The 115343-nt window shown below is 38.5% G+C and carries 107 protein-coding genes and 5 tRNA genes (2 of these 112 only partly in view); 60 read left to right on the forward strand and 52 right to left on the reverse strand.

Translation table 11 applies throughout. The features are described from left to right. The 4 genes from ACK1I8_RS02405 to ACK1I8_RS02420 form a co-directional block, all read right to left on the reverse strand. A protein-coding gene (locus tag ACK1I8_RS02405; protein WP_412467770.1) for an NAD(P)-binding domain-containing protein crosses the window boundary here: on the reverse strand, positions 1–94 show its beginning. The gene continues 725 nt to the left of window position 1, outside the view; the window shows 94 of its 819 coding nt (coding positions 1–94); the start codon lies at positions 92–94; the stop codon falls past the left edge of the window. Between the two features lie 47 nt (positions 95–141). Next, positions 142–1074, reverse strand: coding sequence for an NAD-dependent epimerase/dehydratase family protein (locus ACK1I8_RS02410; RefSeq protein WP_412467771.1), 933 nt, complete (start codon positions 1072–1074; stop codon positions 142–144). 127 nt (positions 1075–1201) lie between these two features. Further along, positions 1202–1801 carry a Crp/Fnr family transcriptional regulator gene (locus tag ACK1I8_RS02415; protein WP_412467772.1) on the reverse strand — a complete coding sequence of 200 codons (600 nt, stop codon included), beginning with the start codon at positions 1799–1801 and terminating at the stop codon, positions 1202–1204. A 45-nt stretch (positions 1802–1846) separates the two neighbouring features. After that, complete coding sequence (locus ACK1I8_RS02420; RefSeq protein WP_293788958.1) at positions 1847–2428, reverse strand: thymidine kinase; 582 nt, start codon at positions 2426–2428, stop codon at positions 1847–1849. A gap of 660 nt (positions 2429–3088) precedes the next feature. Here ACK1I8_RS02420 and ACK1I8_RS02425 point away from each other — a divergent pair. Further along, positions 3089–4315, forward strand: coding sequence for a hypothetical protein (locus tag ACK1I8_RS02425; RefSeq protein ID WP_412467773.1), 1227 nt, complete (start codon positions 3089–3091; stop codon positions 4313–4315). Positions 4316–4723: 408 nt separating this feature from the next. Here the strand turns inward: ACK1I8_RS02425 and rodA are convergent, their stop codons facing one another. The 6 genes from rodA to purH form a co-directional block, all read right to left on the reverse strand. Then, positions 4724–5986 (reverse strand): rod shape-determining protein RodA, encoded by a 1263-nt coding sequence (gene rodA, locus ACK1I8_RS02430; RefSeq protein ID WP_412469344.1) that lies wholly within the window; start codon positions 5984–5986, stop codon positions 4724–4726. After that, positions 5986–7998, reverse strand: a complete 2013-nt coding sequence (gene mrdA / locus ACK1I8_RS02435; protein WP_412467774.1) for a penicillin-binding protein 2 — start codon at positions 7996–7998, stop codon at positions 5986–5988. Before mrdA ends, rodA begins: the two co-directional genes overlap by 1 nt. Continuing rightward, on the reverse strand, positions 7999–8514 hold the full coding sequence (locus ACK1I8_RS02440; protein WP_412467775.1) for a rod shape-determining protein MreD: 516 nt from the start codon (positions 8512–8514) through the stop codon (positions 7999–8001). It lies immediately after the preceding gene. Beyond that, positions 8507–9346, reverse strand: a complete 840-nt coding sequence (gene mreC / locus ACK1I8_RS02445) for a rod shape-determining protein MreC (RefSeq protein WP_412467776.1) — start codon at positions 9344–9346, stop codon at positions 8507–8509. The genes ACK1I8_RS02440 and mreC overlap by 8 nt, the downstream gene beginning before the upstream one ends. Positions 9347–9440: 94 nt before the next feature. Then, on the reverse strand, positions 9441–10463 hold the full coding sequence (locus ACK1I8_RS02450) for a rod shape-determining protein (RefSeq protein WP_010601761.1): 1023 nt from the start codon (positions 10461–10463) through the stop codon (positions 9441–9443). Between the two features lie 215 nt (positions 10464–10678). After that, positions 10679–12205 (reverse strand): bifunctional phosphoribosylaminoimidazolecarboxamide formyltransferase/IMP cyclohydrolase, encoded by a 1527-nt coding sequence (gene purH, locus ACK1I8_RS02455; protein ID WP_412467777.1) that lies wholly within the window; start codon positions 12203–12205, stop codon positions 10679–10681. 677 nt (positions 12206–12882) lie between these two features. Here purH and ACK1I8_RS02460 point away from each other — a divergent pair. Beyond that, complete coding sequence (locus ACK1I8_RS02460) at positions 12883–13020, forward strand: hypothetical protein (RefSeq protein ID WP_412467778.1); 138 nt, start codon at positions 12883–12885, stop codon at positions 13018–13020. A 6-nt stretch (positions 13021–13026) separates the two neighbouring features. Further along, positions 13027–13782: an Abi family protein gene (locus tag ACK1I8_RS02465; RefSeq protein ID WP_412467779.1), complete on the forward strand. Its 756-nt coding sequence runs from the start codon at positions 13027–13029 to the stop codon at positions 13780–13782. A gap of 105 nt (positions 13783–13887) precedes the next feature. Here the strand turns inward: ACK1I8_RS02465 and ACK1I8_RS02470 are convergent, their stop codons facing one another. The 7 genes from ACK1I8_RS02470 to purN all read right to left on the reverse strand — a co-directional run bounded on the left by ACK1I8_RS02470 (position 13888) and on the right by purN (position 21553). Then, complete coding sequence (locus ACK1I8_RS02470; RefSeq protein ID WP_412467780.1) at positions 13888–15192, reverse strand: HlyD family secretion protein; 1305 nt, start codon at positions 15190–15192, stop codon at positions 13888–13890. After that, positions 15182–17377, reverse strand: a complete 2196-nt coding sequence (locus ACK1I8_RS02475) for a peptidase domain-containing ABC transporter (protein ID WP_412467781.1) — start codon at positions 17375–17377, stop codon at positions 15182–15184. The genes ACK1I8_RS02470 and ACK1I8_RS02475 overlap by 11 nt, the downstream gene beginning before the upstream one ends. Continuing rightward, positions 17370–18458: a grasp-with-spasm system SPASM domain peptide maturase gene (gene gwsS / locus ACK1I8_RS02480; RefSeq protein WP_412467782.1), complete on the reverse strand. Its 1089-nt coding sequence runs from the start codon at positions 18456–18458 to the stop codon at positions 17370–17372. Before gwsS ends, ACK1I8_RS02475 begins: the two co-directional genes overlap by 8 nt. Before the next feature lie 172 nt (positions 18459–18630). After that, positions 18631–19533 carry a grasp-with-spasm system ATP-grasp peptide maturase gene (gene gwsG, locus ACK1I8_RS02485; protein WP_412467783.1) on the reverse strand — a complete coding sequence of 301 codons (903 nt, stop codon included), beginning with the start codon at positions 19531–19533 and terminating at the stop codon, positions 18631–18633. Between the two features lie 130 nt (positions 19534–19663). Continuing rightward, the gene (locus ACK1I8_RS02490) at positions 19664–19960 is read right to left on the reverse strand and encodes a TIGR04139 family peptide modification target (protein WP_412467784.1); all 297 of its coding nucleotides are present in this window, start codon (positions 19958–19960) and stop codon (positions 19664–19666) included. A gap of 62 nt (positions 19961–20022) precedes the next feature. Then, positions 20023–20271, reverse strand: coding sequence for a hypothetical protein (locus ACK1I8_RS02495; protein ID WP_412467785.1), 249 nt, complete (start codon positions 20269–20271; stop codon positions 20023–20025). Between the two features lie 703 nt (positions 20272–20974). Further along, positions 20975–21553, reverse strand: a complete 579-nt coding sequence (purN, locus tag ACK1I8_RS02500) for a phosphoribosylglycinamide formyltransferase (RefSeq protein WP_412467786.1) — start codon at positions 21551–21553, stop codon at positions 20975–20977. A 241-nt stretch (positions 21554–21794) separates the two neighbouring features. On the opposite strand from purN, the gene rpsT reads away from it, so the two are divergent. The 15 genes from rpsT to ACK1I8_RS02575 all read left to right on the forward strand — a co-directional run bounded on the left by rpsT (position 21795) and on the right by ACK1I8_RS02575 (position 38304). Next, the gene (rpsT, locus tag ACK1I8_RS02505; protein ID WP_029277289.1) at positions 21795–22049 is read left to right on the forward strand and encodes a 30S ribosomal protein S20; all 255 of its coding nucleotides are present in this window, start codon (positions 21795–21797) and stop codon (positions 22047–22049) included. A 68-nt stretch (positions 22050–22117) separates the two neighbouring features. Next, entirely contained in the window at positions 22118–22816 is a 699-nt protein-coding gene (gene radC / locus ACK1I8_RS02510; RefSeq protein ID WP_412467787.1) for a RadC family protein, read from the forward strand. Between the two features lie 105 nt (positions 22817–22921). After that, on the forward strand, positions 22922–23761 hold the full coding sequence (locus ACK1I8_RS02515) for an endonuclease/exonuclease/phosphatase family protein (RefSeq protein ID WP_412467788.1): 840 nt from the start codon (positions 22922–22924) through the stop codon (positions 23759–23761). Next, on the forward strand, positions 23762–24526 hold the full coding sequence (locus tag ACK1I8_RS02520; RefSeq protein ID WP_412467789.1) for a prolipoprotein diacylglyceryl transferase: 765 nt from the start codon (positions 23762–23764) through the stop codon (positions 24524–24526). Positions 24527–24531: 5 nt separating this feature from the next. Then, positions 24532–25926 carry a radical SAM protein gene (locus ACK1I8_RS02525; protein WP_412467790.1) on the forward strand — a complete coding sequence of 465 codons (1395 nt, stop codon included), beginning with the start codon at positions 24532–24534 and terminating at the stop codon, positions 25924–25926. 1 nt (position 25927) lies between these two features. Continuing rightward, a complete protein-coding gene (locus ACK1I8_RS02530) occupies positions 25928–26122 on the forward strand; it encodes a hypothetical protein (RefSeq protein ID WP_412467791.1) in 195 nt (64 codons plus the stop codon). 15 nt (positions 26123–26137) lie between these two features. Continuing rightward, entirely contained in the window at positions 26138–26332 is a 195-nt protein-coding gene (locus tag ACK1I8_RS02535; RefSeq protein ID WP_412467792.1) for a hypothetical protein, read from the forward strand. A gap of 208 nt (positions 26333–26540) precedes the next feature. Further along, on the forward strand, positions 26541–28940 hold the full coding sequence (gene pheT, locus ACK1I8_RS02540) for a phenylalanine--tRNA ligase subunit beta (protein WP_412467793.1): 2400 nt from the start codon (positions 26541–26543) through the stop codon (positions 28938–28940). 31 nt (positions 28941–28971) lie between these two features. Then, the gene (locus tag ACK1I8_RS02545) at positions 28972–29262 is read left to right on the forward strand and encodes a hypothetical protein (protein WP_412467794.1); all 291 of its coding nucleotides are present in this window, start codon (positions 28972–28974) and stop codon (positions 29260–29262) included. Positions 29263–29294: 32 nt separating this feature from the next. Beyond that, positions 29295–29585: a cell division protein ZapA gene (locus tag ACK1I8_RS02550; protein WP_293788942.1), complete on the forward strand. Its 291-nt coding sequence runs from the start codon at positions 29295–29297 to the stop codon at positions 29583–29585. A gap of 331 nt (positions 29586–29916) precedes the next feature. Continuing rightward, on the forward strand, positions 29917–31488 hold the full coding sequence (gene rny / locus ACK1I8_RS02555) for a ribonuclease Y (RefSeq protein ID WP_293788941.1): 1572 nt from the start codon (positions 29917–29919) through the stop codon (positions 31486–31488). Between the two features lie 177 nt (positions 31489–31665). After that, the gene (locus tag ACK1I8_RS02560; protein ID WP_412467795.1) at positions 31666–32181 is read left to right on the forward strand and encodes a DUF962 domain-containing protein; all 516 of its coding nucleotides are present in this window, start codon (positions 31666–31668) and stop codon (positions 32179–32181) included. A gap of 112 nt (positions 32182–32293) precedes the next feature. Continuing rightward, positions 32294–35101, forward strand: coding sequence for a TonB-dependent receptor domain-containing protein (locus ACK1I8_RS02565; RefSeq protein ID WP_412467796.1), 2808 nt, complete (start codon positions 32294–32296; stop codon positions 35099–35101). A 66-nt stretch (positions 35102–35167) separates the two neighbouring features. Beyond that, on the forward strand, positions 35168–36529 hold the full coding sequence (locus ACK1I8_RS02570; RefSeq protein ID WP_412467797.1) for a hypothetical protein: 1362 nt from the start codon (positions 35168–35170) through the stop codon (positions 36527–36529). Between the two features lie 143 nt (positions 36530–36672). Further along, positions 36673–38304 carry a hypothetical protein gene (locus ACK1I8_RS02575; protein ID WP_412467798.1) on the forward strand — a complete coding sequence of 544 codons (1632 nt, stop codon included), beginning with the start codon at positions 36673–36675 and terminating at the stop codon, positions 38302–38304. A 310-nt stretch (positions 38305–38614) separates the two neighbouring features. On the opposite strand, the gene ACK1I8_RS02580 is transcribed toward ACK1I8_RS02575, so the two are convergent. The 4 genes from ACK1I8_RS02580 to ACK1I8_RS02595 all read right to left on the reverse strand — a co-directional run bounded on the left by ACK1I8_RS02580 (position 38615) and on the right by ACK1I8_RS02595 (position 42781). Further along, positions 38615–38923, reverse strand: a complete 309-nt coding sequence (locus ACK1I8_RS02580) for a hypothetical protein (protein ID WP_412467799.1) — start codon at positions 38921–38923, stop codon at positions 38615–38617. A 179-nt stretch (positions 38924–39102) separates the two neighbouring features. Beyond that, complete coding sequence (locus tag ACK1I8_RS02585) at positions 39103–39378, reverse strand: hypothetical protein (protein ID WP_412467800.1); 276 nt, start codon at positions 39376–39378, stop codon at positions 39103–39105. Between the two features lie 116 nt (positions 39379–39494). Next, the gene (locus ACK1I8_RS02590; RefSeq protein ID WP_412467801.1) at positions 39495–40703 is read right to left on the reverse strand and encodes a hypothetical protein; all 1209 of its coding nucleotides are present in this window, start codon (positions 40701–40703) and stop codon (positions 39495–39497) included. A gap of 326 nt (positions 40704–41029) precedes the next feature. Continuing rightward, positions 41030–42781: a lysophospholipid acyltransferase family protein gene (locus tag ACK1I8_RS02595; protein ID WP_412467802.1), complete on the reverse strand. Its 1752-nt coding sequence runs from the start codon at positions 42779–42781 to the stop codon at positions 41030–41032. A 94-nt stretch (positions 42782–42875) separates the two neighbouring features. Between ACK1I8_RS02595 and ACK1I8_RS02600 the strand changes: the two genes are divergently transcribed. The 3 genes from ACK1I8_RS02600 to ACK1I8_RS02610 all read left to right on the forward strand — a co-directional run bounded on the left by ACK1I8_RS02600 (position 42876) and on the right by ACK1I8_RS02610 (position 45926). Then, positions 42876–43772 (forward strand): ComEA family DNA-binding protein, encoded by an 897-nt coding sequence (locus ACK1I8_RS02600; RefSeq protein ID WP_412467803.1) that lies wholly within the window; start codon positions 42876–42878, stop codon positions 43770–43772. 576 nt (positions 43773–44348) lie between these two features. Further along, a complete protein-coding gene (locus tag ACK1I8_RS02605) occupies positions 44349–45506 on the forward strand; it encodes an acyl-CoA dehydrogenase family protein (protein ID WP_412467804.1) in 1158 nt (385 codons plus the stop codon). Positions 45507–45752: 246 nt separating this feature from the next. Continuing rightward, complete coding sequence (locus tag ACK1I8_RS02610; protein WP_412467805.1) at positions 45753–45926, forward strand: DUF6496 domain-containing protein; 174 nt, start codon at positions 45753–45755, stop codon at positions 45924–45926. Between the two features lie 34 nt (positions 45927–45960). Here ACK1I8_RS02610 and ACK1I8_RS02615 read toward each other — a convergent pair whose 3' ends face one another. After that, the gene (locus ACK1I8_RS02615) at positions 45961–46347 is read right to left on the reverse strand and encodes a hypothetical protein (protein WP_412467806.1); all 387 of its coding nucleotides are present in this window, start codon (positions 46345–46347) and stop codon (positions 45961–45963) included. Between the two features lie 167 nt (positions 46348–46514). Here ACK1I8_RS02615 and rpsU point away from each other — a divergent pair, with 167 nt between their 5' ends. The 21 genes from rpsU (at position 46515) to ACK1I8_RS02720 (ending at position 65812) form a co-directional block, all read left to right on the forward strand. Beyond that, positions 46515–46709 (forward strand): 30S ribosomal protein S21, encoded by a 195-nt coding sequence (gene rpsU / locus ACK1I8_RS02620; RefSeq protein ID WP_086549247.1) that lies wholly within the window; start codon positions 46515–46517, stop codon positions 46707–46709. Positions 46710–46870: 161 nt separating this feature from the next. Beyond that, a complete protein-coding gene (locus ACK1I8_RS02625; RefSeq protein ID WP_412467807.1) occupies positions 46871–47752 on the forward strand; it encodes a tyrosine-type recombinase/integrase in 882 nt (293 codons plus the stop codon). A gap of 14 nt (positions 47753–47766) precedes the next feature. Then, positions 47767–48114, forward strand: a complete 348-nt coding sequence (gene hpf, locus ACK1I8_RS02630; protein ID WP_412467808.1) for a ribosome hibernation-promoting factor, HPF/YfiA family — start codon at positions 47767–47769, stop codon at positions 48112–48114. 767 nt (positions 48115–48881) lie between these two features. Further along, positions 48882–48954, forward strand: a tRNA-Thr gene (locus tag ACK1I8_RS02635). Between the two features lie 39 nt (positions 48955–48993). Then, positions 48994–49076, forward strand: a tRNA-Tyr gene (locus ACK1I8_RS02640). A gap of 80 nt (positions 49077–49156) precedes the next feature. Then, positions 49157–49232, forward strand: a tRNA-Gly gene (locus tag ACK1I8_RS02645). A 76-nt stretch (positions 49233–49308) separates the two neighbouring features. Next, positions 49309–49380, forward strand: a tRNA-Thr gene (locus ACK1I8_RS02650). 127 nt (positions 49381–49507) lie between these two features. Then, positions 49508–50695 carry an elongation factor Tu gene (gene tuf, locus ACK1I8_RS02655; protein WP_010601091.1) on the forward strand — a complete coding sequence of 396 codons (1188 nt, stop codon included), beginning with the start codon at positions 49508–49510 and terminating at the stop codon, positions 50693–50695. 55 nt (positions 50696–50750) lie between these two features. Continuing rightward, positions 50751–50821 (forward strand) — tRNA-Trp (locus ACK1I8_RS02660). A gap of 106 nt (positions 50822–50927) precedes the next feature. Next, complete coding sequence (gene secE, locus ACK1I8_RS02665) at positions 50928–51125, forward strand: preprotein translocase subunit SecE (protein WP_029279332.1); 198 nt, start codon at positions 50928–50930, stop codon at positions 51123–51125. A gap of 9 nt (positions 51126–51134) precedes the next feature. Next, on the forward strand, positions 51135–51674 hold the full coding sequence (gene nusG / locus ACK1I8_RS02670; protein WP_025143263.1) for a transcription termination/antitermination protein NusG: 540 nt from the start codon (positions 51135–51137) through the stop codon (positions 51672–51674). A gap of 308 nt (positions 51675–51982) precedes the next feature. Next, positions 51983–52426: a 50S ribosomal protein L11 gene (rplK, locus tag ACK1I8_RS02675; RefSeq protein ID WP_010601094.1), complete on the forward strand. Its 444-nt coding sequence runs from the start codon at positions 51983–51985 to the stop codon at positions 52424–52426. A gap of 20 nt (positions 52427–52446) precedes the next feature. Continuing rightward, on the forward strand, positions 52447–53145 hold the full coding sequence (gene rplA, locus ACK1I8_RS02680) for a 50S ribosomal protein L1 (RefSeq protein ID WP_025143259.1): 699 nt from the start codon (positions 52447–52449) through the stop codon (positions 53143–53145). A gap of 2 nt (positions 53146–53147) precedes the next feature. Beyond that, positions 53148–53669 carry a 50S ribosomal protein L10 gene (gene rplJ, locus ACK1I8_RS02685; RefSeq protein ID WP_090502367.1) on the forward strand — a complete coding sequence of 174 codons (522 nt, stop codon included), beginning with the start codon at positions 53148–53150 and terminating at the stop codon, positions 53667–53669. 65 nt (positions 53670–53734) lie between these two features. Then, entirely contained in the window at positions 53735–54112 is a 378-nt protein-coding gene (rplL, locus tag ACK1I8_RS02690; protein WP_010601097.1) for a 50S ribosomal protein L7/L12, read from the forward strand. A gap of 157 nt (positions 54113–54269) precedes the next feature. After that, the gene (rpoB, locus tag ACK1I8_RS02695) at positions 54270–58073 is read left to right on the forward strand and encodes a DNA-directed RNA polymerase subunit beta (RefSeq protein WP_412467809.1); all 3804 of its coding nucleotides are present in this window, start codon (positions 54270–54272) and stop codon (positions 58071–58073) included. A gap of 90 nt (positions 58074–58163) precedes the next feature. Then, a complete protein-coding gene (gene rpoC, locus ACK1I8_RS02700) occupies positions 58164–62450 on the forward strand; it encodes a DNA-directed RNA polymerase subunit beta' (RefSeq protein ID WP_412467810.1) in 4287 nt (1428 codons plus the stop codon). A gap of 91 nt (positions 62451–62541) precedes the next feature. Continuing rightward, positions 62542–62808, forward strand: a complete 267-nt coding sequence (locus ACK1I8_RS02705; protein ID WP_412467811.1) for a hypothetical protein — start codon at positions 62542–62544, stop codon at positions 62806–62808. A gap of 85 nt (positions 62809–62893) precedes the next feature. Next, positions 62894–63205, forward strand: a complete 312-nt coding sequence (locus ACK1I8_RS02710) for a DUF3467 domain-containing protein (RefSeq protein WP_412467812.1) — start codon at positions 62894–62896, stop codon at positions 63203–63205. A gap of 76 nt (positions 63206–63281) precedes the next feature. Further along, positions 63282–64505, forward strand: coding sequence for an OmpP1/FadL family transporter (locus ACK1I8_RS02715; RefSeq protein ID WP_412467813.1), 1224 nt, complete (start codon positions 63282–63284; stop codon positions 64503–64505). Positions 64506–64516: 11 nt separating this feature from the next. Next, the gene (locus tag ACK1I8_RS02720) at positions 64517–65812 is read left to right on the forward strand and encodes an SGNH/GDSL hydrolase family protein (protein WP_412467814.1); all 1296 of its coding nucleotides are present in this window, start codon (positions 64517–64519) and stop codon (positions 65810–65812) included. Positions 65813–65858: 46 nt separating this feature from the next. Here the strand turns inward: ACK1I8_RS02720 and miaA are convergent, their stop codons facing one another. From miaA to ACK1I8_RS02740, 4 genes are all read right to left on the reverse strand, one after another. Continuing rightward, positions 65859–66797 (reverse strand): tRNA (adenosine(37)-N6)-dimethylallyltransferase MiaA, encoded by a 939-nt coding sequence (gene miaA / locus ACK1I8_RS02725; protein ID WP_412467815.1) that lies wholly within the window; start codon positions 66795–66797, stop codon positions 65859–65861. Between the two features lie 116 nt (positions 66798–66913). After that, positions 66914–67561 carry an IS1096 element passenger TnpR family protein gene (locus ACK1I8_RS02730; protein ID WP_412467816.1) on the reverse strand — a complete coding sequence of 216 codons (648 nt, stop codon included), beginning with the start codon at positions 67559–67561 and terminating at the stop codon, positions 66914–66916. Positions 67562–67660: 99 nt separating this feature from the next. Continuing rightward, complete coding sequence (locus ACK1I8_RS02735; protein ID WP_412467817.1) at positions 67661–69115, reverse strand: CCA tRNA nucleotidyltransferase; 1455 nt, start codon at positions 69113–69115, stop codon at positions 67661–67663. Positions 69116–69205: 90 nt separating this feature from the next. Beyond that, on the reverse strand, positions 69206–69772 hold the full coding sequence (locus ACK1I8_RS02740; protein ID WP_412467818.1) for an L-threonylcarbamoyladenylate synthase: 567 nt from the start codon (positions 69770–69772) through the stop codon (positions 69206–69208). A 349-nt stretch (positions 69773–70121) separates the two neighbouring features. Here ACK1I8_RS02740 and ACK1I8_RS02745 point away from each other — a divergent pair, with 349 nt between their 5' ends. Then, positions 70122–70679 (forward strand): DUF4136 domain-containing protein, encoded by a 558-nt coding sequence (locus ACK1I8_RS02745; RefSeq protein ID WP_412467819.1) that lies wholly within the window; start codon positions 70122–70124, stop codon positions 70677–70679. A 273-nt stretch (positions 70680–70952) separates the two neighbouring features. Here the strand turns inward: ACK1I8_RS02745 and ACK1I8_RS02750 are convergent, their stop codons facing one another. Both ACK1I8_RS02750 and ACK1I8_RS02755 read right to left on the reverse strand, forming a co-directional pair. Further along, on the reverse strand, positions 70953–72152 hold the full coding sequence (locus ACK1I8_RS02750) for a glycosyltransferase family 4 protein (RefSeq protein ID WP_412467820.1): 1200 nt from the start codon (positions 72150–72152) through the stop codon (positions 70953–70955). A 15-nt stretch (positions 72153–72167) separates the two neighbouring features. Then, entirely contained in the window at positions 72168–72986 is an 819-nt protein-coding gene (locus tag ACK1I8_RS02755) for a 2,3,4,5-tetrahydropyridine-2,6-dicarboxylate N-succinyltransferase (RefSeq protein ID WP_412467821.1), read from the reverse strand. Between the two features lie 201 nt (positions 72987–73187). Here ACK1I8_RS02755 and ACK1I8_RS02760 point away from each other — a divergent pair, with 201 nt between their 5' ends. Further along, on the forward strand, positions 73188–73586 hold the full coding sequence (locus ACK1I8_RS02760) for an RNA-binding S4 domain-containing protein (protein ID WP_412467822.1): 399 nt from the start codon (positions 73188–73190) through the stop codon (positions 73584–73586). On the opposite strand, the gene ACK1I8_RS02765 is transcribed toward ACK1I8_RS02760, so the two are convergent. From ACK1I8_RS02765 to ACK1I8_RS02775, 3 genes are all read right to left on the reverse strand, one after another. Beyond that, complete coding sequence (locus ACK1I8_RS02765; protein ID WP_412467823.1) at positions 73583–74356, reverse strand: EcsC family protein; 774 nt, start codon at positions 74354–74356, stop codon at positions 73583–73585. The two genes, ACK1I8_RS02760 and ACK1I8_RS02765, sit on opposite strands and share 4 nt — an antisense overlap. Before the next feature lie 222 nt (positions 74357–74578). Beyond that, positions 74579–75055, reverse strand: coding sequence for a nucleoside deaminase (locus ACK1I8_RS02770; protein ID WP_412467824.1), 477 nt, complete (start codon positions 75053–75055; stop codon positions 74579–74581). Between the two features lie 104 nt (positions 75056–75159). Beyond that, positions 75160–75759: an OmpH family outer membrane protein gene (locus ACK1I8_RS02775; protein ID WP_412467825.1), complete on the reverse strand. Its 600-nt coding sequence runs from the start codon at positions 75757–75759 to the stop codon at positions 75160–75162. Positions 75760–76623: 864 nt separating this feature from the next. Here ACK1I8_RS02775 and gyrB point away from each other — a divergent pair. Beyond that, entirely contained in the window at positions 76624–78582 is a 1959-nt protein-coding gene (gene gyrB, locus ACK1I8_RS02780) for a DNA topoisomerase (ATP-hydrolyzing) subunit B (protein WP_412467826.1), read from the forward strand. Positions 78583–78939: 357 nt separating this feature from the next. Here gyrB and ACK1I8_RS02785 read toward each other — a convergent pair whose 3' ends face one another. The 9 genes from ACK1I8_RS02785 to mdh form a co-directional block, all read right to left on the reverse strand. After that, entirely contained in the window at positions 78940–79866 is a 927-nt protein-coding gene (locus ACK1I8_RS02785; protein ID WP_412467827.1) for a bestrophin family protein, read from the reverse strand. Positions 79867–79890: 24 nt separating this feature from the next. Next, the gene (locus ACK1I8_RS02790) at positions 79891–80388 is read right to left on the reverse strand and encodes a hypothetical protein (RefSeq protein WP_412467828.1); all 498 of its coding nucleotides are present in this window, start codon (positions 80386–80388) and stop codon (positions 79891–79893) included. A gap of 258 nt (positions 80389–80646) precedes the next feature. Then, positions 80647–81999, reverse strand: a complete 1353-nt coding sequence (locus tag ACK1I8_RS02795; protein WP_412467829.1) for an ATP-binding protein — start codon at positions 81997–81999, stop codon at positions 80647–80649. Then, positions 82000–82677: a response regulator transcription factor gene (locus tag ACK1I8_RS02800; protein WP_412467830.1), complete on the reverse strand. Its 678-nt coding sequence runs from the start codon at positions 82675–82677 to the stop codon at positions 82000–82002. It lies immediately after the preceding gene. Positions 82678–83298: 621 nt separating this feature from the next. Beyond that, positions 83299–83832 carry an SRPBCC family protein gene (locus ACK1I8_RS02805; RefSeq protein ID WP_412467831.1) on the reverse strand — a complete coding sequence of 178 codons (534 nt, stop codon included), beginning with the start codon at positions 83830–83832 and terminating at the stop codon, positions 83299–83301. A gap of 63 nt (positions 83833–83895) precedes the next feature. Continuing rightward, positions 83896–84291 carry a group III truncated hemoglobin gene (locus ACK1I8_RS02810; protein ID WP_412467832.1) on the reverse strand — a complete coding sequence of 132 codons (396 nt, stop codon included), beginning with the start codon at positions 84289–84291 and terminating at the stop codon, positions 83896–83898. Then, the gene (locus ACK1I8_RS02815; protein WP_412467833.1) at positions 84272–84715 is read right to left on the reverse strand and encodes a hypothetical protein; all 444 of its coding nucleotides are present in this window, start codon (positions 84713–84715) and stop codon (positions 84272–84274) included. Before ACK1I8_RS02815 ends, ACK1I8_RS02810 begins: the two co-directional genes overlap by 20 nt. A 64-nt stretch (positions 84716–84779) precedes the next feature. Beyond that, positions 84780–85205 carry an aspartyl protease family protein gene (locus tag ACK1I8_RS02820; RefSeq protein ID WP_412467834.1) on the reverse strand — a complete coding sequence of 142 codons (426 nt, stop codon included), beginning with the start codon at positions 85203–85205 and terminating at the stop codon, positions 84780–84782. A gap of 404 nt (positions 85206–85609) precedes the next feature. After that, on the reverse strand, positions 85610–86548 hold the full coding sequence (gene mdh, locus ACK1I8_RS02825) for a malate dehydrogenase (RefSeq protein ID WP_412467835.1): 939 nt from the start codon (positions 86546–86548) through the stop codon (positions 85610–85612). 145 nt (positions 86549–86693) lie between these two features. Between mdh and ACK1I8_RS02830 the strand changes: the two genes are divergently transcribed. The 9 genes from ACK1I8_RS02830 to ACK1I8_RS02870 all read left to right on the forward strand — a co-directional run bounded on the left by ACK1I8_RS02830 (position 86694) and on the right by ACK1I8_RS02870 (position 97979). Next, a complete protein-coding gene (locus ACK1I8_RS02830; RefSeq protein ID WP_412467836.1) occupies positions 86694–87146 on the forward strand; it encodes a lipocalin family protein in 453 nt (150 codons plus the stop codon). Between the two features lie 580 nt (positions 87147–87726). Further along, the gene (dnaE, locus tag ACK1I8_RS02835) at positions 87727–92160 is read left to right on the forward strand and encodes a DNA polymerase III subunit alpha (protein WP_412467837.1); all 4434 of its coding nucleotides are present in this window, start codon (positions 87727–87729) and stop codon (positions 92158–92160) included. A gap of 149 nt (positions 92161–92309) precedes the next feature. Then, entirely contained in the window at positions 92310–92630 is a 321-nt protein-coding gene (trxA, locus tag ACK1I8_RS02840; RefSeq protein WP_039482143.1) for a thioredoxin, read from the forward strand. A 139-nt stretch (positions 92631–92769) separates the two neighbouring features. After that, positions 92770–93984 carry a PQQ-dependent sugar dehydrogenase gene (locus ACK1I8_RS02845; protein WP_412467838.1) on the forward strand — a complete coding sequence of 405 codons (1215 nt, stop codon included), beginning with the start codon at positions 92770–92772 and terminating at the stop codon, positions 93982–93984. A gap of 480 nt (positions 93985–94464) precedes the next feature. Further along, positions 94465–95184 (forward strand): M15 family metallopeptidase, encoded by a 720-nt coding sequence (locus ACK1I8_RS02850; RefSeq protein WP_412467839.1) that lies wholly within the window; start codon positions 94465–94467, stop codon positions 95182–95184. Next, a complete protein-coding gene (locus tag ACK1I8_RS02855) occupies positions 95174–95704 on the forward strand; it encodes a hypothetical protein (RefSeq protein ID WP_412467840.1) in 531 nt (176 codons plus the stop codon). Before ACK1I8_RS02850 ends, ACK1I8_RS02855 begins: the two co-directional genes overlap by 11 nt. A gap of 305 nt (positions 95705–96009) precedes the next feature. Beyond that, positions 96010–96927, forward strand: a complete 918-nt coding sequence (locus ACK1I8_RS02860) for a DUF58 domain-containing protein (RefSeq protein WP_412467841.1) — start codon at positions 96010–96012, stop codon at positions 96925–96927. 68 nt (positions 96928–96995) lie between these two features. Next, the gene (locus ACK1I8_RS02865) at positions 96996–97457 is read left to right on the forward strand and encodes a redoxin domain-containing protein (RefSeq protein WP_412467842.1); all 462 of its coding nucleotides are present in this window, start codon (positions 96996–96998) and stop codon (positions 97455–97457) included. A 3-nt stretch (positions 97458–97460) separates the two neighbouring features. After that, entirely contained in the window at positions 97461–97979 is a 519-nt protein-coding gene (locus ACK1I8_RS02870; protein WP_412467843.1) for a DsbA family protein, read from the forward strand. Between the two features lie 63 nt (positions 97980–98042). Here the strand turns inward: ACK1I8_RS02870 and ACK1I8_RS02875 are convergent, their stop codons facing one another. Further along, positions 98043–98492 (reverse strand): hypothetical protein, encoded by a 450-nt coding sequence (locus tag ACK1I8_RS02875; protein ID WP_412467844.1) that lies wholly within the window; start codon positions 98490–98492, stop codon positions 98043–98045. Positions 98493–98881: 389 nt separating this feature from the next. Here ACK1I8_RS02875 and ACK1I8_RS02880 point away from each other — a divergent pair, with 389 nt between their 5' ends. Then, positions 98882–100618, forward strand: a complete 1737-nt coding sequence (locus ACK1I8_RS02880) for a thiamine pyrophosphate-dependent enzyme (protein ID WP_412467845.1) — start codon at positions 98882–98884, stop codon at positions 100616–100618. A 115-nt stretch (positions 100619–100733) separates the two neighbouring features. Here ACK1I8_RS02880 and hppD read toward each other — a convergent pair whose 3' ends face one another. After that, positions 100734–101864 carry a 4-hydroxyphenylpyruvate dioxygenase gene (gene hppD / locus ACK1I8_RS02885; protein ID WP_412467846.1) on the reverse strand — a complete coding sequence of 377 codons (1131 nt, stop codon included), beginning with the start codon at positions 101862–101864 and terminating at the stop codon, positions 100734–100736. A 190-nt stretch (positions 101865–102054) separates the two neighbouring features. Next, positions 102055–103215, reverse strand: a complete 1161-nt coding sequence (locus ACK1I8_RS02890; protein WP_412467847.1) for a homogentisate 1,2-dioxygenase — start codon at positions 103213–103215, stop codon at positions 102055–102057. A 279-nt stretch (positions 103216–103494) separates the two neighbouring features. On the opposite strand from ACK1I8_RS02890, the gene ACK1I8_RS02895 reads away from it, so the two are divergent. The 5 genes from ACK1I8_RS02895 to ACK1I8_RS02915 all read left to right on the forward strand — a co-directional run bounded on the left by ACK1I8_RS02895 (position 103495) and on the right by ACK1I8_RS02915 (position 107207). After that, a complete protein-coding gene (locus ACK1I8_RS02895) occupies positions 103495–103950 on the forward strand; it encodes a hypothetical protein (protein WP_412467848.1) in 456 nt (151 codons plus the stop codon). Positions 103951–104017: 67 nt separating this feature from the next. Further along, on the forward strand, positions 104018–105016 hold the full coding sequence (locus ACK1I8_RS02900) for a fumarylacetoacetate hydrolase family protein (protein ID WP_412467849.1): 999 nt from the start codon (positions 104018–104020) through the stop codon (positions 105014–105016). 140 nt (positions 105017–105156) lie between these two features. After that, a complete protein-coding gene (locus tag ACK1I8_RS02905) occupies positions 105157–105540 on the forward strand; it encodes a four helix bundle protein (protein ID WP_412467850.1) in 384 nt (127 codons plus the stop codon). A gap of 149 nt (positions 105541–105689) precedes the next feature. Beyond that, complete coding sequence (locus ACK1I8_RS02910) at positions 105690–106577, forward strand: flavin reductase family protein (protein WP_412467851.1); 888 nt, start codon at positions 105690–105692, stop codon at positions 106575–106577. A gap of 24 nt (positions 106578–106601) precedes the next feature. Beyond that, complete coding sequence (locus ACK1I8_RS02915) at positions 106602–107207, forward strand: YdeI/OmpD-associated family protein (RefSeq protein ID WP_412467852.1); 606 nt, start codon at positions 106602–106604, stop codon at positions 107205–107207. Here ACK1I8_RS02915 and ACK1I8_RS02920 read toward each other — a convergent pair whose 3' ends face one another. The 9 genes from ACK1I8_RS02920 to ACK1I8_RS02960 all read right to left on the reverse strand — a co-directional run. Further along, entirely contained in the window at positions 107208–107753 is a 546-nt protein-coding gene (locus tag ACK1I8_RS02920) for a C40 family peptidase (protein WP_412467853.1), read from the reverse strand. It abuts the gene before it with no gap. Between the two features lie 117 nt (positions 107754–107870). Further along, positions 107871–108233, reverse strand: a complete 363-nt coding sequence (locus tag ACK1I8_RS02925; RefSeq protein ID WP_412467854.1) for a DUF4870 domain-containing protein — start codon at positions 108231–108233, stop codon at positions 107871–107873. Between the two features lie 47 nt (positions 108234–108280). Next, the gene (locus tag ACK1I8_RS02930) at positions 108281–108982 is read right to left on the reverse strand and encodes an SDR family oxidoreductase (protein ID WP_412467855.1); all 702 of its coding nucleotides are present in this window, start codon (positions 108980–108982) and stop codon (positions 108281–108283) included. A 385-nt stretch (positions 108983–109367) separates the two neighbouring features. Then, positions 109368–111149, reverse strand: a complete 1782-nt coding sequence (locus tag ACK1I8_RS02935; RefSeq protein ID WP_412467856.1) for an aromatic amino acid hydroxylase — start codon at positions 111147–111149, stop codon at positions 109368–109370. Positions 111150–112096: 947 nt separating this feature from the next. Continuing rightward, complete coding sequence (locus ACK1I8_RS02940) at positions 112097–112606, reverse strand: GtrA family protein (protein WP_412467857.1); 510 nt, start codon at positions 112604–112606, stop codon at positions 112097–112099. A 79-nt stretch (positions 112607–112685) separates the two neighbouring features. After that, positions 112686–113402 (reverse strand): CAP domain-containing protein, encoded by a 717-nt coding sequence (locus tag ACK1I8_RS02945; protein ID WP_412467858.1) that lies wholly within the window; start codon positions 113400–113402, stop codon positions 112686–112688. A gap of 140 nt (positions 113403–113542) precedes the next feature. Then, positions 113543–114307 (reverse strand): SDR family NAD(P)-dependent oxidoreductase, encoded by a 765-nt coding sequence (locus ACK1I8_RS02950; protein ID WP_412467859.1) that lies wholly within the window; start codon positions 114305–114307, stop codon positions 113543–113545. An 86-nt stretch (positions 114308–114393) separates the two neighbouring features. Continuing rightward, positions 114394–114801 carry a helix-turn-helix domain-containing protein gene (locus tag ACK1I8_RS02955; protein ID WP_412467860.1) on the reverse strand — a complete coding sequence of 136 codons (408 nt, stop codon included), beginning with the start codon at positions 114799–114801 and terminating at the stop codon, positions 114394–114396. A 345-nt stretch (positions 114802–115146) separates the two neighbouring features. Then, positions 115147–115343 carry the 3' portion of a glycine--tRNA ligase gene (locus ACK1I8_RS02960; RefSeq protein ID WP_412467861.1) on the reverse strand. The gene runs 1447 nt beyond the window's last position, so the window shows 197 of its 1644 coding nt (coding positions 1448–1644); its start codon lies off the right edge, out of view — the gene reads right to left on this strand; it ends in the stop codon at positions 115147–115149.

Raw genomic sequence — 115343 nt, forward strand, 5'->3', positions numbered from 1 at the left:
CGACCAGTTTTTTGGCTAAAGCCAGGCCAAACCATCCACAACCTAAAATTGATACGGTTTGAACTTTGCTATCCTTTTTATTATCTTGAATCATTTGCTATAAAGATAAACAGTTAGCTTATCATTTAGGCTGATTTCATGTCAATTCTGTTTTTTATACATTGTTTCGGATAACTTCAAAATTCCATCATAATAAGCAGTAGGCTTAAAATTAAAGGCCTTTTCAAATTTGCCAGAGTCGAAATGATAATCATGATCGTACTGGTAATACATTTCTACCGTACCGGCAACTACTTTTTTAAATAAACCTACCAAGCGCAGCATCAGTTTATTAATAGTTAGATACCGGGGTTTGGTTTCATAAATTTTAGCGGCCATTTCAATGAATGCTTTCCCTGTTAGAGGAGCGGCAGTGGGAAGGTGCCAGATCTGGTTGCCAGAATCGGGTGTTTGTCCCAATAGGAATAACGCTTTGCCGGCATCTTCGATGTAAGTAAAACTGTGTAAAGTATCCGGGTTTCCAATCCATTGCGCTTTTTCTTTTTTGGCAAACTTATCGAGTACCATCATGTCAAAAAAGCTGTTCATAGAATCTGCTCCGTAAAAATCAGCAGCACGGGCAATGGTTACATTTATTTTGCCTGCTTTGGCTTCGCTCATTAATTGTTCAGCTACTTTAGCCCTTACCTCTCCTTTTAAACTACATGGATGATAAGGCGTATCTTCTGTCATAGGGCCATTTACAAGCCCATACATATAAACATTATCGAAAAAGATTAACCTAGCTCCGGTGTGTTTAGTTAAATTAATTACATTTTGAATAATAACGGGCCATTGTTCCTGCCATATTTTACTATCGTAAGCCAAACCGGCACACAGGTAGATAACTTTTGAACCTGCTGCTGCAGTAAAAAGTTCAGCTTCATTTAGTAAATCAGCCTTAACCCAGCTTACATTTGGGCTGCTGGTAGTTACTGGTTTTCGGCTAACCCATCTGATGGTCTCATTGGTAATGTTTAATTCTGTGGTTAGTGCGTTGGCTATTGGTCCGCCGGCGCCAAGTATAGTGTGCATATCTTTGTTTTTGATAGTTCAAAGTTACGTGGCATGGTACCATGAAAACGTTAACAAAAGATAAGGATTTCAGATCATTCAGCGTTAACAAATTAATAGGCTGTTAGTTAGAAAGCAGTCACCTCTTTTATTGCAAAAGTGTTCTTTTACGGATACGGGAAAGTGAGACAGGCGTAATACCTAAAAAGTTGGCAATAAAGTGCTGTGGAATGCGTTGAAAAATATCTTTTCCTGTTTTTTCGAGTGTGATATAACGCTCTTCCGGACTCTGTGTAACAAATGCGGTAACGCGGTCTTCATAACAGCAGATGTAATACTCGGCTATTAAACGACCGAAACGTTCCGTTTTTAAAGCTAATAACGGATGATTTAACATTTGCTGAAGATTTTGGTAGGAGATCATTACCAAATCTGTTTCTTCAAGTGCCTGAATGTAATTGGTGTTGGGTGTGCGTTTAAGGAAACTTTTATAAGCACTTACCCACTCATTTTCAAAGCTAAAGTATCCGGTAATTTCCTGCCCGTCTTTTATATGGTAGTAGCGAACGGCACCACTTGTAATAAAGCACATATAGTCGCACACTTTTCCTTCAACTGCAAAATGTTCTTTTTTGCTCAGGGCAGCAAAACTGAGGTAGGGAGTAAAGATTTGCCATTCTGCATCGTTAAACGTTACAAATTGGGCTATACCGTTTCTAAATGCTTCTAATTGAGCTTTTTTATCCATATTGATATTAATCTGGTTTAAAGATAAGGATTAATCAGGTGATGGTTATCCTTTATCCAGATTGTAACAGGCCCTGCAACGTGGCTCGTAACTTTCTTTTTCGCCCAATAATACGGTAGCTTCATCAGCAACAGTACGGTAACTGTAAAGGGCAGGATTACCACAACAAACACAAACCGCATTTACTTTAGTCACATGTTCGGCAATGGCCATCAAAGCTGGCATCGGGCCGAAAGGTTTGCCTGTAAAATCCATATCTAAGCCTGCAATAATCACGCGTATACCCTTAAGTGCCAGTTTATTGCAGACATCGGGCAACTCATCATCAAAAAACTGTGCCTCGTCTATACCCACTACCTGTGTATTGGTCCCCAGCAATAAAATGGCTGAGGCGCTATCTACGGGAGTGGAGTTGATGGAGTTTAAATCGTGCGAAACCACAGCCGTTTCATGGTAACGGGTATCGGTACGGGGTTTAAAAATTTCGACATTTAATTTAGCAATCTGCGCCCGCTTTAGCCTTCTGATCAGTTCTTCTGTTTTACCGGAAAACATAGAGCCACATACAACTTCTATACTTCCCGAAAATTCGCCCCTTCTCCTGAAATTCTGTTCGCTAAATAACATGCCTGTTTTTTTTATTTCCCCTATGTTTTAAACCAAACAAATATGAGGATTTTGTATTTTAAAAAGGTTAAAAATAACGGGTAATCACTTTTTTAACTTAATCATTTTTGCAAACTTCCTTTATATTTGGCAGTTATCTTTTTCTGAAAAAAATTAAAATAATTAAAAAGGCAATAATCGGAGTGGTAAATATTGCGAGTAGTAGTGAACCCCAAAATCCCAAAGAAGTATTCTTTCCAAAATTGGCTACCGACCAAAAAATTAATATAGCGATTAATAGCAAAAAAATTTCAGGCATACCCAGGAGTATAGCACAGGTTTGTGAGCGCATAGTTGTTACTTTTTTGAAATAAATTTGATAAAAATACAAAAATATCATCAATATGAAAGCGCGGTAATTAAGCAGAGTTCAGACATATTCAGCACTAAAGAGGTAATAAATTCTCCCCAAAATTACAAGCGTGTTTTGTGTATGGAAAACAATTGAGATATTATTAGGTTTGTGATATATATTGAGCTATTTTGTCAAATAACAGGTATTGCAGGTATTAAATTGTTACCTTCTAAGCATCAATGATGATAAAATAAATATTAAAATTATGTGTTATTTTTGAACGCATAGTTACCAACATAAATCGGCTAAAATTTCGTTATAATTTTATGATGAACCAACAAGATATTTTCAGAAAGATAGGTAGTATTTTAACAGAGTTAAATGAGCAATACCAGTTTTTGGCTCAAAATCCGCAGCAATTAAACGAGTTGGAATTGGAGCTGTTTCTGGCCAATGCCCATTTCCTTTCTGATCATGTTAATATCGTTAAAAAATTAAATGCCACAATAGAAAATAAATCAACTGAAGTCGGAAAACATACCTTGTTGGCCGAACAAAATACGATTGTATTGCCAGAACCTGAAAAAAGTTACGCCGACAATGATGAATGTTTCGATCCGCAGGAACTGGAAGAAGTGGTAACGGCCCAGGAAGAGGAAGAACGCGTAGATGTAAAACCAGAACAAGAAGTGCTTGATGATGAACTGATTGAGGAGGAAAAGGCTGCTTCACTTTTGAATAAGGATTTCTTTAAGCCCGACCAGGACGACCATACTTTCGAATTTGTACTCCATACGCATCATCAAAACGATCAGTTTGATTACGAAGCAAATCCGATTGCAAATGGATCTGTAGGCGAAATTTTTGACCGCCCGCTAAGCAAGGAAGAAGCAGAAATTTTGGCACGTAAGAAGATTATTCACGATAAGGAAGCAACTTTAAGTGTTCGAGAGGAGCCGTTGCAAGCTGATGAAGATGAAATTGGTCCGGAGCCTTTTTTGATTCCGCACGAAGAACAAGCCCCGGAAGTAATTGCAAGAGAAGAGCCTGTTGTAGGTGAGCGTACGGAAGACCCTGCTGTGGCCGTTAAAGTGGAAGCACCTATACCTGCAACACAACCTATTGAAGCACTAAAGGATGTAAAACTGGATGATCCCGTTATTTCGCCACCTGTAGAAGAGGAGCGTCCCATATTCAGACCTGAAGCCGTTCCTGTAAAACCTGCTCCGCAGCCCGCGGTGGTTAAACCTGCACCAAGTTTAAACGACTTATTGGCTAAAACAAACAGCCAGAATAATGAGCCTGTTAAAGCACCGATTGCCGATTTAAAACAGGCCATTAATTTAAATGAGAAGTTACTTTTTATTAAAGATCTTTTTAACGGATATAATCTGGCCTATTCTGAAGTGATTGATATCATCAATAAAATGAGCAGTTTTGAAGCTGCAGATAGTTACTTACAGCATAATTATGCAGTGAAAAATAACTGGGCCAATAAACAGGCCACTGTTGATCAGTTTTATGAACTGTTGAATAGGAGATTTAGTAAGTAAGGCAGAGCTAAGCAGTTTAATAAATGATATAAGTTCGCAATGTCGTAAAAAAAAACTTTTAATTTTTTGATTAGTAAACGAACGTTCAGTGTTTTATGGGTGCTGCAGCCCCGCCATCATTTCAATCTTTTTGAGAAGCTGCCCACAATTTGAATGTTGCTGTTCCAAAAAGGATTTCCATTTTTGTCGGGTTTATTTTACTGGGGATAGCAGCACTGAGCTGCCCACCTAAGTCCCTTTCCGTTGCAGGCGGACGATAAAAGCGGACACGAAGTAAAGCGTTAGCGGGAGCACACGATCATTTGCGTGCAAGGTTTTGCCTTCCAAAAAACAATCAATATCTCTTAATTTCTAAATTAAAACTTCGAAATATCGACTTAAGACTAAAGACTCCGGACTCCCGACTTATTAAATAAAGCCCATCCGGTTAGAATCCAGTTTCAAAAATATAAACAACAGGATGGTGAAACTCCATAACGACGAACCGCCATAGCTGATAAATGGTAGCGGAATTCCGATTACCGGAATAATCCCAATAGTCATTCCGATATTGATGAATACGTGGAAAAAGAGGATACAGGCCACGCTGTAGCCGTAAACCCTGGAGAAAGTAGATCGTTGCCTTTCTGCCAGATTAATCAATCGGAGCAATAGAAACATATACAAGCCAATTACAACCGAACAGCCTACAAAGCCCCATTCCTCACCAATGGTAGAAAATATAAAGTCGGTACTTTGTGCAGGCACATAACCATATTTGGTTTGGGTCCCCTGTAAAAAACCACGACCGGTTAACTGCCCGGAACCAATGGCAATCTGCGATTGGATAACATTATAACCTGCACCTTTATTATCAGCTTTTAGACCTAACATCAACTCAATGCGGCTGCGTTGATGTGGTGCCAAAACCTTTTCGTAGGCAATTTTAACTACGAATAGGTAGGCAATGGCAATGATGGTAACCAATACGGTAGAAATAATGATCTTTTGTTTCCGCCTGTTGTTATAGATAAAAAGGCCGCCAATTGTGGTTAGGATAAGAATCAATAGGTAAGTTGGTACCAGGAAATCGGCAACGAAGAGCACAATCATTCCAAGGAAAATCAACAGGAAGTAACCCGATAGCCCCTCCCGATACAAGGGGAACATAAAGGCCAGGAAAACTAAAGCAGAGCCCGTATCAGGTTGCAGCATAATTAACAAAAGCGGAGCTAATACAATTAAACCGGCAATGACAATTGATTTAATATCCCTGAATTTCGGATTAAATGTACTCACGTACCTGGCCAAAAGTAAGGCTGTACCAAATTTGGCAAACTCTGAAGGCTGCAGCCTAAAAGAGCCAATGGGAATCCATGCCTGGTTTCCGCCGACATTTCTTCCCACAAAGAGTACCACTACCAGTAAAAACAGGGTGGCGCCATAAATAAAAGGCGCAAATACATTAAACAACCTGCCGTCGAACAGTAAAATGGATAGGCCCAATATCACACCTGTAATTACATAAATTAATTGTTTACCATAACTGCTCGCAAAATCAAAACCTGTTGCTTTATCTGGATTGTAAATAGAAGCATAAACATTGATAAAACCAACAATGCATAAAGCCATGTAGATTAAAACGGTAATCCAATCTACATTAAAAAAGAAACGGTTTCCCTGTTGTTGCATCATAACTTATTGTTTACAGGTTTCTGGTTTACAGAGGGCTGATTTATTTTCGGTGTGGCAGTAACAGTTTGTTTTAATATAGCCGGTTTTATTTTTAAGCTGTCTTTAACCTTTTTAAGCGAATCGGCCTTTTTTAGTTTTAGGCTGTCTAATCTGGTTGGCTTAATCTTTTTTGTCTTATCAATTAAAGCAGGTAAAAGATTGGTTTCGGCGAACGCTTTAACGGTATAACCGTTAGAACGTGGTTTAATGCTATCGGTTAAGTATTTCTCCACAATAAAACTCGAAATCGGTGCAGCATAAGATCCTCCATAACCGCCATTTTCTACAATCACGGCAATGGCAATTTTAGGGTTGTTCATAGGTGCAAAACCAATAAAAACAGAGTGGTTTTTGCCATGTGGATTTTGTACGGTTCCGGTTTTGCCACACATCAAAATGTTGGGTATCTGCGATTCTTTTGCCGTTCCCCATGGGCTGTTCACTGCGTCTCTCATTCCATCAATTACGATAGGGAAATATTTCTCATCTACACCCACATAGTTTTTAACCACATACTCTTTTTTTACTACATTTTTATCACCAATACCTTTAATCAAATGTGGTTTTAAATAATAGCCACGGTTAGCAATTGCTGCCATTACGTTGGCCATTTGCAATGGGGTAGAGGTAATCTCACCCTGACCAATGGCCTGCGAAATTACAGTGGTATACCCCCAGCGTTTGCCGTAAATCTTATCATAATGATCAGCTTCATAAAATATACCTTTTTTTTCGAAAGGCATATCGATGCCCAATTTACGGCCAAAACCCCATTTCGAAATCTGTTCATGCCAATGCGCATAAGTTTGGCGTTGGTTTTTCATACCGTTTTTGGTGATGATGTTCTGAAAAACATGGCAGAAATAGGTGTTGCAGGAGCGGGCAATGCCACGTTGCATGTTAATGGTACCATCAACGTGCTCGCATTTTACTTTATGGTTTCCGGCCATATAATAACCCGGACAGAAAAATGTAGTATTCGGATCTATGGCACCATCTTGCAGGGCAACCAGGGCATCAACCGGCTTAAATGATGATCCGGGAGAATATTGTCCGGCAATAGGCCTTACAATTTGAGGACGATAAGGATTTGCAATCAAACTCATGTAGTTTTTTCCCCAATCTTTACCCACTAATTGGTTAGGGTCATAGCCCGGGCTACTTACAAATGCCAGGATTTCTCCGGTTGCAGGTTCAATGGCCACAATTGCACCTACTTTATTTTTCATCAATTCTTCGCCAAGGCGTTGGATTCTGATGTCTAAAGAAGAAATTAAGCGGTCTCCGGAGACCGCATTTACATCGTATTTACCATTGGCATAACTTCCCTGAGCAACGTTTTTGGCATCGTAAAGTGTATTGATCACCCCTTTTTCACCCCTTAAAAAATCTTCGTAAGAACGCTCCAGCCCACTTTTTCCAATAAAATCGCCTGGTTTATAATAACCTTCCGATTTTTCAATATCATCAGGACTTACTTCCTTAACATACCCGAAAAGCTGTCCGGCAATGCTATCGGGATAATGCCTGATCGTCCTGTCCTGTGTTCTGAAGCCCGGGAAACGATACATGATTTCCTGTAGGCGTGCATAACTCTGTACCGAAATCTGTCTTTCAAAAAATGTAGATTGATAAGGAGATTGCGCTTTTGCTTTTTTCAGCTTTTTACGCACATCTTCAATAGTGATTTCTAAAGCGTTGGCCAATCCAAGGGTATCAAACGGTTTAACCTCGTTTGGGATCACCATTAAATCGTAAACGGGTTCATTCTGCACAATTACCTTCATGTTCCGGTCAAGGATGGCTCCGCGGGCAGGGTATTTGTAAATTTTACGAAGTACGTTACTTTCGGCAGAGCTAAAGGCTTTATCGCTAATGATCTGGATATAGAATAACTTTCCCAGTAAAATCAGGGCGACTACAATAAATAATCCTTGGACGATATATTTTCGGTTAAATAATTGATCCATTTAGCGTGGCGTTCTTCTATAGAATATAAACTCTACCAAAAAAATAATAAGCAGTGTAAAGATACAACTTAAGCCGCATCTCATTAAGGTATAACCAACTTCGGTTAACCTGAATGTTTCGAGAAAAAATAGCACCAGGTGGTGTGCTACAACGCAAAGAAAAGTATACAGTGAAAACCATTGGAAACCCATATAACTTAACGATGGTTCCGGGTCATCAATGGCGTCGCGGTTTAAACTGATGGATATAAAAGAAATCCTCACTAAAGCCAGGACTACACAAGCTGTGGCATGTACGCCCATGGTGTCGTAAAAAGCATCGAGAGTTAATCCGGTGGCAAAAGCCAGTGAGTACAATAAAATATTGGGAATGCCAAATGGGAGCAGGAGTAAAAACAGCACATAGATGAAAGGGGTCGAAAGATCGTAAAAACCCATATTCTTGAGCAGGAAGATCTGCACAAAAAGGAGTAAAAACCACCTGACAACATTTACAATTATGATTCTACTATTCATTCGGTTTAGCCATGCTTTCTAAAGCTTTCTGCTCATCAGCTCTTTTATCTTTAACCACATATACATATTGTAAGGTGCTAAAGTCGGTAAACAAATTTAATTCTGCTGATAAAAAATTATCGTTTGTGGCCACATTCGCCTTGCTGATTTTTCCAACCAGAACACCGGCAGGAAAAGAACCATAACCAGAGGTAACAACCGTATCGCCAACGTACATTTTAATATGGTTGGGCACCTCTTTCACAAATGCCTTTTTAATATCGAAATTCCCATCGCCCCAAACCAACGAACCAAGTGCATGGTTCTTTTTCAAGGTGACACTGATCTTTGTATCTTTATGCAATAACGACTGGATGGTGGCCAGGTGTGCAGATACATCACGGATAAAACCAACTACTCCGCGTTGAGGGGCGATAACGGCCATGCCGCTTTTAATCCCATCATCCGTACCTTTATTAATCGTCATGATGTTGTTGCGCAAAGTGATCGAGTTTTTAACCACTTTGGCTGCCAGATACGTATATTGTTGATTGGTAAGAGTATCTGCCACTTTAACATCTTTGGCCGTATCTATAGTGGTTAAGCTCAGTAATTGACTTTTAAGTCTGGCGTTTTCTGCCGCAAGGCTATCGTTAACCATCCCCAGGTTCAAATACCGTTTAAAAATATTTAACCTTTCATATGCAGTGCCTACGATCTCATTGCTGGAGTTTAAGGTTACGCTTCGCTGATAAGCGTTGTTTTTAACCGTGAGGTAAATGCCGACAGTGAAAAAAATGATAAACAAGAAAAATGCGTTGTATCTGCTGATGAAAATCCAAAGGTTACGCATTTGAGTTTGGAGTTAAAAGTTCGGAGTTGGGAGTTAATCGTTTGGTGTATGAGTGGAAACTCCAAGCTCACAACCCCAAACCCCAAACTGGATGTTATTGCATTAAAAATTTATACCCGCCGATGTTTTTAAGGGCGATACCGGTGCCACGGACTACTGCACGGAGTGGATCTTCTGCTACGTGAACAGGTAATTTTGTTTTGGCTGCAACACGCTTATCTAAACCTCTTAACAAGGCACCGCCACCGGTTAGATAAATACCGGTTTGGTAAATATCTGCCGAAAGTTCCGGAGGAGTAATCTCTAAAGCTTTTAAAATCGCTTCTTCAATTTTAGAGATCGATTTATCTAAACAGTGTGCAATTTCGGTATAAGAAACGGTGATTTGTTTAGGTACACCCGTCATTAAATCCCGGCCCTGAACTGCGAAATCAGCAGGAGCATCCTGTAATTCAGGTAAAGCTGCTCCAACTTCAATTTTAATTTTTTCAGCGGTACGGTCACCAATCATGATGTTGTGCTGACGGCGGATATAATTTACGATATCAGAGTCGAAGTTATCTCCGGCAACTCGGATAGACTGATCGCAAACAATACCCGATAAAGCAATAACGGCTATTTCGGTAGTACCGCCACCTATATCAATAATCATGTTTCCCATTGGCTCTTCAACATCAATCCCGATACCTACGGCAGCAGCCATTGGTTCGTGGATCAGGTATACTTCTTTTGCACCGGCAATTTCGGCTGAATCGCGCACGGCACGTTTTTCTACTTCTGTAATACCAGATGGAATACAGATTACCATACGCAAAGAAGGAAACATCCAGCCTTTGCCACCGTTAAGCATGCGGATCATCCCCTTAATCATCGCTTCAGCAGCGTTAAAATCGGCAATCACACCATCTTTTAACGGACGTACAGTTTTAATATTATCGTGAGTTTTACCCTCCATTTGCATGGCCTGACGGCCAATTGCAATAACTTTGTTTGTAGTACGATCGAAAGCAACGATAGATGGCTCATCTACCACTACTTTGTCGTTATGTATAATCAGGGTATTCGCTGTGCCTAAATCGATGGCAACTTCTTGCGTAAACCAGTTAAATAATCCCATGTATAAGGTATGTTTTCTTTATTTGATCAAATCTATATTATTCCTAATGTAAAAATAGGATTTTTATTGTTTTAAGTTTTATTTTCTACAGTTATTAAATTGTTTTTAAGGCAATTAAAATGTTCGTAAAATAAAAAGCTAAAAAATAAGCCTAAAGACCAAAGCGGAAAGACCAAAGTAATTTTGTGCCTTGGACTTTCAGCTTTTAGCTTAAACTAGTGTTTAAAGTGTCTTACCCCGGTGGTTACCATCGCAATACCTTTTTCATTTGCTTTGGCTACAGAATCGGCATCCTTAATTGATCCACCTGGTTGCAAAATAGCTGCAATTCCGGCATCGGCAGCAATTTCCACACAGTCTGGAAAAGGGAAGAAAGCATCAGAAGCCATTGCCGCACCTTTAACGCTGAAACCAAAAGAAGCTGCTTTTTCAATTGCTTGTCTTAAGGCATCTACACGCGAAGTCTGGCCCACACCGCTTGCAATTAAAACATCATCTTTAACCAAAACAATAGTGTTCGATTTTGTGTGTTTTACAATTTTGTTGGCAAAGAACAAATCCTTTAGTTCTTGTTCGGTTGGTGCTTTATCGGTAACCGTTGTCATTTGCTCCGGACCTTCGATAATTAAATCTTTATCCTGTTCAATTACACCATTTAATAACGTTTTAAATTGTTTTTTGCTCAATTCAACCGCATTGCGCTGTAAAATAACGCGGTTTTTCTTTTTGCTGAACAGCTCTACTGCTTCTGGCTGGTAAGAAGGCGCAATCAACACCTCAAAAAACAGGTTATTGATTTCTTCTGCTGTTTCGAGATCAACTTCAACATTGGTAATCAATACGCCACCGAAGGCCGAAACCGGATCACAAGCTAAAGCATCAATCCATGCTTGTTTAACAGTTGGGCGTGAAGCAATACCACAGGCGTTAGTGTGCTTTAAAATGGCAAAAGTTGGCTCTTCGAATTCGTCTATCAAAGCAACGGCGGCATCTACATCAACCAAATTATTGTAAGAAAGCTCTTTACCATTCAATTTGGTGAACATGGCATCTAAATCGCCATAAAATACACCACCTTGATGAGGGTTTTCGCCATAGCGTAGAGTTTTGGCGTCAGTAACACTCTGTTTAAAAACATCAAGTGGCTCTTCAGTATTAAAATAATTGAAAATGGCAGTGTCGTAATGAGAAGAAGTATGGAATGCTTTTTTAGCATATGCCTTACGCTGAGCTAAAGTAGTTTCGCCATGCTGTTCGGCCAGTTGTGCTTCTAAAGTAGGATAGTCGTTCTTTGATGCGATAATTACCACATCATTGAAGTTTTTTGCTGCGGCACGGATTAAGGAAATACCACCGATGTCTATTTTTTCGATAATTTCTTCAGGTGTTCCGCCTGCTTTTACAGTTTCTTCAAATGGATATAAGTCAACAATAACCAGGTCAATCTCAGGAATTTCGTATTCAGCAATCTGCTCCTGGTCGCTAGCTAATGCCCTACGGTTTAAGATTCCGCCAAATACTTTTGGATGTAAGGTTTTAACACGTCCGCCTAAAATAGATGGATAACCTGTTAAATCTTCAACCGCTGTAACAGGAAGGTTTAAATCTTTGATGAATTGTTCTGTTCCACCCGTAGAAAATAATTGTACCCCTTGTGCGGCCAACAATTTTACCAATGGCTCCAAACCATCTTTATAATATACTGAGATTAAAGCGTTTTTGATTTTAATGGATTGACTCATTCTACTGAAAATTTTGAGCCGCAAAGGTAGTAAAATCGTATGGCTTTTTTATTATGTTAGATGGGCAAAAAAAGAATAAGATTTGCGTTGGCTGTTTCGGGTTTGTTTAAGGTCGAGTTGATACTAGCTACTTCAAAAACACAGAGAAGGAAACTGATAGATCAAATGTTTAAAGGGTTACGGAAAACCTTTGAGTTAGATCTTTTTTAATAATTGGGAATAGCGGTGCTGTATAGACTTTTTGCTAAGAAAAATTAATAAAATAGATTGTAGGGTTTTATTAGTCTAAAATTAAGGTTTTCCATAGCCTTATTTTTAGTCAAAATGTTCCATTTGATTGATTTATGCTCATTTCTGCCAAATGATAAAATATGATAAACTAATCGATAGGTCATTGGATTTGAGGCGAAAGTATATTGAAAGTATGGCAGTGGTTTTCAAGCTAATCTATATTGACCAGTATTTACCTTATAAAAATATTTCAGTATATTTTTATCATGCCAAAAAAAGATACTATATTTGTGCTAATAGTACTCGCCACGCTACCCGTCAGAACAGCGTCCCAGGGCGGGTCTTTTGCTTTTATAGCGTTTTCATTCTTTCAAAATGAACTTCCTAGTTCGATTTTAAAAGCGTTTTTTAACGGGTTTCTATTTTTGTTGTAAAACTATCTCTCCATGATTTATAATAAAAAAACATTTACCATCGAGGAGCACATTGCACAACTTAAAGAAAGGGGATTGGTCATCGCAGACCATGCATTAGCTACCCATTACCTGTCGCATGTAAGTTATTATCGTTTAGCAGGCTATTGATGGCCCATGCAATTGGGTAAAGAACAGCATATATTTAAGCCCAATAGTAAATTTGAAGATGTTATTCACCTTTATAATTTTGATAGGGAACTACGGATTTTAATTTTTGACGCGATCGAAAAGATTGAGATTAGTTTACGTACAAAGTTAATTTACCATCTTTCCCATGAATTTGACCCCTGGTGGTTCCAAAACATAGCGATATTTAAAGATAGCGGTGCTCTTGTAGAAACGCTTGCCAGTTTGAAAGAGGAGATTGACCGATCGAAAGACATTTTCATCAAAGAACATAAAAAGAAATATAAAGAAGATTTAAGGTTTCCTCCAGCCTGGAAATCTTTAGAAATGACCAGTTTCGGTTCACTTTCTAAACTGTATGGCAATCTTAAAAATACTGTCGAATCAAAAAATGTTATTGCCGAAGAATTAGGAGCCGTAAACCATACTTACCTTCCAAGTTGGTTACAATCTATTGCACAAATAAGAAATTACTGCGCACATCATAGTAGATTATGGAATAAAAATCTTCCTGGAACTCCTAAAATATTGTCTAAGCCTCCTTTTCGTTGGCTAATTGATGTGCCAACAGATACACAAAAGTTGTACCTTCATTTATGTATTATCAGGTACATGCTTAATATCATAGCGCCAGAAAATTCATTTGCGCTAAAAATGAAGGAATTATTAATCAAATACCCATCGGTAGATCCAAATGCATTAGGCTTTAAGGCAGATTGGAGAAACGAAGCACTTTGGAATTAAATTGCTAAACAAAGCGAGCAAATGTTAGGAGAACAGTTAATTGCCAATCTGCAGAAGTTTGGTTGCGATTATATTATCATCTTTTTATCTGATCATAATTTTCCGCTAACTCTGGTAGCCCAATAACTTTCGGATTTGATATAAAAACCGTTCTATTAACCTTAAATCCTGGGTTACAATTTCTGCGTTACCTTTTAATTCTTTGTCAAAAGTAAGGGTTTTATGATACGAAGTGGTTAATCCTTTTGGCAAATTAACATCTACATAGTAGTTTCCTTTTTCATCCGGGGTGAAAGAAATATTCTGCACAGTGCCTTCTAAAATGCCATACTCCTGAAAACGATAATTATCCAGTTTGATCAGCACCTTTTCGCCCCGCGCTATTTTACCTGAGTTGGTGGCTGGAACAAGTAATCTTCCAATTAGTGCTTTTTTATTGTCAGGAAGTACCGTTAATATGGCATCACCCCGTTTTAAAAATTGATTTTCGCCCCAAAACTGCTGGAAACTTGCTATACCGTCTGTTGACGACATGATTAAATAATTTTGCTGCCATTGTCTTAACGATTTTTTTAACTGTTCAAATAATTGTAAGGTTTGCAAAGCAAAATTGCTTTTGTCTTTCTCATGGCTAATATTTATCCCACTTTTGGTTTTATGAAGGTTTGCAATGGCTTCTTGTGTTTGCGATAGGGAAATATCTATATTTTGTAAGCTTTGCTCGGCTTGTATGAATTTAATTTTCTCGTTTTCAAATTCGGCGGTGGAGATTACTTTTTGATTAACGAGCTGCAAAGTTCGCTGATAATTTTTCTTTATCAGTTCAAATTTGGCCAATTCCAGTTTCTTTTGATTTTTTAACGCAAATTCCCTACTTCTGTTGGCTGTTATATTTTGCTCGGTAGCTTTGTTTTCTGGCGCATAGGGCTTAAGAGACGCAAATAATTTTTCATCCTGAAATGCCTTTGCGAAATTGTTATAATCGCTTTGAAGCTCGCCCAATTTGAATGTTGATACTTTGTTTACTGGAAAAGAGGCCATTCGGGACGGAGCTGTTGAATCAATGATATTGATGAGTTGTAAAATGTCCTCATAGTTTGCTGTTGACTGTAGCACCATCAAAACCTGATTTTTATGAACCCGTTCGTGATCTTTTATCAAGATTTTTTCCAACTTAGAGTCTATTCTGGCCTCAAGTTTTTCCGGCGGATTTTGTGAGGTGATAATAATTGTAGCAGGTACAAATTCTGGATATTTGATAAAGTAACTCATCAGCAAAATCATGAATAGAATACCCAAAATGATGGCATTGCCCCAGCGGAACATCCAATGTGGAGGATTTGATAATACATCCTGAACAGCTTCAGAACGGAGCTGTATCTCATCCAGTTTATCTTTTTTAGTTTCCAAGTTCGAGCTGATTTTTAATTAATCTATAGTATTCACCTTTTTTTGCCACCAGCTGGTTATGGTTGCCTTCCTCTACCACAATTCCTTTGTCCAGTACTATAATCTTATCGGCATGTTTCACTGTTGATAACCGATGTGCAATAACAACTGCAGTTTTTCCCTTAAAAAACTGCGCTAAATTTTCAATAATGATTTTTTCATTGTTGGCATCTAAGGCACTCGTAGCTTCATCAAAGAAGATGTATTCAGGGGTTTTGTAAACTGCCCGGGCAATAAACAATCTTTGTTTCTGGCCGCCGCTCATGCCAATGCCCTCATTGCCTATTTTGGTATTATAGCTTAGGGGTAAATTCTCAATAAAATCCTGGATGTTGGCAATTTCCACCGCTTTTCTCAGTTTCTGTTTATCGATCATATCCTCACCAATGGCTATATTATTGGCAATAGTATCATTAAACACATAACTTTCCTGCATCACTACGCCGCAATGTTTTCGCCAATGGCTAGGTGATATACTTTTGAGGTCAGTGCCACCAATTTGAACATCACCTTTTTCTGGTTCGTAGAATTTGGTAAGTAATTTTAATAACGTGGTTTTTCCGCTGCCACTGGCACCAACAATTGCAGTGGTTTTTTGATAGGGGATAACCAGGTTCAAATCCTGGAAAATGAACGTATCTGAGCCAACATATCTAAATGATACCTTATTCAGCACAAAATCTTTTTGCGGAATTTCGGTTACATGTTGATCATCGATACTTTCTTCGTCCTTTTTATCATGAATTTCACCAAGTCTTTCCAAAGATATTTTGGCATCCTGAGTTTGTTTGATGAAATCTATCAATTGTAACAAGGGACTATTCAATTGACCGATAATATACTGCACAGACAGCATCATCCCTAAGGTAAGATTTCCATCAAGTACCAGTTTTGCGGAAAGAAAACTGACTAAAATATCTTTAATCTGGTTGATAAAACCTCCACCTACAGATTGCCATTGTTCTAAGGAAAGCGCCTTTATCCTGATTTTAAATAACTTTACCTGTAAAAATTCCCATCCCCATCTTTTTTGTTTCTCGGCATTATGCATTTTTATCTCCTGCATGCCATTAATAAGCTCAATTACGGTGCTCTGCTCTTGCGAAACCTGAGAGAACATCTTATAATCCAGTTCTTTTCTCTTCTTAAGGAAAAAGGTAATCCAGGCTACGTAAAGGACGGCACCGATAAGATAAACCGCAAACAGTCGGTAATCATACATGAGCAATACCATGCTAAAAATGACCAGGTTAACCATAGAGAACAATGTATTTAGCGAGGAGCTTGTCAGCAATTGTTCTATCCTATGGTGATCGTTAATGCGTTGCATAATGTCTCCCGTCATTCTGGTATCGAAGAAACTGATCGGAAGTTTCATTAATTTGATGAAAAAATCAGAAATGATAGAGATGTTTATCCTGGTAGAAAGATGCAGCAAGATCCAGCTACGGATAATATCAATGCCCATCTTGCCCATAAAGAGCATTACCTGCGCCAGTAAAACCAGGTAAATAAAATTGATATCCTGATTTTGGATGCCTACATCTACCACACTTTGGGTAAGAAACGGGAAAATCAACGATAACAAGCTTCCGGCGAGTAAGCCAAGGGCAAGCTGAATGACAAGCGATTTATATTTTAATAGATATCGGGATAGAAAAGTAAAGCTCGTTTTCCTCTCTTCCTCTTCAAAATCATCCTGATAGAATGACGGGCTGGTTTCCAGAATAAGCGCAATACCTTCTTCGGTTTCTTCATGCGCATTTTCCCCAATCCAATGTTTAATAAATTCTTCTTTTTTGTAAGTAATTAAGCCATAACTGGGGTCTGATATATAAACTTTTTCGGTTTTATCAATTTTATAAACTACAACATAATGGTTTTTGTTCCAATGTATAATGCAAGGTAAAGGCGCATCTGCAACCAGGGTTTTAAAATCTATCTTAACTCCTAAAGTTCTGAAACCTAAACTTTCTGCTGCATTGCTGAGGCCCAGCAAGCCACTGCCTTCCCTGGTGGTTTCCGTCAATATTCTTAAATGCTGAAGCGAAATACTTTTTTTGTAGTGTTTAGCGATAATACGTAAGCAGGTAGGGCCACAGTCTTTTGTATCTGGTTGTTTATAAAAAGGGAATTTTTTAGGCATCGTAATTTAATTGCTGCATGCTGTAATTTTGTATGGCTTTTTGCTTAAGTGGATTAGTGCTCCACTCAGCCCACTCGTTGGTATACGGATTATAGCCACATTTTAAGGGCCTTGAAATATCCAAGCCTTCATGATTTTTATGGGTTTGCTCTGTAAAAGCTCTGCAGTCTGTACATATGTTTCGAAACTCGCAGTCTTTGCAAATCTCAATTCCGGCCTTGGTTAGGTTCCAATATTTTTTAAAATCCTCATGGAGGATTGCTTCTTCGAGCGTGGTTGTGTTAAGGTTTCCGAAGCTGTTACACATTGCCGGACAGTTTTTGATATTGCCATTTATATCAATACCTATTTTTTTATGAAGACAAGAATTGTGGTTAATCGCTTCTAAAACCTTGAGCATGTTTGTTTCAAAGTACTTAAAGTCTATTTTTCCGCAAGAATTTATTTTTAGATATTCACTGGTAAAAACCAGGTTGAATTTAAAAGTTTCTGTTACCTCAAATGGAGTTTTATCACAGTTATGAAATATCAAGCTGTAAATCCGTTCGCATTTTTCGTTCAGTTTTTTTATGAAATCATCAGTTACGCCCTCATGGTACAGCGAAAAAATTTCTATGCTTTCTAAGCATGAATCGTTAAATGTATCTTCTAATCTCAAAAAGTCCATCAAGGAAAGTTTGCTTTCACAATAGATTACCATGTGTCTTATCCCTAAATTTTCAATAGATTGCGCCAATTGTGGCGAAAGCACTAAATCGGCAGTTTCAACAAACATATTTGAGATGGTACTGGCATCACTAAATTCCATTGGTAATGGCGGAAAGTTTTCGTCCCAACTATTTTCGGTAATAAAACCATACTCTTTTTCTACTAAAAAGTCTAGATATTCCTGCAGGATTTGTTTTGATTCTTGATCATAAAGTTTGAATACTTCTTCGATAGAATTTAGTTTTAAATCTTCAATTATATTATTCAATTCTAAAGACTGCAATTCAGAGTAGTTGCGTTGTAGATCGGAAATTAAGATTCTGTTTACCCCTTTTGTGATCAGGATATCGCTAAATAAGTTGAAGTACCTCATAATAATCTGCTAATTGGCTTATATGGTTTTACGAGCATAAGGAAGTTGGTTTTATATCGCTTGCATGTAGCGTAAAGCACATCATTACCTTTTTGATTATCTTTTTTACCCCTGTATTCATCTACAAATTTGAATGTTAGTGGCAGCTTGTTTTTGTCTTCGATTTGATATCTCATAAATATTCAGCTATAGCTTTCTCTGCACCATAATTACACATGGAACTAACCCCTAAAAATTGGCCAACAGTATTTACTTCCAAAAAATAAAATTTCTCGCCACTTTTTATAAAATCTATTGAGCCACAGTTTACATCCAATAATTCCATTAATTGATGGGTTTTCCTTTCAATTTCAACAGGTAGATTGTATCTCACGTTGCGGTTGGGTTTTTCAAGATTGTACTTTCTGAAATCTGTTTTGGTTCGCTCATCATTTTGAGATATTATTGCCGTAGAAAAAAACTTACCGTTCAGGTAAAAGCTTCTGATTTCGAAATCCTTTTCAATTTTTTCCTGAAAAAAGGTGATGAAGAAACGATCTTCTTCCTGGCGATCAATAACATGGGTGTACATAATGCTTTCCCCATAATCCTGGTAAGCGTCAATGGTGATGTTTCCTGTCAACGGCTTTATTATTGTTTTATCCAAAACCACATCAGCCGTATTCTCAGCCAGGTAATATTCGGGAACATTTAGTCCAACTTTTTTTGCCTGCTCTAAAACAAATAGTTTGTTTACAGCGCTATTGCTCTGCTTGTTGATGTGCTTTTTGGATTCAAGTGTTTTGATTACATAGTCATGAAGCCAATGTTGGTGTTCCTGCATGTGGATGTTTACAGAAACATTATCGTATTGGAAATTTTTAAATTTCAAGCCGCCTCTTCTGTACCATACACTGCTGATTTCATCAATGTAAAAACAGTTTCTGCCGCTTTCTATATAAATCCTTTTCGCTTTCGTTTTGATCTCAAAAACTTCGTCTTCTTGTACCCGAATAAATTTTTTATCCATTGCCAAAAGCCATTTGATAACTTCGTTGGTGGTAGTCTCCTGTTTCTTGGATATAATTAAAATCATCTTTATTTAATTGGGCCGTGAATGATTTTGATAGGGCGCCCCTGTTAAGAAGGCAGCCCATATCTTTTAATGGGTGTGATTAAAGGTAATTTCTGCCGAAGTGATGGCCGAGATTACATTTAAACAAAGTTTAGTAGTTGTGAACGGGTTCGCCAGGTGCAAGACGACGGATTTCCCTGTAAATATACCCACCTGTGCCATTTGGCCCCTCGTAGTGATCATACTCTATACATCCCTCTCCTACAAATACATTAGATTGAATTGCGGTATATCCGCCCATCGCTCTTCCGCCATTGATTGATGATAAATCATTTAGTTTTTTGTTTTCAAGTGAAGAGAAGTCTTGCTTCATTCCTTTTAAGTTTTTCATTTTATTGGTTTTTAAGTGAGTGAAATTCAAAATCCTGTTTTTCAGTTTTTTGTACATTTTTGCTGTCAAACCTTAGTCGTTTATCAATAATACGAACTAGGGCTCGACTTAAACTTTACCTAGTTAGCACCGTTCCAGTTTCCTATATCAGAACTTGGGGCTGAAACAGCAGATTGACATGTTCTTCCGATATATTTACCGCCATTGCTTTCGTAAGCATCATATTCCACAGTTTCACTTGGGTACTGGCTCGGACAGGCAACATTTGATCTAATAAGATACAAACCACCTTGGATTGTACTTAAATCTTGGAGTCTTTTGTTTTCCAGTGAAGAAAGGCTCTTCTGCATCCCTTTTAAGTTTTTCATTTTAAAGTTTTATTAATTAGGTAAACTCGCCACCTTACCCTGGCGTTTGGGTTTTTGATAATTGGCTTTTATAATTATGATTTGTACGTCTACAAAAAATATATTATCAAAACCTTTTTCATTTTAGATATGGAGAAGCAAGCACGCGTTATTGCTCAACCATATTTAAACTTCCCTAAAATAGAATACCGATACAAGAGAGAATTGATATACGGGATGATTGAGCCTACATTCGTTACTGTTTTGTATAAAAACGCTGAAACATCAAAATGGCGATGGTTGATCTAAGTTGGATTTTATTTGATCAGGCAAACAGATTTAATCGTTATGTTTCCGTTTGAGATTATTATATAGATTAACCAGGTGTTCTCCCGGTTAAAAAAAAACACGGTCAAACTACCAATGCTCATGCAGTCCTATATAGCTGTTGCAATAGGATTTACTTTAAAGAAAGGATTGATTTGCTTTCAATGCGAATGGTGGGTAATCGGATTTTAAAGCAAAAAAAACCTTTGCGGGTTGTCTGTTCTTTTAATTAGCAGTTGGGGTATCAGCAAATAAAAAAACGGATGGGTAGAGAAGGAGGGTTAGCTTCACTAATGAGTTAAGCGTGTTGGATATCTTTATGATGGCATCATTTAAAACATGCACGATAGATTTTATAATCTGCACCAGCATTGTTTTAATAATTTATTGTTAGTTATTATTTACTGATTTTTTTGACCAGGCTTTCTACCACACGCGGATAATGCTGGTGCTCAAGCTGCTGCCCTTTAAACTTTACCATTTCGAGGCTATCGTTTTTATCTATCCTGTAGCGGGCCTGGTAAATATACTCGCCTTCATCATAATTTTCGTTAACGTAATGAATGGTGATTCCGCCTTCCGTTTCGCCCGCGGCCATAACCGCCTGGTGAACATGGTCGCCATACATGCCTTTTCCGCCGAATTTTGGAAGGATGGCCGGGTGGATATTGACAATTCTGCCAGGGTAGGCGTGGATCAGGCTCTTAGGGATCAACCAAAGGAAACCAGCCAGTACAATAAAATCAATTTCAAGATTTTTTAGCAGATCTACCACCTCATCAGTTTGGTAGAATTCATTACGATCGAAGATATGAGTGGGGATTTCGAAATTATCGGCCCTTTGTAACACGTAGGCGTCGGCATTATTGGTCAATACCAAAGATATTTCTATTTCATTACTCCGCTTAAAATGCTCCATCAGTTTTTGGGCATTAGAGCCGGAACCTGATGCAAAGATGGCTATTCTTTTTTTCACTCAAAATCGTTTTGCCCAAAAATAGTATTTTTAAGCCTGTTTTCTCCATGTAAAAGAATTTTTATTCAATTAAGTTAAAGTATTATTAATGAATAATTTTAACTTATTTTTGCTGTTCAAAAACAGGGTTCTGTTTTGATTAAAAAAAAGTTTAAAGTGTTTTGTAATTTAAAAACATTAATCCTATATTTGCAACCCGAATTAAAGGAAACGAATAAGAAAAATAAAAGGCTAAATAGAAATGGCAAATCATAAATCTTCATTAAAAAGAATTAGAGCAAACGCAACAAAACGTTTACGTAACAGATATCAGGCAAAAACTACGCGTACTTTCATTAAAAGATTACGTGCTGCAGAAGATAAAAAATCTGCATCAGATTTATTGCCTAAAGTAATCTCTATGTTAGATCGTTTAGCTAAAAAGAACATCATCCACAAAAACAAAGCGGCAAATAATAAATCAAAATTAACGAAATTCGTTAACGGTTTAAAATAAGCCAATTTTTTACGATATTAGGAAGGCATCCCAACGATAAGTTAGGATGCCTTTTTTTATCTTAAAAAATGGAAAACTACGAACAGAAACTGGGTATAAAGTTATGGGCCGAAGAAGACCGTCCACGTGAAAAACTTTTGTTGCACGGTAGAAGACATTTAACAGATGCCGAACTCATTGCTATTTTAATTGGCTCTGGCAATAAAAACGAAACCGCCGTAGATTTAAGTAAAAGGATTTTATCTTTTTACGATAACAATTTAACAAAGCTGGGAAAGGCCTCCATTCAGGAACTTTCAAGGTTTAAAGGAATTGGAGAAGCCAAAGCATTAACCATAATCGCTGCTTTAGAACTTGGTTTACGACGGAAAGAAACCGTAGAGGAAGTGATTACGCATGTAACTACCTCTAATGATGTATATAAATATCTGCATCAGACCTTTGCTAATCTCAATCACGAAGAGTTCTGGATATTACTGCTCAACAGGTCTAACCGGGTAATCGGCAAATTTTTGATCAGTAAAGGCGGACAGGCAGGCACGGTAGCCGATCCAAAAATTATCTTTAAAACAGCTTTGGAAAACAACGCCGCAAATATAGTGTTGGCACATAACCATCCTTCAGGAAATTTAAAGCCCAGCGAGAGCGATGATAAATTGACCAGGGATATGGTGGCTTCAGGCAATTTGTTGAGTTTGTATGTGGTCGATCACCTGATTTTTGCCAATAACCGCTATTATAGTTATAGAGATGAAGATTTAATTTAAAATATATTGGATATTAAAGTACAATTAACGTTATAATAATATAATTGCGGCTTAAAATCAGGTGCTACAAGCCACCAATATGAATTAAATAGTGAAATTACATTTATGAATGCTTTAAAAATCATCCCCCTTTTTCTTTTATTAACCATTGCGGCATTCGCTCAAAAAACGGCTGTTCCCATTAATATCATTACCTATAACATCCGCTTAAATGTTGCATCAGACGGAATTAATGCCTGGCCAAACCGAAAAGACAACGTAAAGGCACTGGTTCAGTTTCACGATGCCGATATTCTCTGCTTACAGGAAGCCCTGCCCGAACAATTTGATGCCTTGCTCGAAAATTCTAATTTTGATGTGGTAGGTGTTGGGCGCGATGACGGTAAAAGAAAAGGAGAATTTTCTGCAGTTTATTTTGATAAAGACCGTTTCACCAAAAAAGATGGCGGAACATTCTGGTTATCAGAAACCCCCGATATACCTTCAAAAGGATGGGATGCTGCACTTAACCGTATATGTAGCTGGGTAAAACTTTACGATAAGTTGAATAAAAAAGAATTTATCGTTTTTAATACCCATTATGATCATGTTGGGGTGAAAGCAAGAATTGAATCGGCCAGATTGTTAAAACAAAAAATACAGCAGATTGCACCTGAATTACCGGTTGTTTTTACCGGTGATTTAAATGTAACACCAGAAACTGAGGCCATTGCTACCATCAAGTCTTTTCTAACCGATGCAAAAGAAGTTTCAGTAGAGCCGCCATATGGCCCAACTGGTACTTTTAATGGTTTTCACTTCAATAGCGACCTAAAAGATAGGATAGACTATGTTTTTGTAAACAAAGGATTTAAAGTGCAAAAGTTTGCTGTATTAACCGATAGCAAGGATAAAAGGTATTATTCTGATCATTTACCTGTTTTTTGCCGGTTATACTTTCAATAGATGCTTTTAAAATCCGTATCACCATTCCCTTTCCAGTTCGAGCTTTTTGGTAACCAATACCATTATCACTATATTTTCGAAACCCTGGCCTTTATCATTGGCGTGAGGTTGTATTACTATTATAAAAAAGGAATCGTAGATCCGATATCTGACGAAAACAGGCTGTGGATTATGTTAGGTGCCATGTTGGGCGCCCTCATCGGCTCAAGGGTAATTGCTGTACTCGAAACCCCTCAGGTACTCCATCAACTTAGTTTTTCGGTACTTTATCAAAGTAAAACCATTGTTGGCGGTTTGCTTGGAGGTTTATTTGGCGTAGAATTGATTAAAAAGATAATCGGTGTCAAAATTGCCTCTGGAGATGTTTACGTGATCCCGATTTTGGTTGCACTGATTATCGGACGGATCGGTTGCTTCTCTATGGGGACCGATGAACCGACCTATGGCATTCCAACCCACTTTTTTATGGGAATGGACCTCGGCGATGGTATACCCAGGCACCCTGTTATGCTCTATGAAATGATTTACCTCGTGCTTCTGATCTTTCTTTTTTATAGCCTGAAGAATAAAGAATTGATTAACGGCGACCGCTTTAAGTTGTTTATGGTGCTTTATTTCTTATTTCGGTTTTTGATGGAGTTTATAAAGCCTTACCATTCATTATTTTTAAATTTAAGCAGCATTCATTGGTCTGCTTTGTTTATTTTTATTTATTATTATAGATTCATCTTTAGAATTTCTAAAAAAGTCTTACCTAACCGGTAAACATTATGGCCAATACCAGAGATTATATATACTACGATTATACCAAAAGCCTTTGTCCTGAATGTTTACAGCTCTGTGATGCGAAAATTGTTTTTCAGGATGCCAAGGTGTTTATGCTGAAAAATTGCAGGGTACATGGCAATAGCAAAGTGATGATTGCAGATGACGTGGAGTATTATAAACAGATCCGGAATTACAATAAACAATCTGAAATGCCACTGAAGTTTAATACCAAAGTGCATTACGGTTGTCCTTACGATTGTGGCTTGTGTACCGATCATGAGCAGCATTCTTGTTTAACGGTGATAGAGGTTACCGATCGCTGCAACCTCGCCTGTCCAACCTGTTATGCCATGTCGTCGCCAAATTATGGCAGGCACCGAACTTTGGCAGAAATAGAGCGGATGATGGATGTAGTGGTGGCCAATGAAGGCGAGCCTGATGTGGTACAGCTCTCTGGCGGGGAACCAACCGTGCATCCTGATTTTTTTAGGATTTTAGATCTCGCCAAAACCAAACCCATTAAACACTTGATGGTAAATACCAATGGCATCAGGATTGCCAAGGATATCAGTTTTGTAGAGAAGCTGGCCAGTTATATGCCCGATTTTGAAATTTACCTGCAGTTTGATAGTTTCAGTGCCGATGTGTTAACCAGGTTAAGAGGCGAAGACCTTACTGAGGTAAGAAAAAAAGCTATTGATCACTTAAATCAGTTTAATTTATCGACAACTTTGGTGGTTACTTTACAGAAAGGATTAAACGATCATGAGATTGGCGATATTCTGGATTATGCATTAAAGCAGAAATGTGTTCGCGGCGTTACTTTCCAACCCACCCAGGTTGCCGGAAGAAATGATGATTACAACGATCAACAGGGGAGAATTACCTTAACTGAGGTGCGAAGAAAGATTTATGAGCAATACCCAACCTTTACCCCACAGGATTTGATCCCCGTACCCTGCAATCCAGATGCATTATGCATGGCTTATGCTTTAAAAATCGGTGATGAGGTTATGCCAATGACCCACCTGATCAATCCTGAAGATTTGCTCAATAATTCAAAAAATACCATCGTGTTTGAACATGACGAGAAATTGAAACAACATATGCTCAATCTGTTTAGCACAGGTGTTTCGGTTGATTGTGCCGAAGATACCTTTGGCGAACTGATGTGCTGCCTGCCAAGAGTAAAATCGGACAGCTTGAATTACGATAATTTATTCCGCATTATTATCATGAATTTTATGGATCCGCTTGATTTTGATGTGCGTGCCGTTAAAAAATCATGTGTACATATTGTAAGCGATAAATATAAAATGGTGCCTTTCGAAACCATGAATATATTTTACCGCGATAATAAAATAGATCTGATCAGGGAAAAATTAAATATGAATTAATATGGGCGGTTTATTCGGCTTGTTTGTGATCTATGTTCTTACTGCGATTGTACTTTTTGTAGTGGGGATTATTCAGATCATCGTTAAATCATCTAGAAACGAACCGGTGAAACCCGGATTGAAACTGCTTATCATTTCCGTAATTATGGCAGTAATCGGTTTTGGCGCTTGTGCCGTATTGCTTTTTAACAGTTAATCGTAAAATAAGCGTATGGGAATTTTTGTCATATATTGGGTAATTGCGGTATTGTTGTTTGTAATCGGCATCGTGCAGGTTATTATAAAAGCAGTCAATAACCAGCCCGTTAAATCCGGACTTAAATTGATTATTGCCTCGGTTGTGATGTTGGTGATAGGGGCGGGGGCATGTGCAGTCATCCTGTCCAATTTAAAAATTGGCCATTAGTTTTGGTGCTTGTTTGTTAACACTGATGTTTTTAGTGCTTGTAAGTCTAAATGTAAAATCTCATCCCTCATATCTCGGTTCTCAAATCTCGATAATTAACTTTCTCCTTTGCCCTTTAAATAATATCTTTGCGTTTTATAATTCTTGAACCAGGATTTTAGCGCTCTTAAGTCTCAAATCTCAGGTCTCGAATCTCAAATCTCAATAAATGAAAATATCATATAACTGGTTAAAACAATTCGTACAAATTGATAAAACACCTCAGGAACTTTCCTTAATCCTTACCAATGCGGGTTTAGAGGTAGAAAGTGTAGAAAAAGTGCAACCTGTTGTGGGCGGCTTAGAGGGCTTGGTTATCGGCGAAGTATTGACCTGTGTTCAGCATCCCAATGCCGATCGTTTGCGCATTACAACCGTAAATGTTGGCGGCAAAGAAAACCTTCAGATTGTTTGCGGTGCGCCAAATGTGGGCGCCGGCCAAAAAGTGGTTGTAGCTACAGTGGGTACCACGGTATATCCTTTAGAGGGAGAACCTTTTAAGATAAAAGAATCAAAAATCAGGGGAGAACTTTCGCAGGGAATGATCTGTGCCGAAGATGAAATCGGTTTAGGTAAATCGCATGATGGGATTATGGTTCTCGCTGAGGATACTGAAGTTGGGATCCGTGCAAAAGATCATTTTAAAATGGATGATGATTTTGTTTTCGAAATCGGATTAACACCCAACCGTGCCGATGCAGCATCGCATTTAGGGGTGGCGAGAGATTTAGCCGCTTATTTCAGAAGTGAGTATGAAATGCCTGATATCTCGGCATTCAAAACGGATAACGAAAGTCTGGTTATACCTGTTGAAGTAGAAGATTCACTAGCTTGTCCACGTTATAGCAGTGTTACCATTTCGGGTGTTTCCGTTACAGAATCGCCTGATTGGTTAAAAGACAAGCTAAAGGTAATTGGTTTACGCCCGATCAATAATGTGGTGGATATCACCAATTATGTGCTTCATGGTTTGGGGCAGCCTTTACATGCATTTGATGCTGATAAAATTACAGGTGGAAAAGTAATTGTTAAAAAAGCTGAAGAGGGAACGCCTTTTGTAACGCTTGATGAGGTGGAACGTAAGTTGAGTGCAGATGATCTGATGATCTGCAATGCTGAAGCACCAATGTGTATAGCCGGTGTTTTTGGCGGGAAATCTTCAGGCGTTGATATCAATACCAAAAATATTTTCCTCGAAAGTGCTTACTTCAATTCTGTTTCTGTTCGCAAAACATCTAAAAGACATGGTTTAAAAACCGATGCTTCTTTCCGTTACGAGCGTGGTACCGATCCTGAGATTACGGTTACTGCATTAAAATATGCTGCTTTGTTGATCAAAGAACTGGCTGGTGGCGAAATTTCGTCTCCGGTGGCTGATATCTACCCAAACCACGTCAAGCCATTTGAGTTCGAGGTAAGTTTTACCAATATCAATAAATTAATCGGCGCAAATATTCCTTCGGCTGAAATCAAACACATTATTACCGCTTTAGGTATTTCGGCAACGAATACTTCTGATGATACTTTAGCTTTAAGGGTACCATCATTCAAAGTAGATGTAACCCGCGAATGCGACATTACAGAAGAGGTATTGCGTATTTATGGTTACAACAATATCGAAATTCCTTCAAAAGTAAATGCATCGCTTTCTTACAGTGTAAAGCCTGAAAAGGAAAATACGCATAACGTAATTGCAGATATGCTCACTGCAAATGGTTTTGCAGAGATTATGTGTAACTCGTTAACCAAATCGGCCTATTCGAAAAATTTAGATGAAGCCGTATTCATTTTAAATCCGTTGAGCAGCGATTTAAATGTAATGCGACAGAATTTATTGATGCCGGCTTTAGAAAGTGTAGCATACAATCAGAACCGGAAGAATTCGGATGTGAAGTTTTACGAATTTGGTAAAACCTATCATTTAATTAACGAGCAATATGTTGAGCGTCCAAGGTTATTATTGTTGATTGCTGGTGCCAAACAAAGTGAACAATGGAACCATCAGGCTAAACCGGCAACTTTTTACAATTTAAAATCAGCAGTTGATGCCATCGTATCACGTTTGGGCATCACCAGTTATCAGTCTGATGTTTTAAACGACGAAAACTTTGCTTATGGCATTAAATATTTCCGTGGAGATAAAACTTTGGTAAGTTTCGGGGCCGTTTCAAAAGCCGACCGTAAAGTAGCTGATGTAAATGCTGAAGTATTTTATGCAGATTTTGATTGGGCTGTTTTATTGGATATTGTAAGGAAAAATAAAATCGTACACAAAGATGTTGCTAAATATCCGCAGGTGCGTCGCGATCTTTCCTTGCTGATTGATCAAAATGTAACTTTCGATACTTTGAAAGGCATTGCATTTAAAACTGATAAAAAGCTGATCAGGGAAGTTGGTGTATTTGATGTATATGTTGGCGATAAATTGCCAGAGGGAAAAAAATCTTACGCCTTAAATTTTATTTTGCAGGATGAGGACCAAACCCTGACCGATAAGCAGATTGAGAATACCATGCAGAAACTAATCACGAATTTAACGGCACAAGCAGGTGCAGAAATTAGGAAATAAAATATAAATTCGTATTTTTAGAAATAAATTCATGGCTTCTGTTGCAGATCAATTAGATAAAGTATTACAAAAAACGGCTCGGGTAATTGAGTTATGTAATGCGCTGCAGGAAGAAAATGATTTATTAAAGCTTGAAAACCAATCGTTAAAGGTAGCACTCGATACGGCTAAAGACAAAAATGTAGAACTTGAAGAAAAATTAAGGGTTACAAAATTGGCTAAAAGTATAGAGGGAACAAGTGAAAAATCGCTTGACATTAAACAAAAAATTAACGATTTTGTGCGGGAGATTGATAAGAGTATTGCATTATTAAAAAAATAATGATGCAAGGAAATCAGAAACTAAGCTAACAAATGGGAGAAATCTCGATTAAAATAACCATTTCCGACCGTATTTACCCACTAAAAGTAAATGTGGAAGAGGAAGAAATTGTGAGACGGGCAGCAAAAATGATCAATGAGCGCATAAAAGATTACCAGGATAATTATGCGGTTAGAGATAAGCAAGACCTTCTTTCTATGGCCGTGTTGCATTATGCAACAGCCGTTTTAAGAACAGAAAACAAAGTACAGAGCCAGGATACTGCTGTTGCCGATAAAGTTGAAGAATTGGATATTTTACTCAATAATTTCTTTGCAAAATAAGGTTCGTTCTTTATATTTTTTGTCACACTGAATGCAATGAAGGATCTGGGGCGTAAATCTTGGATTCTGAATACCCCGCGGATTGGTGCCTTGGCCCTATGCGCTCTGCTTCAAGACAAAACACGATATTAGCACAAAAATATAGCCGCAGCTAGTTTTTGAGTTTCAAATTTTATAAAACTTAACACTTCAATATCTATAGGGTTAAGAGGGCGTATTTCATTTGCTATTGCACCTGAAAATGGCTTAAACCCTAATTATGCTTAGTTGAGGTTTAAAATGTATGAGACTTTAAAAATTAGTTGCGGTTTTTTTTTACATAAAAAACAAAATGGAAATAGTTGAAATATTAGGATATGTATTTGCCGTGATAGCGGGTATAGCTATCGGAGTAGTAATAGGAAGATTTCTGTTGCGTAACTTGCTTAAACAGCAGGAAATTGCCGCACAGAACAAAGTGAAAAAGATTTTAAAAGATGCAGAAAACAATGCAGAGATTTTAAAAAAGAATAAACTTTTAGAAGCAAAAGAGAAATTTTTACAGTTAAAAGCCGAACACGAACAAGAAGTTAGTGCCAGAAACAACACCATTAACCAGCGCGAAAATACCATTAAGCAGAAAGAGCAATCGGTCAATCAGCGTATGGAGAACTTTAATAAAAAAGAGCAGGAACTCGAAAAGCATAAAATTAACCTCGAAAAACAAACGGAACTTGCGGTTAAAAAGCAAGAAGAGGTTGAAGTGCTTAAAAACCAGCATCTAAAACAATTAGAAACTATTGCCGGCCTTTCTGCTGAAGAAGCTAAAGAACAATTGGTAGAAAATCTGAAACAGGAAGCCCGCACCCAGGCTATGATGCAGGTGAAAGATATTGTGGATGAGGCCAAATTAACAGCGAGCAAGGAAGCTAAGAAAGTGGTTATTCAAACCATTCAACGTACTGCTACCGAAGCGGCAATTGAAAATTCTGTATCTATTTTTCATATCGAAAGTGACGAAATTAAAGGTCGCGTTATTGGAAGAGAGGGTAGAAATATCCGTGCTTTAGAAGCTGCAACCGGTATCGAGATTATTGTGGATGATACACCGGAAGCCATCATTCTATCTGGTTTCGACCCGGTAAGAAGAGAAATAGCCCGTTTGGCTTTACACCGTTTGGTAACCGATGGACGTATCCACCCGGCACGTATTGAAGAAATTGTAGCCAAAACCAAAAAACAGATCGAAGATGAGATTGTAGAAATTGGAGAGCGTACCGTAATCGATTTAGGGATCCATGGTTTGCATCCTGAGCTGATCCGTATGGTTGGCCGTATGCGTTACCGTTCATCATACGGACAAAACCTTTTACATCACTCACGTGAGGTAGCGAATTTCTGTGCTACCATGGCTGCAGAATTGGGCTTAAATGCCAAAATGGCTAAACGTGCGGGTCTGTTACATGATATCGGTAAGGTTCCTGATGATAATCCGGAATTGCCACACGCTATTTTGGGTATGCAACTCGCTGAAAAATATAAAGAACACCCTGAAATTTGTAATGCCATTGGTGCCCACCACGATGAAATAGAGATGACTTCAATGATCTCACCAATTGTACAGGCTTGTGATGCCATTTCTGGCGCACGTCCGGGTGCACGCCGCGAGGTGGTAGAAAGTTATATTAAACGTCTTAAAGATTTGGAAGAACTGGCGCTATCTTATCCAGGTGTAGAAAAGACTTTCGCCATTCAGGCCGGTAGAGAACTACGCGTAATTGTAGAAAGCGAACGTATTACCGATGCGCAGGCAGAGCTTTTAGCAGCTGATATTTCTACCCGTATCCAAACTGAAATGACTTATCCGGGGCAAATTAAAGTGACCGTAATCAGGGAAACCCGTTCGGTAGCATTTGCGAAATAAAGAAGTCAATTCGCCGAATCGTCATCCTGAACTTGTTTCAGGATCTATATAGCAGAAAGGATGCTGAAATAAATTTACTGCGTAGCTTTCCGCTGCGCTACAGGTCAGCATGACGAGCTGTTTAATAAACAAAATATAAAGCGATGGATATTCCATCGCTTTTTTTATTTTTACATAATGAGCAAGCAAACCATAAAAATTGAACCTAAGAGACCTGTTGCTGTACTTTTTGATAAGTATGCCGAAAGTCACCAAAACCCAACCAATAAATTGGTTCATTGGATCTGTGTCCCTTTGATCATGTTCAGTCTATTGGGTTTAGTATGGCAGATTCCGTTTCCGCATCTGAATTTTCTGGGCAGCTACAACGGATTCTTTAACTGGGCTTCGTTTCTGATAGCCTTTAGCTTGTATTATTATTTCACGTTATCACCGGTTTTATTTTTCATGATGATCTGGGTGGTGGGACTAATGAGTTACATTATCGTAAAAATTGAACAGGCAGTTGGTTTAGGGAGTGGAATGGCTTACGCCATTTATGCAGCAATATTCGTAGCTGCCTGGATCGGTCAGTTTATCGGGCATAAAATTGAAGGGAAAAAACCATCATTTTTAGATGATGTTAAGTTTTTGTTAATTGGACCGATCTGGTTATTGCACTTTATATGTAAAAAGGTGGGCATCCGTTACTGATCAAAGACACCTGTTAATACTCGCTTAACTTTAAAGTAAAACAATCTTAATTAACATCTAACTTACAGTTAACACTGTGGTAATAATTTTGCCCTTATCAAATAAAGGCAAATTGGACTTACTAAACTCTTTTAAAAAGGCGGCACTTACGGTGTTCGCGCTAATGATCAGCATACTTTCGTATGCACAGACCGGAAAAATTTCTGGAACCGTTACCGATAAAAAAACAGGAGAAACCTTAATTGGTGTAACCGTTAAAATTAAGGGTACAACTAAAGGGATGGCTACTGATGTGGATGGCAAATACACCATATCCGGTTTATCATCACAAAAATATTCTTTGGTATACCAATATGTTGGCTATACAACCAAGGAAATTGGGGATATCGACGTTTCCGATAGCAAAATTACTACACTTAATGTAATACTTGAGGAAGCCAATTCCCAAAATTTATCTGAAGTTGTTATTAAAGGATCTTTCAAAAAAGAAAGTATCAATGCCTTGTATGCCCAACAAAAAAGCAGCATTAGCATTTCTAGCGGAATTTCAGCGGAGATTATTCAAAAATCTCCCGACAGAAATACCTCCGAAGTATTAAAAAGGGTAAGTGGAGCCAGTATTCAAAATAATAAATTTGTAGTAATCAGGGGCTTGGCTGATAGGTATAATACTTCAATGCTTAACAACTCATTGTTACCCTCAACTGAGCCGGATAAAAAAGCTTTCGCTTTTGATATTATTCCGGCGAATTTAATTGATAACTTAGTAGTATATAAAACTGCTTCTCCTGATTTACCAGGTGACTTTGCCGGTGGTATTATACAAGTAATTACAAAAGATGTTCCAGATCAGAGCTATTTAAATTTTTCTACCAGCTGGGGTTACAATACACAATCTACTTTTAAAGATTTCACATCAAACGAGAGAAGCGGCAGTGAATATCTGGGCCTGATTGATCAGGATAGAAAATTTCCTTCTTCTTTTCCGAAGTCCTTCCAAACTTATAATCCTCTGCCAGCACAGGATAAGGTAAATTTCTCTAAACTTTTACCAAATGCTTATGCCGAAAACAGCTACAAAGCACTGCCTTCTCAAAATCACCAGATTACTTGGGGTAACCGAAAGGATTTCGAAAATGGCGGATCACTGGGAAGTGTTGTTTCGCTATCGTATAGAAACTCTCAAAGTATTAATCCTGTTCAAAGAAATGATTATCAGAATGATTTCAGGGATATTTATTATGATTACAATGATACACAGAACGTTTTCAACACGAGTATTGGGGTATTGGCAAACATTACTTACAAAAAAGGTAGAAACAAATTTGGATTCAAAAACCTACTGAATAATGTTTTAGAAGATATATATACGCAGAGAAGTGGCTTTAATACCAATATCGATGCTAATCTACGTTTTAACAACGCTGATCAAACCCGCAAAACCATATATAATACACAGATGGAAGGCGAACATCAGTTTGGTAAAGCTGATCAGAAAATCAACTGGAACTTAAGTTACTCTAATATTAACAGGAATCAGCCTGATTTAAGGTCTATTTATTATCGCCAGGTTGGTGGTAGTAATTCGAATGTTTACTCACTTGTTGATCGGAATAGCCGTCGCTTTTTTGCAGACATGAAAGAGGATAATTTTTCAGCCTTAGCAAATTATTCCCTGCCATTTTCATTATTTAAGAAGAAGAGCATCTTTAAAACCGGTTTTTTAAGTATGTACAAAACAAGGGATTTTAAGGCAAGAATCTTTAACTACCTATACAATACTTCTGGATCTGCGAGTTATGATGAGCAAATTCTTAGCCAACCAAAAGATGTTATTTTTAAACCTTCTAACATGTCTACTTCAGGAGGATTCTATTTAAACGACTTTACAAGTAATACAGATTCTTATCAGGCGCAAACCCTGTTAAATGCCGGTTACTTAATGTTGGATAATCATTTTGGTGAAAATTCCAGGTTAACTTGGGGCGCTAGGATTGAGCATTATCACCAGAATATCGATTATATTGATTTAAGTGGAACGAGCAAAAATTTTAACCAGACCTTTTTTGATGTGTTGCCGTCTGTAAACTATACTTATTCAATCAATGAGAAAAGTAATTTCAGGGTTTCAGGTTCGAGAACCGTTTCGCGTCCTGAATTAAGAGAGCTTGCCCCTTTTACGTTTTATGATTTCGTAAGCCAGACGTCCACCTTAGGTAATCCGATGTTGAAAAGAGGAACTATCAATAATGCTGACTTACGTTATGAGATATATCCTAAAGCAGGCGAAGCAATTACTTTCTCGTTATTCTACAAAGATTTTAATAATGCAATAGAACAAACGCTAGATGAAGGTGGTACACCTGAACGTCGTCAGGTTAATTATTTTAATATAGGAAAGGCTTATTCATTCGGTGCAGAGGTAGACATCAGAAAAAGATTCGATTTTATTAACGAAACAGGGTTTTTCAACGATCTTACATTTTTTGCCAACCTGAGTTATATTAAATCAGAAGTTAAACTGAGCACGATTGGATTAGATGCAAGGCCACTTCAAGGTCAATCTCCTTACTTAGTTAATGCAGGTTTACAATATGCTAATGAGCCAACTGGACTGACTTTTACCGGTTTGTACAATAGGGTAGGACAAAGAATTGCATTTGTTGGAAATACTTTAATCCCGAATATATGGGAAAATTCAAGAGACGTAGTGGATTTCCAGATTAGTAAAAAGCTACTTAAAAATAAAGCGGAGTTGAAACTTAATGCGGGGGATATCTTTAATCAAAAAAGCATCTTTTATTTAAATATGGATGATAAAACCAATTTTGACAGTAAGGTAGATAAACAATATGTTACATCAAGATTCGGAACTAATTTCACTATTAGTTTTAGTTACAACTTATCATTTGCCAAGTAAAAATAAATTATAAATATAAATAGCAGTCAAGTTAACACGGAAACGTAATTTAAAAAAACAATTAGTATGAAAATCAAAATCTCATTGGTAGCGCTAGCAATGGCTACGGTTTGCTTTACAGCTTGTAAAAAGAACAATGAAGAAACAGGAACCACAACAGGTAATGTAGAGATTACAAACGGCGGAACTATTTCTGGAACTTACAAAGCTGGCCAGAACGTGGTTGTTCGTAAAGGCACAGTAACACTTTCGGGTTACACTTACTTTGAAGAAGGATCCACACTGACAATTGAGCCTGGAACCATTGTTAAGTCAAGTGTGTCTAATAAAGGAGCTTTAATTATTGAAAGAGGTGCCAAAATTATGGCAGAAGGAACAGCAAACGCCCCAATTGTATTTACATCAGGAAAAGCTGCCGCTGAAAGAGCTCCGGGTGATTGGGGTGGAATTATTGTTTTGGGTAGGGCAACAGTTAATGCAAGCAATCCAACCATCGAGGGCGGTGTCGGCAAACAATATGGCGGTAATGTTGATACCGATAACTCGGGAGTGATCAAATATGTGCGTATCGAATTCGCAGGTATCGCTGCTGAACCAAATTCTGAAATTAACGGTTTAACATTAGGAGGCGTGGGTTCTGGTACTACACTTGATCATATCATGGTTGCTTATGGTAACGATGATGCCTTCGAGTTTTTTGGTGGAACGGTAAATGCTAAATATCTAATTGCATATGCTACTGCTGATGATGATTTCGATTTTGATAATGGATATAAAGGTAAAATTCAATTCGCAATGTCTTTAAGAGATCCAAACTTTGTTGACGGTGGTGATGCTGGTAACGGCATTGAATGCGATAATAACGCAACCGGTTCAGATGCGACTCCAAGAACAAAACCTAATCTTTCTAATTTCACAATACTAGGTCCTAATGGAGCTGCCAACACTGCTGCTAACCATAACTTTGCTAATAGATGGAGAAGAAACACAACCTTTATCTTAAATAATTCAATTATGTTAGGTCATCCGAAAGGTGGTTTATCATTAGAGTCTAATGGTACTTATAATGCGTTCATAGATGGCACTTCTCAGTTCAATAACAATATTATTTATGCTTTAGCGGCTCCTTTCAAATTAGGAAGTGATGTTACTGTAACTGGCGCTTCTGCTGCTGCTATTGAGGCTAAAGCTTTAGCTTCTGGAACAGTAAGCATAGCTTCTTCCGCTGCTGCTGGCTTAACGGACGCATTCAACTTATCTGCTCCTAACTTATTGCCAGCTACTGGTTCTATCGCATTAACAGGTGCCGTTTTTGCAGGCGATCAAAATGATTCATTCTTTGAAAAGGTTAGCTACAAAGGCGCTTTCGGTACTACCAACTGGACTACCGGTTGGGCTAGCTGGACACCTAAAACAAATGTGTATTAATAGCATTTAAATAGATATTATACAAAAAGCCAGATAGCGATATCTGGCTTTTTTGTGTTTTAATATTTCCTAGTCTGTATTAGCAATTAGGTATCATAATATGTTGTTAATAATTTTGTAATGTTAGGCTGGTATTTTTAAATATGAAAATACCATCTAACTTTGTTATCAAGATTGCAATAGTTGTAATTTTTGGAACTGCAACATTTCTCTTTAGTTGTAAGAAAGAAAATAGTCCCGTCCTAAAGCCTGCTAATTTAAAAATACCGAATAAAATGGCAGGTATTCCAACTCATGTATTCGATTGGGAAACAGCAGATTATATGCCTACACCAGCTGGTTCTCCTCCTATCCTGGTACCATGGGCATCTGGAAGTAATCAGTTATTTTCAAATGATATAGCTTTTGACTTTAAAAGGGCCGACGGCTGGAATCTGATTTACAATACTTTTAGTCCGACTCAGGCAACGTCACCCAATTTTTTTGCACTATACAACAAGTATAGAGGAATTATACGCTTTTATTTGTATCTACCTCCAGGAAGCCCATATGCATCATCATACTTTAGTGATGGATTAGGCATATCAGGGACATATCCCTCTTCTATAATGAACTTCTCTAAAGAGATTATCGATCCTGAAAATGTGTTAAGATCTGTTACAAAGATTCAGAATTACCAAATACTATCTACAGGAGCATGGTATGCTTGTCAATATGAATTGGCCTATGATCCATATATTGTAAATAGTAATCAGGAAAATTTAAATTTCGTTTGGAACGTATCTTCGGCTAATGTATCGCAAATGGTTTTAAATGGAACTTCAAACGGAACATTAACTGGTACGGTTGGAACTGCAAATTCGGGCGGTTTCAATCTGGGCAGTTTATTAGGGAATTTAGGAAATACAGCCATTCACATTGCGGGTTTAAAAGGTATACAGGCACTAAATCTACCTAAATCAAAAGTATTTGGAACAGATGTAACCAAATCTATTGAAGATGGTATTAAAGGGGGCTTAACTGGTGCTGTGAAAGGATTTTTTAGTGCAATCCTGGGAGGATCTGCTACTAGCCCACAGGTAGTTGATTTAAAATTGAAAGTAGAAACTGATTTAAAGGGGTCGATCACAAACAATAGTGGGATTTTGAATACAACCTTGGCAATGCCTGGATCGGCAAATGCTAATTCCATTGGGTATATACCTAGTTATAACAAAATTTTGGGTGTTTTTGATTTTTCACTTGCTCCGATTTTATTCGTAACGAATCAAAAAGTTCCAATTTACGAAGCTCCAGGCACTACCCAAAAGTATATCGATGATTATAGCGTAGCTCATTTTCATGGACCCCTTGATGGGATTACCCTACAAGTCAACCCGGAGGTGAAAAATGATGGAACAACTGTTAAAGTTACCAGAGTTGATGTACTTGTTCCATATAAGCAGAGATATGCAAATTATGGTCGTCCTTCAGAAAAAACAACGATACAGAGGTTTTTAGATAGAAATGATCCCGAATGGCCTCTCCCATCAGATTACGGTAAAGAAATCATTGGGGAGGAAATCTATGCTTGTGGTAGTAGTACAAATATGACTGACACACGCATTACCTTTAAGGTGCAGCACCGTCAAGATTATAGTATTAGCACGGGTTATTATAATGTAACTAATCTTGATGGTATTCGAATTCGTTATACAATTTTGGTTACACCCGGTAACGGTTCCAAACCGATTACATTCATAAAAACTGTAAAGCCAACGATTGAATTTACGTAACAGTAACTTGCAAGTCTGATGAAGCTGGAATTTATTATAAATGGGAAGCTTCGGGGTCAGCGATACAAGCTATTATGATAAATTTACAGACAATACTGATTTGATATTGAACGAGATTAGCTTTAGTAACACAGGTGATCATCAGCTGAGGTATACAATTTCCCGATGCAATATAATCTCAAAACAGCCACTAAAATATCGTTGTTCAATGATTTAAAGTGTAAGGTGAATATCTCTAATGAGGTAACCATTTTTCATAGAAAATGAAACAGGTGTTTTCTGAGGATAACACCTGTTTTTTTTTAAAATTTTATACAACTTCTTCAGCTGCATTCTTAGCTTTTTTTACGGCAACAGGTTTAACCGTTTTTGCTTTTGGTGCGGTAACTGCTATTTCTTCTTCCTTGATAAAAGGCGCAATAGAATCATCTTCTACAGCAGGAATAGTTACCTTTTTAGCAAGCTGTTTGGCAAACTTCTCAATTACTTTGTCCGTTTTTTTTGCTTTGCCATATTGACTAACCAGCTTATTAAATGCAAATGTCAATTTCGATTCCAATTCTTTGCGTAGCTTTTTATTGGTCGAATGATTTTTCGACTTGGATTTGTTCTTTTTCATCTGAAATTTATGGGTTTTCACAAAGATAAAAAAACAGAAAGTTAAGTTAATATTATGATTATGTTAACGGTAAGCCTCATAGTTAACATATAAAATATTTCCTGTTGTTGATCAGATTGGATGGATCTCAATCAATCGGATATTAAACACTGCTGCACGAAATATGCTTGGTAGCATGTTCAAAAATCAACCCCCGGTGCTACATCGCCGCCTAAATCCAATGTATTTTGAAAAGCTTCAAGGTAGCCCAGCAAATGGCGTTCGGCATTGGCATAAGAGGTAAATGTGGAGGCCGGTATGTTGGCTTCCTGTTCGCTGGCATTTTTAAAGTTTAAGCTTACCTGAAAGGTAAAGGTCTTATCGTCATTAATTGGCGATAGGATTCTGGCTTTGACCGGATGACCGTGAATTTCGACAAAGAATTCTTTGATAACAGTATAGATGATAGCGGCCATATGGTTATTATACTTAGCCTTTAAAAATACGGCAAATAAGGTGCTGATCTGCCTGTTCTTGATAAAATAATATTATTTTAATATTTAGTTAACTTGAATTTAATATATCGGGACGTTTATTTATGGCCAGGCTCATAAGCATAGACTACCTCATACTTCAGGTTTTTAAGGTTGGTGGCAATTTGTCCTATTTTTAAGTTTTGTGCCTGCGGGGTAGGTTCACAATAAGAATATTTTTTACCCTTATAAGTCACCGCTTCGCCAATGGGTTTATCAAACTGTACAGCAATGGTTAAATGTTTGGGATATAGCAAAGCAATCATCGGCAGGTTATATATTTCCTTTACCAGGTAAAAGAATAATGCAGCCCGGTCGTCGCAGTCGCTATATATACTCAATAAGGTTTGTTCTGGAGAGAACCGTTTTTCCTTACCATAGTTTTCACTGTCATCTTCATATAGAAAGCCATAACGGGTAAATCTCATCAGGTAATCCACGCCTTTTTTCTGATCCATGTTTTTCAGATTTTCTTTTAGTGTGGGAATAAGGGAACTGTATGTTTCTCTGCTCAAAGGAATATTAAAATAACTCTCAAAATCAACTACGGGATAGTTTTTGAAAATGGTTTGTACATCCTGATTGACTTTTAGCCTGAAATGATGAATTTTCTGACGGTAACTAAACTCAATGTCCCTCTCCTCGTAACTTTCAGGTCTAAAATCGGGCATTCTTGTTACTTTATAAGAGAATGGATTTTTAGCTTCTGGTATAAAAATTTTAACAGGTTTGTAGGCATCGGCCTGTTTAAATAATTTGCCATAATCATGATAGTTCAGGCACATAAACTTTTGCCCATCAATCATAAAAAACGGAATATCGCTGATGTCCTCTTCATTTCTAACATAAAAAATGACCTGATCATTGCCCACGGCAAGCCGGGCGTCGTAACCACATTTACTAAGTAAAAACCATTTGTACAAAGTATAGGCAAAATAGTTATTGGCTTTCGGACTAATCTGTTCGGCTGTTTTACGGATCAGTTGATAATAAATCCAGTCATTTAAATTATATTTTTTCTGGTACTTTTCTAAAGAGGCGATAACTGAAGCGTATTGTCCGGAAGAGATCCGGTGATAAAAGTCTGAAACGGCTGATGTTGTTGCTGTTTGTGGTATGGAGAAAACCACCGAAGAATCGGCACTGAAATTAAAGGTTCCATTATAAAAATCGAAAGCATATTGCTGCGCCTTTGAGCTGATTACATTCGTCATCAGGCCGGCAACCATAACACTCCTCAAAATATAGATGTAAATTCTTTTTTTCAAACCGCACAATATTTGGTTACATTAAATTTACTTATTATTAATATAAAAGCAACAATTTCTTTATGTGAACCATTTAGGATGCCCTTAATACTGTGTTAACATATTGGCCCCGGTCTGCTAAACCGGAGTCTTTTCAATGTCAATTACGGGTATTGGCAGATTTCTTCCGCTACATTAATAAATTTCTATAAATAACATTTCTTTAATACCAATTTAACATGGCCAAACTACTTTTGTGGCATAAATATTTGGTTAGTATTTATAAAGTTTAGGTTAGTTGATAATAAAAAACCCAGATGGATGTCTGGGTTTTTTTATGAACTAAATTATAAATTCTTACCAAGTTTTTCCAAAATTTCTGCTGGAATACTATGGGTATCAACCACTAAGAAACCATCCAAACAATCAGAAAACTTAGGGTCGATATTAAATGAGATAATTTTTGCATTCAGGTTCATATACTGCCTTAACAATACCGGAATTTTAATATGCGAATTTTCAATATCTCCGATAATACTATCCAGATCCTTAAAAGATTCGCTGCTATCAACCAGTGTATCAGTAGCTATTGGCAATAAATCAGCTTTGAATTTATTTCTGGGTTTAACATATTTGGCCATTTCGTAATCGAAATGGTTTTTGGTAATATAATCTACAATTAAAGCCTTGCTAAATTTCGAAAAATTGTTGCTGATACTTACCGGACCAAACATATAGCGGTACTGTGGATTATCAATCAGGTATTTTAAAATCCCTTTCCACAGCAGGAAAAGTGGCAATGGTTTACCCTGGTATTCTTTTCTGATCCACGATCTGCCTAATTCGATACCCTGTCTCAACATCGGATAAAACTGATCTTTCATTTTAAAGAGTTCAGAAAGGTAAAAACCACGGCGTCCCATGCTTTCTAAAATCTCATCACCTTTACCAATCCGGTAGGCACCTACAATGTTTTCTAAATCTTTATCCCATATAAATAAGTGGTTATAGTAAATATCGTAGTTATCAAGGTCGATTTTTTTGTTGGTGCCCTCGCCAACTTCACGGAAAGTAATTTCGCGCAGGCGGCCGATTTCCCTTAAAATATTGGGGATTTTTAAAGTCGGGACAATATATACCTCATAGTTTTTTTCTGTCCAAACCCTGAAATCTTCCAGAACCGCTACCTCATTTTTAATTAAAACCCTCGAAGTTTCTTCAATTACTTCTGCAGGTTTCTTTTTAATCTTAAATAAGTTTAATGGGTTAAAGAGTTTTTTTTCTGTATCTAAACCAATACCCAGCGCATAGGTACGGGCTCTTAAAAAGTCCATCAGCTTATTGCTGCTGTTCATGTGCGAAATTTCTGATACGGCTATGGGTTTACCAATCCGAACCTTAATGGTGCGCCCATGTTTATTTAAAAATTCAGATGGTAATTTCGCGGTACGCAGAGTAGGGTGTATAAAGCTCAAAATATTAAAGAAAACACCATTATTGCCATGGAAATAAATCGGTACAACCGGTACTTTCGCTTTAGCAATCAGTTTTCCAACAACCGGGTGCCACATCCTGTCGGTTACCTGTTGGGCATCTAATTTAAAAGTAGAAACCTCTCCGGCAGGGAAAATACCAATCGGTGTTCCATTTCTAAGTAGGTCAAAAGTAGTTTTTAATCCGCTAATGCTCGAAGAATGCTGCACATTTTCGAAAGGATTCACCGCCACAAAAAACTCATCAAGGTTTGGTATTTTTTTCAAAATAAAATTGACCATTACCTTAGCATCCGGTCTAACCGTACACAACAGTTTAACGAGGGCCAAACCTTCCACACCGCCATAAGGGTGGTTTGCAATGGCAATAAAAGGGCCTGTTTTCGGAATACTATTTAAATCATCATCGTCAAATTCTATAGAAACACCAATGGTTTCTAATATCTTGTCTACAAACTCCAAGCCTTTAAAGTGTTGGTTTTGAGCAAATACGTCGTTAATGTCGTTCAGTTTCATGATCTCCATCAGCAAACCTGCTAAACCTGGTACACCTAGCTTATCTATCTTAGTTGCTTTCGCGAACTCAGATGTAGTTATGATCTTCATATAAATTCTTAGATTGTTGATAGGCAAAACCTATTCGGTTTTGCAATCCCAAAAATAAGATTTATATTTATAATCCACATGTCATATCGCATCAATGAGAATTTGGTTCAACAAAAATTTTGGTGTTAGCAAAAGTGAATTTAATGGCCTGTTGTTTCTGGTCTTAATTATCATTGTGATCAAGGCTATACCAATTATATATGGCTATTGGCAGCCGGTTTCAAAGGATGATCCTGATCTTTTGGCACAAATTCAACAGATTAGCATAATAGATCAGGCGAATGATGAGGCTGTTCGCGATCGGATGGAAACTTTCAGCCACAAAAAAGCAGTTAAGCTTTTTAAATTCAATCCTAACGCATTAGATGTGGAAGGTTGGCAAACTTTAGGCCTTTCAGCAAAACAGGCACAATCGATTGTGAATTATACCAATAAGGGAGGCAGATTTTATAAACCAGAGGATCTTCAGAAAATGTATACCATTTCGCCGGAAATGTATAAAAGAATATTGCCTTATGCCCATATACCCGAATCAATTAATATCTCCAAAAACAATTCGCCTTTCGAACGAAAAGAGTATGCTAAAAAAGCTCCGGTGATTATTGATGTTAATACGGCAGATTCTGCTCAATTGGATGAGATTAAAGGCATTGGAGGGACTTTTGCACTTAGAATTCTTAAATACCGCGAACGTTTAGGTGGTTTCCATAAAAAAGAACAACTTCTTGAAGTTTATGGCCTAGACAGTATTAAGTATGAGGAAATTAAAGACCAGATTGTGATCGGTAACGTTCAGTTAAGAACAATAAATATCAATACGGCAACTTTTAATGAGTTAAAGCGTAATCCCTATCTTACATTTAAACAGATCAATGCCATTATTCAGTATCGCAGGCAGCACGGTCATTATTCCGGAGTAGCTGATTTAAAAAAGATCATTCTCTTAAACCAGCAGGTGATCGATAAAATTACGCCTTATATCTCTTTTTAGAAAGAATAATTATTTTTGGTTTTGGAAAGCAAAACCTGTATTCCATGGCAGTGTTTGTTCCTGCTCTTCGCTTTACTCCGTTGCACTCCGTGTTCGCTTCTATCACCCGCCTGCAACGGGCAGGGGTTTAGTTACGCTGGACAGTGCTGTAAAATTCATGGAAATTTTAAAGGCATAGTAAAATTTTGCGCTTTGCAACCCTCGATCTCCTTACCGGCCGGGCCACCTGAACCCGATTAAGCGGAATAGCCCACAGCGCAGCGAGGACTATAAGCGAAAGCGGGACTGAAGCAGCCTAAACGCTTCTGAACCTGCTTTCCTGAAAAAACACGTTTAAGTATCTTAAGCTGTTAATATTTTATCCGTATTCAAATGAACCTATTTTCCAAAATATTCGGTTATCGTTTTAAAGAATCATAAAAAACTTTTCTCCTTAATTTTCGATGTTTAAAATTAACCGGGAAACTAATTGAACCGAATACCATTTCATTCTGTAATGGCACAAATATTTAATGGTAACTAACTATCAAATAATTGTTTATAATTGCCTCAACTAACTATAAAAATATATATTTAATGAGCGTAAGCTTCGATTTTTCAGAAACAGAAACTCAGCAAAGTGTAAAGGCCATGGTCCGCGATTTTGCAGAGAAAAACATCCGTCCACATATTATGGAGTGGGATGAAGCACAGCATTTTCCTATTGAATTATTTAAGCAGTTCGGAGAATTAGGGTTAATGGGCGTTTTGGTTCCGGAAGAATATGGTGGCTCAGGTTTAGGATATCAGGAATATGTTGATGTGATTGTAGAAGTGGCCCGGGTTTGTGGTTCAATCGGCTTATCATTAGCCGCACACAATTCTTTATGTACCGGCCATATTCTGGCATTTGCAAACGAAGAACAGAAACAGAAATGGCTGCCTAAACTGGCCACAGCCGAATGGATTGGCGCATGGGGATTAACCGAGGCCAATACCGGCTCGGATGCCTTAAGAATGATGACTACTGCTGTTGAAGATGGCGAAGATTACATTATAAACGGTGCCAAAAATTGGATTACCCATGGTAAAAGCGGCGATATTGCGGTGGTGATGGTAAGAACAGGTGAGCAGGGAAGTTCGAAAGGAATTTCGGCCATTGTAGTAGAGCGTGGCACGCCAGGTTTTACCGCAGGAAAAAAAGAAAACAAACTCGGCATGCGGGCATCAGAAACCACTGAAATGATCTTTGATAATTGCCGCGTACCGAAAGCCAATCTGTTGGGCAATGTTGGCGAAGGTTTTAAACAGGCCATGAAAGTTTTGGACGGCGGAAGAATTTCTATTGCTGCATTAGCCTTAGGCATAGCAAAAGGCGCTTTTGATGCTTCGGTGGCTTACTCGAAACAGCGTCAGCAGTTTGGCCAACCCATCTCCGGCTTCCAGGCCATTAGTTTTAAACTTGCTGATATGGCTACAGAGATTGAAGCTGCAGAGCTATTGATCCGCCAGGCAGCTGATTTAAAGAACAGGCACTTACCGATGACAAAAGAATCGGCTATGGCAAAATATTTTGCATCGGAGGTTTCGGTAAAGGTAGCTACAGATGCCGTTCAGATATTTGGTGGATATGGTTATACCAAAGATTTTCCGGTTGAAAAATTTTATCGCGATAGTAAATTATGTACAATAGGAGAGGGAACCTCTGAAATACAAAAGATTGTGATTGCCCGTGAAGTATTGAGTAAAGCTTAAAACAGAGAGCTTAAAGACAAAAGCAAATAGGTACATTTATAAGGAAACAACAAACCAAATATATTATGAGTAATCCGGGCGGCTTAACCACCTCCGGATTTTTTTATTTGAAATTTTAAAACTTCCCTTCTTTATGTAATGTTTTAATTAAAGATTAAAGATTAAAGATTAAAGAAATTAACAGCTTTCAGTTGGCGCTTGGCATTACCAATGAACAAATGACTACTGAACTAAATGAATCATAAAATGGCAAAATATTCAGAAAAAGCTGGTGAGAAAGTAGAAGAAACCATGCACGAAATGAAAGAAGGTAAACTTAAGAGCGGATCAGGTAAAAAGGTGACTTCCAAAAAGCAGGCGATTGCTATCGGATTATCGGAAGCCAGAAAAGCAGGAGCGAAAGTACCTAAGAAGGGTTGAAGGCAGAAGGTTTTATAAAGCCTAAAGCCTAAACCTACTGCGGTATATCCTTCGAAGTTAAAATACTATCTACCACATAAACGCTAAATCCGCGCCATGGAAGGGAGTGTTTATATTCTTTGTAGTGTAATTCGAAAAACTTGCCACTATTGGCCATCATTTTTTCAGCAATTTCCTTATTGGCGATAGAAAATTCAAATTCGTTGTTCTGCAGGGTTCCTGTTTGTCGCGATTTTATGCCACTCTGAATTAATTTGCCCTCACAGGTTTTAAATACATAGCCTTTCTTTACTACATAGTTTAGTTCGCCTGCCTTAACACCCTCTCCAAAAACAAAGAAATACCGATAGTAGCAAATTGCGATCAGTGTAATTACGACTATCACGGCGATAATCGAGCCTACTTTTTTACCTTTTGTCATAAATTATAATGTATATATAAATGTAGTTAAACAACAGTTTAGTTTAATCAATGATTGAAATAATATTTCTTTTTATAAAATCTTTCTCATTTTCAATATTTTGCTTACATTTGCAGCCCCGATAACACGGAGAATTAAAAAACCACGAGAGGAGGTATTTCAGCGTTATGATCATTATCAACATTAAAGACGGCGAATCATTAGATAAAGCCCTTAAACGTTTCAAGAAAAAGTTTGAAAAAACTGGTGTATTGAGAGAACTACGTAGTCGCCAGGCATACGAGAAAAAATCCGTTGCCCGCCGTACTGAAATTAAACATGCTGTTTACATTCAGAATATGAATCAAGATACAACTGCATAGTTGTTTAAGATATAAATATGTTATAATCCTCCTGATGTTAATTCAGGGGGATTTTTTGGTTTTAAAAGAAGTCAAAAACTTGCAATAAACAATTCGTTAATGATTTCTTTATATCAAAACTATTTGTAACTTCATGTCAATGCCCCATAAAACGTTATTGAATGTTGCAAAAAAGTTTCATTACCTATTTAACTCACGAGAAACGCTATTCTCGGCATACCATTACCGCTTACCAAAAGGATTTAGATCAGTTTGAAGTGTTTATCCGGGCATTAGAAATTGGTTTTACCGAAGTTAAACATCAACAACTTCGCGACTACCTGGTTGAACTGATGGACGAAGGGCATTCAGAGAATACCATTAACAGAAAAATCTCTGCTTTACGGAGCTTTTATAAATTTTTACATAAATCCGGGGAGATTCATCAAAATCCTGCAGTTTTAATTAAGTCGCCGAAAATACCTAAAAGGCTGCCTGTTTTCGTGGATGCGCAGAAAATGGATCATTTACTGGATTCTCAACATTATTTCGATGAAAGTTTCCCTTCTGTTCGCGATCATCTGGTAATTGAGCTGCTTTTTGGAACGGGAATGCGTTTAACTGAACTATTGCAATTGAAAGATACTGATATTGATCTCTATTCAGGAACCATAAGGGTTTTGGGCAAAAGGAACAAGGAAAGAATCATACCGATAAATAAACAGCTTATCAATCAGGTAAATACCTACATCGAACTAAAAAAGTTGCAAAACTTTGATAACAATTTGCTAATATTAATCGTTACCAATACAGGTGCGGCGGCCTATCCGAAATTGATATACCGTATTGTTACCTCATACCTAAACCATGTATCAACCAATGAAAAGAAAAGCCCCCATGTGTTGCGGCATAGCTATGCCACCAGCCTGTTGAATGCAGGTGCAGATCTAAATGCCATTAAAGAACTTTTGGGCCACGCCAGTTTGGCGGCCACCCAGGTTTACACCCACAATTCGATTGAAAGATTAAAAACAATTTATAAACAAGCCCATCCAAAGGCATAAAAAAAGGAGGAAAAATGAAAATCGGAGTTCAATCAATCCACTTCAATGCAGATAGTAAGTTGTTAGATTTTATACAGAAAAAAGCCAATAAGCTTGATCAGTTTTTTGACCAGATCATTAGCGGAGAAGTGTATTTAAAGTTAGAGAACGTAGAGGACGAGGCTAATAAAATCAGTGAGATAAAACTTATTGTACCAGGAGGCACCCTCTTTGCTAAAGAACAATGTAAATCATTTGAAGAAGCCACCGATCTGGCCATCGAATCATTAAGAAAGCAGATTACTAAACATAAAGATAAAACGCGTGCAAAATTGAGTGAACATAAAGCCATTTTGAATGAGATAGAAGCTGGTGATTATTAACAAAATCACTTCATTATAAAAAATGTAAAAGAGTGGCGCAGTTAAATGCGCCGCTCTTTTTTGTTTAGTTTTTATAGTTTTCGTCATGCAGAACCTCGGCCCGGGCCGGTCAGACGGGCGTTTCTGCTGGATAGATCCTGAAATAAATCCGATAACTATCTTTCGGCTCAGGTAACGATATGGACTAAGCGTATTAAAGGGAATCCTTCAATGGAATATTGTCAATCGAACTTAGCTTTTTGTAAAGATGTCGATATTGATAAAAGTTAAGAAGATAGCGTTCAAAGGAAAACTTTTTCTATGTTGGTTTCTTCAAATAATTTAAAGAAATAGAAAGCTGTTGGTACAATTTCCATAAGCCTGTTTTAATTTTCTAAGCTATTCTCCATAGAAAACTCTGCACGAAGCATAAATCTTGACTTTTTTTTGCCTGATTTTATTTTTTATTTTCAGTTAAGGATTGTGATTGGAGATTGTAATCCTTTTAAGGAAGAAAAAGGGTATAAATAAAAGAAAAAATATTCGATTTTAAGAGATTGATTATGAAGCTCCTTGAGGTGTATGGTAGGCTTTGATCTAAATAACTTCATTATTTTTTTTCAAAATTATTTTGAAGTGAAATATAAGTGTGTATATTTGCATTCCCTTTCGGAAACGGTGTTAGGCCAGGAAGAAAAGGATAGTTCTGTGAAAAGATAAAAGTTTTAAAAAAACACGTTAATAGTATGAAAAATGAAGATTTTTCGTATCATTGCAGAAAATTTAAAGCCTCCTTAGCTCAGCTGGTAGAGCAACTGACTTGTAATCAGTAGGTCATTGGTTCGATTCCGATAGGAGGCTCTTTTTATGTTAAAGTGTTAGCATTTTAAAGTAAAAAACGGGGAGATACCAGAGCGGCCAAATGGGACAGACTGTAACTCTGTTGTCGTAAGACTTCGAAGGTTCGAATCCTTCTCTCCCCACACTTTAAATGAATGACCAAATGTTTTAATGGCAGAATAAATCTCTCATTCTTTCATTCAATCAATCACTAATTTTAAAAGCGGAAGTAGCTCAGTTGGTAGAGCGATAGCCTTCCAAGCTATAGGTCGCGAGTTCGAACCTCGTCTTCCGCTCCAAAAATAAAGTGAGCAGTTAACGGTTGTCAGTTTAGTGGTTTTGCTGAAACTGAATGCTGAAACTGGAAACTAAAAAGCCGAAGTAGCTCAGCGGTAGAGCACTTCCTTGGTAAGGAAGAGGTCGTGGGTTCAAGTCCCATCTTTGGCTCAGGAATAATAAAGCTTTGTTAAATCTGTTTAATATGCAGGGTAGACAAGGTTTTTTGTGTTGCATTGCATCAAAACAATTAATAAAAAATAATAAAAAGTTAACCTACTAATTAGTTATAAATAAAATGGCAAAAGAAAAATTTGACCGCAGTAAACCGCACTTAAACATCGGTACAATCGGTCACGTGGATCACGGTAAAACAACTTTAACAGCGGCTATTACAAAAGTTTTAGCTGATGCTGGTTTAACTGAGGCACGTTCATTCGATTCAATTGACTCTGCTCCAGAGGAAAAAGAAAGAGGTATTACTATCAATACAGCTCACGTTGAGTATTCAACAGCTAACCGTCACTATGCACACGTTGACTGTCCAGGTCACGCGGATTACGTGAAAAACATGGTTACTGGTGCTGCTCAGATGGACGGTGCAATTATCGTTGTTGCTGCTACTGATGGTCCAATGCCACAAACTCGCGAGCACATCCTGTTAGCTCGTCAGGTTGGTGTACCTTCATTGGTTGTATTCATGAATAAAGTGGATATGGTTGATGATCCAGAATTATTAGAACTAGTAGAAATGGAAGTTCGTGAATTATTATCATTCTACGAATTCCCAGGTGATGATATTCCTGTAATCCAAGGTTCTGCACTAGGTGGATTAAACGGAGATGCTAAGTGGGTTGGTAAAATCATGGAATTAATGGATGCTGTAGATAGCTATATTCCAATTCCTCCACGTTTAACTGATCTTCCTTTCTTAATGCCTGTTGAAGACGTATTCTCAATCACTGGTCGTGGTACTGTTGCTACTGGTCGTATTGAGCGTGGTGTAATCAACTCTGGAGATCCGGTTGAAATCTTAGGTATGGGTGCTGAGAACTTAAAATCTACCGTAACTGGTGTGGAGATGTTCCGTAAAATCTTAGATTACGGTGAAGCAGGTGATAACGTAGGTTTATTGTTACGTGGTATTGAGAAAACTGATATCCGTCGTGGTATGGTAATCTGTAAACCAGGTTCAGTAACTCCTCACACTGATTTCAAAGCTGAGATCTATGTATTATCAAAAGCTGAAGGTGGTCGTCACACTCCATTCTTCAACAAATATCGTCCTCAATTCTATTTCCGTACCACAGACGTAACTGGTGAGATCTCACTAGCTGAAGGAACTGAAATGGTTATGCCAGGTGATAACGTTACAATCACTGTTAAATTAATTAACGCGATTGCAATGGAAAAAGGTCTACGTTTCGCTATCCGTGAAGGTGGTAGAACAGTAGGTGCTGGTCAGGTAACTGAAATCTTAGCTTAATTTTAAGCTACAACAATAAAAAAGAGCTGGTTTAGGCTAGCTCTTTTTAAAATACACGGGAATAGTTCAACGGTAGAATAGAGGTCTCCAAAACCTTTGATCAGGGTTCGAATCCTTGTTCCCGTGCTTAATATTGATTGAGTACAAGAATGAGTGAATGATTGAATTTGAAGCTTAGTTTTCAGGTAATATCATCCACTCATTTACTCATTCATTCATTCAATAATTTGATATGGCTAAAGTAGTTGAGTTTATAAAAGAATCGTACGATGAAATGACCCAGAAGGTTACATGGCCTACCTGGGGCGAACTGCAAAGTTCTGCAATTCTTGTATTGGTGGCTTCTTTAATTATTGCATTGGTTATTTTTGCAATGGATAAAGGATCTACATTTGTGTTAGATACTTTTTATAAATCACTTTCTAATTAATATTTACTAATGAGCGATCTAAAGTGGTACGTTGTAAGGGCAGTTAGCGGTAAGGAAAAGAAAGTAAAACAGTACATCGATGCTGAGATCAGCCGTTTAGGTTTCTCTCATTTGGTTCCACAGGTTTTAATACCAATGGAAAAATATTACCAAATGAAAGATGGTAAAAAAATTGCCAAAGAACGTAACTTTTATCCGGGTTATGTTTTAATCGAAGCTACATTAGATGGAGAATTAGAACATATCATTAAAGGAATAAACAGTGTAATCGGTTTCTTAGGCGATAAAGCTGGTAACCCAATCCCAATGCGCCAGGCAGAAGTGAACCGTATTTTAGGTGTGGTTGATGAGATGAGCGAGCAAGGAGAAACGATGAACGTTCCTTACTACGTTGGAGAAGGCATCAAGGTAATGGACGGACCTTTCAATGGTTTCTCTGGTATTATCGAAGAGGTAAACGAAGAGAAGAAAAAACTGAAAGTGATGGTTAAAATCTTCGGTCGTAAAACACCACTTGAACTTAACTACATGCAGGTAGAAAAAGAATAACAACAGCATTAAAATATTTAAAAAGCTCCGGATCATCCGGGGCTTTTTTTGTCACCGTGAATTTGTTGCGATTGTGGAGCATATAGGGAATAATTTTAATATTTGTTCGTTATATATACAATAGGTTAATTTCGGATTTTAATGCTGCATAAAAAATGCACTCAAATTAATTTTATCGATACTATTGTTTTACTGTAAGTTAATCCATATCTTTGCAGTCCTTTTGGTTTTATAGGAACATAAAGGAAAATAAATGTTACATGCTTCCAATATTTAACATTGAGTTTTAAATAAACAAAAAACACAAAATGGCAAAAGAAGTCAGTGCAATGATCAAATTACAGATCAAAGGCGGAGCGGCAAATCCATCGCCACCAGTAGGGCCTGCATTAGGTGCTAAAGGGGTGAACATTATGGAGTTTTGCAAACAGTACAACGCTCGTACCCAAGATAAAGCAGGTAAAGTATTGCCAGTTGTAATTACTGTTTATGCTGATAAGTCATTCGATTTCATCATCAAAACCCCTCCGGTAGCTATCCAGTTAAAAGATGCTACTAAATTACAGAGTGGTTCTGCTGAGCCTAACCGTAAGAAAGTTGGGTCGGTGACCTGGGACCAGATTAAAGTTATTGCTGAGGATAAAATGCCTGATTTAAATGCATTTACAATCGAATCAGCAATGAGTATGGTTGCTGGAACAGCACGCAGTATGGGAATCACCGTTTCTGGTGACGCACCCTGGAACAATTAATTAAAAAACAGTTTACAACAGTGGCGAAATTAACTAAAAATCAAAAAAAGGCACATGCTAAAATAGAAGCTGGTAAAGCTTATACTTTGAAGGATGCTGCTGCTTTGGTAAAAGAAATCACTACTACTAAATTCGATGCTTCAGTTGATATTGATGTATCTTTAGGTGTAGATCCGCGTAAAGCCAATCAAATGGTACGTGGTATTGCTACTTTACCACACGGAACAGGTAAAACTGTACGTGTTTTAGCTTTGGTAACTCCTGATAAGGAAGAAGAGGCAAAAGCAGCTGGCGCAGACTTCGTAGGTTTAGACGAGTATGTAGCTAAAATTGAAGGTGGTTGGACCGATGTAGACATTATTATCACTACACCAGCTTGTATGGCTAAGGTAGGTAAATTGGGCCGTGTTTTAGGTCCAAGGAACTTAATGCCTAACCCAAAATCTGGAACAGTAACCAACGAAGTTGGTAAAGCTGTAACAGAGGTTAAAGCAGGTAAAATTGATTTTAAAGTAGACAAAACGGGTATCATACACGCCTCGATAGGAAAAGTATCATTCCCAGCAGACAAAATTTATGAGAATGCACTTGAGATTATTCAAGTAATTTCTAAATTAAAACCATCTGCTGCAAAAGGAACTTATTTTAAGAGCATTCACGTGTCTTCAACAATGAGTCCTGGGATTGCAATTGAAACAAAATCAGTAGCGGGGATCTAATCATGAACAGAGAAGAAAAAAACGAAGTAGTTTTAGAACTACAAGGACAAATGCAGGAATTTGGCAATTTTTATATTGCTGATACATCCAGCCTTTCTGTTGAGCAGATCAATAACATCCGTCGCAAATGTTTTGAAGGCGATATCGTAATGAAGGTTGCTAAAAACTCTTTAATCCGCAAAGCGATTGAAGGTTTAGATGGTGATGCTTCAGAGATATATGAAGCGCTTAAAGGTTCTTCATCATTGTTATTCTCAAAAACAGCTAATGCTCCGGCTAAGTTGATTAAAGCTTTGAGAAAAACATCTGATAAACCAGTGCTTAAAGCAGCGTTCATAGATTCATCAGTATATGTTGGCGATGACCAATTGAATAACCTGGTAAGCTTGAAATCAAGAGAAGAGCTTATCGGAGATATCGTTGGATTATTACAATCACCAGCTAAAAATGTTCTATCTGCGCTTCAATCAGGCGGTAGCAAAATTGCAGGAATTGTTAAAACTCTTCAGGAAAGAGAAGGTTAACGGACACCTTAAGTTCGCAAATTAAACACAATTATTTTTACGTAAATTTTTAAAATCTTAATAAAATGGCAGATTTAAAAGCGTTTGCTGAGCAATTAGTAAACTTAACAGTTAAAGAAGTTAATGAATTAGCTCAAATCTTAAAAGATGAGTATGGTATTGAGCCTGCAGCTGCTGCTGTAGTTGCTGGTCCTGCTGCTGGTGGTGATGCACCTGCTGCTGCTGCAGAAAAAACATCTTTTGATGTAATCTTAAAAGAAGCTGGTGGTCAGAAATTAGCAGTTGTAAAACTTGTTAAAGACTTAACTGGTTTAGGTTTGAAAGAAGCTAAAGACTTAGTAGACGGTGCACCAAAAGAATTAAAAGCTGGTGTTGCTAAAGACGAAGCAGAAGCTCTTAAAAAACAATTAGAAGAAGCTGGAGCAGTAGTTGAGATTAAGTAATCACTTAACTTAGCTAAGCTAAAAATGTATCAGACACCGACTGAAAATGTCGGTGTCTTTACCTGTTTATAAACACCTCATTTTGTTTGGTTAATGAGCCTGTTTGAAATTCGAACCAAACAAATAGTTTATTCTTAAACTAAAATCTTTTAGTCCATTGGCAAAGACAGTCGAACAAAGAGTAAATTTTGCAACAAGTAAGCACATTATAGACTATCCGGATTTTCTGGATGTGCAATTGCAATCATTCAGAGAATTTTTCCAGATAGATACCACATCAGACGATCGCTCTAGCGAAGGTTTGTTCAAAGTGTTTGCTGAAAACTTTCCAATAACAGATTCGAGAAATATCTTCGTATTAGAGTTTCTTGATTATTTTGTTGATCCGCCACGTTACGATATACACGAGTGTATTGAACGTGGATTAACCTACAATGTTCCATTAAAAGCAAAGCTTAAGCTTTCTTGTAATGATGTAGAACATGAAGATTTTGAAACCATTATACAGGATGTGTACTTAGGTACGATCCCGTATATGACACCAAAAGGTACATTTGTAATCAACGGCGCAGAACGTGTTATCGTTTCGCAGTTACACCGTTCTCCGGGCGTGTTCTTCGGTCAAAGCCGTCACACTAACGGAACCAAATTGTATTCAGCACGTGTAATCCCTTTCAAAGGTTCATGGATCGAGTTTGCTACAGACGTTAATAACGTGATGTATGCTTATATCGATCGTAAGAAAAAATTCCCGGTTACCACTTTATTACGTGCTATCGGTTACGATTCTGATAAAGATATCTTGGAACTTTTTGATCTTGCTGACGAAGTAAAAGTTAGTAAATCGGGTTTAAAGAAATATATCGGTCGTAAACTGGCGGCAAGGGTATTGAAAAAATGGGTTGAAGATTTTGTTGATGAAGATACTGGTGAAGTAGTTTCTATCGACCGTAATGAAGTGATTCTCGAAAGAGAAACCGTTTTAGAAGACGAGCACATTGATATGGTTATCGAAGCTGGCGTAAAAAGCATCATCTTATCAAAAGAAGATGGCGCAAGTCAGGCTGATTATACCATTATATATAATACCTTACAAAAGGATACCTCAAACTCAGAAAAAGAAGCTGTAGAAAATATCTATCGTGCTTTGCGTAACGCAGAACCACCTGATGAGGAAACAGCCCGTGGTATCATCGATCGTTTATTCTTTTCAGATAAACGTTACGATTTAGGTGATGTTGGTCGTTACCGCATTAACCGTAAATTGAAAATGAATACCCCTGATGAGGTTAAAGTATTAACAAAAGCTGATATTATCGCGATTGTGAAATACCTGATCAAGTTGATCAACTCTAAAGAAGAGGTGGATGATATCGATCACTTATCGAACCGTCGTGTACGTACGGTAGGTGAGCAGTTGTACGCACAATTTGGTGTTGGTTTAGCCCGTATGGCGAGAACCATCCGTGAGCGTATGAACATCCGCGATAACGAGGTGTTTACACCAACTGATCTGATTAACGCCCGTACGTTATCATCAGTAATCAACTCTTTCTTTGGTACCAACCAGTTATCTCAGTTCATGGATCAAACGAATCCGTTAGCAGAGATTACACACAAACGCCGTTTATCGGCCTTAGGTCCAGGTGGTTTATCACGTGAGCGTGCCGGTTTCGAGGTACGTGACGTTCATTATACCCACTATGGTCGTTTATGTACGATTGAAACACCAGAGGGACCAAACATTGGTTTGATTTCATCACTTTGTGTGCATGCAAAAATCAATAATTTGGGTTTCATTGAAACACCATACAAACGTGTTGAAGATGGTAAAGTAGTTGTAGATTCTGACGTTATTTATTTATCTGCAGAAGATGAAGATGGTAAAACCATTGCTCAGGCCAATGCAGAATATGACGATAATGGTAATTTTACCACACCACGTGTTAAAGCGCGTTATGAGGGTGACTTCCCGATCATTGAGCCTGAGAAATTAGACTTGATGGACGTAGCCCCTAACCAAATTACTTCAATTGCTGCTTCGTTAATCCCGTTCCTGGAACATGATGATGCGAACAGGGCTTTGATGGGATCGAACATGCAACGTCAGGCCGTACCATTGTTACGTCCTGAAGCGCCAATTGTAGGTACAGGTTTGGAAGGTCGTGTTGCACGTGATTCAAGAACTTTGATCAATGCAGAAGGTGACGGTGTGGTAGAGTATGTGGATGCTAACGAAATTACTATTAAATATGAGCGTAACGAAGATGATCGTTTAGTTTCATTTGAAGGTGATAGCAAAACTTACCGTTTGATTAAATTCAAAAAAACCAACCAGAATACTTGTATCAACTTGAAACCGATCGTTAAGAAAGGTCAGAAAGTAACTAAAGGACAAGTACTTTGCGAAGGTTATGCAACTGAAAATGGTGAATTGGCCTTAGGAAGAAACTTAAAAGTGGCGTTCATGCCATGGCAGGGTTTCAACTTTGAGGATGCGATTGTAATCAACGAGCGTATTGTTCGTGATGACGTTTTCACTTCATTGCATATTGAAGAGTTTGAATTGGAAGTACGTGATACCAAACGTGGAGAAGAGGAATTAACACCAGATATCCCGAACGTTTCTGAAGAGGCTACCAAAGACCTTGATGAGAACGGTATTATCCGTATTGGTGCTGATGTAAAAGAAGGTGATATCTTGATTGGTAAAATTACGCCAAAAGGAGAGTCTGATCCTTCACCGGAAGAGAAATTACTACGCGCAATTTTTGGTGACAAAGCAGGTGATGTTAAAGATGCGTCTTTAAAAACTCCTCCTTCTATACAGGGTGTGGTAATTGATACCAAGTTATTCAGCCGTGCTAAGAAAACGACAAAAGCCGAGGAAAAATCAGCAATTGAGAAATTAGACAAAGGATATAACAATATCACTGAAAAATTAAAGGCAGAATTAGTTGACAAACTATTTACTATTGTAAATGGAAAAACATCGCAGGGTGTATATAACATTTATAAGGAATTGTTAGTTGCTAAAGGAGCTAAGTTTACGCAGAAAATTTTAGCCGAGCTTAATTATGAACACATCAGCCCTAACAAATGGACTACTGATGATGATAAAAATGAGCTGATTAAAATGTTGCTTCACAACTACGGAATCCGTGTGAACGAAGAGTTAGGTGCTTACAAACGCGATAAGTTCGCAATCAGTGTAGGTGATGAGCTTCCTTCGGGAATCGTACAGATGGCAAAAGTTTATGTGGCTAAAAAACGTAAATTAAAAGTAGGTGATAAAATGGCAGGTCGCCATGGTAACAAAGGTATTGTTGCACGTATTGTACGTGATGAAGATATGCCTTTCTTAGCTGATGGTAGCCCGGTTGATATCGTGTTGAACCCACTGGGTGTACCTTCACGTATGAACCTTGGTCAGATCTATGAAACCGTATTGGCATGGGCCGGTAAAGAATTGGGTGTTAAATTTGCCACGCCGATTTTTGATGGTGCTACGCACGATGAGGTAGAAGAGTGGATTGCTAAAGCGGGTGTTCCTGCTTCAGGAAAAACCTACTTGTACAATGGTTTAACAGGTGAGCGTTTCGATCAGACCACAACTGTAGGTATTATCTACATGTTGAAATTAGGTCACATGGTTGATGATAAGATGCACGCCCGTTCAATCGGACCATACTCATTAATTACACAACAACCATTAGGTGGTAAAGCCCAGTTCGGTGGTCAGCGTTTTGGTGAGATGGAGGTTTGGGCATTAGAGGCATTCGGTGCAGCTAATATTCTTCAGGAGATCTTAACCGTTAAGTCGGATGATGTAATCGGAAGAGCCAAAACTTACGAAGCCATTGTTAAAGGTGAAAACCTACCAACGCCAGGTGTACCGGAATCGTTCAACGTATTGGTACATGAGTTACGCGGATTAGGTTTAGATATTACATTAGATTAAATAAGGTAGAGGGTTAAAAGGTAGAAGGTTGAGGGTTCAAACGCCCTCCGCCTTCCGCCTTTCACCTTTCGCCTTTAACCTTACATAAGTATGTCTTACAAAAAGGATAATAAATTAAAAAGCAATTTCACATCCATCACGATTAGCTTATCATCTCCGGAAATTATTTTGGAACGTTCAAGCGGTGAGGTGTTGAAACCAGAAACCATTAACTACCGTACTTACAAACCTGAGCGTGATGGTTTGTTCTGTGAGCGTATTTTTGGTCCGGTAAAAGATTACGAATGTCATTGCGGTAAATACAAACGTATCCGTTACAAGGGTATCGTTTGTGATCGTTGTGGTGTGGAAGTAACTGAAAAGAAAGTACGTCGTGAGCGTATGGGACACATCGCTTTGGTGGTTCCTGTTGCGCACATCTGGTATTTCCGTTCTTTACCAAACAAAATCGGTTATTTATTAGGTTTACCTACTAAAAAATTAGATTTAATTATCTATTACGAGCGTTACGTAGTTATCCAGTCAGGCTTAATGGCTGAAGAAGGTATCAACTATATGGACTTCTTAACTGAAGAGGAATATTTAGATATCTTGGATAAATTACCTAAAGAAAACCAATATTTAGATGATAAAGATCCTAATAAATTCATCGCCAAAATGGGTGCTGAAGCATTAGAAGATTTATTAAAACGTATTGATTTAGATACTTTATCATATGACTTACGTCACCAGGCTGCTAACGAAACTTCTCAGCAACGTAAAAATGAGGCTTTAAAACGTCTTCAGGTTGTAGAAGCTTTCCGTGGTGCCAATACACGTATCGAGAATCGCCCTGAGTGGATGATTGTTAAAATCGTTCCGGTTATTCCACCAGAATTACGTCCGTTGGTTCCATTAGAAGGTGGCCGTTTCGCTACTTCAGATTTAAATGATTTATACCGTCGCGTAATCATCCGTAACAACCGTTTAAAACGTTTGATCGAGATTAAAGCGCCAGAGGTAATTTTACGTAATGAAAAACGGATGTTACAGGAAGCTGTAGATTCGTTATTCGATAACTCACGTAAAGTTAACGCGGTTAAAACTGAAGGTAACCGTGCTTTGAAATCACTTTCAGATATCCTGAAAGGTAAACAAGGTCGTTTCCGTCAGAACTTATTAGGTAAACGTGTGGATTATTCAGCTCGTTCGGTAATTGTTGTAGGGCCAAGCCTTAAATTGCACGAGTGCGGTATTCCTAAAGATATGGCTGCTGAGCTTTACAAACCGTTCATTATCCGTAAGATGATTGAGCGTGGTGTGGTAAAAACAGTTAAATCTGCCAAGAAAATCGTTGATAGAAAAGATCCATTGGTTTGGGATATTTTAGAAAATGTATTAAAAGGTCACCCGGTATTATTAAACCGTGCACCTACGCTACATAGACTAGGTATTCAGGCTTTCCAGCCAAAATTAATTGAAGGAAAAGCGATCCAGTTACACCCATTGGTTTGTACTGCATTCAACGCCGATTTCGACGGTGACCAGATGGCTGTGCATTTACCATTAGGTAACGCAGCAATTTTGGAAGCTCAGGTATTAATGTTGGCTGCTCACAACATCTTAAACCCTGCTAACGGTACACCTATTACAGTACCATCACAGGATATGGTTTTGGGTCTTTATTATATTACTAAAGGCCGTAGAACAGATGAAACCAGAGTGGTTAAAGGACAGGATTCTGCTTTCTATTCTCCGGAAGAAGTTATTATCGCTTATAACGAGAAAGAATTAGACTTGCACGCGTTTATCAAAGTAAGGGTAAATGTTAAACAAGCTGATGGTTCTATCGTTAATAAATTAACTGAAACTACTGTAGGTAGGGTATTGTTCAACCAGATGGTGCCTGAAGAGGTTGGTTATATCAATGAATTATTAACCAAAAAATCTTTAAGAGATATTATTGGTGAAGTAGTGAAAATGACCGGTATGGCCCGTGCTTCTCAATTCTTGGATGATATCAAAGAGTTAGGTTTCAAAATGGCGTTCCAGGGAGGTTTATCGTTCAACTTACAGGACGTAAACATTCCGGTAGAGAAACATACTTTATTAGAACAGGCTGCTGCTGAGGTTGAAGAGGTAAGAAACAACTATAATATGGGTTTCATTACCAACAACGAGCGTTACAACCAGATTATCGATATCTGGACCCGTATCAACAACAGGTTAACTACTTTTGTTATGACTCAGTTATCTTCAGATAACCAGGGTTTTAACTCTGTTTACATGATGCTTGATTCTGGTGCACGTGGATCTAAAGAGCAGATTCGTCAGCTTTGCGGAATGCGTGGTTTGATGGCGAAACCTCAAAAATCAGGTTCAGGTGGCGATATCATTGAAAACCCGATCTTATCAAATTTTAAAGAAGGTTTATCCGTATTAGAGTACTTTATCTCTACTCACGGTGCCCGTAAAGGTTTGGCAGATACGGCGTTAAAAACGGCGGATGCAGGTTACTTAACCCGTCGTTTACATGATGTGGCACAGGATATGATTGTTAACGATGACGATTGTGGTACGTTAAGAGGTATGTACACAACCGCATTAAAAGATAATGAAGATATTGTTGAACCATTATATGAGCGTATTTTAGGTCGTACATCATTACATGATGTGTACAATCCTTTAAATGGCGAATTATTGGTAGCTGCTGGCCAGGATATTGATGAGGATGTAGCTAAAGCGATCGAAGAGTCGCCGCTTGAAGGTATCGAAATCCGTTCGGTATTAACCTGCGAGTCTAAACGTGGTGTTTGTGCATTATGTTATGGACGTAACCTGGCATCTGGTAAACGCGTTCAAAGAGGTGAGGCAGTTGGTGTAATTGCGGCACAATCAATCGGAGAGCCGGGTACACAGTTAACCCTTCGTACTTTCCACGTGGGTGGTACTGCATCAAACATCGCGGCAGAATCTAATATCGTAGCTAAGTTTGATGGTGTAATCGAATTCGAAAATATCCGTACTGTTGACACACAAACAGAAGAAGGAACCGTTCAGGTGGTATTAGGCCGTTCGGGTGAGTTTAGAATTGTTGAGCCGGGAAGTGGTAGAGTTATCGTAACCAATAACATTCCTTACGGTGCTTTCTTATTTGTTAAAGAGGGCGATAAAGTAACTAAAGGCGATAAAATTTGTTCATGGGATCCGTACAATGCGGTTATTCTTTCAGAATTTGCCGGTAAAGCACAATTCGATGCCATTATCGATGGTGTAACTTACCGTGAAGAATCTGATGAGCAAACTGGTCACCGCGAAAAAGTAATTATCGATACCCGTGATAAAACGAAAAACCCTTCCATTCAAATCGTTGACAAGAAAGGTGAGTTTATCAAAGGTTATAACATTCCGGTAGGTGCGCACGTTTCAGTTGATGAAGGCGAAGCAATCCAAACTGGTCAGATTATTGCTAAAATCCCGCGTGCAACTGGTAAAACCCGAGATATTACGGGTGGTTTACCTCGTGTAACGGAATTATTTGAAGCCCGTAACCCATCTAATCCAGCTGTAGTAACTGAAATTGATGGTGTGGTAACTTTAGGTGGCGTTAAACGTGGTAACCGTGAGATTACAATCGAATCAAAAGATGGTGAAGTTAAAAAATATCTTGTTCCATTGTCTAAACACATCCTTGTACAGGACAACGACTTTGTGAAAGCGGGTATGCCATTATCTGATGGTTCAATTTCTCCTGCTGATATCCTTGCCATTAAAGGACCTGCTGCAGTTCAGGAATACTTAGTGAATGGTATCCAAGAGGTTTACCGTTTACAAGGTGTGAAAATTAACGATAAACACTTCGAGGTTATTGTTCACCAGATGATGCAGAAAGTTCACATTGAAGATCCGGGAGATACTATTTTCTTGGAAAACAATGCAGTAGACCGTTGGGACTTCTCAGAAGAAAACGATGCCATGTACGACAAAAAAGTTGTTGAAGATGCAGGCGATTCGACTGAATTCAAACCAGGTCAGATTGTATCATTACGTAAATTAAGAGACGAAAATTCTCAATTAAAACGTAAAGATTTAAAACAGATCACGGTTAGAGATGCAAGACCAGCAACGGCAAGTTCTATTTTACAAGGTATTACCCGTGCATCGTTAGGTACTAAATCGTTCATTTCTGCGGCTTCGTTCCAGGAAACTACGAAGGTACTAAATGAGGCAGCGATTGCAGGTAAACGCGATAATATGTTAGGTTTGAAAGAGAATGTGATTGTAGGTCACTTAATCCCTTCAGGTACTGGTGTACGTGGTTACGAGCGTATCATCGTAGGTTCGCAAGAAGAATACGATAAATTATTGGCTTCGAAACAAGAAGAAGTAGAAGCTTAGGTTTTAATCTGACAGTAATTTTAAGCCCCGGCATTTGCCGGGGCTTTTTTATATGGCATACATTTTGTATTTTTAATTTAAATTTGCAGTCATGAGTGTTACAGAAATCCAACTCTTTCAGATTTTAAAAGCTAAGCTTGGCGAGCAGGAGGCAGAGCAGTTGGTCTCTTTTGTCAAGGAAGAAGTAAGAACTGAATTGGATAACAAAAAAGAGATTTTGGCTACAAAAGAAGATATTGCCAATACAAAGGAGGCATTGGCCAATACCAAAGCTGAAATTATTAAGTGGATGTTTATTTTCTGGATCGGCCAGATTGCAGTTACGGTTGGTATAATATTAACTTATCTAAAAAAATAGAAGGTTAGGAGTTTAAAGGATTTTCCTAAATATTATATATTAAATTCCGCCATTAAGCAGCGGAATTTTTTATTTTTGAACCATTATGGAAGAACAACAAAACGAAAATCAATTAAACATAGAATTATCAGAAGAAATTGCTGAGGGAATTTTTTCTAATCTGGCTATTATTACCCATTCCAATACCGAATTTGTATTGGATTTTATCCGCGTAATGCCTGGTATACCGAAAGCGAAGGTAAAGTCAAGAATTATTTTAACTCCGGAACATGCAAAACGTTTATTATCAGCATTGGATGATAACATACAAAAATTCGAAGCTGTAAACGGACGTATCAAAACGCAGGAAGAACCACCATTTCCGATGGGTTTTGGTGGACCGACTGCTCAAGCCTAAATGCATAAAATTCTTATGAGCAAAAGCTTGTTTGTTATGTTGGCATAGTATATATTTGTGATATAACCATTTATAGATGAAAAAAATTTTATTGAGCGTATTACTTTCTGCTCCACTTTGGGTTTTGGGGCAGGGTTTCCAGGTTAATTTACAAGGTCAGAAGCAAATTGGTATGGCAGGTGCGGGTTCTGCGCTGGCTTTAGATGAAGCTTCTGTATTTTACAATCCCGGTGCAGTATCTTTCTTAGAGAAAAACTCAGTCTCAGCAGGTGTAAACCCATTATTATTTAAATCAGCCTTTAAGCAAACAGGTTCTAACGTTACGGAGAATGTAAAAAATAAAATTGCTCCTCCTTTCGAATTTTATGCGGTTTGGGGTCCCAAATCAAATAAATGGAAGCTAGGCTTAGGTGTTTATACGCCATTCGGCGGTTTGGTTGATTGGGGAAATGATTGGTCTGGCAGATATGCATTAACCTCATTAAATTTAAAGGCTATTTATTTCCAACCTACCTTAAGTATTAAAATTACCGATCGTATTGGTATTGGAGCCGGTTTTGTGTACAATCATGGTGATGTAAATCTTCAAAGGGCGCTACCGGTAAATTATCCTGATGGGCGCTCTGGACATGCTACTTTGGAAGGAACCGGAAAAGGTTATGGTTGGAATGCAGGCTTATATATTAAAACCCTGAGCAATATTTCATTTGCGCTCGTTCATAAATCTAAAGTAATTACGAAGTTAGATAATGGTACTGCAGAGTTTGATGTGCCAAGTTCATTAAGGTCTTCTTTCCCTGCAGGAAATACATTCAGTTCAGAATTACCTTTACCTGCGACAACGAGTTTAGGTGTAGGCATCCCATTATCGCAAAGTACTACATTGGCATTTGATGCCAGTTGGGTACAATGGCATATCTACCAGGATTTATCATTTGATTATGCGACCAATACTCCAGCGTTGGCCGATACAAAGTCTGCACGTAATTACCGTGATGGATCGTCTTTTAAACTAGGTATTAATCACCAGGCATCAGAAAAACTGGCCTTAAGGGCTGGCGTGGGCTATGCGCTTTCGCCGGTACAGGATGGTTATGTAACACCTGAAGCACCGGATGCCGATCGTTATATTTTAAGCGCCGGTTTAGGTTATACGCCTACCCGCCATTTCGAGGTTAATGCATCATTCTTTTTTGAAGATGTTAAATCTCGCAAGCAAAAAAATATAGAAACCGGCCTGGATGGTACTTTTAAAACTTTGGTTTATGCACCAGGTATTTCATTAACTTATAAATGGTAGGAGAATTTAAGATGAAAAAATATATATTAAATAGTTTCATTGCTGCTGCCATTCTTTTCACGGCAGCCTGCAAACCAGAAATTGAAACACCTGCGGGGACAACAGCAGGGCAAGCGAATTTCAGCAAGTACATTGCTGTGGGTAATTCATTAACATCAGGTTATGCTGATGGTGGTTTATACTTAGAAGGCCAGAAAGTGGCATATCCAAATTTAATTGCTGCGAAGATGTCTTCAGTAGGAGGAGGAGCCTTTGCTTCTCCGTTCTTTAATGAAGATCGTTTAAATGGCTCAGGTTATTTGTCATTGTCTGCATTGGTTAACGGTTCGCCAACATTAACTCAGGTAACAGATAAATTAGCTTATAGAGATGCCGCAAAACATTTGGATAAATACAGTGGAGAAATCCAAAATTTGGGTATCCCGGGTATGCGTGTCGATTTATCTTTCGATCCAACATTTACTTTTAGTGCAGCTAATCCGTTTTTTGAGCGTTTATTAACCGATGCGCAAGTGGGCAAAACCAATTATTTTCAATATATCCAGGGAAGAAACCATACCTTTTTCTCTATCTGGTTGGGAAATAATGATGTGTTAGGTTATGCTTTAAATGGTGCGGTAACTGTAGCAGGTGATCCGACCACTGTATTAACAGATAAAGTAACCTTTTCTTCCTTGTATGCTAATTTATTAAATGCCTTAACTGCTGGCGGTCAAAAAGGTATTGTAGCCACTATTCCTGATGTTACGGCTATTCCTTACTTCAATACCGTTAAGCCTTCTTTACTACTTGCTGCTGCAAAGGCCGCTAATCCTGCTGCTCAGGCCGTATTTATTCAAACCGGTACCGGTACAGTAAGGGCAGCAACGGATGAAGATTTAATCCGTTTACCGTTTCAATCAGCTGGTTTATTTGGTCAGGGAACTATTCCTTATGGTTTACATCCATTAAACCCAATTGCAAACAATTGGGTACTGGATAAAGATGAGGTGATTAAGGTCAAAGATTATGTAAACAGCTACAATAGCAGCATAAAATCTATTGCAACCAGCAAGGGTTTAGCGATAGCAGATACTTATGCTTATTTTAACCAGGTAAAAACTGGATTAATGGTACAAGGTATCGGCATTAATGCTGCATTTATTTCAGGTGGTGCTTTCTCTTTAGATGGGATTCATTTAACGCCGAGAGGAAACGCAGTAATTGCGAATGTATTTATCGATGCTATTAATTCTAAATACGGCTCTGCTATTCCTACAGTCGACATTACACAATATAGAGGAGTGAAATTTCCTGATGCGAAATAAGATTTAAGAATTCATGAAAAAGGGGAGTATTTTATGCTCCCCTTTTTTATTTTTCGGTTATTTTACGCTCAATAAAATCGATAATTTCTGTGCTTTGATCGGGCTCAAACCAGTTGATTTCCTCATCTCTCCTAAACCAGGTAAGCTGACGCTTGGCAAAGCGGCGGGTATTCTGTTTAATGGCAGCAATGGCATCTTCAAGAGAATGTTTTCCGTCCAGGTAATCAAAAAGTTCACTATAGCCTACCGTATTTAGCGCATTGTATTTTCTGAAGGGGAGGAGCGATTTTACTTCGTCCAATAAGCCATCAGCCATCATCTGATCCACTCTGCTGTTAATTCTATTATAAAGAACAGCCCGATCGGTATTTAACCCGATTTTGATGATATTAAAAGGTCGATCTTTTTTAGTGGCCGACAGCATAGAAGAAAGTTTTTGTCCGGTGGATAAAAAAACTTCCAGACCCCTGATCATTCTTTGAGGATTTTGTTGATCTACCCTTTCAAAATATTCTGGGTCTAATTCAGCCAGTTGATTTTGGATAACAGCCAAACCTTCATCTTCAAGCTGTTTATTTAATTTTTCCCTGATCGATAAATCGACATCGGGCATTTCATCTAAACCGTTTATCAAAGCATTTACATATAATCCAGAACCCCCGACCATAATAGACTGATCATGGTTTTGGAAAACTTCTTCCAGTTTTTTTAATCCTTCTATCTCAAAATCGCCTGTGCTGAACAATTCCGTTATAGTGTGCGAATCAATAAAATGATGCTTAGCGGTTGCCAATTCTGCTGTACTAGGTTTTGCGGTACCTATTGCCATTTCCTTAAAAAACTGTCGTGAATCAGCAGAAATAATTTCTGTTCCAAAATGTTGAGCCAGTTGAATAGCCAAGGCTGTTTTGCCAATGGCAGTAGGGCCAACAATGGATATCATGGTTTTCTTTTTTTCTGAAGATGATTTAACTGATGCCATCATTATTGTAAAAGAAAAAGTCAGATATGCTTTATACCTGACTTAAGTTTTTTATAATTTGTTAAGTGGATGCTGGAATAAATCCGATAGCTATCGGATCAGCATGAAGATAAATAAGATTAATAATCATCTTTGTGACTATCATCTTCGAAATGATCGTCATCAGAAAATTCATCTCCGAATTCGTCTTCTTCATTTTCTTCATCTTCATCATCCCGCTCTTCCTCGTTTATACCCATCTCGCCCATGGCCTCCAGTTCGTCGGTGTCTTCAGGTATAAAGTTCATTTCATTCAGGAAATCAAATTCACTGGCCGCCGCTGCCCCTCTCGGGTCAACCGCTTGTGGACTATTCTGCTCCATTATTTTTGGTGCTTCACCAATACTTTTGGCTAAAAACGGGTATTCAATGTTAGGATCGGCATCAAGTATGATTTTGACCAGTTCTACATGGAAATCATAAGGACGATCGAAATTATAGATATAGTAAAACTTTTGATGTGGATCTTCAATAAAACCGCTCAGTTTGGAATTTTCCATTAAAACTACACGGTCTTTTTTACGTTCGTTCGGTAAATAAGCAATTTCATCGCCTTTTAACCAATTATCGGTACTTACATAAAAAGATGAAGGTTTCTCGACATTATAACCCGTCGATCTGTGGATAGCTTTATGCAGATCTTCAAATGTTTGGTTTGATTTAATGTCGATCTCTCTCACAACATCATCAAAATCTTCAAAAGTAATTCTAAATTTATAAATGGCCATTATTTTATTTTGGAATCGTAAAAATAAAGTTAATTTGTAATTACCGCAAACACGATGTGCCATAAAAGACACCGTATTTACATTGTTACGGCAATCAAATTATTTATTAACAGGATATAATCCCATTTGTTTTGCCTGATTAAGCATAAAATTAAAGGCTTCCTGATAATCGTTTGTGATCTCACCCTCCAGTATGGCCTCACGAATGGCATTTTTAATTAACCCTACTTCCCTCCCCGCATCGAGGCCAAAAGTTTCCATAATATCGTTGCCGGTAATGGGAGGTTGCCAGTTTCTGATTTTATCCCGTTCTTCAACATCTTTTAACTTTTGCTTTACCAGTTCAAAGTTATTCCGGTATTTCGTTTTCTTGTATTCGTTTTTGGTCGTTACATCGGCATTGCAGAGCAACATCAGGCTTTCAATTTCTTCACCGGCATCAAAAAGTAATCGCCTTACGGCAGAATCTGTAACTGTTTCCTGTGCCAGCACAATCGGACGCAGGTGAAGCTGCACTAATTTTTGTACATACTTCATTTTTTCGTTTAAAGGGAGTTTTAACTGTGCAAATATTTTTGGAACCATTCTGGCACCCCTGTCTTCATGGCCGTGGAATGTCCAGCCGTGACCCTCTTCAAAACGTTTGGTAGCCGGTTTGGCAATATCATGTAAAATAGCCGCCCAACGCAACCATAAGTCGTCGGTATCCGCACAGATGTTATCCAATACTTCCAGCGTATGATAGAAATTATCTTTGTGTCCTTTGCCTTTAATAATTTCCACGCCATACAGCTGTGCCATCTGAGGGAAAATGATATGTAACAATCCCGTATCAAAAAGGTATTTAAAGCCAATAGATGGTTTTTTCGAGAGGATAATTTTATTCATCTCATCAGTAATCCGCTCCTTTGATACAATGCTGATACGCTGTTTTTGTGTTTTTATGGCCTGAAGTGCGGCCTCATCAATATCAAAATTAAGTTGTGAAGCAAAGCGGATGGCCCGCATCATGCGTAAAGGATCATCAGAAAAGGTAATTTCCGGATCGAGCGGTGTACGGATCAGCTTATTTTCGAGATCTTTGACCCCGTTAAAGGGGTCCAGTAATTCACCAAAACGATTGGCATTTAAATGGATTGCTAAAGCGTTGATGGTAAAATCCCTGCGGAGCTGGTCGTCTGCTAAAGTACCGTCTTCCACAATGGGTTTACGCGAATCAGAGCGATAGGATTCTTTCCGGGCACCAACAAACTCAATTTCCAAATCCTGAAATTTGATATTTGCCGTGCCGAAATTTTTAAAAACAGCCACCTTGGTGTTCAGTTTTCTGCCCACGGCTTCAGCATAGGCTATGCCGCTGCCTACAACAACAACATCAATATCTTTTGAAGGACGATTTAAAAATAAATCGCGAACAAATCCTCCGATTACATATGCTTCTGTTTTATGCTTATCGGCAATTTGTGATAAGGTTTTAAATATTGGATGTTGTAGGTGTACCCCTAAATCCCCTAAAAGGGACTTGGGGTTCCCCTCGTTTAAATCAGACTGCATATGTAAGGGTAGTTTAATTGTTCAAAATTAAGCAAAACATTTGATCGGTAAAGACTATAGAAGATTCAAAGCCCCTTTAGGTATTGAGTTTTACTTTCGAATAAATTCAAACTGTCCGCCTGGGGAAAGTTTCATAATAGTTGATGGTTTTTTGCTGGTTCGACTTTCCTGTTCAAAATCTATTACATAATCAACAGCGTTGATAATTTCAGGATCGATATCATCAAAGAATTTTGGCGATGGTTGTCCGCTTAAATTTGCAGAGGTAGAAACGATAGGTTTTCTGAAACGTTGGATCAAAGGCGTGCAAAAATCGTGTTTAACAATCCGGATACCTACACTACCATCAGTATTGATTACATTTGGAGCCAGGTTTTTAGCATTTGAAAAAACAATGGTGAGTGGGTTTTCTGCGTATTCGATCAGATCGTAAGCCACGTCGGGTATTTCGGCAACATAACTTTGCAGTTTGTTGTCTACGTCCAATAAAACAATTAAGCTCTTTTCGGCGGGACGGTTTTTTATTTTAAGTACTTTATCTACTGCTTCCGGATTCGTTGCATCGCAACCTATTCCCCAAATGGTATCGGTAGGATAGAGGATCACCCCGCCCGATTTTAATACTTCTAATGCTTTGTTAATCTCATCTTTTAGCATTTTGCAAAGTTAATTGATAAAGCTTAAGTTCAGTAATGTACCTAAAAAAGAATTTTAGCATCTGTATATATTTTATTTCAACTGGTTGTTACGTTTTGAGGCAATAGATTAATTTCTAATAACTGGTTATTATATAAAATATATTTAAAACAGGAAGATTTTTTCTTGATTATTCAACAATTAATCCAATTGTAAAATATTTAGTCTGAGTGATATAACGTCAAAACATAATCAGATAGAAATCGTTTTATAGATAACAATCTGATTGTAAAAAAATGTTAAATGATTTACCATTTGGTTTGCAAGATCGTTATATTTATGTCAGGTTATTTAGACAACAACGCACAAAATGAGAACAGCACAAAAATTATTAATGCTTTTTACAGTGGTATTGGCATTAGCAGGATGTACAACACTCCGCACCGCATCAGACTATGATAAAGATGTTGATTTAAGCAGTTATAAAACTTACAATTTTTACGATAAAGGTATCGCAAGGATAAAGCTCAACAATTTAGACAAGCGCAGGTTAATGGCTGCGGTTGAAGCTGAAATGAATGCGAAAGGCTTTACCAAATCAGATCGCCCGGATATGTTGGTTAACTTGGTAGTGGTTGCCCGTGAAAAAACCGATATCTATGGCCCAGGTTATTACGGTGGCTGGGGATGGGGCTGGCGTGGCGGCTGGGGAAATCCTTTCTGGGGCGGCGGCGGAACCTTCGTGAACCAGTATATTGATGGTACCATCATTATCGACTTCCTGGATCCGGCTAAAAAGATTTTATTCTGGCACGGACAGGGATCAGGTTTTAACCTCGATAACTTCAATAAAAGGGAACAACGTTTGTATACCGGTGTAAAAGAAATATTGGCGCAATATCCATCAAATGGTGTCACCGCCAAATAAGCAGGAGAAATTAAATTTGCAAGAGGGCTGTTGAATTTTAAATAATTCCAGCCTTTTTTTGTACAGTCAATGCCAGCTTAAACCTGACATTTGCGGAAAGCCCGTAATCCGATTCTTCATCGGATGAGGACTTATAGCATTGACAGGGCTAACATTTATATTAGCAGAATCCTTGCTTTTCAAATATAAAAAGCCATTTTTTTCAATTCACTCTGAAATTATGGGTTCGCCATGCGCTGTATCAAGGAAATATGGGCACGTTACGGAATAGCCTTATAGAGATAGATAACAATTCATCAGTTGCTGTGTAACTACAGAACTATTGAATTTTTGGACAAATTGCAGCCCTTTTTCCTTCATTTCTTTTTGAAGTAAAGGGCTTTCCACAATTTGATTAACAGCGTTGGCTAATCCCAGGGTATCGTTTGGCGAAACATACAAACTGTCTGGGCCGCCGGCTTCTTCTAAGCACGAGCCTGTTGCCGCAACGACCGGAATTCCTGAATATAATGCCTCAATAATCGGGATTCCGAAGCCCTCATAGAAAGACGGATAAACAAAAACACTGGCCATTTGGTAAATGCCAGGCAAATCGGTAAAAGGAATATTTTCTAAAAATAGGATCCTGTTTTTAAGACCAAGCTTTTCGATTTCCTTTTCTACAGTTTTAAAATAAGCAGTTTGCTTACCTATCACCACCAATTTGTATTCTTTGCTTACTTCTTTTAAAGCCTGGACAACCAGTTTTAGATTTTTACGCTCTTCAATGGTGCCAACATTCAGCAGATATTTATCAGGTAGTTTATAGGTTGCCTTAATCTTGCTTAATTTTTCTTTTGGAAACGCTGTTTTAAAACTATCATCACAGCTCTGGTATATTACTTCAATCTTTTCAGGGTTAATCCCGTACAGATCGATAATATCTTCCTTTGTTTTTTCGCTGATGGCGATAATTTTATTGGCACGTTTGCAAGCCGATTTACTTTTCCATTCATATAATTTCCGGTCGATAAATTTATAATACTTTGGATAGCGAAGGAAAATTAAATCATGTATGGTTACAATTGATTTAATTCTGGTATGTTGTATGGCTAACGGAATTTCATGACTAAGGCCATGAAAAATCTGGCATTCGTCTTGGGTTAAATCTTTTAGAATATTTAACGTCCTCCATAAAAAAGGCCCGCTTTTAGGAAGCCTTAATTTGATGTTTTCCTTTTCAAAAAAAGCATCTATCTGTCTGGCGGATTTTACTTTTGGTGCATAAATCAAATACTCGTGTTCAGGAAACTGATCCGCCAGATGCTCAATTAAAGAACGGCTGTAATTACCAAGTCCGGTTAAGTTATTGGCAGCACGCTTACCGTCAAACCCTATTTTAAGCTTAAAATTTAAAGCCGAAAGACCAAAGCTTGATTGATCAAGTTCAGTACTATCGGCCTTTTGATTTTTATTTTCGCTTTCAGCTTTCACCTTTTTGCTTTCAGCTTAAACCGCCACATTATTTTCTCTCAACGCATCGTTAAGTGAGGTTTTCTTATCTGTACTTTCTTTACGTTTACCAATAATTAAAGCGCAAGGAACCTGATATTCGCCCGCAGAGAATTTTTTAGTATAACTTCCTGGTATTACAACCGAACGAGCCGGAACAATACCTTTATATTCTACAGGAGTTGGGCCGGTAACATCAATGATTTTGGTTGATGCTGTTAGCACTACATTGGCACCGAGAACTGCCTCTTTTTCTACTTTAACGCCTTCTACAACAATTGCTCTTGAACCTAAAAAAGCATCATCTTCGATGATAACCGGAGCAGCTTGTACAGGCTCTAAAACACCACCAATACCTACACCACCACTTAAGTGAACACGTTTACCAATTTGAGCACAAGAACCAACCGTAGCCCAGGTATCAACCATGGTACCTTCATCAACATAAGCGCCAATGTTTACATACGATGGCATCATGATTACACCTTTTGCCAAAAATGAACCATAACGCGCGCTTGCCATAGGCACTACACGTACGCCAGTTGTTTTGTAATCGGTTTTTAATTCCATTTTATCATGGTAAACAAATGGACCACTTTTAATCTCCTTCATCTCACGGATCGGGAAATATAAAATTACTGCCTTTTTTACCCATTCATTAATGCCCCAAGAGTTTAAAACTGGTTCAGCTACACGGATTTCGCCTTTATCCAAACCCAGGATTACGGTTTCGATGGCTTCGCAATAGTTGCTATATTGTAAAAGTGTTCTATCTTCCCAAGCGGCTTCAATTAATTTCTTTAAATCTGAATACATGATGTTTTTTAATTTTACGCAAAATAAATCAATTTTTGCTTATTAAAGGGTTTATTGTATAAATTGTTTTTAGATGGTTAGTGTAAAAGATTGCTGAATTGTTCGATTGTTCAGATTGCGGGCCTAACGGGTTTAAATGATGAGAATGATTTAACAATAAAGCAATAAAACAATTTAACAATTCTTTACTTTTGAAACTTTATGACAGAGACAGAAAAACTTCGGATAGATAAATATTTATGGGCAATCAGGCTGTTTAAAACCAGGAGCCTGGCGACTGATGCATGTAAAGCGGGTAGGGTAAAGCTTAATGGCCAGAATATTAAACCTTCTGCTATTGTGAAAGTTGGCGATGTTTACCAGGTATCAAAAGGCATTGAGAAAAAAATTATCGAGGTAGTTGAACTTTCGTATAACAGAACAGATTCTCCAACGGCTTTAACCAAGTATAACGATTTAACTCCTGTTGAAGAAACACATGCTTTTAAATCGATGTTCCATGCGCCAGGTTTGAAGCGGGATAGGGGAACAGGGCGTCCAACGAAAAAAGACCGTCGCGAAACTGATGACTTGTTGGGTGGAATGTTTGAGGAAGATTAGTTGCCAGTTTTCAGTTTACGGTTTTCAGTTTCCTGTGAACTCGCAATTGCGTACTGCAAACTGAAATGCCTCATTCTATAACTCATCATGGCTGTTTTACCCAATTTCTCAATTAATTTGTAATTGGCAATGGCACCCACTGCTGCCCCCACAAATGGCAGCATCTGTGCAAGTTTTGCCAAATCAATGTAATCGCGATACTGCTGCTGGAAAGTGAGCCAGTCAAATTCGTCAATATTGGCCGGTAATTGATGGGCTTTGTTATCCCAGTTCTGCATTTTGAAAAATACATTCTGACTTTCTTCCTTGCTCGAAAAAGCCAGTTGAAAAATGTGTAAAATAAATAAGCGTTCGCGATAATCTTTAACGTCATATCCGTAAATGGCGGCGATATCAAAAAGCATTTTCATTTTTATGCCCAGTAGTAAGGGAAAATCAGCAAGACTCATTAAAAAACCACCTGCACCGGTAATTCCACCTTCGGCAGCTCCGGTTGTTTTGTAATTTTCAATTTTTTGCTTAATTAAGGCTTCCCGGTGCATCAAAGTTAAATCGGCAGTGGGTTTTGAAGTGGTAAAGGTAGAACCAAATAATACAGCCTTCACCATTTGTTTTATGGCTGAGGTTATGGCGTCATGGACTTTGTCAGGTATATAACTGTTTATTTTCTTTTGAACTTTATCCGTCACCTTATTTAAAAGAGAAGGCTTCTGTAAAGTTTTGAACTTCCAGAAATCCAGTTCGCTCCTTATTTTTTGTTCGTAGGTCATGCGGTTAATCCTGCAAAAATTATTCCTTAAAAATTAATTTAGCTATCTGATCAAAGATGGCCAAAATGCCAAGGCCTATACAGAGGAAGAAAAGTTAATTCAAGAGGGTAAAGACCACCGATTTATTGAAAGCTGATTTTAAAAGGCATCACACCGGTTTAAAGAAAGTGCTAACCGATTTTATTGCCAACAAGGTGCTGAGCTACCGGCACCTTTCTCCCTTTAATAATCTACCCGCATTGCCGAAGTTTCCCATAGCTTAAAAGCCGCCAGCGCTTCATCCCGCATCAATTGAATCACCGGAAGGCTTCTTTTCTCCATAGGTTTATCCAATTCTTCATAAATAAACTTATCACTAAAACCAATATACTCGGCATCAACTTTGGTATTGGCATAATAAATGGTATCAATTTTTGCCCAGTAAATGGCACCTAAACACATAGGGCATGGTTCGCAGCTGGTATAAATCACACAACCACTTAAATCAAAAGTATTTAATTCGGTACAAGCCAGTCTGATGGCCGAAACCTCGGCGTGTGCCGTCGGATCGTTTGTTAAAGTAACTTTATTAGCCGATTTGGCAATCAGTTTACCGTTTTTTACTACTACCGCGCCAAATGGTCCGCCAATGCACTCGCTTACATTTTTTACTGATAGGTCGATGGCCATTTGCATATATTCCTGATGTTGTTTTTCCATGTTTGCTGTGTTTAGTTTAATGGCTTGCCTGCCTTGATTTAAAAGCTTAGTACAAAAAAAATGCCCCGATTTTTTCGGGGCATCAACATTACAACATCTTTAATTTATTTCTTGCTGTATTCAGCGTTTAAGCCTTTAATTACTTCTGAAGTTACATCCAAACTTTCATCGGCAAATAAAATGGCACTGTTACCTTTTGAGTAAGTTAAAACCATTTTATAACCTTTTTCTTTTGCATAACCTTTCAGGTAATCAGCTACTTTATCATAAAGTTTTTCATTTTCAGCAGCTTGCTCATTCTGTAAAGCACCACCAGCATTTTGCTGATAAGTTTGTAACTCTTGTTGTTTACGTGCTAAACGCTCTTCAGTACTTTTACGTTGATCGGCCGATAAAGTTTGTGCCGATTGCTGGTACTGTGCTACCTCTCTTTGAAAAGCCTGACCTTTAGCCTGAATATCAGCCTGTGCATTTTTGGTTTTGCCTTCAAATTTCACTTTAAGATCTTTGAAGTATTCATATTTTGTAAGTAACGAGTCGGAGTTTACATACACAATTTTCTCTGTTGGAGAAACCGGTGCAGTAGTACCCTCTGTTTTTTTAGTTTCAGTAGTTTTAGTGTCTTTGTTCTGACATGCAGAGAAAGCAGTGATCAAAGTTGCTGTTGCAAGTAAACCAAAGGTTTTAAAGGTTCTTCTTTCCATTCTTGTTTAATAAATTTTAGCAAACTTATATAAATTAGTTTTGATATGCAATTTAAAGAAAAGCCTATTGTGATAGAAGGATGATTTCGCGTTTGGCGAATTGCGTAATGCGTTTCATTTACCCTTAACTTAGCGCTAACGGCTCAATCTGATAGTGGAGATTTGAAAAGCAATGCCTCTATTCCAAACGGTTGGTCGCCCTGCTGTCCGCTTTATTACATGCCCGCTTCCATCAGGTTTAGATGGCGAGGAATATGCTACTATTTGGAGTTGCATGGCGCCGGGGCCAAATTTATTATACCAAACGTTCCTACGGAACGAAAACGCAATTTAATAATTGGCTACCACCTATAAACCGTCCCTACCGGGACCGCAGGCAGGTATTGTTTTTAAAGTCATTGGCGCAGGTAACATCATTTTTAACAACATGTAAAAAGGATTCATGCAGATAAAAAATCTGTGCTTATCCGTGATTAAAAACCGTTATTATAATGACTAGCCTCAAGGAGGCGAGAGGTAATTTTTGCTATTCTGGAAAAAAACTCCCGTAGCGACGCATGCCATTAGCGAAAAATGGGATGTTTTTTCGTTCCTAGGGGACGTTTCGTGGATAATCCATTAAAATGCACTACCAATTTGCCCTCTAAACCCGATTGAAATGGAAAGCTCCCGCTTCTTCAGCGGGACTTATAATGGAAAGCGGGAGGAGACATGGATTGGAATGCAGGTTTTGCTTTTCAAACCCCTTTTTATTCCATGGAAGAGGCTTTTGCGTCAATCTGTTAAAGGCTCAAAAATTATCCACATATTAGTTTAACTGGCAAAATTTGCGTATTTTTGATACTTATTGTTTTTAATTAAAATATGAGCGAAGAACAGGATTTAAAGTCAAATTATTCGGCAGATAATATACAGGTTTTAGAAGGTTTGGAAGCGGTGCGTAAGCGCCCTTCGATGTATATAGGTGATACTGGTGTAAAAGGTTTGCACCATTTGGTGTATGAGGTTGTGGATAACTCTATTGATGAGGCCTTAGCCGGTCATGCAGATACCATTGATGTTCGCATTTTAGAAGGCAACTCCATCAGGGTTGAAGATAATGGTCGTGGTATTCCGACCGGGATTAACAAAAAAGAAAATAAATCGGCGCTTGAAATCGTAATGACGGTTTTACACGCAGGTGGTAAATTTGATAAAGATACCTATAAAGTATCAGGCGGTTTGCATGGTGTGGGGGTAAGTTGTGTTAACGCGTTATCTACACATTTAAAAGCTGAGGTTCACCGTGAAGGTAAAATCTGGATGCAGGAATATAACATCGGTAAACCTTTATATGACGTTAAGGAAGTAGGTGATACCGAGAAACGTGGTACCATTGTAACTTTTAGTCCCGATCCTACCATTTTTACGCAAACTACCGAGTATAAATATGATACCCTTGCCGGCCGTTTGCGCGAGCTGGCTTTCTTAAATAAAGGGATTAGATTAACGCTGACTGATGAGCGTGAAAAACTGGAAGATGGCACTTTCTTTTCAGAAACATTCCATTCAGAAGGCGGGCTAAAGGAATTTGTTGCCTTTTTGGACGACACCCGTACTTCCATTTTGGCCGAGCCGATTTATATCGAGGGGATCAAGAACGGTATTCCGGTTGAGCTGGCTTTCCAATATAATGACAGTTATGCAGAAAATGTTCACTCTTACGTGAATAACATCAATACCCACGAGGGGGGTACACATATTGCCGGTTTCCGCAGGGGATTAACCCGTACTTTAAAAAACTATGCTGATAAGGAAGGTTTATTGAAGAACGTAAAAATGGAAATCACCGGTGATGATTTTAGGGAAGGTTTAACTGCCGTTGTTTCGGTAAAAGTACAGGAGCCACAATTTGAAGGACAGACCAAAACCAAACTCGGAAACAGTGAGGTAATGGGATCGGTAGATGTTGCGGTAGGAGAGGCTTTGGGTAATTATCTGGAAGAAAATCCTAAGGAAGCCAAAATGATTATCAATAAGGTAATCTTAGCGGCCACTGCACGTGCTGCAGCCCGTAAAGCACGCGAAATGGTGCAACGCAAAAGTGTAATGGGTGGTTCAGGTTTACCTGGTAAATTAGCCGATTGCTCGGATAGTGATCCGGAGAGATGTGAGATTTTCCTGGTTGAGGGGGATTCTGCGGGGGGTACCGCCAAACAAGGCCGTGACCGTAACATTCAGGCAATTTTACCCTTAAAAGGTAAAATTTTGAATGTGGAGAAAGCAATGGAGCATAAGATCTATGAAAATGACGAGATCAAAAATATGTTTACTGCTATTGGGGTAAGTATTGGTACACCGGAAGATAATAAGGCTTTAAATTTAACCAAACTCCGTTACCACAAAATTGTAATCATGACGGATGCCGATATCGACGGCTCGCACATTACCACCTTGATTTTAACATTCTTCTACCGTTATATGCGTGCCTTAATCGAGGCAGGATATGTTTACATTGCGTCCCCACCACTTTATCAGGTTAAAAAAGGTAAGGAATTTGAATACTGCTGGAATGATGCACAACGCGATGCTGCTGTTCAACGTTTAAAAGGTGCAGGTAAAGAAGATAGTGTACACATCCAACGTTACAAAGGTTTGGGAGAGATGAATGCAGAGCAACTCTGGGATACCACGTTAAATCCTGCTACACGTACCTTAATGCAGGCTACCATAGAAAGTGCAGCTGAATGTGATCATACCTTCTCCATGTTAATGGGCGATGAGGTTGCACCACGCAGAGATTTCATTGAGCGTAATGCAAAATATGCAAAAATTGATGCTTAATCCCTTAAATTTCTTTCGGGAACTTTGATATACAAACCCTCTTCAATTATTTAACTTGAAGAGGGTTTTTGTTCTTTAGCGGGTGTCAGTTATTATCGGTGGCGTCATTTATTCCCAACTGACGCTGAAGGCATCATAGTGTAAGATAATATCTGCTTAAACTTCAGCAATTTTTCTTATCAATTAATGGTGTGTCAGGTAATACCTAAATCCACAATAAAAACAAAGCCATTCAAAAAATGAATGGCTTTTGTAATTATACAACTATTGCAATGGTTGCTCTTTATCCAAAGAAGAATCATTGCGCTTAACTAACCATCTCTTAATGAGATTAATTTTTTGGCCATGAAGGACGCATTACAAAATGTAATAGGATCCCACTTGGGCCAATTCGGTTTGAGGTTTATCCTCATAAATTTTATTATCATCTAACATCTGGCAAAGATCTCGTTCAATGGTTCTGCAGATGGTTGTGGTTGGGGTATCTGTAGGCTTATTTTCAAAAGGATCCTGAAGATGAACAGCCATTTTTTCTACCAATAAAAAGAATGCTGCAATAGCCACCACTAACGGAACTTCCATGTAACCAAAGTATTCGAGCAATCCGAAAGGCAACAATACAATGAATAAATGGATAGACATGTTGATATACTTGCTATAGGTTACCGGAAAAACGGTGTTTTTAATCCTTTCCGACCCGCCCATATGGTTACATAAACCGGTTATGGTTTTATCTATTTCTATCTGTTGATATTTATTGATCCAACCTTCCAGCAGGGCCTTTTTTAAATCCATGGCGTGCAACTCTAAAATGGTAGCCGTTACATTCTTACGTTTCTTGATGAAATCGAATTCCTCGGCTGAAAGATATTCTTCTAAGCCTTTTCTGGGATTAAAACCCCGCAGCGCTTGACTTAGGGCATAACACCATGCAATCTGCCGTTTAATAAATCGGGCCTTAAATTCCTCAATTTCATCTAATCCATAAGGATTTTCAACAAACGATAAGATCTGTCGCGACAAGGTTCTTGAATCGTTAACAATGGCGCCCCATAGAATTCTTGCTTCCCACCATCTGTCGTAAGCCTGATTAGAGCGAAATGCCAATAAAAGCGAAATGATTGTTCCTAATAAAGCGGGTACTGCAACGGGAATGGAAATGCGGGTAACGTGAAGGTTCTCGTACAGTATCACAATACCTATAGAGTAACCGATAACAAACAGAAGCTCATTTTTGATCTTTCCGAATATATAAGTGAGCGGAATATTATTTCGTAATAGCATAATATAAAGTTTAGTGGTTGGTAATTAAGAATTTGCTTCGTGCAGCTGCGTTTCGGGTATTTTGGTATCGATCAGATTTTCATTGGCATGAACGGTCAAAGCGTTTAATAGAACTACCTCACAGCCTGCACGGGCTGTCAATATTTTAGGGTCAATACTATATTTGTTGATTGGCGTAAAGTTATATCCCTCTAAATAGGCGATGCATGTTACATCAAACGCTTCAATAAAATTTTTAAAAGCCGCTACGGTACTTCCATAAAAATATTCAATCCCGATGGTATTAATCCGGGTAGGATACTTTGCCTTGATCAGATCTAATTGCTGATAAAATTCATCGCTCACATTTTCGTAATCGCGGCTGCGGCGACTCAACATTAACATATCAGTTATGGAATCGGATAATTTAAAGGCGTGTACAAAAATGATATTCAATATTCCATTTTTTTGATGTTGTACCAGCGCATCAATAATTTTAATACTTTCTAATTTAAAGTCGGTTGGAACTAATACTGTTTTCATCGCGATATCTTGTTTAAATGAATGGAAATATTATTTATACAAGTTTAGCCCGATGTTATTATAGCGAAATAAGAGTGAGATTAGAATGAGATTAGAATATACTTCTTTTTAGAATAGTTGAGCAGTTCATTAGGCATTGGTTCATCTTTACCGAAGCCAAAGGTATGATTTAAACTGCTTGATCATTTGTTATATTGTTGAGAATTATTCTGTTGTTAAGACTAATTTAAAGTTAGCCAGTTTAAACGATTTAAACAATTAACCAGATAGCGGTAACAAAACTTTAATTTCTGTTCCAACCCCTTCCTGCGATTTAATGGCAATGCTTCCCCTGTGCAAACGGATAATATTTAAAGAGAGTGGTAAACCAACGCCATAACCTTTAAAATCATTGGTGTTTGATGCCCTGTAGAAAGGCTCGAATATATGCTGGATATCGGTTTGCGGGATACCGATGCCCCGATCGGTTACCGAAATAGAAAGTACATTGGTATTACTTTCGATACTAATGCTTACCAAATTTTCATTGGAATATTTGCAGGCATTGTTTACAATGTTGCTAATGGCCAGTTTTATCAGATTTTTGTTTACCCGCAATGAAAGCAGTTCATCATCATCGGGAAGTTTACTGAAATCGATCTCTATTTTACTGTTGGGATGAACCTGGTTTACAGATTCTTTAATTTCCCATAACAGTTCGTCCATTCGCACTTCCTCCCAGGGCTGGTTTTTTCCATTGAAACCCGATTGTGCCAAACCCAATAAACTGGTTAAAATATGTTCTAACCTTTCTGCTTCATTTTTTATTTTTGATAATGCCTTTTCCTGTTTGGCCGTATCCGCTATGTTTTTCATCGCCAGTTCAACCTCTCCGCTAATGATGGTCAAAGGTGTTCTCAGCTCATGTGAAGCATTGCTGATAAAGTTATTCTGTGTTTCGAAAGCCGTTTCCAAACGGTTGAGCATGTTATTAAAGGTTTGGGCCAATTGCGACATTTCATCATTTCCTTTTTTGACATCCAGCCTCAAATGTAAATTTTCGGCCTTTATTCTTTTTACGCTTTTAATGATGTTTCGAAGGGGCATTAACATATAATTGGAAAATTTCCAACCCACCACAAATGACAATATAACAGAAAGAAAAAAACCAATAATCAAAATTCTTTGCAGGTCTTTTAATTCCCGGAAGCCAACAGGATCATTTGCGGAAACGATAACAATGTATCCTCCATTCGAATTTTTAAAGAATTTACCGGCATAAAAGTGATTCTCTGTTCGGTAGCGGGCTACATAACCCGCGTGGATCCGATTATAAAAACTTGCGGGCAATTCACGGTCTAGTTTATTGGTTGGTTTCCCCGCTTGCATGATATATTCTTTTTCAGAAGGGAGGCGCTCCAGGTATCTGTTGCGCATTTTTGCATAAACCTTATTGTTGTCGTCTTCATAAAGTTTAATCTGGGCAGCAATATTAACCCTGGCTTCTAAACGTTTATAAAAATCTTCAAAGGCAAATTCGTTCGAGAAATACCAAACAAAACCACTTAACAAGGAAATAATAATTGCCGATAAAATGGCAAAGAGTAAAGTGATTTTCTTGGCGATCTCCATTTATTTTTCCTTTAAAATATAACCTAAACCTACCGCTGTATGGATAAGCTTCTGATCGGCATTTTTATCTATTTTTTTACGCAGATAATTAACATAAACATCAACTACATTGGTGCCTAGGTTAAAATCGATATCCCAAACGTTTTCTAAAATATCTATCCGGGATAAAATTTTGGATTTGTTTTTGGCCATGTACTCCAATAGCCGGTATTCTGTTGCGGTGAGTACGATTTCCTGTTGATTTCGTTTAACCGTTTTCGCACTCAAATTTAGCTGCAGATCACCTACAGCAATAATCTGATCTTGCGAAACTGCGCCATGATATCGCCTCAGCAGCATTCTGATCCTCGCAAAAAGTTCAGCAAATTTGAATGGTTTGATTAAATAATCATCTGCACCATTATCCAGTCCGTTTACCACATTTTCAGTAGTACCCAATGCGGTAAGCATAATAATAGGCGTGTTGGGTTTCTGTTCTTTAATGATTTTGCAGAGTTCCAATCCATTTATTCCAGGTAGCATAATATCAAGGATAATCAGATCGAACTGATTTTCTAAAGCCATCTGTTTCCCGATCAAGCCATCAGGGGATATACTTACGGTAAATCCTTCGTCTGTTAAACCTCTCGAAATTACAGATACAACGCTTGGTTCATCTTCTACAAGTAATAAATTCATTTGCCGGCAAGTAATCTAAAAAGTAGGAAATTACAAAATATTAATTGATGGTTAGAAGACTTTTAATACTTTTTTAACCCAAAGCTGAGATAATTGTTTGATTGGGTTCTTTTAAAGAATAGAACGAACTCTTGGCAGAATACATTGCGAGGAGGCTTTTTCAGCCGACGAAGCAATCTTTCAAGTTGGTAATTTTTCCTGTTAACCTGAGATCGATTATTCGCTAAATGTACACAGCTAATTTTTAGATAATTATAATAATGAGATCGTCATGCTGAATTTATTTTAGAAGCAGATATGATGTTTTCAATTGCCTTATAGCTACTTCGTGGTCAGATCTTTCCTGTTAAACCTCCTTGCTATAAGACCCTGAAACACCCTTCCGACCTGGCCGGGCGGAAGTTCAGGGTGACGACCGTTCATGCAAGGTGCAAAATAGCCCAAATTAAAGCACATTATTAATCGAATTCAGGTAATTAAGATTGCTTCCCCGAAAAGTCGGGACTGGCTATCGGCTTAAAAAGTCTTTTCGCAATGAAGATACCACGGTGAGGTGGATAATGTTGAATTTACTTTACTAATATTCCTTCAAAAGTATAGCGTGCTTCCGTGGCAAAATTTTTAATTCCCGTTCTCTGATTTCTCTTTCAGTGATTTCAATCCACCTTCAAAATCTTTGCCGATCATTTTATCCATAAATAAGCAAAACCATTTATTGATGATGCCTTTGCTTTCTCCACTCATGGTCCAGGTTACTTTATTCCCGTTCCCGGCTTTTTCAATGTCAAAACGGGTATTTGCCACACTTTCCATGGGCTTGATGAACTTCAGTTCCATATCAACCATTTTATTTGCTTCTACTTTGTTGATCAACATTTGTCCGGTGCCACTTTTTTCGCCATTCCATTGGTACAAGTGACCAGGCTGAGCAACAGCACCGGTAATGGTGATTTTGGCTTTTGGATCCATCTTAGACCAGGCATTCCACTTGTAGAACTCATGATAATCGGCGATGTTGTTATAAATGATACTGTCGGGTGCAAGAATGGTGATACTCCGATTAACCGAATAGCTTTTTGGAAGAAAAAAACTACCGCCAATGATGATTACTGCCAATACAGCAATAATGCTTAAAAAGATTTTAAGGAATTTCATAACATAATTCAGTTTGGTTAACTAAATTTATAAAGAAAACGATTGAATTCAAAGCAGATTAAGCTAAACAATTTTGGTCTTCGATAAGGGAAAATTGATTTTAAAGTGCATTAAATCTGCAATAGATTGGGCTTTTTGTTTAATCAGTTCTGCATTAGGGCCTGTAAACAAATTGTCTACGTTTTGGAGAAACAGATTTTTCCATATTTCAAACTGTTCCTGCTGCAACGGTATTTGTTTATGAAGTTCGAAATGGGTTAGCATTGGATTTCCTTTATAAATCGCTTTACCGAAAAGGATGCTTTCCCAAAAATCGTACATTTTTGGTAAGTGGTGGGGCCAATCTACTTTGGCAACATCGGTAAATATAGGGCCGATCGCTGTGTTAAGTACAATATTTTTATAAAACATATCTACCAAAACAACAATATCTGCTCGATTATGAATATCTTTTTTCATGGCCCAATGATTTTAAATTTAAAAAACCTAATGCAATCAATATCAGAAATTTAAAGGTGTCGATAATGATATACAGGATATGGTGATAACTTTTTGCCGGGGCATGGCCAGCCAAAACCAGTTTTGCCCTTTCATCAAGTAGTGGCAACAGCCAAAAAGTATCGATCATCACCAGAATGGTAACCGAAAACAGTAATATACTGCGGATGTTTTTTAACGCTGCCGGTAAGGAACAGGCTAAAATAACAACAAGCAATACAATCTCTATTTTATTAAGTGCCTGAAAAACCAATTGCCCGATACCTAAACCAAGTGGTATGGTTATTCCTAGTGCCTGGAATTTCAATGGAGCTTCCAAAAAACTAATTCCGGCCATCAATCCCGCCCAAAAAATAACGCAAAAGATTGCGATTAACTTTTTCATCAAGATCAAATATCAGTTAAAATGGCTTAGTAAAAATGATTGGTATCATAAAGGGAAGTTATATCTATTTATAAAGCCTAAGGGTCATTTTCTGGTAATTAATAACCGCCTTATACTGCATCAAAATATCTCCTCCAATAATACCCATAATGGGCGGGTGGCCAAACTGTTGGTAAGTTTCACTCACCGATTGCAGATCAAACGCCACGGTTTCATAATTGTTGATCTTTAAAGTGCCGATTTTTAGTTGAGGAAGGGTGGCCTGAATGGTAGTCGTGGTGGTAAAAAGAGTAGCTGCATTAATCTCATCCGATACCTGAAGCGTTTCTGACAAATGTTTTTCGATCAATGACTTGTCGAAAACACTCCGCGACGCCCCGGTGTCTAAAACGGCGAGATGTTTTTCCTTAAAAACAATAACTTCCACTAAAAGGTGGAAACCATCGTCTTGTAAGTTTATTAATTTTAAAGGAACGGAAATGGCTTTCATAACAAATATTTGGGAGCCTAAATTAGGCTAATTAGCCGAAAACCATGTCAGGAGTTGGTTATTTGTTTTTGATCTGGTTTTTTACAAATTCCATTTCTGCATCGTAGCCCTTAAATATTCTTCAATATCGGGTTGTATTTCGTTATCAGGCATTACACCGCGACCAAAAGGAATACCATTTTGTTTTTCTTCAATAACAAATTTAACGAGCGGATGCGCCCGGTTAACTGAGAATTTGGCAGGGTATAATTGATAAAAAAGCCGCTCGTATTGCCATAATATCCACCACCTGTTTCTTCACCTAAGCAATGCTGAATTCCTGCCCGTACAGACGGGGAGCGATCTATCTTGACTAGAGAACCCTGAAACAAATTCAGGGTGACGGTATCATTAAATATAGATGGTTAAACCAGTTTCATTTCTGCCAGTACACTGTTCATATTTCTTACCGCATCCGCGCTTTTATTAAATGCCGCCTGTTCATCTTCGGTTAATTTAAAATCTACGATTTTTTCCCAACCATTGCGGCCGATAATTACCGGTACACCTAAACAGATATCTTGCTGTCCGTATTCTCCTTCAAGCGAAACGCAGCAGGTGAACAGTTTTTTCTCATCGCGCAAAATGGCTTCAACCAATGCCGCGCCTGCCGCACCTGGTGCATACCATGCCGAAGTTCCGATTAAACCGGTTAAAGTAGCACCTCCAACCATAGTATCTGCCGCCACCTGATCGAGCGTAACTTTATCCAATAAATGGCTTACGGGTAAACTTTGGTAAGTAGCTAAACGGGTGAGTGGAATCATGGTGGTATCGCCATGGCCGCCAATTACAAATCCCTGTAAATCATTTGGGCTGCAATTTAGCGCTTGCGATAAATAGAATTTGAAGCGTGAGCTGTCTAAAGTTCCGCCCATACCGATGATGCGGTTTTTTGGCAGACCTAAAGATTTCAAGGCCAGATAGGTCATGGTGTCCATCGGATTACTGATCACGATGAAGATAGCTTCCGGAGAGAATTTTAAAATATTTTCGGCAACGTTTTTAACAATGCCTGCATTAATGCCGATTAGCTCTTCCCGGGTCATCCCTGGTTTACGTGGCAGCCCCGAAGTAATCACCACTACATCAGAACCAGCTGTTTTACTATAATCATTCGTTATCCCGGTAATTTTGGTGTCGAAGCCCACAAGGGTTGCCGTTTGCATCATGTCGATTGCCTTACCTTCGGCAAAACCTTCTTTAATATCCAATAATACAAGTTCGTTCGCCAATTCTTTGCGGGCAATATGATCTGCACAAGTGGCACCAACTGCGCCTGCGCCAACAACCGTTACTTTCATATCTTTATATTTTTAGTGGTTCGCTTTCCTTAATATGTACCGAAGGTAGAAATAAATATAAGGTTTAAAAATGCATTTTAAAACTTTATAATTTAATCGGGGTTTACTTAGTAAGTACTAATAGCGATTTTTGTTCTCACAAATTATGGAAAATAAACCCATTTCTAATATCGATTACAAAGCCTTTGAGGGTAAATGGTATTCTTTATATTCTATCCCGACTTTATTGGATAAACATTGGAAACAGACTACTGAAACTTATACTTTGGCTGACGATGATCATTTTGAGGTATACACCACCTATCATAAGGATGGAAAACCTGAAGAAAAATCGATTACCTCAAAACTCTTTTTCGATAAGGAAAAAGCGGATGGAGATATGAAAGCCCAGTTTTTATGGCCTTTTAAGATCGGTTATTGGATTATAGAGCTTGCTGATGATTATAGTTATGTAGTGGTAGGGCATCCGGATGAAAAATACCTCTTTATTATGGCCCGCGAACCAAAGATGGAGGCAGATTTATTGGTGCACATTATTGAAAGATGCAGGCAGAAGGGATATGAAGTAAGTGAGTTGGTAAGCCAGGAGCATTTTTGATAAGTTCGCAATTGGCGGTTTTCAGTTTACGGTTGCATACCGATAAAGTGTTTTTCATTCTGAGCGCAGCGAAGAATCCTATCATTGTTCTAAATGCTAAAGATTTATTAAGGTATTATGGAAAGCAAGTGCAGAAGCGTTTGGGTTTATGCAGTCCCGCCATTCGCTATAGGCCCGATGAAGAATCGGGCGCTGCCACTGCTGTCGGGTTTAGGTGGCGCCGATCGTGTTACTATCTTCGGTAATTAAACCCGATTGCAGCGAACATTCCGATCCTTCATCGGAATAAAACGGAAAGGGAGGATGAAATCCTCTATGAAACACCGAACCCTATATTTTTAAAAAAATAAATATTTCATTGAATAATTTGCCCTTAAAAACGATAGCATCGCTTGAATATGGATGTGCTCGCTAGGAAACGATGATAATCATCTTTCTATTTTAAACCTTACAGGTTTTCAAAAATTTTAAGGTTTGCCGAACGATTTTGTTGATAAAATCCTGACAACTTCGCCCATCAAATTCCTTATTTTTGAAAAACCGTTATTATTCTACAACGGTTAATTCTTTGCCGCACAATATGTACTTAATTTTTGATACTGAAACCACCGGTTTGCCCCGCAATTACAATGCCCCCATTACCGATACGGATAACTGGCCGCGCTGTGTACAGATTGCCTGGCAGCTACATGATGAGATGGGGAGATTGGTTGAACATCAGGATTATCTGGTCAGACCGGAAGGGTTTAATATCCCCTATGATGCAGAGCGGATTCACGGGATCTCTACCGAACTTGCGATGGAGCAGGGGATTGGTTTCGATGAAATGCTGGCCAGGTTTAATGAAGTTTTAAACAAAGCTAAATTTATTGTAGGACAAAATGTTGGTTTCGATGTGAATATTATGGGCTGCGAGTTTCACCGTTTTGGTGTAGCTAACCGCCTGGCAGAAATGCCTGTTTTAGATACCTGTACCGAAGTTACCGCACAACTTTTGCAATTGCCCGGAGGTAGGGGCGGTAAATTTAAATTGCCAACCTTAACCGAATTACATTCGTATTTATTTGGTGAACCCTTTAATGAGGCCCATAATGCTACTGCCGACGTTGAGGCAACTACGCGTTGTTTCCTGGAACTGGTAAAAAGAGAGGTATTCAAAAAAGAAGAGCTGCTTGTTGATGTAGAATATTTTCCTCGTTTCAGAGAAATAAACCCTGGCTTAGTTCAGGGGGTAGGATTAAAACACATCAATTTAAAGGCTGCATCTGATGAAATCCGTAAACGCCAGCAAAAAACCGAAGGCAGCGGAATTTCTAAACAAACATTAGCCGGTAACAAACAGGAGCTTGCCGCCGCAACCTTTGTGCATTTACATAACCATACGCAGTTTTCGGTATTACAGAGTACCATCAGCATTCCTGATCTGGTAAAAGCTGCAGCTGCACAAAAAATGCCTGCGGTAGCCATGACCGATCATGCGAACATGATGGGGGCTTTCCATTTCGTAAACAACGTACTTAATCATAATAAAGCTGCCGAAGCTAAAAATGCTGCCGCAATTGAAGCTGGTGAACGCCCTACCGAGGTAATCATGACGCCCATCGTTGGGGTGGAGTTTTTTGTATGCGCAAACCATTTAGACCGCACCGCTAAAGATAATGGCTACCAGATGGTATTGCTGGCAAAAAATAAAAATGGTTATCATAACCTCGCCAAAATGTCGTCGATAGCTTATACCAAAGGCTTCTATTACGTACCGCGTATTGATAGGGAGGTTATAGCACAATACAAGGAAGATATCATTGTTTTATCAGGCAACCTGGGTGGTGAGATTTCCAGTAAGATCCTCAACATGGGCGAAAGCCAGGCAGAAGAAGCATTGATCTGGTGGAAGGAAATGTTCGGCGACGATTTCTATCTGGAGGTGATGCGCCACAACCAGGAAGATGAAGACCGTGTAAACGAAACTTTGATTGCTTTTGCCCGTAAACATTCAGTTAAACTGGTGGCAACCAACAATACTTATTATGTAAGTAAGAAGGATGCCAATGCACACGATATTTTACTCTGCGTAAAAGACGGTGAAAAGCAGGCCACACCAATAGGCCGCGGCCGGGGTTATCGTTATGGTTTGCCTAACCAGGAGTATTATTTCAAATCGGCTGATGAAATGAAGGCGCTTTTCGCCGACCTGCCCGAAGCCATTTTAAATATTCAGGATATTCTGAATAAAGTCGAAACCTATAAACTGGCCCGTGAGGTACTCTTGCCTAAATTTGATATTCCGGAAGAATTTTTGGTGGCGGAAGATGAAATTGATGGCGGTAAGCGTGGTGAGAACAAATTTTTAAGACATTTAACTTACGAAGGCGCAAAACGTCGCTATGGAACGTTAACCGATGATGTAATTGAACGTCTGGATTTTGAGTTGGCCACCATCGAAAAAACCGGTTATCCGGGTTATTTTTTGATTGTACAGGATTTTATTGCTGAAGCGCGTAACCTCGATGTATCGGTTGGCCCCGGCCGGGGATCTGCTGCGGGTTCGGCGGTAGCTTATTGTCTGGGGATTACCAATATCGACCCGATTAAATACGATCTCCTTTTTGAGCGTTTCTTAAATCCCGACCGCGTATCCATGCCCGATATCGATATCGACTTTGATGATGAGGGCCGTGGCCGTGTAATGGATTATGTAATTAATAAGTATGGCGCTAACCAGGTAGCACAGATCATTACTTATGGTACCATGGCCGCTAAGTCTTCTATCCGCGATACAGCACGTGTATTAGATTTGCCCCTGTTTGAGGCCGATAAAATTGCCAAGCTGATTCCGAATATGAAGCTGGCCAAAATTTTCAATCTCGACGAGAAAAGTTTAAAAGATGCTTTACGGCCCGATGAATATGAGAAGGTTGTAGAATTGAAAAACCTGGGCAGTCAGAAAGATTTAAGTGCAGAAACCATTCAGCAGGCACAGGTATTAGAAGGATCTTTGCGGAATACGGGGATCCATGCCTGTGGTGTGATTATTACCCCTAGCGATATTACCAATTTCGTTCCCGTATCGGTAGCCAAAGATTCTGATTTATATGTTACCCAGTTTGATAACTCAGTTGTAGAAAGTGCCGGTTTATTAAAAATGGACTTTCTGGGGTTAAAAACCTTAACCCTGATTAAAGATACCGTGAAACTGGTTAAGAAAAGACATGGCATCGACCTTAATCCAGATAATTTCCCGATTGATGATGTGATGACCTATGAACTTTTCCAACGTGGTGAAACCATTGGTATTTTCCAGTACGAGAGTCCGGGTATGCAGAAATACATGAAAGAGCTTAAACCAACGGTTTTTGACGATCTAATCGCCATGAACGCGCTGTATCGCCCCGGACCAATGGAGTATATTCCGAGTTTCGTTCGCCGTAAAAATGGTGAGGAAGAAATTAAGTACGATCTGGATGCCTGCGAAGAATATTTAAAGGAAACTTATGGAATTACGGTTTACCAGGAGCAGGTAATGCTTTTATCTCAAAAACTGGCTGGCTTTACCAAAGGTGAGGCCGACGTTTTAAGGAAGGCCATGGGTAAGAAACAGAAAGATGTTTTGGATAAGATGAAACCTAAGTTTGTGAAACAAGCTTCTGAAAAAGGTCACGATGCTACCGTTTTAGAGAAAATCTGGAAGGATTGGGAAGCATTTGCATCTTACGCTTTCAACAAATCACACTCCACCTGTTATGCATGGATCGCTTACCAAACGGCTTATTTAAAGGCACACTATCCGGCAGAGTATATGGCTGCAGTACTGTCCAATAACATGAGCGATATCAAGCAGGTGGCTTTCTTTATGGAAGAGTGTCGCCAGATGAGTGTTACCGTTTTAGGCCCGGATGTAAACGAATCTGACCTTAAATTCTCTGTTAATGCCAAAGGCGAAGTCCGTTTTGGAATGTCGGCAGTAAAAGGAGTAGGTGAGAAGGCGGTAGAGAGTATCATCGAAGAGCGCACGGCCAATGGTCCTTATGCCAGCGTGTACGATTTTGCCAAGCGTTCTAATACACGTATTGTAAATAAAAAAGCTTACGAGAGTTTTGTATATAGCGGTGCTTTTGATGCATTTGGCGGACACAGGGCGCAGTACTTTTATATTGGCCCTAATGATAAGATGAACGGCATTGAAAAGATTATTAAATATGCCAATGATTTTCAAAACAATGAAAGTACGTCGCAGGCTTCGCTTTTTGGTGGATCAAAGGCCGATCTGATTTTAGAGCCAAGTTTACCTGTTTCGCCTGAATGGGCTTTGATGGACCGCTTGAAATATGAAAAAGATGCGATCGGGATTTTCCTTTCCGGCCACCCCTTGGATAACTATAAACTCGAACTCGATAAATTCTGTACCAACAGTGTCCGGCAGCTCAGTATCATCAATAAAGTACGTATGGGTGATAGCAACGAAGAGGTTTTGGCCGAATTCGAAAAACTGAAAAACCGCGAACTTTGTGTAGGTGGCCTGGTGGTAACGGCATCACAACGGATTACCAAAACTGGTAAACCTTTCGGGACTTTTGTTTTTGAGGATTATGATGATGCCTGCGAGATGGCCTTGTTTGGTGAAGATTTTTTAAAGTTTAAGTCCTTTTTAACCGAAGGATATTTCTTGCAGATCAGAGGAAGGGTAGGCGAACGTTTCGGGAAAGCAGGCGATTGGGAATTTAAAATCACAGCCATTAACCTGATGTCTGAGCTGCGTGATAAATTAGCAAAAAGTTTAACTATCCAGGTGCCTATTGAGCGGGTTAACGATCAGTTAATGAAAGAAATTGAGGCTATATTAGCAGATAATAAGGCAAACTCTGAGCAGCAAAACTGCCAGCTTAACTTTGCTGTTTTTGATACTGAAAAACAGATTATGTTGGATCTGCCTTCTAAAAATTTAAAAATAAACCCTAACAACAAGTTCATAGAACAATTGATGGGAATGAATGTTGTTAATTACAAGCTGAATTAAGGTGGAAGGCGAAGGTTTAAAGGTTGAAGCGCCTAAACCTTCCACCCTTCACCTTTGTACCCTCTACCTCAAAATAATGTCAAATTGGCATTACAGAATTGGTGGCATTACAATTGAATACCTATATTTGAACATAAAAAAAATTAATTATGGCATTAGAAATCACAGATGCAAACTTCGAGGAGCTTGTATTAAAATCAGATAAACCCGTATTAGTAGATTTTTGGGCAGAATGGTGTGGCCCTTGTCGCATGGTTGGTCCAGTTGTAGAAGAGATCGCTAAAGAATATGATGGTAAAGCGGTAGTTGGAAAAGTAAACGTTGATAACAACCCTCAAATTTCAATGCAGTTTGGTATCCGTAACATTCCTGCTTTATTATACTTTAAAGGTGGCGAAGTGGTAGACAAACAAGTTGGCGCTGTTCCAAAATCGGTATTGGCGGAAAAATTAAACAAGCAATTGGCTTAATAAAGGTTGAAGGTAGCGGGTTTCAGAAAACCCAGCCCCACAACTTCACTAATAATTTTACAGAAACCCAGGTTCATTTGATGGATTTGGGTTTTTTATTGTAAACATAATTTTGTTCCTTTAATAAAAACTAACAATCATGACTGTTCACTTATTTAAAAATAAAACTGTAGGTGTTTTAGTGGCAGGTCTGGCCCTAAACTGTGCAAATATTGCCTGTGTATCGGCGCAGAATCCTGTTGAAACCAATGCACCTTCAGCTGACTATCAACCAGCTTTTACCGGTCAAACCCGGATTGCGGGCGTAAAAACCAAAACTCCTCTGGATGTTACCGTTATTAATGAAAAACTGGAAAATCCATGGGCTATATCGGTACTTCCTGATGGTCGTTTTTTAATTAGTCAAAAACAAGGTACCATGGTTATTTTAAATGCTGATGGGAAAATGAGCAAAAAAATTACCGGTTTACCAAAAGTAGATCCATCCGGTCAGGGTGGTTTATTGGATGTAACCTTAGACCCGAACTTTGCAAAAAATAGAATGATTTATTGGGCTTATGCTGAGCCGCAAGATAAAGGCGTTTTATTGGCCATTGCCAAAGGAAAACTGGCTGCAAGTGAAACTGCTATAGAAAATCAAACCATTATTTACCGGGCTACACCAGCTTATACTGGTAAACTTCAGTATGGTTCTAGAATTGTTTTTGATAAAAACGGGAATTTATTTGTAAGTACAGGCGAACGTTCCGGTAACGATATCAGAATCCAGGCGCAATATTTAAACTCTTCGTTAGGTAAAATTTTGCACCTTACTCCGGACGGAAAAGCAGTAGCAAATGGCCCGTTTGCAGGCAAAGCGGATGCCCGACCTGAAATTTATGCCTATGGTCTCCGTAACCCGGATGGTTTAGCCATTAACCCGCAAACTGGGGATTTATGGGAGGCGGAATTTGGCCCTAAAGGTGGTGATGAGGTCAACATTATCAGGCCCGGCAAAAATTATGGCTGGCCGATTATTACCTACGGAACAGAATACAGCGGAAAAAAAGTAGGTGATGGCATTCAACAAAAAGAAGGAATGGAACAACCGGTTTATTATTGGAATCCAAGCATCTCTCCTGGTTGCATAGCTTTTTATAACAGCAACAATATAGCCGAATGGAAAGGCAATTTGTTTGTAGGCGGTTTAGGTGGCTCGCATATTATCAGATTGGTGATAAAAAATGATAAAATTGTTGGCGAAGAGCGCTTATTGGAAGGTAAAGGCGAACGTTTCAGGGATATGGTTGAAAAAGATGGAGCGCTTTATTCTGTAACCGATAACGGGCATTTGTACAGAATAGCGAAAAAGTAATTAAATTTAATTTTAGTTATTCAGACCTCACAGGTTTCAAAAACCTGTGAGGTCTTTTTTATTATATTCTAAGGCGTTTTTCTGCTTTCACATAAGTTTATTTGTTTTAGGAACCTCAGGCCCGGTCTTTCATTACGGCTTTCTCTCTTGCTGTCCGTTGTAGTTCCCACGAGGCCCGCGGCGACTACGATATCGGGTTTATTCATCACAAATAGTAGTACAATCTTTGCCACCTAAACCCGACCGTAGCGAGATGCCGATTTTTTCAATCGGCAGAAGCGGGGGCTTGCTGATATTTAGTTTAAGAACGTATAAATTGTTTTAATAGCCACCAAATAACGAATTACAAAGCTTAAAATGTTATTTTAAGGATAAACAAACTATTCTAGAGGTAATTATGGCATTTTAATTGCTGAAAAATTATCATTCCCTATTATTTATTGTGATTTCATAACTAGTTGTCAAAACATTAATAATATAATGATGGAATATTCTTTAAGAGAAAAAAGGAATGCAGGTATTTTATTTACTTTTTATGATCCTTTCAAATCATTTCAGGGCTTTAACTCATGTTCGTACTCCAGTTCTTCAATACCTTTGATTATTGATACTATCCACAAGAACTATTTAGTAGAAAAAAAGTTTGCAAAAGGTGGAATGGATATAGATTATTACTACCTTGATTCGCGGACATTTTGGGATAGAAAGAGATTCATTAAGTTCAACAAGAAAGCGAATTCGCTAATGTTAATTGTTGAAAATGGATTACCCAGACATTTAAGGCCAACTTGGGATGACACAACAAATAAAAGAATTTTAACTTTAGATAGAAGGTTGCAGAACCCAGCAAGAGAATTTATCAATACAGTTGAAGAAGAACTTGGGATACGGTTAAGGATTGTACAGGCGTTGAGAACTATCGCTGAACAAAATGCCTTATATAATCAAGGTAGAACAACACCGGGTAATATTGTTACCAATGCAAAGGGAGGTTCAAGTTATCATAATTACGCTTTAGCTATAGATGTGGTAATCGTAAAAGAAGGACAAGCAGTTTGGAGTATTTTGCCGAGAGAAGTTGTTCAGATAGGAGAACAACTTGGATTCGAATGGGGAGGGAATTGGAAGGGCTTTAAAGATTATCCGCATTTTCAGATGACTTTTGGGAAAAGTATTAAAGATTTAAAAAATGAAAAATAGCTTAAAAGGACTTTTAATATTATTAATAGCTGTTATTTGTAGCAGCCCTAATGCCTTTGCTGCTGACAAACATCCAATTAATGATGCGATAGATAGCGCGGCTGTAATCAAAAAAATCAAATCAGATTTTACTTTAATTAATAAACAACTGAAATTTTTTAAAAAGAAAACCAAAGATGTTTCCGGAATGTCGGCAGAAGGTGGCATAGTAACTGGCTATTATAGTAAAGGCAAGCTTAAAAAGGTGCATTGTGTTTTTTATGGCGAGACTGGAAAGACTGAAACCGATTACTACTTAGACAATAAAAGGTTGTTTTTCTTATATAAAAAGGAAACGTTTTATAATAAGCCTATTTATTTGAAAGACTTAAAAATTAAAAAAAGTGTAGAAGCCAGGTATTATCTATTTGGAGATACTGTGATTAAAATTATCATAAAGCCCAATACATCTTTAGTATCATCAATTGCTGAAATAAAAGCTGAGCTGAAGCAAGTTATGGGTATTCTAAATGAAAAATAGCGTTATTTGACCTCGCAGGTTTCAAAAACCTGTGAGGTCTTTTTTGTTATTTTTACGGCGGCAGGTTTTGCGTTAGGGATTGTAAGGGTTCAGTGCCGATCTTTCATCGGTACCGGAGCGCAGCGCAGCCCTGAAAAGCCCGACCCTTGCGTAGCTTGGGGAACGCCCTAATCAGTTCACAATTTCCAATTTGTAATTCGTCGTTTATAATTTATATTTTACAGTCGCACTGTGCTAGACTTTTTAAACTTCTGAAGTGTTGACTAATTTCCGGTTTTTTAATAATCTTTTACTAGCTTTACGATATGCAGGCGGTAAACTACGAGAACGAAACAAGTTATGGTAATTTAGAATTGCTTGCCCAGCAGGTAGTAGAAGGTTTTATTACAGGCTTGCATAAAAGCCCGTTTCATGGTTTCTCGGTTGAGTTTGCCGAACACCGTCAGTACAATAACGGCGATAACGTTAAAAATATAGATTGGAAATTATACGCCAAAACCGATAAACTCTACAGCAAACGTTTCGAAGAAGAAACTAATTTACGTTGCCAGTTTGTGATTGATGTTTCTTCCTCCATGTACTTTCCTGAACCTGAAAACAATAAATTGATATTTTCTATACAGGCCGCAGCGTCTTTAATGTTCCTGTTAAAGAAACAACGTGATGCTTTTGGACTGAGCTTAATTACCGATGAGATCTTATTCAGCTCTCCTGCAAAATCTACAACGGTACATCAGAAATATTTATTTACGCAACTGGAAGAGCTGCTACAAAAACCCAAGGTAAATGCACAGACCAATTTAAGCGAGACGCTGCATCAGGTTGCCGAACTGATCCACAAACGTTCTTTGGTGATTATCTTTAGTGATCTGTTTAATACGCAAACTAATGCCGATAAAACCGATCAGTTTTTTGAGGCACTGCAACACCTGAAATTCAACAAACATGAGGTAGTGGTTTTTAATGTGATTGATAAAAAAAGAGAAGTAGATTTCAATTTTGAAAACCGTCCGTACCAGTTTGTAGACATGGAAACTGGAGAGACCATTAAAGTACACACTAATCAGGTAAAGGAAAATTATATAACTGCGGTTTCTACCTATCGGCAACAGGTTGCACTAAAATGTGCTCAATATAAAATCGACTTAATTGATGCCGATATGAACGGGGGTTTTTATCCGGTTCTTCAGTCTTATTTAATCAAACGGCAAAAATTGGGTTAACATTTTGTTACAAAACAAGGCGGTTTTCGAACTGTTGTATTAATGATTTAAATTTTAAGCTTCCTGATATGTTACAAAAAGGCGATACTGCACCAGATTTTGAATTGAATGCTACCCCCGATCAAAAAATAAAACTTAAAGATTTCAAAGGCAAAAATGTCATCCTGGCTTTTTATCCTGCGGATTGGAGTCCGGTATGCAGCGACCAAATGGCGCTCTATAACGAAATGTTGAAATATTTTACTAAATATGATGCGCAGATTTTTGGTGTTTCTGTTGATAGCGTTTGGTGCCACTTAGCCTTTGAAGAAAATAGAAAACTTCATTTTCCGCTACTGGCTGACTTCGAACCAAAGGGTGCGGTCTCTAAAGCCTATGGTGTATACGATGATGAAGTTGGCGAAAGTAAAAGAGCCCTTTTTGTAATTGATAAAGAGGGTAAAATTGCCTGGAGTTATTTATCACCTGTAGCCGTTAATCCTGGTGCTGATGGTATTTTGGATGCATTGGAAGGCCTAAGTAAGAAATAAACGATGAGTACATTAAAACCGGAAATAAATAGTCAGGATCATATTCAAGGAGATGATTCGGCCAGTGTTACGATTGTCGAATTTGGCGATTATCAGTGTCCATATTGCGGTAATGCCTACCCGATTATGAAAGAAATCGAGGAAACGTTTGGTCATCAGATCAGATTTGTTTTTCGGCATTTTCCTTTAACAAATGCGCATGAATTTGCTTTTCCGGCTGCGATTGCTGCAGAAGCTGCGGATTTACAGGGTAAGTTTTGGGAAATGCACGATGCACTCTACGAAAATCAATATCGTCTCAATGGTGAGCTGTTTGATGAATTGGCCGAAAATATTGGTTTAGATTTGGAGCAGTTTCAACAAGACAGTGCTTCAGAAGAAATCAAACGAAAAATAGAAGATGATTTTGACAGTGGTGTGCGAAGTGGGGTAAACGGAACCCCCTCATTTTATGTCAACGGAACCAAATTTGATGGCGGCGCGACTGATCTCTATCAAATGCTTAAAGAAAGTGCGGAATAAGATACTAATAGTAACCAAGAATTACTATTTAATATAGCTCTGAAAATTTACATGCAAAACCCTTTAATCAATTGTAAAGTTAACAGCTATCGTAAATCTGATACGAAGATTTTTGACGACATGAACTTCGCAATCATCCTTGGCTAAACGTTGGGAGATGGTGAGAGATTGATTAGGTTTAAGGTTAATTTTCTGCTTTATGTCGTACGACTTATCGCAACCTTTAGGCACATGTCCATCCAGGAGAAAGGAAATATCGGTTATTGTTTTTTTAGTTGTGTTTTTAATCGTGATGTAGGCAAATGTTCCGAAATCATCATGTGTATATTTAATGTCTTTTACGTAAACCGTATTTCGCCTGTTGGTGGTATCGTTTAATATTGGTTTAAATAATTGAGATTTTTGAACAACAGTAGTTTTAGCCTGCTTTACCTCTTTGCTTATTTCCTGAAACGGCGTTTTAAAAGCCCCGCAACAAATGATTGTGAATATTCCTAATACTTTCGTGAGCATAATTTAGTTATTATGATTAACCTAAGTTATTACTTCTTTAGAAATAAAGCGCTTGCAACTGCATTTTAAAATTTAAATAAAAAAAACCTCATATATTTTGCAATACATGAGGTATCAGATAAGGGTAACCGGAAAACTAAAAAACTAATTATGAGTTTTTAGAATTTAACAAAATTGAAATCGCTTCGTGTTTTGTTATTTCAAAGGTGCACTTCATTTATGAAGTTTTAGTGAAGAAACTTCATGCAGCTATCGTAGCTTTACTAATGTTACATTTGATGTAAAGTCTTTTCAAGGTCAGATTGGTTGTTTTTGCTTTCGGCTTAAAACAATAAATCAGCTTCTACTATTTATTAGCTAGATAGAATCCATCATTAAAAAATATTTCCATGGGTAAAAATGTTGCAGAACAACTGGTTGAAATGCTGGTTGAGGTTGGCGTAAAAAGAGTTTATGCCGTTACCGGAGACAGTTTGAATTATTTTAACGACGCTGTAAGAAGAAATGGCCAGATTAAGTGGATCCACGTACGTAATGAGGAGGTGGGGGCTTTTGCCGCCGCTGCCGAAGCCGAACTTGACGGAATTGCCTGTTGTGCGGGTAGCTGTGGTCCCGGCCATGTACACTTAATTAACGGTCTTTATGATGCACACCGAAGCCATGTGCCAGTAATTGCCATTGCCTCCACCATTCCAACAGGCGAATTTGGAACGGACTTTTTTCAGGAAACAAATACCATAAAATTATTTGACGATTGTAGCTACTATAACCAGGTAGCCACCACTGCCGAACAGGCACCCAGGATGTTTCAAACGGCTGTTCAGCATGCCATTCATAAAAAGGGCGTTGCCGTTTTTGGCCTGCCTGGCGATGTAGCCCAACTGGATGCTGTAGATAGCGTAACTTCTATGCAATTATTCAACAATAAGCCGGTTGTCCGTCCTTCCGATCAGGAGTTGAAAGATTTAGCAGACCTGCTTAACAGCGAAAAGAAAATGATGCTTTATTGCGGTATAGGTGCCTCAGAAGCACATGATGAGGTGGTAGAATTAGCAGCTAAACTTAAAGCACCCGTAGGATTTTCTTTCAGGGGGAAAATGGGCATACAGTATAATAATCCTTATGAAGTAGGGATGACAGGACTTTTAGGACAACCTTCCGGCTACCATGCCATGCATGAGGCCGATGTGGTGGTTTTACTGGGAACCGATTTTCCTTATGTAAATTTTATGCCGGTTAAGAACAAAATTGTACAGATTGACGAAAAACCTGAACGATTGGGCAGGCGAGCTAAACTGACCATGGGTTTATGCGGGAACATCAGCGATTCGATAAAGGCGTTATTACCTCTGCTTACTGAAAGGAAAGATGAAGATTTCTTAAAATCTCAATTAGAATTTTATCAGAAAGTTAAGGAAAGGCAGCAGGTTTATGTTAAAGATCAGGGTGAAGAAAATAAAATCCAGCCTGAATTTGTAGCCGAAACGATCAACCGTCTGGCGGCTGATGATGCCATTTTTACCGTTGATACGGGGATGTGCTGTGTTTGGGGAGCGCGTTTTATAGATGGAACGGGCAAACGCAAAATGCTGGGTTCTTTTAACCATGGCTCTATGGCGAATGCCATGCCAATGGCCATTGGCGCTGCATTGGCACATCCTGAACAACAGGTAATTGCACTATGTGGCGATGGTGGCTTATCTATGCTCCTGGGCGATCTGGCAACTATTAAACAGTATAAGTTGCCTATAAAACTGATTGTTTTTAATAATAGGGCTTTGGGTATGGTGAAACTGGAAATGGAGGTTGATGGTTTGCCGGATAATGAAACGGATATGGTTAATCCCGATTTTGCATTAGTAGCACAGGCCATGGGATTTAAAGGAATGACGGTAACCAAACCGGAAGAAGTGGAAACAGCAATCAGTTATGCGCTCAATGAAAATGGTCCTGTTTTGTTAAACATCATGACCAATCCGAATGCTTTGGCAATGCCCCCAAAAGTAGAATGGGAGCAGATAAAGGGCATGACAGAATCAATGGCAAAACTGATGCTGGGTGGAAAAATGAGTGAGGTTTTGGATACGATAAAATCGAATTATAAACACTTGGGAGAGGTGTTATAAACTAAGAAAACGTCATCTCGAGCGGAGTGCAACGTAGTCGAGAGATCTGCCTAGATAGATCTCTCCATTCCACTGCGTTTCAGTCGAGAGGACGGGCTCTTTGGGTATTGAACTGCTATAAATTTCCCCTCAATTCCTGTTCGCGTTCTAACGACTCAAATAAGGCTTTAAAGTTACCTGCGCCAAAGCTTTGCGCACCTTTACGTTGAATAATCTCAAAGAAAAGGGTAGGGCGGTCTTCAACTGGTTTGGTAAAGATCTGCAAAAGATAACCTTCTTCATCGCAATCGACTAAAATGCCCAGGCTCTCCAATAAAGATATTTCTTCATCAATTTTGCCTACACGTTGTGGCATCATATCATAATAGGCTTCTGGCGGAGCACTTAAGAATTCTACACCACGAGATTTTAAATCTTTAACCGTTTTCACAATGTCTTTTGTGGCTACGGCAATATGCTGAACACCTTCTCCTTCATAATATTCCAGGTATTCTTCAATCTGCGATTTCTTTTTACCTTCTGCCGGCTCATTGATCGGGAATTTCGAGTAACCGTTGCCATTACTCATCACTTTACTCATCAAGGCCGAATATTCAGTATTAATCTGCTTATCATCAAAAGATAGAATATTTACAAAACCCATTACATCTTCATACCATTGTACAGCTTCATTCATGCGGTTCCAACCTACATTGCCTACACAGTGATCAATATATAAAAGACCGGTATCTGCAGGTTGATAATCGCTTTCCCAAACACGGTAACCCGGCATAAAAGTACCACTGTAGTTCTTACGCTCGATAAACATGTGTACGGTTTCGCCATAAGTGTAAATCCCACTCATTTTCACCTCACCATATTCATCTGTTAAAGTTTCAGGCTCCATATAGGGTTTAGCACCACGCTTTGTAGTTTCTTCAAAGGCACTATAGGCATCATCTACCCAAAGAGCCAATACTTTCACGCCGTCTCCATGCTTTTTAACGTGTTCTGATATTGGATGATCTGATTTTAGTGCTGTGGTCAAGATCAATCTGATCTTACCCTGTTGCAATACATAAGATGCACGATCGCGCACACCAGTTTCCGGTCCGGCATAGGCTAAGCTTTGAAAACCAAATGCCGTTTTATAATAATGCGCGGCCTGCTTGGCATTACCTACGTAAAATTCGATATAATCTGTTCCGTTAATAGGCAGAAAATCTGGTGCTTTTGATATTTTTTCTGCAAAAGTTTGTGTTTCCATTTGTTTGTTATTATTTAAATCCGAGCTCGGGGGGACGAAGTCGGATGTTTGTTGTTGTTAAATGTTATAAGGTTGAATGGTGTAAAGTTTAAATGCTGGATTATTGCTCACTATCTATTCCCTTTATGCCTGATCCTCGGACCACGGTCTCCGGACTTCCTACTCAAGACTTTGGACTCAAGGCTCCAAACTATCCTTCCTGCCAGCTCTTGTGGTAATCTTCGTCTTCAATATCCAGGGCGTCCTGCGTAAGCATTAAAGGCTTAAAAGGATCGATCATTACCGCCAGCTCCTCTGTTTTTTCTTTTCCGATTGATTTCTCTACGGTACCTGGATGTGGCCCATGCGGAATACCACCCGGATGTAGTGTAATTTGCCCTTTAACCACGCTTTTGCGGCTCATAAAATCACCATCTACATAATAAAGCACTTCATCGCTATCTACATTGCTATGGTTGTAAGGTGCGGGAATCGAGTCGGGATGGTAGTCGTATTTGCGGGGAACAAAAGAGCAAACCACAAAATTGTGTCCCTCGAAAGTTTGATGAACCGGAGGTGGTTGGTGTAAGCGGCCTGTTATCGGCTCAAAATCGTGTATAGAGAAAGCATATGGATAATGATAACCGTCCCAGCCTATATAATCAAAAGGGTGCGTACCATAAGTGTATGGATAAATTAAGCCCTGTTTTTTAATGAGTACTTTAAAATCGCCATATTCATCATGTGTTTGCAGGTTTTCCGGTAGTCTTAAATCACGCTCACAATAAGGCGCATGTTCCATCAACTGTCCATATTGATTCAAGTATCGTTTTGGAGGCCTTAAAGGACTAAAACTTTCTACGATGAACAACCTGTTTTGTTCAGTATCAAATTCCATCTGATAAATGGTTCCTCTTGGGATAATCAGATAATCGCCATAAGCAAATTTGATTTCTCCGAATCCTGTTTTCAGCTTTCCGGAACCTTCATGTACGAAAATCATTTCATCAGCCTGACTATTCTTATAGAAATAATCAGTCATTGATTTTCTTGGTGCAGCCAAAACGATATGCAGATCGCTGTTGACCAGAACAGCCTTTCTGCTTTCTAAAAAATCATCTTCGGGTTTAATGTTAAAACCGATCAGACTGGTGTGTTTCAGGTGCTTTTCGCGTGCTATTTTTGGCTCAAGACTATAAGGTTCACCCAAGTGTTTTACGATGGTTGGCGGATGGCAATGATAAACCAATGAATATAAACTGGAAAAACCCTCGGTTGATACCAGTTCTTCGGCATAAAGATTCCCATCAGGTTTACGAAAAACCGTGTGACGTTTAGCTGGAATCTGCCCCATTTTATGATAAACAGGCATAATTAAATGGTGTTATGGTGAGAAAGAAAAAATCTTAATGAATTAACAATTAAAACGGCAATGCGTTTCAATTTAAAAAGAAAGGTAAACGAAAATTACAGAGAATATTGAGCCATGATCAGCTTGGATAGCATCTTGTAGCGACGGGCCGCTATAGCGTCGTTGACCAGCGTAATATGTAATGCTTTTAAGATCATGGTTTTAATGATACCAAGGTAAGTATTTTATTTAAAAGTTAAAATTTTAATTATCTTTAATTGCTTACTACACACTATCTCAATGAAATTTATTTTTACATTTTTATTTTTTTTAGCCCTGGGTTACAGCACTTTTGCGCAACAAAAGGCCAGGTACAACATCAGGGTTATAGACCGAAACGGCAAAGGCGTTAGGGGTTCCTTTTATGCAGCGGCAAATGATGGCCTAACCATTATCCGAAACCGGAAGGATACCCTAAAATTGAGCGCCGACAGCATCAGTGCATTAGATATCCATCGCAAAGGGATTGCCGCACCGCTGGCCATTGCCGGAGGTTTAACCTTTTTTGTTTTAGCTGCCAGGAGCGATAAGTTGGTGGAATCAATAGTATTTATTGTCGCGGGTGTGCCGGCTGGCGTATCTGGTGGTTTATTAATCGGTGGTCTACTTTCCAATAAAAAACATTACAAAGGGCTGCAGGCAAAGGATTTTCCTATAATTAAATCAGATCTTCAAAAGTATACCGTATTAAAATAATCACGTTTAAGTTTTATTTTGAATGGGCTAATTGCTTAGCTTTACCGCGTATTTAACCAAATCATATATGAAATTAGTATCCTATAAAACCGAAGACAGGGAGCATCTTGGCATATTTATCGACGGGCATATTTATAATTTAAATAGTTGTGATAAATTGCTTCCGGATAATATGAGTATGTTCCTGCAGGGCGGCGAAGTATTAATGGAAAGAGCAAAAAGGATAGACGATCAGATAAAAGACGGGAGTTTAGCGGCTAAAGAAGAAATTTTTTACGAGATTCTGGCACCTGTTCCACATCCTACGAGTTGCCGTGATGGTTATGCCTTCAGGCAGCATGTTGCTGCGGCACGCAGAAACAGAAAGGTGGATATGATCCCTCAGTTTGATGAGTATCCGATCTTTTATTTCACTAATCACAACGCTATTCAGGGAACAGGGGAAATCGAATGCATGCCAGATCATTTTGATAAGCTGGATTTCGAACTGGAACTAGCCATTGTTATCGGTAAAAAAGGTAGAAATATTAAAGCTGCAGAGGCTGATGAATATATTGCCGGTTATATGGTAATGAATGATATGAGTGCCCGTACTTTACAGATGGAAGAAATGTTACTGAATTTAGGCCCTGCAAAGGGAAAAGATTTTTCTACCGTAATTGGTCCATGGCTGGTAACACCAGATGAACTGTTGCAGTATAAGGTTGCGCCTAAAGAAGGACATGTGGGCAACGCTTACGATCTTAAAATGACCTGCAGGGTAAATGGCATAGAGGTTTCTAAAGGAAATGCTGCCGATATGGATTGGACTTTTGCCGAAATTATAGAACGCTGTGCTTACGGGGTAGATATCCTCCCGGGTGATGTAATTGGTTCAGGAACAGTAGGAACAGGCTGTTTTCTGGAACTGAACGGTACCGGTTTACTGAACGATCCGGATTATAAAGTACAATGGCTGCAGCCTGGTGATGTGGTGGAGATGGAGATAACAGGTTTGGGAGCACTAACCAATACGATAACGAAAGCTGATACGGATTTTTCAATTCTGGCGCTGAAGAAGTCTTAACGTTAAAAGTTCGAAAGCTTTAAGGTTGAATGTTTTGGGCGTATATTGAATTTCAATTAAAGGAATCTTTATTTGTAAGGACCAAATATGTCAATTGAAATTTGATTATATCTTAATAGTTTCATTTATACAGTTTGATAATGGCAAAAGTTGAGAAATTTGAAGATTTAGAAATCTGGCAATTAGCTAAAGAGGTAGGAGTTGAGGCTTACCGTATTTCAGATTCAGAGCCCATGAAATCTGACTTTGGTTTAAAAGATCAGTTCAGGCGAGCAGCAATGTCTATGTCTGATAATGTTGCTGAAGGATTTGAATATAATAATAATCCAGATTTTATTCGCTTTTTGGTTTATGCCAAAGGCTCTTCCGGCGAATTCAGAAATAAACTTATTGTGCTGGAGGAAGCCAAAAAGCTTTCAATTGATGATTTTAAATTTCTTTATGCCAAATGCGTCGAATTTTCTGCCAAAACAAAAAGATTTATCGATTACTTAAGAGATTTTGAGAAGAAAAAGAAGTTTTGAAAAAAGGAATATAATCTTTTGTTTTGTTCTTTAAATCTTTCAACGTTCAGGTAATTAGTGAGTTTAATTAAGGATCCAGAACATTTTCAATATTTCAACATTTAAACCTTTCAACATTTAAACCTTTCAACATTTAACCAAATAAAAACTTGCTAACCCTAAATACTTCAGATTTAACCCCGGTAGAACTGCAAAACTATCTTCAATATGCTATCGCTCCGAGACCGATTTGCTTTGCTTCAACAGTTGATGCTGAAGGACATATTAATTTAAGTCCCTTCAGTTTCTTTAATATGTTCAGTACAAATCCGCCGATCTGTATTTTTTCGCCATCAAGAAGGGTGCGCGATAATACCACAAAACACAGCCTGGAAAATGTACTCCAGGTTAAAGAATGTGTTGTTAATATTGTAAATTACGATATGGTGCAGCAGATGAGTTTAGCCAGTACTGAATATGCCAAAGGTGTAAACGAGTTTGAAAAAGCAGGATTTACCATGTTAAAATCTGATCTGGTTCGGCCACCAAGAGTTGCAGAGGCGCCAGTGCAGTTTGAATGTATGGTAAATGAAGTGATTGCTTTAGGTGATGGCCATGGGGCCGGCAACCTGGTACTGGCTGAAATAAAAGTTATCCATATTAATGAAGCGGTTTTAGATGAAAATGGCAGGATAGATCAGCATAAAATGGATCTTGTTGCACGTTTAGGTGGCGATTGGTATTGCAGGGTCACCAGCGATAATTTGTTTAAAGTGGCAAAACCCTTGGCCAAATTGGGCATAGGAGTAGACCGTTTGCCGCAATCGGTCCGTTTTTCTAAAGTATTAACCGGAAACGATTTGGGTATGCTTGGCAATGTGGAGCAAGTACCTACCGATGAAGAAATTGATCTGATCAGCACAAATCCCGAAGTAAAAGAAATACTTGATGCCACCATTGGCGATAGCACCAACCGCGAAAGGGAACTGCACGAACTGGCCAGGAAGTTTTTGAATATTGGGGATGTAGACCTTGCTTTAAAGATCGTTTTGTTGTAGATTTAATTATAAAAATTTCAGGCCATGCATACCACTGTTCAGGTAGACCAATACATTATCAATTCTGCAGAATTTGCCATTCCCATTTTGGATCATTTCAGGAATCTGGTACATCAAGCCGATGCACGCATCGAAGAGAAGATTAAATGGGGGATGCCGTTCTTCGATTATAAAGGAACGGTTTGCCATATGGCTTCTTTTAAGCATCATTGTGCTTTTGGTTTCTGGAAAGGTGCGTTAATAAATGACGAATATGGTATTTTCAAAGAACGTTCTGAATCCATGGGTTGGTTGGGCAAAATAAAATCTTTTGACGATCTGCCGGCAGATGAAATCCTTATCGCTTACATTCAGCAGGCTATTCAATTAAATGAGGATAATATTAAGCTGCCCTCAAAACCAAAATCCAACGATAAAAAGGAAGTTATCGTGCCGGAATATTTTGCAGAGGCTTTAAATGAAGCACCTGAAGCATTAGCGGTATTCCAGAATTTCAGTCCTTCCAATAAAAAAGATTATATCTTATGGCTGGAAGAAGCCAAAACGGAAGCTACCAGAATGAGAAGACTGGAAACCACCTTAGCCTGGCTTGCGGAAGGCAAAACAAGAATGTGGAAGTATAAAAGATGATTACAGGATACTCACAATTTTCATGAAACGGTCCTTATAATGGCCGTTAAGCTCGGTAATGGTTACCTGATGAGCTTTCCCTGAAGAGGCATGAATAAATTTGATCCCGTTTTCATCAATCGAATAAACAATCCCCACATGACCGATCCTTCTTATTCTGGAATTTGTACCGGTAAAAATCAACACATCGCCCACTTTTGCATTTTCTAAACTGGTTTCTTTACCAGCATAGCTAAACTCTCTAGAAGAACGTGGCACTTTGAAACCGAAATTACTGAAAACATAACTTACAAAACCAGAACAATCAAAACCAACTTTTGGGTTGCTCGTAGCATAACGATATGGAATCCCTAACATGCTTTTGGCAAAATCGATAAGGGTTGTAGAGTTTGTAGTAGAGTGGTTTTCGGTAACCGTAGTGTTTTTCGGAAGATTGGCTACTAATTTCTTTACCAGTTCCTGGTATTGCACGGGGATGATTGTTTGGGCTTTTCCTGCCGTGGCAGACAAAATGAAAAACAAAATCGGGACTATTATTTTCTTCATATGTTGGGGCCAAAGATATGAAAAATATGTTAAGTGTATTAAAATGTTGAAAACCAGTTAAAACAAAAAAAAGTCCGGATTAACATATCCGGACTTAAATGAAGTATTCAGCTTTAATTAAATATTTTGGAACATGGTTTGAGCCTTGTCGCTAACTAAGGGAAGGGGTTTTAATTCACCGTTGTTTGCACTTACAGCACCGAGAATAATTAAAATCAGGTAGGCAATATAAATTACGTAACTTAAGTATCCGAATAAGGCAGTTGGCACGATCATAATCAATACGGTTACGGCCACGTTAAGTACAATTATAGCCAGATGAAGCAATAAGGATTGCCTTAAGTGGTAACTGGACAGGGGCGTTTTCTTGTCTTTGTACATGGCAAAGTACGATATTAGCCAACCGATCAGAAAGATGTAACTCACCACAGCGGCACTTTTGCCACTGTCGACGGTTTTAAAAGGAGAATTTGTTTCCATAGATTTTTTTAGTTTTTCGATGCTGCAAATTACTAAAAAATATCATATTAAGGGGTTGTAACTGCTACAGGTAAAATTTTTCCATTAAAAAATTTATGTCCGGTTTTAGAAAAATCAGCAACATATTTTCCCATTTCAAAAGCCATTACAGGACTTTGGTAGCCAGGGAAAGCTGCTTCCAGCATTTCTGTTTGTGCTGATCCTAAGGCAAGGCAATTCACTTTAATTCCCGTTTCTGCCAATTCAAAAGCCAAACATTCCGTTAGCGTGTGCAAGGCTGCCTTACTGGCTGAATATGCGGAAAGTCCGGGGAATTTAACGCTCCCCTGAAAGCCACCCATACTGCCAATGTTTACAATGTGGCTTCCGCTTTGCATTAAAGGCAAAATATTTTGTATCATTCTGAAATGCGCAATCACATTGCGCTGTAACATCTCGCCTAGATCAGTTTCTGTCGTTTCCAAAAACGGTTTATTAATTAAAGCTCCCGCATTATTGATCAGGATATCTATTGTACCTAAGCGTTCTTTCAAAAAAGGAATCAGTGCAGCATAATCATCGTTTATGATGTCAAATTCTACCGGCAAAAGTGTGCAATCTGGATTAATGCCACGGGCAATCTCCAGCAGTTTGCGCAGTTTATCAGCCGAACGGGCAATGGCAACAATCTTGTTTTCTTTATGTAAGCTAAACTCTAAAGCGGTTTCGAAACCAATTCCGCTACTGGCCCCTGTAATTATAATGTTCATTGTAAAATGTAAAAATTGATGTAATGATAAAAGGTTGAAATGTTCCGAACCTGATGACTCAAAGTTAGGAAAAAAAGAGTAAGTCGACTAAAGCCTGGCTTGTGACAAGGATTAGAAAATAGGGATCACATCACTTACTTTATTCTATTACGTTGAAATTTGGTAGGGTGAACCGATGAAAACAATTCGTCATGCTGAATTTATTTCAGCATCTATTTTGCGTTAAGACCCTGAAATAAATCCGATAACTATCGGATCAGGGTGACGACCGACTTTAATCAGGCATTGCCTTAAGCATCTTTTCAAGAAGTACGGCATTTTGTTCGTTATCTACTTGTACTGTGATGGTTGTCATAACGTAAAGTTAATGAATTTAAAGCGATAATCAATCTTCCACAAGCAGCTGACTTACCGGATTTTTAATCACATGTAAGCCATCATTAATCAATTTGGTGTGGTCTGATTCTTTACCTGCCTTTATTTCAAGATAGACCTGAATTTCCTTATTCAGTTGATGATAAACCTCTTTACGGTAGATAATCTCCAGAATTTCAAGGGCACAAAGCCAGTCTTGCCTATGGCTTGTTTTCAGTTGTGAGAAAATTTCACCAAGCGAATCCAGGTTTTCACCACTTTCCCTGATCGCTCTGACTGTCTGATATAAACTGTGCAGTTGTAAAGTTTTATCATCATAAATAATGTGGTGCGTTTTCTCCTTACTGATTAAGGTAATCTCCTCATAAGCATCTTTATCAGCTGCTCCGTTAAAAACAGAAACAATTTTTTCCCCAACAGCCATGTCGTAAGTACCCCATTCTGGTTTAAATAAAATATTTCCATTACTTTCGGTAACTGTACAATCGTTAAAGGCGATTAAAAGGAGCTTATTGTTTGCTATAATCATATCTTTAACCGTACCGCTTACGCTGATGCCGCTTTCAAATGTTAGTATGGTTTCCGCGCCTTTAATGAGGTTCAGTGATTGTAGTTCCAATGGACTGTAATCCTCTAACGGTTTTTCTGCTCCCTTTAGCCGTCCAACAGGTGATGAAAAGCCATCTGCATGGTAATCTTTCCCATGTCCGGTGAGTTGTTTATTTTGAAAGGCCAGCGCAGATGGTCCTGTAGCTTTAATAAAAGTAACATCATCATCAGGGCTAATGCCCATATCGGTAAAAATACCACTCACCTGCAGGCCGGAGCTATAAACAGCAGTGGCTACACTTTTGCAGGCAATGGCTTTCATGACACTTTCCGATCCGCCTTTTCTAAAAGCCATTGTATTGGCGAATTCTTCCAATACATCGATCAGATTTTGGAAAGTTTCCGTTACAAAAAGTTGAGGTTGCGGTTTGGTAATGTCGTAAGCGTAGTTAACCGTATCAATGTTGTACCAAAGTTTCTTTACATCATTTTGCATACAGGTTGCACTTTCACCGATAGATGAAAGCAAACCGGCTCCATAAATTTTCGGATTTTCTAATGTGCCAATTAAGCCATATTCAACGGTCCACCAGTGCAGTCGACCCAGTAAGGCCATTTCAGAAGGCTCACCCATATTTTCGCTAATAAAGCGTAGTTCCTTTTCAGCCTGTGCAATCTGCAACTCGTCAGCATCTGCAGCTTCTTTGAGAATGGATAGTTTTCTGATGGCCTCGTAAAGCTCAAAATCTTTTGCCGAAAACATAGCCTTTGCACCAATGGAACCAAAATAGCTTAAATAATTATTGTAATCAGTATCGGCAATAATGGGGGCATGGCCGGCACTTTCGTGTATAATATCGGGAGCCGGGGTATATTCGATGTGGTTAATCTGGCGGATATCGGCAGCAATCACCAATACACGATAAGCCTGATATTCCATAAAGGCTGCAGGCGGAATAAAGCCATCAACCGTTACGGCACCCCAACCAATCTTGCCCAGGTTATCATTCATCGTCTGCAGGTCGGGAATGTATTCTATGCTCAGGCCAGCCCGTTGCAGGCCTTTTATATAAGGGTAATAAGCCACATTTTTAAGATAACTGTAATTCTGGCGCATTACGTACCTCCACACGGCTTGGTCTATAGGTGTGTATTTCCCGTAATTTTGTGCAACAATAAATTGTTTTAAATGATTGGGCAATTTAGCTACCTGCGCATTATTAAAATCATTAAAATGGCTCATGGTCGTTATGAAATAAGTTGGTCGGCAGCTAAGTTAGGATGTTGTTTTTATCTTAACAAGAAAGCCACTGTATAAATTAACAGGTTAACGTAATAAAGGTTTCAGTTGGCCGAAATGATGGATTTATCATTTGGAAAGGTGCTGTAGCGATTTATCGGGAGACTCTGGCCGGGCTGTTCGCTATATCTCCGATGAAACCTGTGAAACAGGCAAACACACTATAACAAAACAAAAAATAGTGCTTAAACCGGAGGATGCCGCTTCCATCCCGTTTATTTACAAAGGCTTGTGGTGAAGAACTGCATTTCTCTGAAATTTGCTATAAACGAAGATAGCAGCACTTTTTTGGCCACTTAAACCCGACTGGTGCGTAAAGCCCGGAGCGAGGCACGAGTGAGGACTTGTAGCGAAGGCGGGACTGAATAAACCCAATTGCTTTTGAAACTGCTTTCCGAAAGATTAAACAGGATTGATTAGGTTTATCATTTGAAAAGGTGCTGTAGCGTTTTATCAGGAGGCTCCGGCCGGGCTGTTCGCTATATCTCCGATGAAACCTGTGAAACAAGCAAGCACTCCATAAAAAAACAAAAATAGTGCTTAAACCGGAGGATGCCGCTTCCATCCCGTTTATTTACAAAGGCTTTTGGAGAAGAAGTGCATTTCTCTGAAATTTGCTATAAACGAAGATAGCAGCACTTTTTTGGCCACCTAAACCCGACTGTTGCGTAAAGCCCGGAGCGAGGCACGAGTGAGGACGTGTAGCGAAGGCCGGACTGAATCAACCCAATTGCTGGTGTAACTGCTTAAAAAAAATGATTTGTAAACCCAATAATTAATAAAGAGTCAAAGATTCTTTTCTATGATATAAGCCATAGAGCCTACGGATAGATGGCGATGTACAACATATCCGTGATAATCCGTGTTTCCTTGGCAAAATCTTTCGTTGATTAATCCTTTTTAGCTTTTTTATCCCCAATTTTCTTTACACTGAAGGTGAAATAGTGCTGGTATAGATAACTGAAAAGTGCCATTGAGACTGAAACGAGTATTCTCGATAAAATAGACAGAGTTGGATAATCTCTTAAAAGTTCCAGTAAAAATTTCAAAAAAACATAAGTAGCCAGTATATTGATAAACTGAAGGTTTAAAAACCTAAACAGCTGTACCCTTCCTTTTAATTCGCTGTGCGTAAATATAACGTATTTGTTGAGCAAAAAACTAGTTGGAATGGCCACAATGTAATCTACTAATAATGATGCGGTTTCTCTTTGGAGCACGATTGTGCCAAAATTTACTTCTTCTGTTTTAAAAATAACAAAGTAAGCAAAATAATAGCTTAGAATACCTAGTAACAAGGTGCCGCCACCAGTAGCCATATACCTGAAATTATGGAGGGAAATAAACTTTTTAAAAGGGGGATGAAAAAAATCTATGATGGCTAAAATTGCTTTGCGCATTACTTAAACTATTCGTTGTTGTTTTTTGGCGCAATTTACAATTAAATTTTTATTGCTCGGTAAAAGATCATGTAGGTGTTTACTCCTCCTCCACATTGGTAGGGGGTAAGGCCACAAAATCAATTACTGCACACCATGTGTAAGACGGATGGGGCTGGATACTCACGCCAACGGTGTTTAATTTAAACTTTTGGTCTAGGATGTTAAACCGGTGACCAAGCGAAGGCACGCCACAATCTAACAAGAGATGACATACAATGTCCAAACTGTTCGAAAAACCAAAGTCGATATTTTCGCTCATCGTTTTATTCGGAAAATATTTGGATAAACGTTTCGAAAATTTATCGCCATTGCTACTTTCATGTGTATCGAGGTTATTTCGGTTAAGGTCCTGGGCGTGGCTACGGCTTAACGCAGATAATTTATCATGAGGGTAAAATACCGGCAGATTTTTTACGCCCTTTAAATGTTTTAACAAAGAGATATAGTAGCTGTTGTTACGGGCAATCCGCAGTTCGTTGTAATTTCTATACTGCTTTACTTTAGCATTGTAGTTATTAATGTAGTCTTCCAAAAAAGTGTAATAGAACTTTTCGCCATCAATACGGATCAGGTTCATATACATCACTACATTTTTCTCTTCGTTAGTTAAATAATTAGCATTTGCTGCGGTATTGGCCCTGCGGAATTCGGCATCTGTCCATTTCTGGGCATTTGCGATAGTAACGAAAAATAAGGATAAAAGAATAGGTAAAAATGTTTTACGCATCAGATGGTTTTCATGGATAAACGCCATTTGATGCAGATTATTTTCTGGTTTGCAATTTTAGCGTTGGCGCTTAGCGCTTAGTAGCTACGTTAAAAAACGACCACAACGGCACAAGAACACAAAGAAACTGATCTTTGTGCCCTTGTGTGGTTTAAATTGCAAATGGTTTACAAGAACATACCACCAGATGCTTCAATGCGCTGTGCGTTAATCCATCTTGCATCTTCGGTACATAAAAATGCCACCACCCCGCCAATATCATCTGGCAAACCTACACGGCCTAAAGCAGTGTTGGCGGCAATTGCGGCATTGATCTGATCATTATCCCGTACCATTCCACCGCCAAAATCGGTTTCAATCGCACCAGGGGCAACAATGTTCGATCTGATTCCTCTTGAACCTAATTCTTTCGCCTGATATTTCGTTAGGGTTTCCATTGCGCCCTTCATCGAAGCATAAGCAGCATAACCTGGTGTTGCAAAACGGGCCAGCCCGGATGAAACGTTAATGATTCCGCTTCCATCATTTAATAAGGGCAAGGCTTTTTGGGTTAAAAAGAAAGCGCCTTTATAATGGATGTTGACCAATTCATCAAATTGTTCTTCAGTAGTATCGGCAAATGAAGCATGAATGCCAATACCTGCATTGTTGATCAGGAAGTCGAATTTTTCTGCATGGAAGACAGATTCTAATACACTTTTAACCTCGCTGAAAAAAGCATCAAAAGTTTTGGCATCACCAACATTTAATGGTATTGCTGCTGCTGGTACACCCAACTTTTTTATTTCATTTACAGTAGCATCTGCTTCCTCTTTTTTAGATTGATAGGTTAAAATTATACCAATACCTTTTGAGGCGATTTTTATGGCTGCGTTTTTCCCCAATCCACGGCTACCGCCGGTTATCAGGGCAATTTTATTTTGTATTTCCATTGTCTTTTTATTGGTTAAACAAAATTAAATGGAAATAGGCTGTAAAAATGGTGACAGCTTAAGTAAAAATGGTGACTGTTTAAGTTTTATGTGGTGACAATTTCCTTATTGGCAGCTAAAGACCCGAAATAAGCCTCCCGATACTGTTTTGGCGTCTGGCCAGCGAAGTGTTTAAAAAATTTGGTAAAGTTGGATGGATCGTAGGTTAATATCCTGGCAATTTCGGCTATGGGCATGCTCACGTTCTGTAACATCGATTTGGAAATTTCCATTAAACGCTCTTCGAAAAAATAACAGGGTGAGTGTCCGGTAGCGGCCTTTATGGTATTGCTTAAATGAGTAGGATGAACGTGGATAAGCCCGGCGAAATCTCTTACCTCAAACATTTCTGTAGCACGGCCAGATACAATGTCGTCAAGGTGTTTGTCTAATTCTTTTAAATAATCTGCCGCAATTTCATGTCGACGGGCAAAAAACTTCTGTGGAATTTTCATGTCAATGTTTTTGATCGCTTTACAAATATACCATTCCTTTAAATGATTTTATCTGTCACGATGTCCAAATAGAATTACCTTAATCTGTAGCGAACAACAAGGTATGGAGCTTTTTTACGTGTTTTTCCCCTTGATACCAGTCGTTACAAACCAGTTCGATCTGTTTAACTTTGAAATGCAAAAAAAAAGTCGCGGGGGTAAACCTGCGACTTGATAAAACGGTCGTCATCTCTGCTGAAGCATCGAGGAGTGGAGAGATCTATCTCAATACAGATTTAGCTTCGCAGCGCACTTACTTGGTTCTCAACTTTGTTGAAGTCCGCCTGATATGACGAATTTATACTTTTAAGCCAACAATGCCTTCCAGCTGGTAGCTTTACCAATAATACCAGTTAAATCAGCAATGGCCACACGTTCCTGCTCCATGCTATCGCGGTGGCGGATGGTAACCGTATGATCTTCCAAACTCTGGTGATCGACCGTGATACAAAATGGCGTTCCTATGGCATCCTGGCGGCGGTAACGTTTACCAATGGCATCTT

It is taken from the genome of Pedobacter sp. KLB.chiD, assembly GCF_047040275.1.
Classification (GTDB): Bacteria; Bacteroidota; Bacteroidia; order Sphingobacteriales; family Sphingobacteriaceae; genus Pedobacter.

What these genes read in the sequence shown, in the direction of transcription:
- ACK1I8_RS02410 (WP_412467771.1), bottom strand. Translation starts at nt 1,074, where the DNA reads ATGCACACTATACTTGGCGCCGGCGGACCAATAGCCAACGCACTAACC.
- ACK1I8_RS02415 (WP_412467772.1), bottom strand. Translation starts at nt 1,801, where the DNA reads ATGGATAAAAAAGCTCAATTAGAAGCATTTAGAAACGGTATAGCCCAA.
- ACK1I8_RS02420 (WP_293788958.1), bottom strand. Translation starts at nt 2,428, where the DNA reads ATGTTATTTAGCGAACAGAATTTCAGGAGAAGGGGCGAATTTTCGGGA.
- ACK1I8_RS02425 (WP_412467773.1), top strand. Translation starts at nt 3,089, where the DNA reads ATGATGAACCAACAAGATATTTTCAGAAAGATAGGTAGTATTTTAACA.
- rodA (WP_412469344.1), bottom strand. Translation starts at nt 5,986, where the DNA reads ATGCAACAACAGGGAAACCGTTTCTTTTTTAATGTAGATTGGATTACC.
- mrdA (WP_412467774.1), bottom strand. Translation starts at nt 7,998, where the DNA reads ATGGATCAATTATTTAACCGAAAATATATCGTCCAAGGATTATTTATT.
- ACK1I8_RS02440 (WP_412467775.1), bottom strand. Translation starts at nt 8,514, where the DNA reads ATGAATAGTAGAATCATAATTGTAAATGTTGTCAGGTGGTTTTTACTC.
- mreC (WP_412467776.1), bottom strand. Translation starts at nt 9,346, where the DNA reads ATGCGTAACCTTTGGATTTTCATCAGCAGATACAACGCATTTTTCTTG.
- ACK1I8_RS02450 (WP_010601761.1), bottom strand. Translation starts at nt 10,463, where the DNA reads ATGGGATTATTTAACTGGTTTACGCAAGAAGTTGCCATCGATTTAGGC.
- purH (WP_412467777.1), bottom strand. Translation starts at nt 12,205, where the DNA reads ATGAGTCAATCCATTAAAATCAAAAACGCTTTAATCTCAGTATATTAT.
- ACK1I8_RS02460 (WP_412467778.1), top strand. Translation starts at nt 12,883, where the DNA reads ATGATTTATAATAAAAAAACATTTACCATCGAGGAGCACATTGCACAA.
- ACK1I8_RS02465 (WP_412467779.1), top strand. Translation starts at nt 13,027, where the DNA reads ATGCAATTGGGTAAAGAACAGCATATATTTAAGCCCAATAGTAAATTT.
- ACK1I8_RS02475 (WP_412467781.1), bottom strand. Translation starts at nt 17,377, where the DNA reads ATGCCTAAAAAATTCCCTTTTTATAAACAACCAGATACAAAAGACTGT.
- gwsS (WP_412467782.1), bottom strand. Translation starts at nt 18,458, where the DNA reads ATGAGGTACTTCAACTTATTTAGCGATATCCTGATCACAAAAGGGGTA.
- gwsG (WP_412467783.1), bottom strand. Translation starts at nt 19,533, where the DNA reads ATGATTTTAATTATATCCAAGAAACAGGAGACTACCACCAACGAAGTT.
- ACK1I8_RS02490 (WP_412467784.1), bottom strand. Translation starts at nt 19,960, where the DNA reads ATGTACAAAAAACTGAAAAACAGGATTTTGAATTTCACTCACTTAAAA.
- ACK1I8_RS02495 (WP_412467785.1), bottom strand. Translation starts at nt 20,271, where the DNA reads ATGAAAAACTTAAAAGGGATGCAGAAGAGCCTTTCTTCACTGGAAAAC.
- rpsT (WP_029277289.1), top strand. Translation starts at nt 21,795, where the DNA reads ATGGCAAATCATAAATCTTCATTAAAAAGAATTAGAGCAAACGCAACA.
- radC (WP_412467787.1), top strand. Translation starts at nt 22,118, where the DNA reads ATGGAAAACTACGAACAGAAACTGGGTATAAAGTTATGGGCCGAAGAA.
- ACK1I8_RS02515 (WP_412467788.1), top strand. Translation starts at nt 22,922, where the DNA reads ATGAATGCTTTAAAAATCATCCCCCTTTTTCTTTTATTAACCATTGCG.
- ACK1I8_RS02520 (WP_412467789.1), top strand. Translation starts at nt 23,762, where the DNA reads ATGCTTTTAAAATCCGTATCACCATTCCCTTTCCAGTTCGAGCTTTTT.
- ACK1I8_RS02525 (WP_412467790.1), top strand. Translation starts at nt 24,532, where the DNA reads ATGGCCAATACCAGAGATTATATATACTACGATTATACCAAAAGCCTT.
- ACK1I8_RS02530 (WP_412467791.1), top strand. Translation starts at nt 25,928, where the DNA reads ATGGGCGGTTTATTCGGCTTGTTTGTGATCTATGTTCTTACTGCGATT.
- ACK1I8_RS02535 (WP_412467792.1), top strand. Translation starts at nt 26,138, where the DNA reads ATGGGAATTTTTGTCATATATTGGGTAATTGCGGTATTGTTGTTTGTA.
- pheT (WP_412467793.1), top strand. Translation starts at nt 26,541, where the DNA reads ATGAAAATATCATATAACTGGTTAAAACAATTCGTACAAATTGATAAA.
- ACK1I8_RS02545 (WP_412467794.1), top strand. Translation starts at nt 28,972, where the DNA reads ATGGCTTCTGTTGCAGATCAATTAGATAAAGTATTACAAAAAACGGCT.
- ACK1I8_RS02550 (WP_293788942.1), top strand. Translation starts at nt 29,295, where the DNA reads ATGGGAGAAATCTCGATTAAAATAACCATTTCCGACCGTATTTACCCA.
- rny (WP_293788941.1), top strand. Translation starts at nt 29,917, where the DNA reads ATGGAAATAGTTGAAATATTAGGATATGTATTTGCCGTGATAGCGGGT.
- ACK1I8_RS02560 (WP_412467795.1), top strand. Translation starts at nt 31,666, where the DNA reads ATGAGCAAGCAAACCATAAAAATTGAACCTAAGAGACCTGTTGCTGTA.
- ACK1I8_RS02570 (WP_412467797.1), top strand. Translation starts at nt 35,168, where the DNA reads ATGAAAATCAAAATCTCATTGGTAGCGCTAGCAATGGCTACGGTTTGC.
- ACK1I8_RS02575 (WP_412467798.1), top strand. Translation starts at nt 36,673, where the DNA reads ATGAAAATACCATCTAACTTTGTTATCAAGATTGCAATAGTTGTAATT.
- ACK1I8_RS02580 (WP_412467799.1), bottom strand. Translation starts at nt 38,923, where the DNA reads ATGAAAAAGAACAAATCCAAGTCGAAAAATCATTCGACCAATAAAAAG.
- ACK1I8_RS02585 (WP_412467800.1), bottom strand. Translation starts at nt 39,378, where the DNA reads ATGGCCGCTATCATCTATACTGTTATCAAAGAATTCTTTGTCGAAATT.
- ACK1I8_RS02595 (WP_412467802.1), bottom strand. Translation starts at nt 42,781, where the DNA reads ATGAAGATCATAACTACATCTGAGTTCGCGAAAGCAACTAAGATAGAT.
- ACK1I8_RS02600 (WP_412467803.1), top strand. Translation starts at nt 42,876, where the DNA reads ATGAGAATTTGGTTCAACAAAAATTTTGGTGTTAGCAAAAGTGAATTT.
- ACK1I8_RS02605 (WP_412467804.1), top strand. Translation starts at nt 44,349, where the DNA reads ATGAGCGTAAGCTTCGATTTTTCAGAAACAGAAACTCAGCAAAGTGTA.
- ACK1I8_RS02610 (WP_412467805.1), top strand. Translation starts at nt 45,753, where the DNA reads ATGGCAAAATATTCAGAAAAAGCTGGTGAGAAAGTAGAAGAAACCATG.
- ACK1I8_RS02615 (WP_412467806.1), bottom strand. Translation starts at nt 46,347, where the DNA reads ATGACAAAAGGTAAAAAAGTAGGCTCGATTATCGCCGTGATAGTCGTA.
- rpsU (WP_086549247.1), top strand. Translation starts at nt 46,515, where the DNA reads ATGATCATTATCAACATTAAAGACGGCGAATCATTAGATAAAGCCCTT.
- ACK1I8_RS02625 (WP_412467807.1), top strand. Translation starts at nt 46,871, where the DNA reads ATGTTGCAAAAAAGTTTCATTACCTATTTAACTCACGAGAAACGCTAT.
- hpf (WP_412467808.1), top strand. Translation starts at nt 47,767, where the DNA reads ATGAAAATCGGAGTTCAATCAATCCACTTCAATGCAGATAGTAAGTTG.
- tuf (WP_010601091.1), top strand. Translation starts at nt 49,508, where the DNA reads ATGGCAAAAGAAAAATTTGACCGCAGTAAACCGCACTTAAACATCGGT.
- secE (WP_029279332.1), top strand. Translation starts at nt 50,928, where the DNA reads ATGGCTAAAGTAGTTGAGTTTATAAAAGAATCGTACGATGAAATGACC.
- nusG (WP_025143263.1), top strand. Translation starts at nt 51,135, where the DNA reads ATGAGCGATCTAAAGTGGTACGTTGTAAGGGCAGTTAGCGGTAAGGAA.
- rplK (WP_010601094.1), top strand. Translation starts at nt 51,983, where the DNA reads ATGGCAAAAGAAGTCAGTGCAATGATCAAATTACAGATCAAAGGCGGA.
- rplJ (WP_090502367.1), top strand. Translation starts at nt 53,148, where the DNA reads ATGAACAGAGAAGAAAAAAACGAAGTAGTTTTAGAACTACAAGGACAA.
- rplL (WP_010601097.1), top strand. Translation starts at nt 53,735, where the DNA reads ATGGCAGATTTAAAAGCGTTTGCTGAGCAATTAGTAAACTTAACAGTT.
- rpoC (WP_412467810.1), top strand. Translation starts at nt 58,164, where the DNA reads ATGTCTTACAAAAAGGATAATAAATTAAAAAGCAATTTCACATCCATC.
- ACK1I8_RS02705 (WP_412467811.1), top strand. Translation starts at nt 62,542, where the DNA reads ATGAGTGTTACAGAAATCCAACTCTTTCAGATTTTAAAAGCTAAGCTT.
- ACK1I8_RS02710 (WP_412467812.1), top strand. Translation starts at nt 62,894, where the DNA reads ATGGAAGAACAACAAAACGAAAATCAATTAAACATAGAATTATCAGAA.
- ACK1I8_RS02715 (WP_412467813.1), top strand. Translation starts at nt 63,282, where the DNA reads ATGAAAAAAATTTTATTGAGCGTATTACTTTCTGCTCCACTTTGGGTT.
- ACK1I8_RS02720 (WP_412467814.1), top strand. Translation starts at nt 64,517, where the DNA reads ATGAAAAAATATATATTAAATAGTTTCATTGCTGCTGCCATTCTTTTC.
- miaA (WP_412467815.1), bottom strand. Translation starts at nt 66,797, where the DNA reads ATGATGGCATCAGTTAAATCATCTTCAGAAAAAAAGAAAACCATGATA.
- ACK1I8_RS02730 (WP_412467816.1), bottom strand. Translation starts at nt 67,561, where the DNA reads ATGGCCATTTATAAATTTAGAATTACTTTTGAAGATTTTGATGATGTT.
- ACK1I8_RS02735 (WP_412467817.1), bottom strand. Translation starts at nt 69,115, where the DNA reads ATGCAGTCTGATTTAAACGAGGGGAACCCCAAGTCCCTTTTAGGGGAT.
- ACK1I8_RS02740 (WP_412467818.1), bottom strand. Translation starts at nt 69,772, where the DNA reads ATGCTAAAAGATGAGATTAACAAAGCATTAGAAGTATTAAAATCGGGC.
- ACK1I8_RS02745 (WP_412467819.1), top strand. Translation starts at nt 70,122, where the DNA reads ATGAGAACAGCACAAAAATTATTAATGCTTTTTACAGTGGTATTGGCA.
- ACK1I8_RS02755 (WP_412467821.1), bottom strand. Translation starts at nt 72,986, where the DNA reads ATGTATTCAGATTTAAAGAAATTAATTGAAGCCGCTTGGGAAGATAGA.
- ACK1I8_RS02760 (WP_412467822.1), top strand. Translation starts at nt 73,188, where the DNA reads ATGACAGAGACAGAAAAACTTCGGATAGATAAATATTTATGGGCAATC.
- ACK1I8_RS02765 (WP_412467823.1), bottom strand. Translation starts at nt 74,356, where the DNA reads ATGACCTACGAACAAAAAATAAGGAGCGAACTGGATTTCTGGAAGTTC.
- ACK1I8_RS02770 (WP_412467824.1), bottom strand. Translation starts at nt 75,055, where the DNA reads ATGGAAAAACAACATCAGGAATATATGCAAATGGCCATCGACCTATCA.
- ACK1I8_RS02775 (WP_412467825.1), bottom strand. Translation starts at nt 75,759, where the DNA reads ATGGAAAGAAGAACCTTTAAAACCTTTGGTTTACTTGCAACAGCAACT.
- gyrB (WP_412467826.1), top strand. Translation starts at nt 76,624, where the DNA reads ATGAGCGAAGAACAGGATTTAAAGTCAAATTATTCGGCAGATAATATA.
- ACK1I8_RS02785 (WP_412467827.1), bottom strand. Translation starts at nt 79,866, where the DNA reads ATGCTATTACGAAATAATATTCCGCTCACTTATATATTCGGAAAGATC.
- ACK1I8_RS02790 (WP_412467828.1), bottom strand. Translation starts at nt 80,388, where the DNA reads ATGAAAACAGTATTAGTTCCAACCGACTTTAAATTAGAAAGTATTAAA.
- ACK1I8_RS02795 (WP_412467829.1), bottom strand. Translation starts at nt 81,999, where the DNA reads ATGGAGATCGCCAAGAAAATCACTTTACTCTTTGCCATTTTATCGGCA.
- ACK1I8_RS02800 (WP_412467830.1), bottom strand. Translation starts at nt 82,677, where the DNA reads ATGAATTTATTACTTGTAGAAGATGAACCAAGCGTTGTATCTGTAATT.
- ACK1I8_RS02805 (WP_412467831.1), bottom strand. Translation starts at nt 83,832, where the DNA reads ATGAAATTCCTTAAAATCTTTTTAAGCATTATTGCTGTATTGGCAGTA.
- ACK1I8_RS02810 (WP_412467832.1), bottom strand. Translation starts at nt 84,291, where the DNA reads ATGAAAAAAGATATTCATAATCGAGCAGATATTGTTGTTTTGGTAGAT.
- ACK1I8_RS02815 (WP_412467833.1), bottom strand. Translation starts at nt 84,715, where the DNA reads ATGAAAAAGTTAATCGCAATCTTTTGCGTTATTTTTTGGGCGGGATTG.
- ACK1I8_RS02820 (WP_412467834.1), bottom strand. Translation starts at nt 85,205, where the DNA reads ATGAAAGCCATTTCCGTTCCTTTAAAATTAATAAACTTACAAGACGAT.
- mdh (WP_412467835.1), bottom strand. Translation starts at nt 86,548, where the DNA reads ATGAAAGTAACGGTTGTTGGCGCAGGCGCAGTTGGTGCCACTTGTGCA.
- ACK1I8_RS02830 (WP_412467836.1), top strand. Translation starts at nt 86,694, where the DNA reads ATGGAAAATAAACCCATTTCTAATATCGATTACAAAGCCTTTGAGGGT.
- dnaE (WP_412467837.1), top strand. Translation starts at nt 87,727, where the DNA reads ATGTACTTAATTTTTGATACTGAAACCACCGGTTTGCCCCGCAATTAC.
- trxA (WP_039482143.1), top strand. Translation starts at nt 92,310, where the DNA reads ATGGCATTAGAAATCACAGATGCAAACTTCGAGGAGCTTGTATTAAAA.
- ACK1I8_RS02845 (WP_412467838.1), top strand. Translation starts at nt 92,770, where the DNA reads ATGACTGTTCACTTATTTAAAAATAAAACTGTAGGTGTTTTAGTGGCA.
- ACK1I8_RS02850 (WP_412467839.1), top strand. Translation starts at nt 94,465, where the DNA reads ATGATGGAATATTCTTTAAGAGAAAAAAGGAATGCAGGTATTTTATTT.
- ACK1I8_RS02855 (WP_412467840.1), top strand. Translation starts at nt 95,174, where the DNA reads ATGAAAAATAGCTTAAAAGGACTTTTAATATTATTAATAGCTGTTATT.
- ACK1I8_RS02860 (WP_412467841.1), top strand. Translation starts at nt 96,010, where the DNA reads ATGCAGGCGGTAAACTACGAGAACGAAACAAGTTATGGTAATTTAGAA.
- ACK1I8_RS02865 (WP_412467842.1), top strand. Translation starts at nt 96,996, where the DNA reads ATGTTACAAAAAGGCGATACTGCACCAGATTTTGAATTGAATGCTACC.
- ACK1I8_RS02870 (WP_412467843.1), top strand. Translation starts at nt 97,461, where the DNA reads ATGAGTACATTAAAACCGGAAATAAATAGTCAGGATCATATTCAAGGA.
- ACK1I8_RS02875 (WP_412467844.1), bottom strand. Translation starts at nt 98,492, where the DNA reads ATGCTCACGAAAGTATTAGGAATATTCACAATCATTTGTTGCGGGGCT.
- ACK1I8_RS02880 (WP_412467845.1), top strand. Translation starts at nt 98,882, where the DNA reads ATGGGTAAAAATGTTGCAGAACAACTGGTTGAAATGCTGGTTGAGGTT.
- hppD (WP_412467846.1), bottom strand. Translation starts at nt 101,864, where the DNA reads ATGGAAACACAAACTTTTGCAGAAAAAATATCAAAAGCACCAGATTTT.
- ACK1I8_RS02890 (WP_412467847.1), bottom strand. Translation starts at nt 103,215, where the DNA reads ATGCCTGTTTATCATAAAATGGGGCAGATTCCAGCTAAACGTCACACG.
- ACK1I8_RS02895 (WP_412467848.1), top strand. Translation starts at nt 103,495, where the DNA reads ATGAAATTTATTTTTACATTTTTATTTTTTTTAGCCCTGGGTTACAGC.
- ACK1I8_RS02900 (WP_412467849.1), top strand. Translation starts at nt 104,018, where the DNA reads ATGAAATTAGTATCCTATAAAACCGAAGACAGGGAGCATCTTGGCATA.
- ACK1I8_RS02905 (WP_412467850.1), top strand. Translation starts at nt 105,157, where the DNA reads ATGGCAAAAGTTGAGAAATTTGAAGATTTAGAAATCTGGCAATTAGCT.
- ACK1I8_RS02915 (WP_412467852.1), top strand. Translation starts at nt 106,602, where the DNA reads ATGCATACCACTGTTCAGGTAGACCAATACATTATCAATTCTGCAGAA.
- ACK1I8_RS02920 (WP_412467853.1), bottom strand. Translation starts at nt 107,753, where the DNA reads ATGAAGAAAATAATAGTCCCGATTTTGTTTTTCATTTTGTCTGCCACG.
- ACK1I8_RS02925 (WP_412467854.1), bottom strand. Translation starts at nt 108,233, where the DNA reads ATGGAAACAAATTCTCCTTTTAAAACCGTCGACAGTGGCAAAAGTGCC.
- ACK1I8_RS02930 (WP_412467855.1), bottom strand. Translation starts at nt 108,982, where the DNA reads ATGAACATTATAATTACAGGGGCCAGTAGCGGAATTGGTTTCGAAACC.
- ACK1I8_RS02935 (WP_412467856.1), bottom strand. Translation starts at nt 111,149, where the DNA reads ATGAGCCATTTTAATGATTTTAATAATGCGCAGGTAGCTAAATTGCCC.
- ACK1I8_RS02940 (WP_412467857.1), bottom strand. Translation starts at nt 112,606, where the DNA reads ATGCGCAAAGCAATTTTAGCCATCATAGATTTTTTTCATCCCCCTTTT.
- ACK1I8_RS02945 (WP_412467858.1), bottom strand. Translation starts at nt 113,402, where the DNA reads ATGGCGTTTATCCATGAAAACCATCTGATGCGTAAAACATTTTTACCT.
- ACK1I8_RS02950 (WP_412467859.1), bottom strand. Translation starts at nt 114,307, where the DNA reads ATGGAAATACAAAATAAAATTGCCCTGATAACCGGCGGTAGCCGTGGA.
- ACK1I8_RS02955 (WP_412467860.1), bottom strand. Translation starts at nt 114,801, where the DNA reads ATGAAAATTCCACAGAAGTTTTTTGCCCGTCGACATGAAATTGCGGCA.